Raw genomic sequence first — 105,291 nt, 5'->3', positions numbered from 1 at the left:
ACCCTGTGGGAGAGTAGGACGCCGCCGAACAAATTTTGAATAAGAGAGCTGTGGGCTCTGGAGGGTTATTCCTCCGGGGCCCACAGCTCTTTTTTACGTTCCGGGGTCGGGAAAACAGGGGCAACCGGCTCGCAGACCGATGTCCGGAGTGCCGTACACCCCTCCGTACGGAAGGTTCTCCGCTTGACGGTAAGGTCAGGTCGTATCGTTGGCTCGTTCCCACAGGAGGCCCCCGGGTGGAGGTCCAGGAGACGCGTGTCCAGACGGACCGGGTCCTCACCATCCCCAACATCCTCAGCATGGCACGTCTCTTGGGCGTGCCCCTCTTCCTGTGGTTGATCCTCCGTCCCGAGTTCGGGGGCCCCAAGAGCGACGGGTGGGCCCTGCTCGTCCTGGCGCTCAGCGGTGTCAGCGACTATCTGGACGGAATGCTCGCGCGTCGCTGGAACCAGGTGAGCAGCCTCGGCCGGCTGCTCGACCCCGCGGCCGACCGGCTCTACATCCTGTCGACCCTGGTCGGCCTCACCTGGCGGGAGATCCTCCCCGTCTGGCTCACCGCCGTACTACTTGCGCGTGAACTCGTGTTGCTGGTGATGGTCGGGATCCTCAGACGGCACGGATATCCGCCGCCGCAAGTGAACTTCCTCGGCAAGGCCGCCACCTTCAACCTGATGTACGCCTTCCCGTTGTTGCTGCTCAGCGACGGAAGCGGATGGATCGCGTCACTCGCTGCTATTTTCGGATGGGCGTTCGCCGGATGGGGTACAACCCTGTACTGGTGGGCAGGAGTCTTGTACATGGTGCAGGTTCGCCGCTTGGTGCGGGCGGACGCCATGGCCGGCTGAGCCCCGCCGATGGTGCCTGGGTGCTCGCCTGATGGCCCGTAGCGGATCCGTGCGGGACAATTGAGGGCGCAGTCGGCTAGACCGTCGTCTCTCAAGGAGGACGCTTCCGACATGAAGGCCGTCGTGATGGCCGGTGGTGAAGGCACACGCCTTCGCCCCATGACCTCAAGCATGCCCAAGCCGCTCCTGCCCGTGGCCAACCGGCCCATCATGGAGCACGTGCTGCGGCTGCTGAAGAGGCATGGGCTCACCGAGACAGTCGTAACCGTCCAGTTCCTGGCCTCCCTCGTCAAGAACTACTTCGGTGATGGTGAAGAACTCGGCATGGAGTTGTCCTATGCCAACGAGGAGAAGCCACTCGGAACCGCGGGCAGCGTGAAGAACGCGGAAGAGGCGCTCAAGGACGACGCGTTCGTGGTCATTTCCGGTGATGCCCTCACCGATTTCGACCTCACTGAGTTGATTTCCTTCCACAAGGAGAAGGGAGCCCTCGTCACGGTGTGTCTGACGCGGGTACCGAACCCTCTGGAGTTCGGCATCACCATCGTCGACGAAGAGGGCAGGGTCGAGCGCTTCCTGGAAAAGCCCACTTGGGGCCAGGTCTTCTCCGACACCGTCAACACCGGTATCTACGTGATGGAACCCGAGGTCTTCGACTACGTCCAGGCCGACGTGTCCGTCGACTGGTCCGGTGACGTCTTCCCCCAGCTGATGAAGGACGGCAAGCCCATCTACGGCTACATCGCCGAGGGCTACTGGGAGGACGTCGGCACACACGAGAGCTATGTGAAGGCCCAGGCGGACGTCCTGGAGGGCAAGGTCGACGTCGACCTCGACGGATTCGAGATCTCGCCCGGGGTGTGGGTGGCCGAGGGAGCCGAAGTGCACCCCGACGCGGTGCTGCGGGGACCCCTGTACATCGGGGACTACGCCAAGGTCGAAGCCAACGCCGAGATCCGCGAGCACACGGTGGTCGGCTCGAACGTCGTCGTCAAGAGCGGTGCCTTCCTCCACAAGGCGGTCCTCCACGACAACGTCTACATCGGGGAGCACAGCAATCTCCGGGGCTGTGTCATCGGGAAGAACACCGACATCATGCGGGCCGCCCGCATCGAGGACGGTGCGGTCATCGGCGACGAGTGTCTCGTCGGTGAGGAATCGATCGTCCAAGGCAATGTGCGGGTCTATCCCTTCAAGACGATCGAGGCGGGCGCCTTCGTCAACACCTCGGTCATCTGGGAGTCCCGCGGTCAGGCCCACCTCTTCGGTGCGCGGGGTGTTAGCGGCATCCTGAACGTCGAGATCACCCCGGAGCTGGCCGTGAGGCTGGCCGGCGCCTATGCGACGACCCTGAAGAAGGGAGCGACGGTCACCACCGCCCGCGACCACTCCAGGGGCGCCCGGGCCCTGAAGCGCGCGGTGATCTCCGCCCTCCAGGCCAGTGCGATCGACGTGCGGGACCTGGAGAACGTGCCCTTGCCCGTGGCGCGGCAGCAGACGGCACGGGGCAGCGCCGGCGGCATCATGATCCGCACGTCGCCCGGGGTGCCCGACTCGGTCGACATCATGTTCTTCGACGGGCGCGGCGCCGACCTCTCACAGGCGAGTCAACGCAAGCTCGACCGGGTGTACGCGCGCCAGGAGTACCGTCGGGCGTTCCCCGGCGAGATCGGCGACCTGCACTTCCCGGCGAGCGTCTTCGACTCGTACACGGGTTCCCTGTTGCGGAACGTCGACACGACGGGCATCGCGGACTCCGGGCTCAAGGTGGTGGTCGACGCGTCGAACGGCAGCGCCGGCCTGGTCCTGCCGAGCCTGCTGGGCAAACTCGGTGTCGACTCGCTGACGGTCAATCCGGGTCTGGACGAGGCGCGGCCCACCGAGACGGCGGACGCCCGGCGGGCCGGCCTGGTGCGGCTCGGGGAGATCGTGGCTTCGGCCCGGGCGGCGTTCGGCGTGCGGTTCGACCCGGTCGGCGAGCGGTTGTCGCTGGTGGACGAGAAGGGGCGGATCGTCGAGGACGACCGTGCGCTGTTGGTCATGCTGGACCTGGTCGCCGCCGAGCGCCGGAGCGGGCGGGTGGCCCTGCCGGTGACGACGACCCGGATCGCCGAACAGGTCGCGGCCTACCACGGCACCCAGGTCGACTGGACGACGACGTCCCCCGACGACCTGACGAGGGTGGGCCGTGAGGAGTCCACGATCTTCGGCGGCGACGGGCGCGGCGGCTTCATCGTCCCGGAGTTCAGCAGCGTCTTCGACGGCACGGCCGCCTTCGTCCGCCTGATCGGCCTGGTGGCCCGCACCCAGCTGACGTTGAGCCAGATCGACGCACGGATTCCACGGGCCCATGTGCTCAAGCGCGATGTGGCGACCCCGTGGGCCGTGAAGGGCCTGGTCATGCGCAGGGTGGTGGAGGAAGCGGGGGACCGATCCGTGGACACCACCGACGGCGTGCGCGTGGTCGAGGCGGACGGCCGTTGGGTGCTCGTCCTCCCCGACCGCGCCGAAGCGGTCACCCATCTATGGGCGGAGGGCCCCGACGACGCCTCGGCGCAGGCCCTGCTGGACGAGTGGTCGGGGGTCGTCGAGAGCGCGGGCAACTGACCCGTCGATCACCCGCGCGGGCCGTCATCGCAGGGTGACGGGTACGTCTTTCGAGTGTCGGACGGCGCCCCTGTCGGGCGCCGTCCGGCGGTCCGTCAGGGCCATTCGGAGGAATGGACGCCGACGTGCGACGATGTGCGGCATGCCGCAGCCGCCCCCTGTTCGGAGTACGACTTCGCGTCCCCGGCGCCCGGACGCGTCCATGTCCCTGTTGACGAACGTCATGGACCACAGCCTCGACGACGGCTATGCGGAGGCCGCGGCGCGCAAGCGGGCCCAGGGGGAGAGCGGCGGGCTGCCGAAGACCTTGCGCGCGCGGCTCGGCCTGGCGGTCGGGCTGGTCCTGGCGGGACTGGTCGTCACGGTGGGCGCGGCGCAGGCGCGGGTGACGGCTCCCGTGATCGCCAAGGAACGCGAGGAGCTGATCGACCGGGTCGAGGCCGAGACGGCGGCGGCCGACGAGTTGGAGAAGAGCGTCGACACCCTCCGGGACGACGTGCACGACCGCAGGCGCGAGGCGCTGAAGCACGAGGAGGGCTCCGACGACCTCGTCGGTGTCCTCGCGGGTTCCTCAGCGGTGCACGGCCCCGGGGTCAAATTGACGGTGGACGACGCGAAGGAGGCCGACGCGGACGGTGACGGTCCGCGCGGTACCTCCGGCTTCTCCGACACGGGCCGCGTCAAGGACCGTGATCTCCAGCGGGTCGTCAACGGGCTCTGGCACTCCGGGGCCGAAGCCGTGTCGATCAACGGACAGCGGCTCACCGCCCTGTCCGCGATCCGTGCGGCGGGAGACGCCGTCCTGGTGGACAACCGCCCCCTGGTACCGCCCTACACCGTGCTCGCGGTCGGTGACCGTCAGCGGTTGAGCACCCGGTTCCAGAACAGCCCCGACGGCCTGTACCTGAACGCTCTCCAGGAGAACTTCGGGATCAGGACGGGGATTTCCGCGCACGAAGACCTGCGGTTGCCCGCGGCTCCGAGCGTGATCGTCCGCACCGCACAGCCGAGAACAGAGAAGGGCACATCGTGATCGCCGTACTGGGCCTCGTCCTGGGAGTCGTGGCCGGACTGCTGGTCCGGCCCGAAGTCCCCGCGGTGGTCGAACCGTATCTCCCGATCGCCGTGGTCGCGGCGCTGGACGCCGTCTTCGGAGGGCTGCGGGCCATGCTCGACGGCATCTTCGACGACAAGGTGTTCGTGGTGTCGTTCCTGTCGAACGTCGTCGTCGCGGCCCTGATCGTCTTCCTGGGTGACGAGTTGGGCGTCGGTGCGCAGTTGTCGACCGGTGTGGTGGTCGTGCTCGGCATCCGCATCTTCTCCAACGCCGCCGCGATCCGCCGTCACGTGTTCCGGGCGTGAGGCCGATGAACTCCGAGGGGCCGATGAACTCCGAGGGACGGGGCGCGCCCGGCCGTGACGGCGAGGCCGTGAGCGACGTCGGGGGACGGCAGCAGGACGCCTCCGCCCACCAACTGCGCAGGGAACTGCCCGCCGAGGTGCCCGTGGGGCCCGCCGCGGGCGGTCAGGGAGACCCCGACGCGCAGGGGCCGCACGGCCAGCGGGTCACGCAACCGGGTCTGACGGGGAGACAGCGCCTCGTGAAGGGGCTGTGGCCGCCGCGCCTCAGCCGGGCGCAGCTGATCGTCGCGCTGTTGCTCGCGGGGCTCGGTTTCGGCCTCGCCGTCCAGGTCGCGGCCACCAGTGACAGTAGTGTGCTGCGTGGGGCCCGACAGGAGGATCTGGTACGGATCCTCGATGAACTGGATGACCGCACGGAACGTCTAGACGATGAGAAGCGGCGTCTCGAAGGCCAGCGCACCGAACTGGAGAACAGTTCGGACCAGGCCGAAGCGGCGCGCAAGCAGACCGTCGAGAGGGAGAAGCAACTGGGCGTGCTGGCCGGCACCGTGGGCGCCGAGGGACCCGGGATCACCATGGTGGTCACCGACGAGCACGCGGCGGTGGAGTCGCGCATGCTGCTGGACGCCGTCCAGGAGTTGCGCGCGGCGGGCGCCGAGGCGATCCAGCTCAACGGCGTGCGGATCGTGGCCGGTACGTACCTGACGGGCGGCGAAGGAGAAGGGGTGAGCGTGGACGGGAAGGCGATCAGTCCGCCGTACCGGTTCAAGGTGATCGGCAGGCCGCAGGACCTGGAACCGGCGCTCCACATCCCCGGCGGCGTGGTGCAGACTCTGGAGAAGGAGCAGGCCAGCGTGACGGTGACGCGTGCCGAGGAGATCGTCGTGGACGCCTTGCGGCCGGCTAAGCAGCCTGACTACGCTCGGTCGTCCTCCCGGTGATCCGGGGAACGAGGGGGTCACTCGGCGGGTGCAGGTGGTTGCGGGGGGTCGGCGCACCGGAAGAGCGGTGCGTGGTGGAAACTGTCCGGTGGGTACGGACGTTGTGAAGGTGTCCGGGTCGGCAGGTGTGTGTAGTCAGGGTTCGTCCTGCCCCACGGGCGGGTCTGTTTCGGTCAAGGGGAATCGCCCGTGAAGTTGTTTGCGAAGTTGTTCGGCAAGAGTGCACGCGAGGACCGTGGCAACGCCACGGCACGACACCGTGCCCCCCGTCACGGGGGAGCCGAGGAGCAGTCCGGCGAACGCCCGCTGTTCCGTGATCAGGTTGGTGCTTCAGGCGGTGACATTCCGGGCGGACAGGGCGCGTCCCCTGTTGACCCTGTCGCGCCCGGCCGCATAGGTTTCGGGGAACCGCAAGGGGGTCCGTCCATGACCTTGGTGTGTACGAGGTGTGGTCACCGCAACGCGGAGGCGAGCCGTTTCTGCTCCAACTGCGGAGCGCCCCTGCGCGGTGGCGCCGAGCGGCCGTCGGAGACGACCTCGACGATCTCGATCTCCGGACTCGAGGCGTACGACGCGGAGGTGACCGGGCAGACCCAGTCGCCCTCCCTGTCGCCCGAGGCGCAGGCCGCGGTGGACGCGCTGCCCTTCGGTTCGGCCCTCCTGGTGGTCCGTCGCGGTCCCAACTCCGGCAGTCGTTTCCTGCTGGACGGTGATCTGACGACCGCGGGGCGTCATCCGCAGAGCGACATCTTCCTGGACGACGTCACGGTGTCGCGCCGGCACGTCGAGTTCCGCCGCGGTCCGGACGGTGCGTTCACCGCTGCGGACGTCGGCAGTCTCAACGGCACGTACGTCAACCGCGAGCCGGTCGACAACGTCCGGCTCGCCAACGGCGACGAGGTCCAGATCGGCAAGTACCGGCTGGTCTTCTACGCGAGCCAGCGGGGCGTCTGACCCGGGGAAGGCCCCATGCTGCACAAACCGAGCGGCGGTGCCGGCAACGGCACCGCCGCGGCGGCCAGCCGCCTCATGAGCATCGGCACCGTGTTGAACGCGCTTCGGGAGGAGTTTCCCGAGGTCACCATCTCCAAGATCCGTTTTCTGGAGTCCGAGGGGCTGATCGAGCCCCAGCGCACGCCGTCCGGCTACCGCAAGTTCAGCCCGCAGGACGTGGAGCGACTCGCCCAGGTGCTGCGGTTGCAGCGGGACCACTACCTTCCCCTCCGAGTGATCCGTGAGTACCTGGACGCCCTGGAACGGGGGGAGGCCGTACAGCTGCCCTCCCTGGGTCGCCCCGGGGAGCCCCAGGGCGACCCCCTGACGGGCCGGGCGGGCTCCGTGGGCGCATCCGGGCGCACGGCGGCCCGGGTGGGCCGTGAGGAGCTGATGGCGGCCGTGGAGGTCGGTGAGGACGCACTGGCGGAGTGGGAGTCCTACGGGCTGCTCGCTCCGTTGCCCGACGGCGGGTACGACGCCTCGGCCGTCACCGTGGCCGGCCTCGTCGTCGAACTGGGCCGGCACGGCATCGAGCCGCGTCACCTGCGGGCCATGAAGGCGTCCGCGGAACGCGAGGCCGGGCTCGTCGACCAGGTCGTGGCCCCCTTGCGGCTGCACCGCAATCCGCAGACCCGGGCGCACGCCGAGGCACGGACGCGGGAGCTGGCGGAGCTGACCGTGGGGCTGCATTCGGCCTTGGTTCAGGCGGCCCTAGGGGTGCGACTGCCCTGACGGGGCCCGGTGCGGGCCGCGCAAGGGCGCCCCGCTGGCCAGCCGGCCGGAGTGCCCGACTACCCAAAGGTGCCGGGCACGGCCTAGGGTTGCTGTGTGAACGAGCTCGACGTCGTAGGTGTCCGGGTCGAAATGCCCTCCAACCAACCGATCGTGCTTCTGCGTGAAGTGGGAGGCGACCGTTACCTCCCCATCTGGATCGGCCCCGGGGAGGCGACGGCGATCGCCTTCGCCCAGCAGGGCATGGCGCCCGCACGGCCGCTGACCCACGACCTGTTCAAGGACGTGCTGGAGGCCGTGGGTCAGGAGCTGAGCGAGGTGCGCATCACGGACCTCCGCGAGGGCGTCTTCTACGCGGAGCTGGTCTTCGCGAGCGGTGTCGAGGTCAGCGCCCGTCCCTCCGACGCCATAGCGTTGGCGCTGCGCACGGGAACGCCGATCTACGGCAGTGACGGCGTCCTCGACGACGCGGGGATCGCCATCCCCGACGAGCAGGAGGACGAGGTGGAGAAGTTCCGTGAGTTCCTGGACCAGATCTCGCCCGAGGACTTCGGCACCAACAGCCAGTGACCGGGCCGCGTGCGTCGCCCGCCGGCGGCGGTCGGCCGGATCCGGGGGGTCGTTCCGGTACCCGGGGCGGCCCTCTCAGCACATTCGGCTAGCCTTTCCCGCAATCAGACACGGGAAACCACTCGTAGGGTGATTATCACTCGGCGTGGCGAGTGTGGCGATCGTTGACGCACCCCGAGTGACTGCCTACCGTCGGGAAGGCAGGTCAAGGACGGAGGTCGGCGTGAGAAGCAGCGGCGACGGTACGGCTGGGGGTGCCCCCGGACGGATTCCGGGGGAAGGCGGCCCGTACGCGCTCCACAGCGGTCGGACCGGCCAGGTGCCGGGGCGTCCGCTTCCGGCCGTCGAGGACGACGACCGGCAACCCCATCAGGTCGGCTACCGCGGACCGACGGCGTGTGCCGCCGCGGGCATCACCTATCGGCAGCTCGACTACTGGGCCCGGACGGGGCTCGTGGAACCCAGTGTCCGACCCGCCTACGGTTCGGGCACTCAGCGGCTGTACAGCTTCCGGGACGTGGTCGTCCTCAAGATCGTGAAGCGGTTCCTCGACACCGGTGTCTCGCTCCAGAACATCCGGGCCGCCGTCCAGCACCTACGGGAGCGCGGATTCCGTGACCTGGAGCGCATGACGTTGATGAGCGACGGCGCGACCGTCTACGAGTGCGGCTCGCCCGACGAGGTCCACAAACTCCTCCAAGGCGGTCAGGGCATCTTCGGGATCGCCGTCGGAGTGGTCTGGCAGGACGTCGAGAGCGCCCTGTCCCAGCTGCACGGCGAACGCGTGGACACGGGGGAGACCCTGGTCGGGAACCACCCCGCGGACGAGCTGGCCCGGCGCCGCAACCGGGCCGTCTGACGCGCCGGCGCCCCCGCCCACCAGGGCGTTGTCAGAGCCGTAGGGCAGCATCGGGGGTGTGAGGAACCAGCCCACCATCCTGCACCTGGACATGGACGCCTTCTACGCCTCGGCGGAGCAGGCCGCCAAGCCCAGCCTCCGGGGCAAGGCGGTGGTGGTGGGCGGCATCGGCCCGCGCGGGGTGGTCGCCACCGCGTCCTACGAGGCGCGCCGCTTCGGGGTGCGCTCCGCGATGCCCACGGCACAGGCCAGGAGGCTCGCGCCGAACGCCGCGTACCTGGTGCCCCGCTTCGCCTTCTACCGGGAGATCAGCGACCACGTCATGGGCCTGCTGCGGGAGCTGTCACCGCTGGTGGAGCCGCTCAGTCTGGACGAGGCGTTCGTCGATCTGGAAGCGGTCGGGGCGGCCCGGGACGAGGCGTCGGCACGCACGGTCGGGATGCGGCTGCGCGCCGACATCGAGGCCACCACGGGGCTGACCGGATCGGTGGGTCTGGCCGCTTCCAAGATGCTGGCCAAGGTCGCCTCGGAGGAGGCGAAGCCCGACGGCCTGCTGCTGATACCGGTCGGCACCGAGCGGGCGCTGCTCGCCCCGATGCCCGTCCGGGTGCTGCCGGGGGTCGGGCCCGCCACCGGGGACCAGCTGCGGCGCGCGGGGATCACCACGGTCGGCGAACTGGCCGAGGCCGGGGCCGACGAACTGGTGCGGCTGCTGGGCAAGGCGCACGGGGCGGCGCTGTACGCGATGGCCCTCGCGCACGACGAGCGGCCGGTCGTCGCCGAACGGGAGACGAAGTCGGTGTCCGTGGAGGACACGTACGACGTGGACATCCACGACCGCACGCGGGTGCGGTGGGAGGTCCAGCGACTGGCCGATCGCTGCGTGCGGCGGCTGCGGGACTCGGGACACTCCGGGCGGACCGTGGTCCTCAAGGTGCGCAGGTACGACTTCTCGACGTTGACCCGTTCCGAGACGCTGCGCGGACCCACCGACGATCCCGCGGTGGTGCGGGAGGCTGCCGCGCGCCTGTTGGAGTCCGTGGACACCACCGGGGGCGTGCGCCTCCTGGGGGTGGGCGTGAGCGGGCTCGCCGACTACACCCAGGAGGACCTGTTCGCGCAGGCGGCAGGCGCGCGGACCGAGGCCGAAGGAGCCGCTGCCGAGGAACCCGCGGCCCAACCCGAGGGGGCGGACGCGACGTCCTCCCGTCCGCCCGCCCCGTGGGCCGCCGGCCATGACGTGCACCATGCCGAGTACGGGCGGGGCTGGGTGCAGGGGAGCGGCGTGGGGCGGGTGACGGTGCGCTTCGAGACCCCCTACTCCGGGCCGGGCCGGGTGCGGACCTTCGCCGTGGACGACCCCGCCCTCGCACCCTCCGCCCCGGTGTCCCTGGTGCACCGCCCCGCTCCCGACACCCCGGCCGCGCCGGACGGCGGTGCGGGCCCGTCGGGGCCCACCGGTGGCTAGCGGTCGTCCGGGGGCTTCGGGTCGTCGCCCGCTCCGGCCAGCTCACCGAAGTCCCGTACCGCCGGTGGCGCCGGGCCCGGAGACGCCAGGTTCAGCCCGTAGTGGTGGTAGAGGCGCAGCTCCTGCTGGGGCGAGAGGTGGCGGCCGACGCCGAAGTCCGGGGCGTCCTTGATCAGGGCCCGCTCGAAGGGCACCCGCAACGTGCCCTCCACCAGCTCGCTGGGCTCCAGCGGGACGAACGCGTCACGGCTGAAGAGCCCCGTCCTTATCGCCGCCCACTCCGGCACCCCCGTGGCGTCGTCGAGGTAGACCTCGTCCACCGTGCCGATCCTCGTGCCGTGGAGGTCGAACGCCTTGCGGCCGATCAGGTTGCGCGGATCGATGTCGGTCTGCACGTGCCCTCCAGTGGTCGCAACTCATCCGTAAGCACTACGAAAGTCCACATTCCGACGGGCGGCCACTCGAAGCCCCGTACGAGGGCCCGCTGGTAGGGTGGAAACGGCTGTTGACCCTGTGCGGGAGAGCTCCCCGGCTGACGACCGGGGGCGCCGAAGGAGCAAATCCTCCCCGGAATCTCTCAGGCCCCCAGTACCGCACGGGTGAGGTCACTCTGGAAAGCAGGGCGGAAGGCCGATGGCCTCCGCCCTCACCGACGGTGAAAGTCGGGCTCAGGCCCGGTGAAGCTCTCAGGTTGAGATGACAGAGGGGGAGGGCCGTCCGGGCACCCGCAATGCGGTGCCCCTCGCAGGTCGTACCGACCAGGAGGCCCCCGCATGACAGTCAAGCGTTCCCCCCTCGCCCACCTCGAACAGGGCATCCCGTTCGAGCGGCGCCACGTCGGACCCGACGTGGAAGCCCGCGCCAAGATGCTCGCGCAGGTCGGGTACGGCTCGCTGGACGAGCTGACGGCGACCGCGGTGCCCGAGGTCATCAAGAACGCCCAGGCCCTGGACCTGCCCGCGGCGCGCACCGAGGCCGAGGTCCTCGCCGAGCTGCGCTCCCTCGCGGACCGCAACGAGGTGCTCGGCTCGATGATCGGCCTCGGCTACTACGGCACCTTCACGCCGCCGGTGATCCTCCGCAACGTCATGGAGAACCCGGCCTGGTACACCGCCTACACCCCGTACCAGCCGGAGATCTCCCAGGGCCGGTTGGAGGCGCTGCTCAACTTCCAGACCGTGGTCGCGGAGCTGACCGGACTGCCCACCTCCGGGGCCTCCCTCCTCGACGAGGGCACGGCCGCGGCCGAGGCCATGGCACTGTCGCGCCGGGTCGGCAAGGTCAAGAACGGCGTCTTCCTGGTCGACGCGGACACCCTGCCGCAGACCGTGGCCGTCATCCGGACCCGCGCCGAGCCCACCGGGGTCGAGGTCCTCGTCGCCGATCTGTCCTCCGGCATCCCGTCCGAGATCGCGGAGCGGGGGGTCACCGGCGTCCTGCTCCAGTACCCGGGTGCCTCCGGGGCGGTCCGCGAGCTGCGGCCCCTCATCGTGCAGGCCCACGCACTGGGCGCCGTCGTCACCGTCGCCGCCGACCTGCTCGCCCTCACGCTCCTCACCCCGCCCGGTGAGCTCGGCGCGGACATCGCGGTCGGCACCACCCAGCGCTTCGGCGTGCCGATGGGCTTCGGCGGACCGCACGCCGGGTACATGGCCGTCCACGAGAAGTTCGCCCGCAGCCTCCCGGGCCGTCTCGTCGGCGTCTCCGTGGACGGCGACGGGGACCGTGCCTACCGGCTGGCGCTCCAGACCCGTGAACAGCACATCCGGCGGGAGAAGGCGACCAGCAACATCTGTACCGCTCAGGTGCTGCTCGCGGTCATGGCGGGGATGTACGCCGTCTACCACGGTCCGGAAGGGCTGCGGACGATCGCCCGCCGCACCCACCGCTACGCGACGATCCTCGCCGAGGGGCTGCGGGCGGCGGGCACGGAGATCGTGCACGGCGCGTTCTTCGACACGGTCACCGCGCGGGTGCCCGGCCGGGCCGCCGCGATCGTCGCCGCGGCCCGGGAGGGCGGCGTCAACCTGCGCCTGGTGGACGCCGACCACGTGGGCATCGCCTGTGACGAGACCACCACCCGGGCCCAGCTCGGCATCGTCTGGACCGCCTTCGACGCCGACGCCGACGTCGAGGCCCTGGACGCGTCCGTCGTGGACGCCCTGCCGGGGGCGCTGCTGCGCACCGACGACTACCTGGCGCACCCCGTCTTCCGGCAGTACCGCTCGGAGACGGCGATGCTGCGCTACCTGCGCCGGCTCTCGGACCGGGACTACGCCCTTGACCGGGGCATGATCCCGCTCGGCTCCTGCACGATGAAGCTCAACGCCACCACCGAGATGGAGCCGGTCACCTGGCCCGAGTTCGGCCAACTGCACCCCTTCGCACCGGCGGAGCAGGCGCAGGGGTACCTCACGCTGATCCACGAGTTGGAGGAGCGGCTCGCCGAGGTCACCGGCTACGACCGGGTGTCCCTCCAGCCGAACGCCGGTTCCCAGGGCGAGTTGGCCGGACTGCTCGCGGTGCGCGGCTACCACCGGGCCAACGGTGACGAGCAGCGCACGGTCTGTCTGATCCCGTCGTCGGCGCACGGGACGAACGCGGCGAGCGCGGTCATGGCCGGGATGAAGGTCGTCGTCGTGTCGACCGCGGACGACGGCGAGGTCGACGTCGACGACCTCCGGGCCAAGATCGAGCAGCACCGCGAGCAACTCGCCGTCCTCATGATCACTTACCCGTCCACGCACGGCGTGTTCGAGGAGCACGTCGCGGACATCTGCGCGCAGGTGCACGACGCGGGCGGCCAGGTCTACGTGGACGGCGCCAACCTCAACGCCCTCGTCGGGCTCGCCAAGCCCGGCCGCTTCGGCGGTGACGTCTCGCACCTCAACCTGCACAAGACGTTCTGCATCCCGCACGGCGGCGGCGGTCCGGGTGTCGGACCGGTGGCCGTGCGCGCCCATCTCGCGCCGTACCTGCCGAACCATCCGCTCCAGCCGGCGGCCGGGCCCGAGACCGGCGTCGGGCCGATCTCGGCGGCGCCGTGGGGCTCCGCCGGCATCCTGCCGATCTCCTGGGCGTACGTACGGCTCATGGGCGGTGAGGGGCTCAAGCGGGCCACCCAGGTCGCGGTGCTGTCCGCGAACTACGTCGCCAAGCGCCTCGAACCGCACTTCCCGGTGCTCTACACCGGTCCGGGCGGTCTCGTCGCGCACGAGTGCATCATCGATCTGCGCCCCCTCACCAAGGCCACCGGCGTCACCGTCGACGACGTGGCCAAGCGGCTCATCGACTACGGCTTCCACGCGCCGACGATGTCGTTCCCGGTGGCGGGCACCTTGATGATCGAGCCGACCGAGAGCGAGGACCTGATCGAACTGGACCGGTTCTGCGAGGCGATGATCGCCATTCGCGCGGAGATCGAGAAGGTCGGTTCGGGGCAGTGGCCCGCCGAGGACAACCCGCTGCGCAACGCCCCGCACACCGCGCGCGCCCTGTCCGGTGCGTGGGAGCACGCGTACAGCCGTGACGAGGCCGTCTTCCCGGCCGGGGTGTCGGCCGCGGACAAGTACTGGCCGCCGGTCCGCCGGATCGACCAGGCGTACGGTGACCGGAACCTCGTCTGCTCCTGCCCGCCCCTGGACGCGTACCAGGACTGATGCCGTCGCGGGCCCACGGCCCGTGCCGCAGACAGGGAAGCGGGGCCGGTCCGGAGGTGTCCGGGCCGGCCCCACCGGTGAGACTGCCGGTCCGGTGGGGGGCCTACGCCGCCGTCATCACGCCGTCCGCCCCGAGCGGGCGGTGCGGTGCGATGATCTCGCCGTTGGGCAGCAGCTCACCGGTGTCCTCGAACAGCAGGACGCCGTTGCAGAGCAGGCTCCACCCCTGCTCGGGGTGGTGGGCCACGGCGAGCGCGGCCTCGCGGTCGGCGGACTCCGCCGTCGGGCACGGTGACTGGTGCTGGCACATGGTGGATGCGTTCTTTCGCTGCGGTGTGAAGGCTGTCCTGCGGCTGGACTCGGTGCTCATGGCCGCCCCCCGTATCGTCGGTCTGATCCCCAGTGTTGCCCCACGGGCGTGATTCCGCAGGGATTTCGCGGCAGCAGGTTCTTACTCGTTAGAGACGTATCACCCGCACGGATGGTTCAGCCCAAATGGGTTGCCCGAATGGGGGGTTACGAATGGTCGAAAAGGGCTAGTCCTTTCGGGCTGTTAGCACAAACGGACGGTCCCGGTGCTCTGTGTGAGCACCGGGACCGTCCGTCTGTCGTTCGGTAGTTCTGCCGTTCAGTCGTTCGGTCGGCTGAGGGGGTGGTCGGCGGGTGGGGCCGGGAGGCCGCTGCGCCGACGGCCGTCGGCTCAGGCCGGCGCCGTGAGCGGAGGTGCCGGTGTGAGGCGGTTCCCCAGGGCGGGCAGCAGTTCGGCCGCGCGGTGCGTGCGGTGCGCCGTGACGCCGGGGGGTGCCGGTGCCAGGGGGATCAGCAGGTCGGTCGGCGCGAGGGTGCCGTCGGCGGCGTCGGCCGTGGGGTCGCCGTGCAGCCACAGCGTGAGCATGTACAGCCCGGGAACGGACAGCAGCCGCGCCTGGTACGGGACGGGGAGCGACTCCGCTTGCCGGACGGCCCGTTGGGTGGACGCGATGTACGGACCTTCGAAGAAGTGCGAGAAGGCCCAGCCGTCCGGGGTGAGGACGGTGTCCGCCGCCGCCACCGACTGGTCGCCGCAGCGGATCACGTAACGCCAGCCCGCGAGGGTGGTCGACGATGCGGGTACGAGTGGGTCCAGCACGTGGACGGGCAGCGGTAGTTCCGCTGTGACGGAGCCCTGAGCGGCACGCAGGGCAGGGGTTTTGGCCTCACGGACGGCCGTGGGGGAACCTAGTGCCGCGACGACGCTGCGCAGGGCAGGCGCGGGAGCAGGGGGAAAGACCAGCGGCATGGTGGGTCGCCTCTCATTCACCGGCAGGCGGAACCAGGAAGGGCGCGGACGGCGCTGTCAGCGCGTGGGGTCAGAGGGGGCGAGGCGGCCGGGGGGACAGGGCCGCGAGCGCCAACTCTCTGCCTCTGTAGCGGAGTTTATACGACAGGCGCTCGTTTGATGATTCGCCTAGCTGATCGAATTACGGTGAGCAAGGGGCGTTTCGGTCGGCGTACGGTGGATTTTTCTCCCCATTCGCCATGATTTCAACTTCGTGACCTCGTGATATTTTCCGAGATTGGACGGCCGATTTTCTCCACCGTTTTACGCCACAATTCGGTAACGTCTCCGCGTCCCCGGGGGCGGCTTCCGTGCCGTGTCGGACAGTGATTCCCGCATGTATCGTTCATTGCCCCCTGAAACTGCCCCTTGGGCGACCATGTTCACGGTAGCCGCCCGGGCGCGGGTCATGGGGCGTTATCGATCGTGCTGTCTGGGCATCATCCCCCAGGACAGAGCGGCCGGACGGTGGGCTGCCCACTTCGAGGAGGGACGCTGCGATGGGGGAGAAGGTCGTGGCGGGCGTTGTCGACCTGTCCGATCGGCAGCGGTACCGCGAGAAGCTCCGCCAGTGCTTGGCGGGGCTCGGACGCCTGTTGGTGGAGGAACGGTTCGACCGGCCCAAGAACCTCATGGGCCTGGAGATCGAACTCAACCTGGCCGGCCCGGACGGGCTACCGCGCATGCTGAATGCGGAAGTCCTCGAACGAATCGCCAGCCAGGATTTCCAGACCGAACTGGCCATGTTCAATCTGGAAGTGAATATCGCGCCCCACCGGCTCGGCGGGCGCGTACTGGACCAGCTCGCGGAGGAAGTGCGCACGGGGCTCGCCTATGCGCACCGGAAAGCGAACGAAGTCGATGCCGGAATTGTGATGATCGGCATTCTGCCTACCCTGGCCCAGGACGATCTGGTGCCGGCGAACCTCTCCGCGGCCGATCGTTACACGCTGCTCAACGAGCAGATCGTCGCGGCGCGGGGCGAGAGTTTCCAACTCGACATCGAAGGGGTCGAACGACTCACCTGCACATCGGAGTCCATTGCCCCGGAAGCCGCCTGCACCTCGGTGCAACTGCACCTCCAGGTGACGCCCGCCCGGTTCGCCGGGGTGTGGAACGCTGCACAGGCCGTCGCCGGGGTGCAGATCGCCCTCGGCGCCAACTCGCCGTTCCTGTTCGGTCGGGAGCTGTGGCGGGAGTCGCGCCCCCCGCTGTTCCAACAGTCCACCGACACCCGTCCGCCCGAGGTCGCCGCCCAGGGGGTGCGTCCACGCACCTGGTTCGGCGAACGGTGGATCGACTCCGCGTACGACCTCTTCGAGGAGAACCTGCGGTTCTTCCCCCCGCTGCTGCCGATCTGCGACGAGGAGGACCCCCTCAAGGTCCTCGACGACGGCGGGGTGCCCTCGCTCGCCGAACTCGTCCTGCACAACGGTACGGTGTACCGCTGGAACCGCCCCGTGTACGACACCGTCGACGGCGTGCCGCACCTGCGGGTGGAGAATCGCGTCCTGCCCGCCGGGCCGACCGTCATCGACGTCATGGCGAACACCGCCTTCTACTACGGAATCGTCCGCGCCCTAGCGGAGGACCCGGTTCCGGTGTGGAGCAGGCTGCCCTTCGAAGCCGCGGCGAGGAACTTCGACGACGCGTGCCGCCACGGGATCGACGCCGAGCTCCAGTGGCCCCGACCGGGGCGCCACGGCACCGTACGGCGCATCCCGGCCGTCACCCTCGTCCTGGAGGAACTGTTGCCCCTGGCCGCGGGCGGACTGGACGCCTGGGGGGTGGAGCCCGCCGACCGCGACCGCTACCTCGGGGTGATCGAGGAGCGCTGTCGCAAGCGGGTCAACGGGGCCTCTTGGCAGACGGCGACCTTCCACCGGGCGCGGGAGAGCGGACTGGACCGCCATGCGGCCTTGGCGGCGACGACCCGCCGTTACTGCGAGTTGATGCACGCCGGGCAGCCCGTCCACACCTGGCCGGTCGGCCTGCCGCGGCCCGCCCTGCCACCGGGATGAACCCGCCGGCCGTGGTGGGACGCCCCGGGCGACGCGCCCCCTGATCCGCCCGCGGAGGTCCTCGGGAGAGGATGGGTCCCGCGGCGGGCCGGGGAGCCCGCGCCCGGCAGCGATTCGACTGGAGGCAAGGGTGCAGACGGTAACGGGGTCGGCGGCCGGACCCGGCCCGGCCCGGCCACTGGAGCGGCTCTCACGCCGGACGCTGCGGGACGAGACCCTGCTCGTCCTCGCCCTCTCGCTGGGCGCCAGCGGGGTGTCCGCGCTCATCAGCTTCCTCGGGTCGGTCACCGAGCCGGGCGGGCTCAAGGACCAGGCCGCCACCATGAACGCCTCGGCGGCCCCCGGGCGGCCCTGGTTGGACCTGGCGTGGCAGCTCTTCGGCATCACCACCGCCCTGGTGCCCGTGGCCCTCGTCGCCCATCTGCTGATCCGGGAGGGCACCGGCCTACGGGCCCTCGGATTCGACCGGACCCGGCCGTGGTTCGACCTCGGGCGCGGGGCGGCCGTCGCCGCGGTCATCGGCAGTACGGGCATCGCGTTCTACCTGCTGGCGCGCGGTCTGGGGTTCAACCTGACCGTGGTGCCCGAGGGGTTGCCCGAGGTCTGGTGGAAGTACCCGGTCCTCATCCTGTCGGCGGCACAGAACTCCGTCGTGGAGGAAGTCATCGTCCTCGCCTATCTGCTGCGCCGGTTGGACCAGCTGGGCTTCTCGCCCTGGGCGTCGATGACCGTCAGTTCCGTGCTCCGGGGTTCCTACCACCTGTACCAGGGCATCGGCGGTTTCATCGGCAACATGGTGATGGGGGTGGTGTTCGTCTACCTCTACCGGCGGTGGGGGCGGGTCGGCCCCCTCGTGGTGGCCCACACCCTGCTCGACATCGGGGCCTTCGTCGGATACGCCCTGCTCGCCGGGAAGGTCGACTGGCTGCCGACGCCCTAGCCAACCGGGGGCGCGGCGAGCAACTCGCCGTCGATGACGGTCACCGCCGTGCCGGTGAGGAGCGTGCGCGGGCCCCGTAGCTCGGCCCGCACCAGGCCGGAGCGGGGTGACGCCTGGAGCCCGGTCAGGGTGGTGCGGCCGAGGCGCGGTGCCCAGAACGGGGCGAGCGCGGTGTGGGCGCTCCCGGTCACCGGGTCCTCGTCGATGCCGACCCGCGGGAAGAAGCAGCGCGACACGAAGTCATGGCCCTGGCCGGGGTCGTCCGCCCGGGCGGTGGCGATGACGCCCCGGTCCGAGAACGCGGCGAGCGCCCGGTGGTCGGGCGTGAGCGCACGGACGGTCCGTTCGTCCGTCAACTCGACCACCAGGTCACCGACCTGCGGTCCCGTGTCGTACACCGTCAGCGGCTCGGCGCCCAGCGCGCGTGCGAGTCCGTCCGGGGCGGTCACCGGGACCAGCGGGGCGGTCGGGAAGTCCAGGGTGATCGTGCCGTCCGCGTGCGGCTCGGCGGTGAGGATCCCGCAGCGGGCCCGGAACCGCACCGGCCCGTCGACGAGCCCGGAGGCGGCGAGCACGTGCGCGGTGGCGAGCGTGGCGTGACCGCACATGTTGACCTCGGTGGTCGGCGTGAACCAGCGCAACGCCCAGTCGGCGTCGCCGCCCTGCGGCAGTGGGTGCGCGAATGCCGTCTCGGCGTGGTTCACCTCCCGGGCGACCAGCTGTAGCCAGCTGTCGTCGGGGAAGGCGGCGGGGGAGCCGACGGGGCCGCCGGGCTCCTCGGGCACGCCGAAGAGGAGGACTCCGGCGGGGTTCCCCGAGAAGGGGCGGTCGGTGAAGGCATCGACGATTCGCAGGCGCATGACGGGGACTCTAGGCGCCGGGCCGCCGCACCGGCCAAGGCCACCGGAGGACCACTGGACTGATTCGTGGGACCGGTCCGCGCGCTGGTCGTCAGTGCCGCGCCCGGGCGTTGAGGCGGGCGGCCCGGCGTGTCAAGTGGTCGCGCTCGGCGAGGTCGGACGCCTTGCGGGCCGCCTCGACGTACAGCCGTGCCGCCGTCACCGGGTCGCCGTCGCACTCGTGGAGGTAGGCCGCCACCGCCCAGTAGCGGGGCAGCGACTCGTCCAGCGGCGCGAGCGCTGCCAGACCGGCGCGCGGCCCTTCGGCCTCGCCGACGGCCACCGCGCGGTTGAGCCGGACGACCGGGCTGTCGGTCAGGCGTGCCAACTCGTCGTACCACTCGACGATCTGCACCCAGTCGGTCTCCTCGGTGCTGGGCGCGTCGGCGTGGAGCGCCGCGATGGCGGCCTGGGCCTGGAACTCGCCCGGCCGGTCGCGGGCGAGCGCGGCCGTAAGGATCTCGATGCCCTCGGCGATCGCCCCGGTGTCCCACCGGCCGCGGTCCTGCTCGGCGAGCGGTACCAGACTCCCGTCGGGAGCGGTCCGGGCGGCCCGCCGGGCGTGGTGGAGCAGCATCAGGGCGAGCAGTCCCGCCACCTCGGGGTGGTCGATCCGGGCCGCGAGTTGCCGGGTGAGCCGGATCGCCTCGGCGGAGAGGTCGACATCGCCCGAGTAGCCCTCGTTGAAGACCAGGTAGAGGACGCGCAGCACGGTGGCGACGTCGCCGGGCCGGTCGAACCGCACCCCGGAGACGGTGCGCTTGGCGCGGCTGATCCGCTGCGCCATGGTCGCCTCGGGGACCAGGTGGGCCCGGGCGATCTGGCGGGTGGTCAGCCCGCCGACGGCACGGAGCGTGAGGGCGACGGCGGACGACGGCGTCAGCGACGGGTGGGCGCACAGGAAGTAGAGCTGGAGCGTGTCGTCCACCGAGGGCGCGGGCCCGGGCGCCGGCTGCTCACTGACGAGGTCCTCGCGGCGGCGGCGGGCGGTGTCCGCGCGGGTCGCGTCGAGGAACCGGCGCCAGGCCACGGTGATCAGCCAGCCCTTCGGGTCCCGCACGGGGGAGTCCTCGGGCGAGGGGCCGGGGGAACCGTCGGCGGGCCAGGCCCGGACCGCCTCGGCCAGGGCGTCCTGCACGGCGTCCTCGGCCGCCGCGAAGTCGGCTCCGCGGCGGACCAGGATGCCGAGCACGTCCGGGGCGAGGCTCCGGAGCAGGGTCTCGTCCACGTCAGCGACCGCTCAGGTGATCGGAGGGCAGTGCGGGGCCAGGAACGGGCGCACCTCCAGCCACTCGTGGATCGGTCGCCCGCCCGCGCCCGGGGCGGCCGACAGGTCCCCGGCCAACTCGACGGCGCGCTCGTAGCTGTCGACGTCGATCACCATCCAGCCGGCGATGAGGTCCTTGGTCTCGGCGAACGGGCCGTCGGTGACCGGTGGGCGCCCCTCGCCGTCGTACCGGACGAAGGTTCCCTCGGGGGCGAGTGCCTGACTGTCGACGAACTCGCCGGTGCCTTCGAGTCGGGTCGCGAAGTCGCGCATGTACTGCACATGGGCCGAGATCTCCTGGGGGGTCCACCGGTCCATGGGCACGTCGTTGACCGGAGCCGGGGCACCTCGGTAGTGCTTGAGCAGCAGGTACTTGGCCATGGTGTGCCTCCTGAGTGCTGGTGCGACCCATGGTGGTCGCGTTCACTTCGGGGACGGAGCCAGCCACGGTTTCTCGACATCGCCGTCCGCGTTCCTTGACTCCGGTGGCCGAGTCCGGGTGCGCCGTCCAGCAGGGTCCGGGGCCGGGGGAGCCGGGGTCAGCCCTCGTGCGCCCGCTCGGGAGGCGCTTCGGCCCGTGCGACGGCCGCGTCTAGCAGGGGCCAGCCGTCGACCTCCACCGCCGGCTGCTGCCCCGGCTGCCACCCGCGGGCCGAGGCCGCGTCGAGCAGGGCCCGGACGGCGCCCGGTTCGTGCAGGTTCAGGGAGCCGCCCCGGGTGTGCCCCACGTCGCCGGAGCCCAGGGGGAACCCGCCCGGGACGTACCGGCCGGGGCCCTCGGCGAAGACGATGCGCAGCGGGCCCCCGGTGCCGGCCGGCTGCGGGTACAGCGTGAGGGTCTGGCGGCAGTCCGTGGACCGGCCGTCGTCCGCCACGCGGTGACCGTGGCGGATCGTCCAGAGGAACGTGCGCCCGTCGACCACCAGACGGCGGGGCTTCTTCGGGTGGCGGGGCACGGAGCCGAGCGTACGCGGCCCGGTCCGCGGGGGCGGCACCCCGGGCGGCGAAACCCGGTGGCCGTCCGGGGCGGGCCGTGAAACGTTCGGCCGCATGACTGACGACTGCTTCGCGCATCCACGGCTCGCCGCGATCTACGATCCGCTGCACGCCGATCGCAGCGATCTGGATGCCTACCTGCACCTCGTGGAGGAGTTCGAGGTGCGTCGGGTGCTGGACATCGGCTGCGGCACGGGGGTGTTCGCGCTGCTGCTGGCCGACCGCGGCATCGAGGTCGTCGGCGTCGATCCCGCACGGGCGTCCATCGAGGTCGCCCGGGCCAAACCGGGCAGTGGGCGGGTTCGCTGGATCTGCGGCGACGCGACGGACCTGCCCGCGCTGCGGGTCGACCTCGTGACGATGACGGGGAACGTCGCCCAGGCCGTCGCCGACCCGGACGCGTGGCAGCAGACGCTACGGGGAGCCCACCAGGCACTGCGACCCGGTGGGCGCCTGGTCTTCGAGACTCGGGACCCGTCCCGGCGTGCCTGGGAGGGGTGGACGCGTGAGCAGACCCACGAAGTGACGGAGGTCCCGGGCCTCGGCGCGGTCGAGACCTGGGGTCGGGTGGTCGACGTGAGCCTGCCCCTGGTGACCTTCCGTTGGACCTACGGGTTCGCAGTGGACGGACAGGTGTTGTCCTCGGATTCCACACTGCGCTTCCGGGAGCGGGCGGAGGTCGAGCGGGACCTGCTCGCACACGGCTTCGTGGTGGACGAGGTGCGCGACGCACCCGACCGTCCGGGGAAGGAGTTCGTCTTCCTGGCGCGTCGTCCGTGATCCCCGGAGGAGGTGGGCGCGCCGCCCCCGGCTGCCGGCCGTGACGTCCTGGTGCCCAGGGAAGGCGGCGAACTCCGGTTCGTCGTCAGGCGTTCCGGTCGGCTTCCCGAGCCGCGCGCTCCAGCCGGCTCCGATGGTTCTCCCACCACCCCGCGTCGCCCGGCGGCATGCTGGCGTTGTCCTCGTTCATCCCGACGGCGCCGTCCAGGTGTTCCCGGAGGATGTCGGCGTGCCCGGCGTGCCGGTGCGTATCGGCGATCACGCGCACCACGGCGTGGTGCAGCGTCACCTCGTCCTTGCCCTCGGGCCACCACGGCACCCTGCCGGTCGTGTCCAGCGTCAGCGCGTCGATCGTCGCGTCCGCGTGTGTCCACGCCCGGCGGTACAGCTCCACGACGTACGTGCGTGACTCGTCCGCGGTGGCCCACATGTCCGCGTTGGGCTCCGCACCCTCGTCCAGCCAGGGCAGCGGCTCCCCGGACGGTCGTCCGAAGGTGTCGCCGAGGTAGCCCAGTTCCACGCTGGCCGCGTGTTTCACCAGGCCCAGGAGGTTCGTGCCGGTCGGCGTCAGCGGGCGGCGGGCGTCGTACTCCGAGAGCCCTTCCAGCTTCCACAACAGGGCGTCACGGGCGGACTGCAAGTAGAAGTGGAGGTCGTTCTTGGCATCCGGTGTGGTCATCGGGCCAGTCTGTCGCGCCCGTGATCTTCGGTCACGGTCTTTTCCCGTCGACCGCGGTGGACCGGGCAGCAGGGACGGGTCGCGGGACGCGGACTGACCTGCGCCAGTGATGGCTGGGGGCCAGCTGGGACACGCCGTTCGAGGCGACCCAACATGCCTGCAGAGCCGTGGGCTGGGAGTTCGAGTGGGTCGGGCGGCCCGAGCCGGTGTTCACGGCGAACATCCGCTGGCTGTCCCGATACCGGCGGGCCCGCTGCGGCCGACCGGTGGCGGTGGCGGATCGGCTCCGGGAGGCCTTCCGCGAACCGATGGGGCTATAGGAGGGCGCTGGGCTGGTCGGAGACCGGTTGCAGGTTCTGCCGGTGCTGTTCCATCTGTTGTGGTCCGGCGCTCTGCTGACCGATCTGGCGGGAGGACTTGTGGAGACCGACAGTCTCGTCTGGACGGAGGGAATCCGATGGGCGGCTTGAAGCGGCCGCCAGCCTTGGTGGTCGGCCAGAGGGTCCGGTTCGAGGGCCAAGTGAGGGGGGCTCAAGGTCACCGCACGGGCCGTGGTGCTGGAGGACGCCGAGGCACCGCACCGCGTTGTCGCTCTGATCGACCTATTCGAGACCGCGGACTTCGAGATCCTGTTCCAGCCCGAACGCGTGCCTCTGAATGGCGGGAACCTGGCCGAGCTGCCCTCGCGACGGACTCTCTACCGACTGGTGGCGAAGCTGACGGCAGGCACGCATGCGACTGGGTCGGCTGTCACACGCAGGTCGAAGGCCCATGGGGCTGCTGCCCCGTTCGAAGTCCGTCGACGCCAGCGTGCTGCTGGCCCGCACGGTCACCCCGGAGCTGATGAGACCGGGCTGGGTCGACGCGCTGAAGATGTCCCGCTCGGTGCTGCCGCATGCCCGGATGCTGACCCTCGATGAGCGTCTGGAGCATGCGGCAGCCAAGCCGGTGATCGTCCCGGAGATGAGGGGCCGTCCAACTTGGGCACGGATTGCCGCCGTCACCGGCCGTGACCCCGAACAGCTACGGAAGACGCTCGACACCGTCAAGTGCAAGAGATGCGGCTCCGACTTTGCGGTCACCCGCACGTTCGGCGTCATGCCCGTTTACTGCTCGACTCGATGCCGCATCCCCCAGAAGCATCCAGTCATGGAACCCTGCCGAATCTGCCGGCAGCCGATGAAGATCCAGTTCGGTCAACGTCACCGGCTCTGACCCATTGACCGCCGCAAGGACGGCCGGACTCGGCGATGGTGCTCGCGTAAGTGCTATCGGTTGTCCCGTGGCTGGCCTGAGCAGCCGCGACGGAGTGAGGCCGTGCTTTGAACGTGGCTAGGTGTACTGACCGGGCACGTTGATTGAGAACAGGGGACCTGATCGGCAATCACGATGCGGGGGTTGAGTGACTGTCAGCCAGGTCCCTGGCGAGCTGACTGATGCGTGCGCGGGCCGTCTCAGGGGCGAGCACCTCGATGTGGTCGCCGAACTGGAGAAGCTGACGCACCGACTCGATGTCGGGGTAGCGCACGACGACGACGCACGAGCCTTTTTCCGCGTCGGAGACATGGTGGATCCGGGTGCCGAGGATGCGCCGCGCCAGGTCGAGACCCTTTTCCGGCAGGCGGATGGTCACGCTCACGCGATCTTGCTCCTCAGTGCGTTTCTTCAACACGGCCCATCTGGTGCGGAGGGTTTCGCCTGGTTGGAGCACGGCTGGTGCGTCTAGCTGTTCGAAGGCCGACAGTCGTTCCAGAGCGAGCAGCCGGCTGTCGCCCTGGTCATCGGCGACGAGATACCAGCGACCTGATTTCGCCACGATCCCGTACGGGTCGACCACCCGTGTCGAGGCCTGGCTCTCGGCGCTGCGCCGGTACAGGATTCGAAGGCGTCGCCGGTGTCGCAGGGTCGAGGCCAGATCCGATACTTCGACCGCTGCCTCGGGGGCAGCAAACCACGCGGTGCTGTCGACAAGCACAAGGTCGGCCAGCCGCAGCGGGCTCGGCGACTCAGGTGCTGCAGCCTGGCGGGCGGCGATCTTGCGCTCGGCCGACTCCCACACCGCAGTTAGGCCCATTCGCTCACGTAGCGCGCTGTCCAAGCCGGCTACGGATAGGGCCTCCAGTTCCGGTGGTTCCAGATGGGATGCGCTGAGCCGTGCACTGGAGAGCAGGACGATCCCGCCGTTCCGCCCACGTTCGGCATAGACGGGCACGCCCGCTGTCGATAGCGCCTCGACGTCCCGCAGCACAGTCCGCCGGGACACCTCAAGACGCGCGGCGAGCTCCGTGGTAGTGAGCCGCTGACGGGTCTGCAAGAGCAGCAGGAGATGCAGGAGTCTTGAAGCCTTCATGCTTACCCATGTTCTCAGAAAAGGTGACAGGTTCCGTCGCGATTGGTTGATCCACTGGGTGCTGGACCGAGAAATCAACGAGTTGAGGAGCACTCCATGCCCGCACCGAACCTGTTCCTGATCGGCGTCCGCGACGCCGAGGCCGCCGCCGCCTTCTACAGCGACCTGTTCGAGATCGAACCGACCTTCACCAGTCCCCACTACGTAGCCTTCGAAGCTGCCCCCGGTGTCCTGTTCGCCCTGTGGACGGGCTACAGCGAGCACGCGGTCCCGAGCCTCCCTCGTACGACAGAGATCGGACTCATGGTGCCGAGGCCATCGCAGGCGATTGACGAGATCTTCACGAGGTGGGCCTCGAAGGGGGTCCACGTTGTGCAGGAGCCGCATGATGCTGTCTTCGGCCGCACGTTCGTGATCACGGACCCTGACGGCAACCTCATCCGAGTCTCCCCGGTCGACTGACCTGCACCATCCCTCCCCGCATATCTCCAAGCTGAAGGGCCGGCCACACACCATGGCCGGCCCTTCAGCCTGTCTAGGAGCTCAGAAATGTCGCATGCGAACGCGGCCCTCACCCCGCGCCACCGGCTGAAAGCCGCTCGACTCGTCGCTGACGACGGCTGGCCAATCAGCGAAGTCGCGGCCCGCTTCCAGGTGTCCTGGCCGACCGTGAAGCGCTGGCGACTCCGTGGACGGACCAGGGCGTGTTGTCCAGCCGCACCGTGCTGTCGCCGAGGTCTACGGCCCAAAGGCTCTCGACACTTGCCGGCGGCCGGCCGTCCTCGTCCATGTCCATGCGGAAGTGGACCTTCACATGGTCGTCACCGAACCATCATCCACTTCGCATCCACCAGGCCGGACGGCGGAGTGCGGAAGGCGGGCGCCTCCGGATCCGGCTGGCAGCCCGCCACGCTCGCCGACAGGCAGCCTCCAGGTGATCGGCTTCTAAAGAACGACCTGGCAGGCGATCAACGATCGCTGGCACAGGTCAGCGGACATCACTGCGGCGGGTCTTGTTCGATACAAGTTATCGATATATCGTTGAGGTATCGCGATCGATCAACGATGGATGGAGTGAGCGAGATGCGTACTCATGGGCATGAACACGGACACGGTCCGTGCGGCCCCGGCCATCAGGGCCGGGACGGCTTCGACGGGCGCCGGGCCGCCTTCGGGCCCTTCGGGCCGGGCTTCGGACCCGGTGGTGGGCACTGGGGCGGACGGGGTCGGGGCGGGGCGCCGGGACGGGCGCGGCGCGGCGATGTGCGCGCGTCGATCCTGGCCCTGCTGAAGGACCGCCCGATGCACGGCTACGAGATGATCCAGGAGATCGCCGAGCGCAGCGGCGGGGCGTGGAAGCCCAGTCCGGGTTCGGTGTACCCGACCTTGCAGCTGCTGGAGGACGAGGGGCTGATCAGCAGTGCCACCGAGGGCGGGAAGAAGCTGTTCTCCCTCACCGAGTCCGGTCGTCAGGCGGCCGAAGAGGGGCCCGACGCTCCCTGGGACGCGGCCGGGCGCGGGGTCGACTGGGAGGCGCTGAACGAGGTCCGGCAGGCCGGGTTCGGGCTGCTGGACGCGTTCGGTCAGGTCTGGAAGTCCGGTAGCAAGGAGCAGCAGGAGAAGGCGCTTGCCGTGATCGGTGACGCCCGCAAGAAGCTGTACCTGATCCTCGCCGACGGGGACTGAGCAGCGGCCGGGCCCCCTCGCCGCGCGGTGCGGGAGGTGCCGGGTGCGCGGCGGGGTCGGCCCGGCCGGCGGTTTCAGCGGGGGCGCTGGATCTCCGCCGCGTCGAACACGTCGAACGCCCGGGGGTGCGGCCCCTCGTCGTGGCAGTGCCAGGCGTCCCAGAACAGGTCCGCGGGCAGGGCGTCATCGGGCGCGTAGACCCGGTACACGTAGCGACGGCCGTCGATCGACGGCAGGGTCACGAGCCAGTACGCGAACTCCATGCTCCTGAAGGACGCCCCCGCGGCGGTGCCGGTTGCCGATCGGAAGGGCATGTTCCGCTCGGGGGCGGCTGGGGGCGGCTGGGGGCGGCGGCCCGGGGCGCGCTCCGCAAGGGGACGCGCCCCGGAAGGGGAGGATCACACGATCTCATCCGTAAGGAGGAGAACCGGAACATCCATACCCAACCAGTGTCGGACCCGTAAATGCTCCCTCTTGGTGATGCGCTTTCCCCGCCCGGTTGATGGGGTGGGGGATGTGCACCTCCCCCTTCCGCAGCAGCCCGCCCCCGGCGGTGCCACGCCCCTTCCCGCCGACGACCTGCTCAGCGTCGAGATGATCGCCGTGGTGGCGGGTGCGAGACGGCGGGCCGTGCGTGACGGCGACCGCCAGGTCGACACCGCCCACCTGCTGCACTCGCTGCTGGAGACTGATCCCCTGGTCCGGGCGCTGTTCGGAGACGGTCCGCAGGCCGCCCGGCTCCTCGGGTACCTGGTGCAGCGCAGCATCGGCTACGGACTCCAGTGGCAGTCCTCGGTCGAGGACTCGGGCGCGCTTCCCGTCGCGCGGGGCGCGGTGGGTGTCGCGCGCTGGTCACCGGCGGCTGCCGCCGCGATGGACCGGGCCGTGCTGCGCGCTCGGGCCCGCGGCGACGAGCGGGCCGGCGGGCTGGACCTGTTCGTCGCGCTGGCCACCGACCGGGAGTGTCGTGCGGTGGAAGTGCTGCTGCACGCCGGGGTGGAGCCCGCCCGGGTCGTGGCGCGGGTCGAGGCCGGGCCGGCCGACGCGGGGTGCGAGGAGCGGGGTGGCGGCGGGGGGCGCCTGTCGTCCTGAGCCTGGGCCGGACCCGGATGTGAGACGGATGACAGGGCCGTGGGGGCTGACGCTCCTGACGGTGTTTGACATCATGTGCCGGTGCACACGACTGGGGTGAATGACGGTGGCCGGCGCCGCGGCGTCGGCCTGGGGATCGCGCTCCTGTCAGCCGTCGCCTTCGGCGGTTCCGGCGTCGCGGCGAAACCACTGATCGAAGCGGGCCTGCACCCCCTGCACGTGGTGTGGTTGCGGGTCGCGGGCGCCGCTCTCGTCATGCTGCCCCTGGCATGGCGTCACCGGGACCTGCTGGTGCGGCGCCCCGCGCTGCTCGCCGGGTTCGGCCTGCTCGCCGTGGCGGGCGTCCAGGCCCTCTACTTCGCGTCGATCTCCCGCATCCCCGTCGGCGTCGCCCTGCTCGTCGAGTACCTGGGTCCGGCCCTGCTCCTGGGCTACATCCGCTTCGTGCAACGGCGGCCGGTCACCCGTGCCGCCGCGGTCGGCGTGGTGCTGGCCGTCGGCGGCCTCGCCTGCGTGGTGGAGGTGTGGTCGGGGCTCGGCTTTGACGCGCTCGGGCTGCTGCTCGCCTTCGGCGCCGCCTGCTGCCAGGCGTGCTACTTCGTCCTCTCCGACCAGGGCAGCGACGCCGGCGACGAGGCCCCCGATCCGCTGGGCGTCATCGCGTACGGGCTGCTGATCGGGGCGCTCGCCCTGACGGTGATCTCGCGGCCCTGGACCATGGACTGGTCACTGCTCGCGGGGACCGCGGACATGGACGGGCGTCCGGTGGCCGCGTACCTGCTGCTCGGCTGGGTGGTGCTGATCGCCACCGTCCTCGCTTACATGACCGGGGTGCTCTCGGTGCGGCGACTGTCACCGCAGGTCGCCGGGGTCGTGGCGTGTCTGGAGGCGGTTGTCGCGACGGTGCTGGCCTGGGTGCTGCTCGGGGAACAGCTGTCCGCGCCGCAGATCGTCGGCGGGTGCCTGGTCGTGGTCGGTGCGTTCATCGCCCAGTCCGCGGCGCCGGTCAAGGGCTCGTCCGAACCGGTGGCCGGGGGCGGTCCGGTGCCCGCCGGACCGGCCGCCGCCCCGGTGGTCGGGACGGCCGACCGGGAACCCACGGGTTAGAGCACGGCGAGGTACGGGGGCACGGCCGTTCCCGGTGCGAGGTCGTCGGCCGGGACGAGGGACCCGTAGGTCTGCCGGACCGGAACGACCCCCGCCCAGTGGGGGAGCGGCAGGTCCTCGGGGTCGTCGTTGGGGCCGCCCGTGCGGATCTTCGCCGAGACCTCGTCCAGGTCGAGCCTCAGGACGGCCGTCGCCGCCAGTTCCCTGGCGTTCGCCGGACGGGAGTCCCGGGAGCGCTCCGGGACCACGTGGTCGACCAGGGCGTCGAGGGCCGTGCGCTTCTCGTCGGGGTCGGTGACCGTCCGGGCGGTGCCCTGGACCACCACCGAGCGGTAGTTGATCGAGTGGTGGAAGGCCGAGCGGGCGAGCACCAGCCCGTCCACGTGGGTCACCGTCAGGCACACCGCCAGCCCCGGATCCGCGTCCCCGGCGAGCCGGAGCGGCCGGGAGCCAGTCGAGCCGTGCACGTAGAGGCGTTCGCCCACCCGTCCGTACAGCGTGGGCAGGACGACCGGGGTGCCGTCGCGGACGAACCCGAGGTGGCACACGTAGGCGGCGTCGAGTATCGCGTGAACGGTCGCGCGGTCGTAGGCGGCCCGCTCCCGGGAACGGGTGGGGACGGTCCGCTCCGTCGGTGCGTAGGCGCTCTGGTCCGGCATCTCCGGCTCCCTCGTGGTCATCGGCCCTCGGCCCGGGGGCTCCGCACGGAACTCCGGATGGAATCCCGGACGGAACTCCGTGCAGAACGATTGCACTAGTGCATAATGTTGTTTGTGCTAGGAGAATATCCCATCCAGGGTCGAAGGGCATCGGAGATCGCCCGCAGCGTCGAACAGGCCGTCGCGTCGGGCGCGTGGGAGCCGGGGTCCGCGCTGCCCCCCCAACGCGCCCTGGCGGAACGCCTCGGGGTGAACCCCAACACCGTCGCCGCCGCCTACCGGACGCTCCGCGAACGCGGGGTCATCGAGACCGACGGCCGCCGCGGCAGTCGGGTGCGCGCCAAACCCGCGGTCACCACCCGCGCGGCGATCCGGGTGGACGTGCCCCCGGGCGTCCGGAACCTGTCGGACGGCAACCCCGACATCGCCCTGCTGCCCCCGCTCACCGCCGCGTTCACGGCCGCCGCCGTACGCGCCGACCGCGATCCGGTGCTGTACGGGGCCGAGCCCGTCGACCCGGACCTCGCCCGGTACGCGCGGCGCGCGTTCGACCGGGACGGCGTGCCCGACGGACCGACGGCCGTCACCTCGGGTTCGCTGGACGCCCTGGAACGGGTGCTCACCGCCCATCTGCGGGTCGGCGACACCGTCGGCGTGGAGGACCCCGGCTGGGGCAGCCTCCTCGACCTCGTCCCCGCGTTGGGGCTGCGCGTCGCCCCCGTGGCGGTCGACGACGACGGTCCGCTGCCCGACGAGGTGGCGCGGGTGCTGGCCGCTGGTGCGCGCGCCCTGATCGTCACCGACCGGGCGCAGAACCCCACCGGGGCGGTGATCGGGGCGGACCGCGCACGGTCCCTGCGCGCCGTACTCGGGCGCCACCCCGACACGCTCCTGATCGAGGACGACCACGGCCACGGGGTCGTCGACCAACCGCTCCACCCGCTGGCCGGCGGCACCGCCCACTGGGCCCTGGTGCGGTCCGCGGCCAAGGCGTACGGCCCCGACCTGCGGGTCGCGGTACTCACCGGCGACCAGATCACCCTGGACCGGGTGCGGGGTCGCCAGAGCCTGGGGCCCGGCTGGGTCAGCCTGCTCCAACAGCGGGCGGTGGCCCACCTGTGGAGCTCCGGGGCGGTGGACCCCCACGAGGTGGCCGCCTCCTACGGGGCGCGCCGCGACGCCCTGATCGCTGCACTCGCCGCACGGGGCGTCGAAGCCCGGGGACGGAGCGGCATGAACGTCTGGGTCCCGGTGCCCGACGAAACGGGAGCGGTCGCGCGATTGCTGCACGCGGGGTGGGCGGTGGCCCCCGGAGCGCGGTTCCGCACCCGGACGCCCCAGGGGGTGCGGATCACCGTGTCCACGCTGTCCTGCACCGGGACCGGGACGGACGTCGAGGAACTGGCCGAAGCGGTCGCCCGGGCGGTGGCCTCCGCCCCGGCCCGGCGCTCCACCTAGGGTCCGCGGCCCCGGACCGCCGGGCGGACCCGTTCGCACCGGCGTGCACGGCGCACCAGTACGCCCCGGCCGTACTCGATCGGACTCCGCGCGCCCTACCGACGGCCGGGGACCGCAGTGATGATGAGCGGACCGCACGTGATCCAGACGACTCCGCGCGCCCGGCCCCGGCCGGGGGCGCGCGGTGGAAGGGGTCCAGATTGTTGCTGCTCATATCCCCCGACGGTGTCGAGGAAGCCCTCGACTGCGCGAAGGCCGCGGACCACCTCGACATCGTCGACGTCAAGAACCCCGACGAGGGCTCGCTCGGCGCGAACTTCCCCTGGGTCATCAGGGAGATCCGCGACGTGGTCCCGGCGGACAAACCGGTCTCCGCCACCGTGGGAGACGTCCCGTACAAGCCCGGCACGGTGGCCCAGGCGGCGCTCGGCGCGGTCGTCTCCGGGGCGACCTACATCAAGGTCGGCCTCTACGGATGCACGACCCCCGAACAGGCCGTCGACGTCATGCGCGGGGTCGTCCGGGCGGTGAAGGACCACCGACCGGACGCGTTCGTCGTCGCCTCGGGCTACGCCGACGCCCACCGCATCGGTTGCGTCAACCCGCTGGCCCTGCCCGACATCGCCCGCCGCTCCGGCTCCGACGCGGCCATGCTCGACACCGCCGTCAAGGACGGGACCCGACTGTTCGACCACGTTCCGCCGGAGGTCTGCGCCGCGTTCGTCCGACAGGCCCACGACGCCGGTCTGCTCGCCGCCCTCGCGGGCAGCCTGAAGACGGGGGACCTCGGCGAACTGACCCGCATCGGCACCGACATCGTGGGGGTGCGCGGAGCGGTCTGCGAGGGCGGCGACCGCACCACCGGCAGGATCCAACCGTCGTTGGTGGCCGCCTTCCGGGCGGAGATGGACCGGCACGCCCGGGAACACGCGGCTGCCGCCCCCACCGCGAGCTGACCGCGGCCATGGCGACCCGACGGCCCCGTCGCGCGCCCCGAACGCCCGGCGAGCACTTCGCCGTCCTCGACCCGGCCACCGGCGAGGACTTCGCGCAGGCCCCTGACCAGCAGCCCGAAGAGTTGGACGCCGTCGTCGCCCGGGCCCGGGAAGCGTGGCGCAGCTGGCGCGCCGACCCCGTCGCACGCACCACCGCGCTGCTCGCCGCAGCCGACGCGGTGACGGCGGCCGGGGCGGACCTCGCTCCCCTCCTCACCCGTGAACAGGGCAAACCCCTGGCCGAGGCGGAGGCGGAGATCGCCCGTACGGCGGCCCGCCTGCGGTACTTCGCCGCGCTCGCGCCCGAACCCCAACCCCAACCCCTCGACGACGGCCGGCCGGTGCGCAGCGAGGTCCGCTGGCGCTCCCTCGGGCCCGTCGCCGCGATCGTTCCCTGGAACTTCCCCCTCCAGCTCGCCTCGGCGAAGTTCGCGCCGGCGCTCGCCGCGGGCAACACGATGGTGCTGAAGCCCTCCCCCCACACGCCCCTCGCCACCCGACTGCTGGGGTCCGTCGTCGCCACCGCCCTGCCCGAGAACGTGCTGACGGTCGTCACCGGTCAGGAACCCCTCGGCGCCCGGCTGGCCTCCCACCCGGGCATCCGCCAGGTGACCTTCACCGGTTCGGTGCCCACCGGGCGGGCCGTCGCGGTGGGCGCCGCCGCCTCGCTCACCCGGGCCACCCTGGAGCTCGGTGGCAACGACGCCGCCGTCCTGCTGGAGGACGTGGACGTGGAGCGGATCGCGGACCGGCTGTTCTGGGCGGCGTTCCGCAACTGCGGGCAGGTCTGCATGGCGGTCAAGCGCGTCTACGTACCGGCCCGGCTGCACTGCGACGTGGTCGAGGCCCTGGCCGAGCGCGCGAAGGCCGTCGTCGTCGGAGCCGGCCTCGACCCGGGCACCCAACTGGGCCCGGTCAACAACGCCCCCCAGCTGGCCCGGGTCGAGCACTACACGGCCCGGGCCCTGGCGGACGGCGCCCGCGCCGCGGCCGGGGGCCACCGACTGGACCGACCCGGCTACTTCCACGCCCCGACGATCCTCACCGACGTCCCGCCCGACAGCCCGGTGGTGACGCAGGAGCAGTTCGGCCCCGTGCTGCCGGTGCTGCCGTACGGGAACCTCGACGAAGCCGTGGCGGCGGCCAACGACACCGGCTTCGGGCTGGGCGGCTCGGTCTGGGGCACCGACCTCGACCTGGCCGGGGCCGTGGCCGAGCGACTGGAGTGCGGGACGGCGTGGATCAACCACCACGCCGAACTGTCCCTCGCCCAGCCCTTCGCGGGCACCAAGGACAGCGGTGTCGGCGTCGCCGGCGGGCCGTGGGGGCTCTACGGCAACCTCAGACCGTTCGTCGTGCACCGCCCGGAGGGGCCATGACGAGGAGGTTCGAGGCGGCGGTGCTGCGCTCGCCCGAGGGCCGGTTCGCCGTCGAGGAGGTGATCCTCAACGCGGGCCCGTCCGCGGGAGAGGTCCTGGTCGAGATCGCCGGCTGCGGGATGTGCCGGACCGACCTCGCGGTCCGGCGCGCGCCGGGCGGCTCGCCGCTGCCCGCGGTGCTCGGCCACGAGGGGGCCGGGGTCGTGGTGGAAACGTCCGGTCCGCTCACCGGTCTGAGCGAGGGCGACCACGTCGTCCTGAGCTTCGACTCCTGCGGCCACTGCCGGAACTGCCTGTGCGGGGCCCCCGCCCACTGCGACTCCTTCGCCTCGCTCAACCTCTTCAAGGGGCGCGAGGAGCACGCCGCGCGGTTCACCGACGCGGCCGGGCGCCCACTGGCGCCCCGGTGGTTCGGCCAGTCCTCGTTCGCCGCGTACGCGGTGGTCCCGGCCCGCAACGCCGTACGGGTCGACCCCTCGCTGCCCGTCGAACTGCTCGGGCCGCTCGGCTGCGGTTTCCTCACCGGCGCCGGAGCGGTCCTCCACTCCTTCGCGATCGGCCCCGGCGACACCTTCGCGGTCTTCGGAGCGGGCGCGGTGGGCCTGGCCGCGGTGATGGCCGCCGCCGCCTCCGGGGCGGTGACCGTGGCCGTCGACCGACACCCCGGGCGGCTGGCCCTCGCCGAGCGGTTCGGTGCGACCCCGCTGCACGCCTCCTCGGCCGACCTGCCCGGCCGCATCCGACGACTGACCGACGGCGGTGCACAGTTCGCGCTCGACACCACGGCCTGTGCACCGCTGATCAACGATGCCCTACGGGCGCTGCGGCCGACCGGTCACCTCGGTCTGGTGGCGCGGCTCCACACCCCGCTACCGCTCGCACCCGGGACGCTGGACCGGGGCCGGCACCTGTCCCACATCTGCGAGGGCGACGCGGTGCCGGGGCTGCTGATCCCGCGGCTGATCGGGCTGTGGCGGGCCGGGCGGTTCCCCTTCGACGAGCTGATCCGTAGGTATCCGCTCACCGACATCAACGAGGCCGAACGTGACTGCGCGGCGGGCCGGGTGGTCAAACCCGTCCTGCTGCCGCGCGCTCGTGGAGGAACGGGACGCCCGTAGCCAGGGCGTCGCGGGGCACCGGATGATCCCGCGCGGGCTTCCCGCTGTTCACGGTCTCGACTCACCCCAGGGAGGACACATGGTCGGAACGGCACCTCGGAACACCGGTGTGGAGGGCGTGGAAGGGGGCGTGGGTCTGACCGCGCTGATGGTCGCGGCGGCCCGGGCGATCGAGACCTACCGCCACGACGCCCTGGCCCGGGACGTCTACGCGGAGCACTTCGTGCGCGCCGCACCGGCGTCCGCCGGCTGGCCGGTGCGCGGGCAACAGGTTCCGGACGGGGACGCCAACCCGCTGTGGGGGCGGTTCGCACGGTACTTCGGTCTGCGGACGAGGGTCCTCGACGACTTCCTCCTGCGCTCGGTGCACCACACGGGCGCCCGTCAAGTGGTGCTGCTCGGAGCGGGGTTGGACGCGCGGGCGTTCCGGCTCGACTGGCCGCCCGGCTGCGTGCTCTTCGAGGTCGACCGGGAAGGCGTGCTGGCGTTCAAGCACGAGGTGCTCGACGGGCTGCCGGCCGTTCCGAAGGCGGCGCGGGTACCCATACCGACCGATCTGCGCGCCGACTGGGTCGGAGCGCTGTCCGACGCCGGTTTCGACCCGGCCGCACCGAGCGTCTGGCTGGCCGAGGGGCTGCTGTTCTACCTGCCCGCCGCCACCGAGACGTACCTCATCGACACGGTGCACCGGTTGAGCACCCCGGGCAGCGCCCTGGCGTTCGAGGTCAAACTCGACGAGGACCTGCTGGAGTACCGCAACAGTCCGCTCTACACCTCGACCACCGACCAGATCGGCATCGACCTGCTCGACCTGTTCGACCGGGCGCCGCGGCCCGACTCCGTCGGCCGGCTGACGGGCAGGGGCTGGAACACCTCGGTCCACACCCCCTTCGACTTCACCCGCCGGCACGGACGCGGCCCGCTACCGGAGCCGAACGACGCGTTGGCGGGCAACCGGTGGGTGTTCGCGAACAAGCCCCCGAGGTGACGCCGTCACCGGGCGCCCAGGCTGCCGCTCCGCCTGCCGCACCGGTCCGTGACGGTGCGCCGGTCACACCCGCTCCACCAGCATCGCGACGCCCTGGCCGACTCCCACGCAGAGCGTGGCCAGGCCCAGCCGGGCGTCCTCGCGTTCCAGCCGGCAGAGGAGGGTGAGCAGGATACGGGCGCCGGAGGAGCCGAGGGGGTGTCCGAGGGCGATCGCGCCGCCGTCGGCGTTGACCCTCTCCTCGTCCAGCCCCAGTCGACGGATGACGGCCAACGCCTGTGCGGCGAAAGCCTCGTTCAGTTCCACGGCGTCCAGGTCGCCCGCCACCCGGCCCGCGCGGGCGAGGGCCTGCTCGGTGGCGGGCACCGGACCGAGGCCCATCAACTGGGGGCGCACGCCGGCGGAGGCCGAGGTGACGATCCGGGCCCGGGGAACGAGTCCGTACCGGCGTACGGCGTCACCGCTCGCGACGACCAGGGCCGAGGCGCCGTCGGAGAGGGGCGAGGCGGAGCCGGCGGTGACGATCCCGTCCTCCCGGAAGACCGTCCGCAGGCTGCCCAGCTTCTCCAGGGTCGTGCCCGGACGGGGGCCCTCGTCGCGGGTCACCTCGCCGTCCGGACCCGACACCGGCACCAGCTCGCGGTCGAAGTGCCCGGCCTCCTGGGCGGCGACGGCCCGCTGGTGGCTGCGGAGCGCGAAGGCGTCGGACTCGGCCCGGGTGATGCCGTCGAGCGCGGCGACCTCCTCGGCGGTCTCGCCCATCGACAGGGTGATCCGCACGTCCTCCGGTCCGGCGTCCGCGGGCGCCGCGCGGTCGGCCGTGGTGAAGCGCGGGTTGGTGAACCGCCAGCCCAGGGTGGTGTCGTGGACTTCCCCCGGTGCGGCCCACGGAGTGCCCGGCTTGGCCATCACCCAGGGGGCGCGGGTCATCGACTCCACTCCGCCGGCCACCACCACATGGGCCTCCCCGGAGCGGATCGCCTGGGCGGCCGAGACGACCGCGGTGAGGCCCGATGCGCAGAGCCGGTTGACGGTGTACCCGGGCACGGTGTGCGGGAGTCCGGCGAGCAGCACCGCCATCCGGGCCACGTCGCGGTTGTCCTCGCCGGCCTGGTTGGCGGCCCCGAGGACCACCTCGTCCACGGCCCCGCCCGGAACGCCGGCGCGTCGGACGGCCTCGCCGACCACCAGGGCCGCCAGGTCGTCGGGGCGCACCCGGGCCAGTGCGCCGCCGTAGCGGCCCTGAGGGGTGCGGGCGCCGTCGATCAGGAAGACCTCGTCGGGCATGGGTGGACTCCTCAAGGGGCACGGGCCGTCGCGGGCGGGGGACGGTGCAGTGACCGAAGGGCGGTGCGGCGGAGGGCACCCCGGCCGCACCGCACGCTAACCGAATGTTCGGTCGGCGACAAGGAGGCGGGGTGACAAGGCCGCGGGGTGACAAGGCGACGGGCCCAAGTCGAGGTTCCTGTCCTACAGCGTCTGCGGTGCGTCGTGCAGCATCCATCAGGGTTCGAAGCCCGCCTGGCGTGACAAGGTGATCGGCGCGATGGACGCCTGGGACGCCGATCTGCTCATGCTCCAGGAGATGTGCCACGGCCAGTGGACGTTCCTGCGGGACGCCCCGGAGAACCGGTCCTCCGGCGGCCCCGCGTACGACTCGGTCTGGGGTGCGGCGCTGGGCTCGACGTCCGGGTGTGCGAAGTGGGGTTCGGGCACCCGGTACGGGCTGGCAGTCTTCGCCAAGGGCGGCCAGGGCACGGGCCGGACCCCGTCAGCGTTCCCAGGCGCGCACGTCCCGCCCCGTCACGCGGGCCCTGGCGCACAGCAGGATGCGTTGTCCGCCCGCCGACGGATGGTCGAGCAGGGTGACGGTCCGGCTGCCGTTGTTGATCGTGGCTATCCCGTGAACTGGGCCCGGGTGGGGGCGGGGACGGGGAGCGGGTGGGCACTCCGGCTGCGCAGGCCGTCGAAGGTCATGGACAGGTAGCGCCGCCAGAGGTCGGGGGCGTCCGTGCCGATGCTGAGCACCGCTTGTGAGGCGGCACTGAGCAGGAGCACGACGTCCAGGCCCGTGACGTCGTCGCGGATCGTGCCGGCCCGCTGCGCCTGGGTGACGAGGGTTTCGGCCACGTCCGCGAGGCGTTCGCGCGAGGCCCGGACGGCCGACTCGCTGCGGGAGAGTGCGGCGGCTGCCTGACAGAAGGAGCGGTCGCGGGCCTGGATCTCGGTGCCGATGCTCATGAACTCGAACAGTGCGGCGGTCGGGTCCGCGGACTCGGTGAGCCGGAGCCCGGCTGCGACCAGTTCCTCCAGGCGGTCGCTGAAGACCTCGGCGAGCAGTTGTTCCTTGGTGTCGAAGTGCCGGAAGACCGTCCCCTTGCCGATTCCCGCCCGGGTGGCGATGCGGGTGATCGACGCCTCCATGCCGTTCTCGGCGAACTCCGCCGCGGCGGCGTCCATCAGCAGGCGGCGGTTGCGCACGGCGTCAGCTCTCATCATGGTCCCCACTCTACCTAATCGGACCATGCGGTCATGTTGTGCTACGGTTCAAACATGACCACACGGTCCGGTTAGTGGAATCCGGTGCGTACGGAAACACCCGGGCGACCCGCGTCCTGCACGGTCGACGTGCCGGACGCGGGGGAGCCCGGTGGGTCCGCGGCCCCCGAACCGGCCGCACGGCACACGACGGCCCCAGCGCCGAGTGCCGCAGGTCCCGGCGTCGCCCCGGACGGGGCAGGCGCCCGATCAGACTCCCCGCCCCGCCGGCGTCACGGCGGGGCCCGCCACGAGCGGGGGCACCCGACCCGGGGAGCGGCAACACGCAGTGAGAGAGGAAACACCCATGGACGTCCGCGGTTACGAGACCGGCCCGATCAAGGCGGAAGCGGCCTTCACCTCCGACTTCCCCCTGGACGACCGCTACTCCACCCAGGACCTCGTCGACATGCTGGAGCGCGAGCGCCCCCACATGGACATCCGCCCGGGCATGCGCCACAAGTACACCCCGCTGCGCTTCGACCCGGCCACCGGCGTCAAGTACATCGGCGGGCGCTACCTCTTCGACACCTGGGAGAACGTCCTCGACTACGACCACTTCACCAACGAGGAGCTCTTCCCGGAGCCCGGGGTGAAGTTCTGGTCGCGCTTTCCCGGCGTGGACAAGCACTACTGGAAGGTCACCGGCGCGCACGACTTCAAGCCGATGGCCACCGCCCACCACATCAACCGGTTCGAGCGCTACTCCTACACGGACGAGAACGTCGAGCAGCTGCTGGCGGAGGTCTGGCCGGCCCTCCGTGACGAGGCCGAGAAGCAGGGCCTGTCCAGCGTCTGGCTGATGTTCCAGCCGGAGGAGAAGCAGATCGGCATCCTCACCGTCGCCGAGAAGGCCGGTGACGCCGATCAGTTGGTCGCCGTCTCCGAGGGGCTGGCGTACCTGGAGCGCCTGGACGCCTTCGGCCGCTTCCTGCCCGCACAGCTCGGCACCGAGCAGCTGATGGACCGGACCAGCCTGATCATCTCGTCCTGGCTGCCGGAATCCCGGGCGCTGGGCGGGGCGCACTCGTCCTTCGACGTGTCCCCGCCGCACCCGACGCCGCAGATCTGACCCGGTCACCGGCAGGAACGGGCACCCGGCCGGAACCCTCCCGCGGTTCCGGCCGGGTGGCCCCTCCGCCCGTCGCCAGCTCCTCGGCTCCCCGGCCGGGCTGCCCCGGACCCCACCACCCCCGCGCGGGGACCGACCCGGCCCGCGCCCACCACGAGGGAATCGTCATGACCCGCTACTCCGACACACCGCTGTCCGTCCTCGACCTCTCCCCGATCCGCAAGGGTCGGCCCGCCGCCGAGGCCTTGGAGAACACCGTCGCGTTGGCCCGCGCCGCCGAGGCGTACGGATACCGACGCTTCTGGATCTCCGAGCACCACAACACCGCGGCGATGGCTAGCTCCGCGACCTCGATCATCATCGGCCGGGTCGCCGCGGCCACCGACCGGATCAGGGTCGGCTCGGGCGGCGTCATGCTCCCCAACCACGCCCCGTACGTGGTCGCCGAACAGTTCGGCACCCTCGCCACCTACCACCCGGGCCGCATCGACCTCGGCCTCGGTCGGGCCCCCGGAACCGACCCCTGGACCACTCGCGCACTGCGGCGCGAGCACCCGAGCGGCGCGGACTTCCCCGAGCAGATGGCCGAACTCCGCGGATACCTCGCTCCCGCCGGCCCGGAGCGCAAGGTCCGCGCGATCCCCGGCGAGGGCGTCGAACTGCCCGTCTACGTCCTGGGTTCCAGTTCCTTCGGCGCGGCCCTCGCCGCCCGGGAGGGCCTGCCCTTCGTCTTCGCCTCCCACTTCGCACCCGACCAACTGGGCACCGCACTGGACCTCTACCGCACCTCCTTCCGCCCCTCCGCGGCCCTGGCACGGCCGTACGCCGTCGTCGCGGCCAACGCGGTCGTCGCCGACACCGACGACGAAGCCGTACGGATCTTCAGCACGATGCAGCAGAAGTTCCTCACCCACTTCCGGGGCGGCATGGAGTTCCTCCCGCCGGTCGACGACATCGACGCCGTCTGGGCCCCGCAGGAGGCGCGGATGGTGAACGCCATGCTGGCGGAGTCCTTCGTCGGCGCGCCGGACACCGTCCGCCGCGGGCTGGAGGACCTCGTCGACCGCACGGACGCCGACGAACTGATGGTCGTCGGCGAGGCCTGGGACTTCGACGCCCGGCTGCGCTCGTACGAACTGCTCGCCGATACCTGGAAGTCCTGACCGCCCCGCACCCCACGAAAGGACCCGTCGTGCACGCGCCCACCGCCCTCTTCGAGCCCTTCCGCCTCGGTGACCTCATGCTGCCCAACCGCATGGTCATGGCGCCGATGAGCCGTGCCCGCGCGGCCGTCGACGGCACTCCCGGCCCGCTGATGGCGCACTACTACGTGCAGCGCGCATCGGCGGGGCTGATCGTGGCCGAGGGCACCCATCCGCTCGCCGTCGGGGCCATCGGTCCCGACGCGCCGGGCTTGTTCACCGATGCGCACCAGGACGGTTGGGCGCGGCTCGCGGACGGGGTGCACGCGGCGGGCGGACGCCTCTTCGTCCAGCTCATGCACGCGGGCCGGCTGGCCCACCCGGACTTCCTGCCCGAGGGGGCCCGTCCGGTCGCCCCCTCGGCAGTTGCCGCCCGGGCCCTCGTCCACACTTCCGGCGGCCGGGTGCCGGCCGTGCTCCCGACCGCCCTCACCGCCTCCGGGATCGAGGAGCTGATCGACGGCTTCGGCCGCTCCGCGGGCCGGGCGGTCGCCGCCGGGCTCGACGGGGTGGAGGTCCACGCCGCCAACGGCTATCTGCTCCACCAGTTCCTCGCCGAGAACGCCAACCTCCGCACGGACCGCTGGGGCGGGGACACCGAGGGGCGCATCCGTCTCACCGTCGCGGTCACCGAGGCGGTCGCCGAGGCCATCGGCCCGCACCGGGTCGGAGTGCGCATCTCCCCGTCCCACCCGTTCGGCGATCTGACGGAAGCCGACCCGTACACCACCTACACGTCCCTCGTCCGCGCTCTCGCCCCGCTGGGGCTCGCGTACCTCCACCACGGCGAGACGGGCACGGAACTGGACCGCGCGGTACGGGAACGGTGGCCCACCGCGCTGATGGTCACCCCGCTCCCGGCCGACCGCGGCAAGCCGGAGGCCGCTGCCCACTCCCTCGCCCACGGCGCGGACCTCGTCTCCTTCGGCCGGGACTTCCTCGCCAACCCCGACCTGGTCGCCCGCTGCCGCATCGGCGCACCCCTCAACGCAGTGCGCCCCGCGGGCTTCTACGGCGGGGGAGCCCACGGGTACACCGACTACCCCACCCTCCCCGGCCCGTGAATCGGTTCGACTGCCCTGCGGGGCCCTGGCACAGTGACGCACCATGACGGACTTCGAGCCGGTGACGGACGCCGACGTGCGGCTGATGCAGGGCCTGGCGCAACGCGTCACCGCCGTTCGCCGAGACCTGGTGAACGGCGATGCGACCTTCGGCGAGCTGGCCTGGAACTGGGGCAAGGGGCAGGCCGCCCACGGCGAGGGTTGGCGCCGCCGACTGTGGTTCTCCAGCGGTGACCTGGTGGCGTGGGGCTGGGCCTTCCTGCCGCATCGCGTACGGCAGGGCGACGGTTCGGTGAAGGAGGTCACGGGTGCCTATCTGGCGTACCAGGTGCATCCCGACCACCCCGGGCTGGTGGACGAGGTGATCGACGGGTACGAGGGCGTGGCCGGGAACGTCGAGCGCACGGTGGTGCCGAGCGCCGCCGACGGGTACGCCCTGGAGCGGTGGGCGGCGCACGGCTACGCGACCGACCCGGCCTCGCTCGGCGACACCGGTTCCTGGACCCGGCTCAACGAGCGGGACCTCACCGAGCTGGAACGGCCCCTCCTGCCGGCCGGGTTCCGGTTCCGCACCGCCGACGAGGCCGGGCCCGAGGCCGCCGTCCGGGCCCATCGGGACGCCTGGGCCCGCTCGACGTACACGGCCGAGGACTACGAGGGCGTTCGACGGACGGCGGGGTACCGCGGCGACCTGCACGTCCTGGTGCAGGCGCCGGACGGCACGTTGGCCTCCTCGACGATCATGTGGCTCGACGAGGCCAACCGGACCGCCCAGTTCGAGCCGGTGGGGACGCATCCCGACTACCGACGGCTGGGGCTGGGCAGGGCGATGCTGCTGCACGGGATGCGGCTGGCGCGCGCGGCCGGGGCCGCCCGGATGACCGTCGTGTGCCTGGGGGCGCCGGGGCACCCCCAGGCACAGGGGCTGTACCACGGCGTCGGGTTCCGGGAACTCTCCCGGGACGCGCCGCTCATCAAGACCTGAAGGCCCGAACGGCCGGCACCGCCGTCGCTGGGTCAGCTGCAGGTGAGGTAGTCGTAGGAGGCGGCCCTCATGACCCCGTTGCGGTCGGGGAAGAGGTAGTGGCCGGACCCGGTACGGACCATGGGGAAGCTGTTGGTGCTGTCCCCCTGGTAGCGCAGCTGGACGATCGCGCCGTTCGTGTTGTAGTCGCCGCTCACGTAGGTGATCCCGTAGTCCCGGAACGCGCCCGCCCCGGCCTTGTTGAAGGTGTCCTTGCCGACCGCTCCGTCCGCCGACAGCCACATGAGCTGTTGGAACTGCTTCGTGGCGTTGGCCGTCTTCTGGCCGAAGATCCCGTCCACCTCCCTGAGCTCCAGCAGCCCGTGGAGGTGCAGGATGCGCTGCCACAGGCAGGTGGCGTTGGAACGGGCGTGGCCGGCGTAGGGGTTGACCGACAGGATGCCCTCGTCGCTCCAGTCGTCACGGTAGTGGCCACCACCGTTGATGAAGGGCAGACCGGTGTAGGTGCCGCCGGTCGCCGCCGAGGCGGGGGTGGCGCTCATGCCGATCACCGCCGCCGTCAGCGCCGCGATGGCGGATGCGGCGGTCCTGAGCCGGGTGCTGGAGAAGTTCATGGGTTCCCTTGCTTCGCTCGGTCTCGGCCCTGCCTCGAACGGACGGGGCTCTCGCGGGTGACCCCCTCGGCGCGGCGCACGTCTGGCGACGGGCCGACGGGGTCACCCGACGCGATGTCAATCTACGAAGCCGCCGCGGCGCGCATACAACTCGGAAGGCGCGGGCCAACAAGCGCCGGTAACGCTTTCCCGGGGGGAAGCACCGGGCCCGGCTCGGGTGTTGGAGGGGCCGCCGTTCAGGCCAGTTCGTTCTCCCAGTTCCTGACGTAGGTACCGGGCGTCTGGCCGAAGTACCGGCGGAACGCGAGGATGTAGCCGTTGGTGCTGAACCCCACCCACGCCGCGACCGCGGACACCATGTGCCCCTGTTCCAGGAGCGTCAGGGAGTGGTTGAGGCGTAGCCGGGTCCGCCACTCCGACAGGGGAAGGCCGGTCTCGGCCCGGAACGCACGGCGCAGGCTGGTCGAGTTCGTGTAGGCCGCCTGGGCCCATTCGGTGGCGGTCCTGGCGTCACTCGGTCTCCTGGCCAGTTCTTGTGCCACGTAGGTCGTGGCCAGCCCGGTGGGCTGGGGCAGCGGCAGACGGTTGGCGCGGCAGGCGGTCAGTGCGGAGAACACGTCGGGGTTGTCCGGTCCGGTGCTGCTGCGCATGCGGGCGAGCAGCAGATGGCGCTGGTCGTTCGTCGTGTTCAGGGTGGTGACCCGCCGGAAGGGGAGCCGGAAGGAGGAGGCGTAGAAGACCTCCACCGCGATGACGGAGTCGGTGCCGAAGCGCGCACTGTGCGGCACGCCGGCGGGTATCCAAAGGGCCACCGACCGCGACAGCCCGTGTTCCTCGCCCACCGCGTTGACGGCGATCTCCCCGCTCGAAACCCACAGGAACTGGTGATAGGCGTGGACGTGCAGGGGGTGCCCCGTCGGGGTGATGAACTCGTCGTCCGGGTGGATGGCGGGCGACGGGGGTCCCGGCGGAGGTCCGTCCTCCGGGTGTGTGTCGTCCAACGAGTCCCCCAACTTCCGTAAGGTCGAACAGCAACGGCCGAATTGTAGGCTCGGCCGATCGGCCCCCGTCCGGCCGGGACCGGGCCCCGGAACTCCCCGGTTCTCCCCAGGGCTGACGGGGGCGGGACCCGCCCGGCGGCGAGGTGCGAACCGGTCTGCGGATTCGCAGGGAGCCGTGCCGTATAGCCTGGGGAAATGCTGACAGAAGTCACGGCGACCCGCTACATCACGCCCCTGCGGGAAGGCGGCTCGCTCCCGGGACTCGTCGAGGCCGACGATCTCGGTACGTACGCGATGAAGTTCACCGGTGCCGGGCAGGGGCGCAAGACCCTCGTCGCCGAGGTGCTGTGCGGGCTGTTGGCACAGCGGCTCGGGCTGCGGGTCCCCGAACTCGTCGTGCTCGCCCTGGACCCGGTGCTCGGCCTCGGCGAACCCGACCCCGAGGTGCAGGGCCTCCTGAAGGCCAGCGGCGGACCCAACCTCGGCACGGCGTACCTGTCGGGAGCCCTCGGGTTCGACGCCCTGGCCTACACGGTCGACGCCGGGGAGGCCGGACGGATCGTGTGGTTCGACGCGCTCGTGAACAACGTCGACCGGTCCTGGCGCAACCCCAATCTGCTCGTCTGGCACGGCGACCTGTGGCTCATCGACCACGGCGCCAGCATGATCTGGCACCACAACTGGCCGACCGTCAGCGCGTCGACGGCCCGGCCCTACGACGCGACGGACCACGCCCTCGCCCCCTTCGCCCCCGATGTGGACTCCGCCGCGGCCCAGTTGGCCCCGCTGGTCACCGCGGAGCTGCTGCACGAGGTGGCCGCCGGCGTCCCGGACGCCTGGCTGGTCGGCGAGGAGGGATTCGACGGCCCCGACGCCGTGCGGGACGCGTATGTGGCCGCGCTGCTGTCCCGTGCGCCGGACGTCCACCGGCGCATCACCCTCGGTCCGCCCGACCCGCGTCTGGCCGGACGTCCGGCGGGTTGGTCGGCGGCCACGTCCGGGGCGACCGCCTCCGAGGGGGTCGGCCGATGAGCGGGCGGGACGTCTTCGAGTACGCCCTGCTGCGGGTGGTGCCCCGGGTGGAACGCGGGGAACTGATCAATGCGGGCGTCGTCGTGTACTGCCGCGCCCGGTCCTTCGTGGCCGCCCGTACGGAGGTGGACGAGGCGCGCCTCCTGGCCCTGGACCCGGCGGTCGACCTGGCCGGAGTGCGGGCCGCGTTGCGGGCCGTGGAGCAGGTGTGCGCGGGCGGCGAGGCGGCGGGTCAGGCCGCCCGCGACGACGCGGGGCGCCGGTTCCGCTGGCTGGTCGCACCGAGGTCCACCGTGGTGCAACCGGGCCCCGTGCACACCGGGCTGACGGCCGATCCGCGGGCCGAGTTGGAGCGGCTGGTGAAGACGCTGGTGCGCTGACGTCCCGGTCTGTCGGGGGAGCGCCCGGTCCGTCGGGGGCCGGGCCGGGCGGTGTCGCGCCCGATGCCGTTGACACCGGGTGCCGGGGCTTCTAGCGTCACGTCCGCCGACAGTACTGAGCGGTAGCTCACCCCTTCCGGGGTGGCGCCCGGTCGCCCGGGCCGGCTGTGGCGACCCCCTGCACGGCGCACGGCGAGGCCGTCCCGAGGACGAGGAGTGTGCATGTCCACCACTGAACAGCGCGTGGCCGTGGTGACCGGCGCGGCGCGGGGCATCGGCGCCGCGACGGCCGTACGGCTGGCCGCCGAGGGCAGGGCCGTCGCCGTGCTGGACCTCGACGAGGCGGGGTGCGCGGACACCGTCGCGCAGATCGTCGCCGCGGGCGGCCGGGCGGTCGCCGTGGGCTGTGACGTCACGGACGAGGCGCAGGTCGGGGCCGCCGTGGAGCGCGTCGCCGGGGAGCTGGGCGCGCCGACCGTCCTGGTGAACAACGCGGGCGTCCTACGGGACAACCTGCTCTTCAAGATGAGCGCGTCCGACTGGGACACCGTCCTGGGCGTGCACCTGCGCGGGGCGTTCCTGATGACCAAGGCGTGTCAGAAGCACATGGTGGACGCCGGGTTCGGCCGGATCGTCAACCTGTCCTCGTCGTCCGCGCTCGGCAATCGGGGGCAGGCCAACTACGCCGCCGCCAAGGCCGGCCTCCAGGGCTTCACCAAGACCCTCGCCATCGAACTGGGCAGGTTCGGCGTCACCGCCAACGCCGTCGCCCCCGGATTCGTCGTCACCGACATGACCAGGGCCACCGCCGAGCGCGTCGGGATGGGCTTCGAGGACTTCCAGGCCGCCGCCGCGACCCAGATCCCCGTGCAACGGGTGGGGCGTCCCGAGGACATCGCCCATGCGATCGCCTTCTTCACCGGCGAAGCGGCCGGGTTCGTCTCCGGCCAGGTCCTGTACGTGGCCGGAGGTCCCCTCGGCTGACCCGACCGCCGCGCTCCGGCGTGCCCCGGCGTGCGCCGGCCGGGGGGGGCGACCGCGGACGGGGCCCTGCCCGCGGTCCGTGCCGGGCCGTGTGCGGGAGCCCGGTCCACGCGGTGCGTCGACGCCCGTTCCCGCGTGATCGCATCGGTATCGGCAGCCCTGTGCAGAGACGGTTCTTCAGTGTAGACGCTGCGATATGGTCGGCCGGCCCCCCTGATTCAGCCGATCGAGGAGCGTGCGCGTGTTCGTCCGGTTCCGGTGTGTGCGGCACGTGGCGGCCGCGGTGTCGATGTGCGTGGTCGCCGGGTGCGGGTTCGTTTCGGAGAGTGCCTCGGGCGCCGATCAGGAGATCGCCGTGGGGACCACCAGCGCTCCCAGCACCCTGGACCCGGCAGCGTCCTGGGACGGTTCCTGGGAGCTGTTCCGCAACGTCTACCAGACCCTCCTCAGCTATCCGGCGGGCGCCTCCGAGCCCGAACCCGACGCGGCCCGCTGCGCGTTCACGGACGAGTCGATGCGCAGCTACTCCTGCACCCTCAAGGAGGGGCTCCGCTTCTCCGACGGCGACTCCCTCGACGCCCATGCGGTCAAGCACAGCATCGACCGCATCGTGCGGATCAACGTCCCCGGCGGCCCCAAGGGGCTGCTGGGCAGCCTGGACCGGGTGGAGACGCGGGGCGAGCGGACCGTGGTCTTCCACCTCAGCCAGCCCGATGCGACGTTCCCGCTCGTCCTCGCGACCCCCGCCATGTCGATCGTCGACCCGCGCGAGTACCCGGCCGACGCGCTCCGCACGGAGCAGGAGGTCACCGGTTCGGGCCCCTACGCCCTCGCCGCGTACGAGGAGGGACGACGGGCCCGGTTGGTCAGGAACGGGCACTACCGGGGTTCTGCGCAGCGCAAGAACGACGAGGTGACCATCCGGTACTTCCAGGACTCCGCCTCCATGGTGCAGGCGTTGCACGACAAGGAGATCGACGTCACCTACCGGGGCCTGGCAGCCGAGGACGTCATCGCGCTCCAGAGCAACGACCCCGACGACGGCGTGCAACTCGTCGAGGGGGCCGGCACCGAGATCAGCTACCTCGTCTTCAACCCCGAGGACCGGTGGGCCCGCAAGACCGCCGTCCGTCGGGCCGTGGCCCAGATCATCGACCGTAGTGCCCTCGCGCACAAGGTCTACAAGGACACCGTCGATCCGCTCTACTCCATGATCCCCAGCGGGCTGCCCGGCCACACCACCGGGTACTTCGACGACTTCGGCGACCCCGACCCGGACCGGGCCGCCGACCTCCTCGCCGATGCGGGCATCGTCGAACCGGTGCCGCTCGACCTGTGGTTCACCACCGACCGGTACGGTTCGATGACCGAGCCCGCCTTCCGGGAGATCGAGAGCCAGTTGGAGGAGTCCGGGCTGTTCGAGGTCACTCTGAAGAGCCGTGCCTGGAAGACCTACGAGGCCGGGTACCGCAGGGGCGAGTACCCCGTCTTCGGCCGGGGCTGGTTCCCGGACTTCCCGGACCCCGAGAACTTCATCGCGCCCTTCGTCGGCGAACGCAACGCGCTCGGCACCCCGTACCCGGTGCCGGAGATCACCTCCGTGCTGCTGCCGCGGTCCCGGCGCGAGGCGGACCGCTCCGCCGTGGCCGCCGACTTCGAGCGGGCGCAGCAGATCCTCGTGGACGACGCCCGGCTGCTGCCGCTGTGGCAGGGTCGGCAGTACGTCGCGGCGAGCGAGGAGATCTCCGGGAGCGAGCGTTCCCTCGATCCGTCCACGGTCATGCTGCTGTGGGAGCTGCATCGAAAAACCAGCTGGTAGTACCGGGAACGGCGCGCGTTGTCAGTGGACGCCGGTAGGTTCTCGGTTGTGGGGGCGGCCGTGGCGAACGGTCGCCGAATGACCGTATTCCGGAGGATGTTCACGTGACCGACACCGCTCTGCTGCCCGAATCCTGGCGCGGCGTCCTCGGTGAGGAACTGGGGAAGCCGTACTTCAAGGAGCTCACCGAGTTCGTGGAGGGGGAGCGGGAGAACGGCCCCGTCTACCCGCCGCGCGACGAGGTCTTCGCGGCACTGGAGGCCACCCCGTACGACCAGGTGAAGGTCTTGATCCTGGGCCAGGACCCCTACCACGGCGAGGGCCAGGGGCACGGCCTGTGCTTCTCCGTGCGGCCGGGTGTGAAGACCCCGCCGTCGCTGCGGAACATCTACAAGGAGATGAACGCGGAGCTGGGGCACCCCGTCCCGGACAACGGCTATCTGATGCCCTGGGCCCGCCAAGGAGTGCTCCTCCTGAACGCGGTGCTGACGGTCCGGGCCGGCGAGGCCAACTCCCACAAGGGCAAGGGCTGGGAGCGGTTCACCGACGCGGTCATCCATGCGGTCGCCGACCGGCCGGACCCGGCTGTGTTCGTCCTGTGGGGGAACTACGCCCAGAAGAAGTTGCCCCTGATCGACCAGGAGCGGCACGTGGTGGTCAAGGGCGCCCACCCGTCCCCGCTGTCCGCGAAGAAGTTCTTCGGGTCGCAGCCCTTCACCCAGATCGACGAGGCCGTGGCCCAGCAGGGTCACGCCCCGATCGACTGGCGGATTCCCGACCTGGGCTGACGCCGTGTCCCGGGGTGCGGCTCCCCTTCCTCGGGGGGCCGCACCCCGGCACGTCCCACGGGCACCGGCCCGCTCGGCGTACGCACCTGTGGACCAGCGGTGCGTACGCCACCCGCGCCTGCCCCGCACCGGTGACCGCGGCGGGTTAGCGTCGACCGGCGGGTCACCGGTGCACCGGCGCCCGATCGATGGCGGCGACCCGGTGGACGGCGGAGGCAAGGGTGACGGAACCGCAGGAAAGGTCAGCGCGGGACGAGGTCACGATGACCCGCATCGGGCAGGCCGTCATGCTGCACCACGGAGGTGACCGCGAGGAGGCCCGTGACCGGTTCCTCGTGCTGTGGGCGGAGATCGTCGAGAACGGGAACCCGCTGCACCGCTGCACCCTCGCCCACTACCTGGCGGACACCCAGGACGACCCGGAGGCCGAACTCGCCTGGGACCTGCGGGCCCTGTCCGCCGCCGAGGAACTCGCCGACGGTCGGGTGCCGCCCCACGCCCTGGCGCCGGCCGCCCGCGCCTTCTACCCGACGCTGCACCTGAACCTCGCGGCCGACTACGCGCGACTCGGTCGCCGGGAGGCCGCCCGCAGCCATCTGAGGCTGTCGAGCGGAGCCCTGGACGCGCTCGACCGGGATGCGCACGGCGAGGCGGTCCGGTCGGCCATCGTCCGGCTGGGACGCCAGCTGGACGGGGACCCGCCCACGGACCCCGGGCCGATCCGACGTGCGCCGTAGCGCACGGACCTAGCGCGCCGTCATGCCCGCCAGGAGCTCCCTGCACCCGGCCCGCAGCTCCTCCAACGACACGGACCGGGAGCGCGCCGAGCCGGCCACGTAGGAGAACATCATGCCCTCGGCCCAGGCGATCAGCGCCAGCGCGTGCCGGGCGGGGTCGGGCGAGCCGAGCTCGCTGACCAGGGCCAGCAGGGGTTCCCGGAACTGCCGCCCGGTGTCGTCGAAGAGCTGCCGCAGCGCCGGGCGCCGGGTGGCCTCCAGGGCCAGTTCGTAGCGGCACACCAGTAGGTCCCGGTGGTGCGTCAGATAGCGGTGCAGCGCCTGGGCCATGCCCTCGGCGACCGCCTCGACGCCACCTGCGGGGTCCGCCAGCTCCCGCACCCTCAGGACCCGGGCCTCACGTTCCGCGAGCCGGTGGTTCGCGACCTCCAACAGCGCCTGTCGGGTGCGTGCGTGGTTGGAGGTCGAACCCTGGGGGAGCCCGGCCGCTGCGTCCACCGCCCGGTGGGTCAGCCCGCGCATCCCGCGTTCGGTCAGCAGGGCGAGCGCGGTGTCGGCGATGAGCGCGGCGCGCTCCGAGCCGGACGGTGCCCCGGACGGGCGAGCGGGCCGGGGGTCGGGCGAGGCGTGGGGTGCGGGCACGGTCCCAACCTACCCCTTTCACTACAGCTGTAGTACGTTCGAGGAGTCAGCACTACACCTGTAGTAGACGGAGGGGTCGTGTCACAGCAGCACGCAGTCGTCCTCGGGGGCGGAATCGGTGGCCTCACCACTGCCGTGGCCCTGCACCGGCGCGCTTGGCACGTCACCGTGCTGGAACGCGCGCCCTCGATCGACCCCGTCGGCGCGGGCATCGCCCTGGCCCCCAACGGACAACGGGCACTGGACGTCATCGGCCTCGGCGACGAGATCCGGGCACTCGCCGCCTGGCAGGGTTCGGGCGGGCTCCGCACGCCCCGGGGACGCTGGCTGACCCGGCTGGACGCCGAGGCCGTGACCGAACGTTTCGGCGGGCCCCTGGTACTGCTGCACCGCGCCGACCTGATCGCCCGCCTCGCCGCCGCGCTGCCGCCGGACCGGCTGCGCACCGACTCGCCCGCCGAACTCGTGGCACCCGGGGTGCCCGGCGCCGCACGAGCCGTGGTGCGCACACCGGACGGAGACCTCCACGCCGACCTGGTCGTCGCCGCCGACGGCATCCGCTCCGCCACCCGGCGGGTGCTCTTCCCCGAGCACCCGGGCCCCCGCTACTCCGGGTTCACCACCTGGCGGTTCGTCGCCCCCGACCCCGGCCGGCCCTTCGCACCCCACGAGACGTGGGGGCGCGGCTCCCTGTGGGGGGCGCACCCGCTGGCCGACGGCCGGGTCTACGCGTACGCCGCCGCCCTCGCCCCCGCCGGCACGACCGCCCCCGACGAACACGCCGAACTGCGGCGACGGTTCGCCGACTGGCACGACCCCGTACCCGCCCTGCTCGGGGCGGCGGCCCGGCTACCGGTCCTGCGTCACGACGTCCACCACATGACGAACCCGCTGCCCGCCCTCCACCGCGGCCGGGTTGTCCTCGTCGGTGACGCGGCCCATGCGATGGCCCCGATGCTCGCCCAGGGAGGCAACCAGGCCATCGAGGACGGCATCGTCCTGGCCCACCACGCGGACCCGACGGCCGACCTGCGATCCGCACTCGCCGCGTACACCGCCGACCGACTCCCGAGGACCGACGCGATCGTCCGCAAGGCGGCGGGTGTCGCCCGGATCGTCGCCCTCAGCAGCCGACCCGCCGTGGCGCTGCGCACCGCAGCGCTGGCCCTGACCTCGCAGTTGATGCCCGACGCGATGCTGCGGGGGTTCACCCGGATCGCCGACTGGAACCCGCCCGGTGACCCGTATGCTTCCGAGCGTCCCACCCGCACCACTTAGCAGGAGACACGTGTGAAGGTCGGTTGCATCGGACTCGGTGACATCGCGCAGAAGGCGTACCTGCCGGTACTCACCACCCAGCCGGACGTGGAACTGCACCTCCAGACCCGCACCGCGGCGACCCTGGAGCGGATCGGCGCGACGTACCACCTGTCCGAGGACCGCCGGCACGAGGGCCTGGACGAACTGCTCGCCCAGGGGATCGACGCCGCCTTCGTGCACGCGCCCACCGTCACCCACCCCGAGATCGTGACCCGGCTGATCGAAGCCGGCGTGCCGACCTACGTCGACAAGCCGCTCGCCTACGACTACGCCACCTGCGAGCGGATGGTGCGGTTGGCCGAGGAGCGCGGGGTGAGCCTCACCGTCGGCTTCAACCGCCGTCACGCGCCGGGGTACGCCCAGTGTCTGGAGCACCCGCGCGAGCTCATCATCATGCAGAAGAACCGCGTCGGACTGCCGGAGGACCCGCGCTCCTTCGTCTTCGACGACTTCGTGCACGTGATCGACACGCTCCGCTTCCTGGCGCCGGGAGCCGTCGACCACTTCGCCGTGCGGGCCAAGACCGAGGACGGGCTGCTGCACCACGTCGTGCTCCAACTCGCGGGCGACGGCTTCACCGCCCTCGGGGTGATGAACCGGCTCAGCGGCTCCGTCGAGGAGGTCCTGGAGGTCGCGGGACAGGACAGCAAACGGCAGGTCGTCAACCTCGCGGAGGTCATCGACCACAAGGGTCAGCCCAGCGTCCGGCGGCGGGGCGACTGGGTGCCGGTGGCCCGTCAGCGCGGCATCGAACAGGTCGTCCTGGCCTTCCTCGACGACGTGCGGGCGGGCCGTACGGTCAGCGCCCGGGACGCGCTGGCGACCCATGAACTGTGCGAGCGCGTGGTCCGGGCGATCCAGGAGCAGACCGCCGCCTGACGACCCCGCGCACCCCCTCGACCGCCCCGTACCCCACCAGCACGAGCAGGGCCGCGCGCACCGGCCAGTCCCCGAACCGCACGTACGGGGTGACCCCGGTCGCGAGCGGCACCTCGTACACCTGGGCCGCGACCCGCTCGGTGCCGAGCCGGGGGCCGACGCGCTCCCCTCGGGGTCCGTACACCGCGGACACCCCGGTGAGCGTCGCGTGGACCACGGGCCGGCCGGTCTCCGCCGCGCGCAGCGCCGCCAGCGAGGCGTGCTGCGACGGTGCCCAACTCCCCTGGAAGGTCGACGTCGCCGACTGGGCGACCAACACGGCGGCACCGTCCTCGGCGAGTCGGCGGCTCATGTCCGGGAACGCCGACTCGAAGCAGACCAACGGCCCCACCCGCAGGGCGCCGACGTCCATCACCACCTGCCGTTCGCCGCGCCGACGGTCCTCGCCCGCGGCCTTGCCCACCGAGGTTGCCCAGCCCAGCACGGACCGCGCGGGAACGTACTCGCCGAACGGGACCAGCCGCATCTTGTCGTAGCGGTCGCCCGTGGGCCCCTCGGGCCCGATCAGCACGGAACTCTTGTAGATGCCCGGCGCGGCGGCCGGGTCCGAGCTGCGCGCGTCCACGTTGACGAGGACGTCGGCGCCCACCTCCCGCGCGAGTGCGGCGATCCGGTCGGCCAGATCGGGGCGGGCGGCGAGGTCGTGACCCACGCTGCTCTCGCCCCACACGACCAGGTCGAGCCGCTGTCCGACGAGCGAGCGGGTGAGCCGCTCCTCCCGGGCGAAGCGGGCGCCCGCCCCGTCGACCACCCCGGGCTGGACCACCGCGACCCGGGCGCTGCCGTCCGGCTGCGGCCGGGGTGCCCAGGCCCAGGCGCCGGCCCCCGCGACGACGGTGACGGTCAGTCCCGCCACCGCCGGGACCCGTGCGGTGGGCACCGCCACCAGCAGCACCAGGGCCGTGTTCACCGCGACGACCAGCAGGCTGACCAACCACACCCCGCCCAGCGAGGCGAGCCGCAGCGCGGGCGTCACCTGCCACTGACTGGCCCCCAACAGCCCCCAGGGGCCGCCGAGGCCCTGCCAGGACCGCACGACCTCGACCGCCAACCAGCCCGACGGCAGGACGAGCAGGGCGGTGACCGCCCGACCCGGCCCGGGGCGTCCGCCCAGCAACCGCCTGACCAGCCAGCCCCAGGGTGCCCACAGCGCTCCGAGGAGGGCGGCGATCACCAAGGTGAACACGTGCAGGCTCGGCAGTAGCCAGTGGTGCACCGCCAGCATGAATCCGAGCCCCCCGAACCAGCCGTCCAGAGCGGCGCGGCGGCCGGTGGGAGCACTCCGGGCCAGCAGCATCCACGGCACGAGCGCCAGGTGGGCGAGCCACCACAGGGAAGGAGCGGGGAAGGCCAGTGCGGGCAGGGCGCCCGCGAGGGCGGCGAGGGCGGACCGGCGCCACGGCCCGGCGAGGGCGGCGTGCCCACGGCCCGGGGCCCCGAGCCCGCTTCCCCGGGCGAAGAGCGACGTCATGGAGCCCTCCTTGACCCTCCTGAGGTCCGCGCCGACACCACCAGCATGGGGCACGGCCCCGTGGGGCGCGCGGGTCCCGGAGCGAGTGGGGGAAGCACGGCGACGGGGGCGGCCCGGGGCCGGCCGACCCCGGGCGTCAGGGGGCGCCGCCGGGCACCCCGTCCGCCCGGTTGTGCCGCCACAGCTCCTCGACGACGACCTCGCCCAGCCGCCAGCCGTCGACCGTCCGTACCAGGGCGAAGGCGTGGCGACCCCCGCACTCGACCTCCGGCGCGAGGCCCCTTCCCGCCGGTGCCGCGCAGAGCACGGTCCGGTAATCCGCCCGCATCCGCGCGGCCTCGCGCTCGTCGTTCTCCGGGTCGACGAAGCGCAGCTGCCGGTTGACGACGAGGTGCTGCCGCAGCGGGTACGCGGCCAGCGTCCCCGCCAGCCAGGCGGTGACCTGGTGCGCGTCGCCCGTGATCCCGCCGGCCGAGCGGTGGTCGGCCCGCCCGTCGGGGACGAAGAGCCGGCGGAACGCGTCCCAATCGCCTTCGTCGAGGGCGCGGGCGTATTCGGTGACGAGGTCGTCGATGGCGAGACGGTCCATCACGGTCGCGAGGTCCACGCGCTGGGTCATTGGATCAGTGTTGGCCAACCGCGCCCGCACGCCAAGGGGTTGCGCACCGTGGAGGCCGAGCAGTGCGATCTGCTGGCCGGAAGGCGTTGGTACGGTCGCACGATGAACAGGGACGCCGCACCTCGGAACGACACGCAAGCCCCCGCACCCCCCGGCCCGGTGGATGCCGAGGACGTGACGACCGCCGTACGACTGTCGGTGGACGCACTGGCGACGGCCGGCGACCGGGACTGGTCGGCCCGGGCCGCCTCCCTCGACTGGGACTGTTGGGAGACCACCGAGCACCTCGCCGACGACCTGTTCGCGTACGCCGTGCAACTCGGCCCCCGCACACCGCCCTTGGACACCGAAGTGCCCTTCTCCTTCACACCGAGCCGACCCGGCGGCCCGGCGCTCGCGGTGCGCGCCGACCGGGCGGCGGGCCCGGCCGGGTTGCTCCAGGTGCTGGAAGCGAGCGGTGCCTTGCTCGCCGCGGTGGTGCACACCAGTGCGCCGGGGACGCGCGCGCACCACGTGTTCGGGGTGTCGGACCCGGAGGGCTTCGCCGCGATGGGGGTCGTGGAGACCCTGGTCCACACGCGGGACGTCGCCGAGGGGCTCGGCGGTGTCGACTGGAAGCCGCCCGCTGACCTGTGCCTGAGGGTGCTCGCCCGGCTGTTCCCGGACGTCACGGTCGGTGCGGATCCCTGGCGGACCCTGTTGTGGGCGACGGGACGGGCAAAACTCCCGGACCGTGCACGGCGTACGGCGTGGCGGTGGTACGCGGAACCGGGGACCGGCGTGGTCACCAGGCCCTGACGTCACTCCTGACGGCAGCGGCCCATTCGGTCACCAACGCCTCGTAGGTGCGGCGCTCCTCCGCTGACAGGCGACCGCCGGTCCGGAGCCACAGGTCACGGATCTCCTCGTTGAGCGAGTCGGCGGAACGCACGCAACCGGAGTGCTCTTGGATGCGGGACATGCCACGAAGCTTAGGCGGTCGTTCTGACCATCCGCTACGCCTTGCCGTTAGTTCATTACTGTACGCAAGGTGCTGCGGAGCGCTTTGCGGAGAGAACGTGCAGGTCACGTGTGGTTTCCGGGCGCCGGGTGAGTCATGGGGACAGGGTTCGGCTGTGAGGCAACTCTCTCCTTCTCGGCCGATTTACCAGTCCCTGGCGGGTTTTGAACGTCCCGCGGCGAGGTACTGCGGCCTTCGGCTCCGGGTCGTCGCTGTCAGTGTCAGTGGGGCCGCTTACGCTGCGAGCAACATCAGCGCATGCTGGCTGCGTGAGCTGAGGCCCCGCCCGGTTGGACAGCGCCTTCCGGGCGGGGCCGCTCGTGCGCCCGCGGGGCGGGGCCGCGTCGCCTCAGTGCCCGAACTCGCCGGCGTGCGGGCTCAACACCCCGGCGCCGACCAGGACGAACAGCAGGATCCCCAGGGCGATCCGGTAGTAGACGAACGGCATGAAGCTCTTGGTGGTGATGAAGCGCATGAACCAGGCGATGACGGCGTACCCCACCCCGAAGGCGATGAGGGTCGCGAAGAGGAGCGGCCCCCACGACACATGGCCCGACCCCGCGTCCTTCAACTCGTACGCGCCGGAGGCGAGGACCGCGGGAATCGCCAGGAGGAACGAGTAACGGGCCGCCGCCTCACGGGTGTACCCCATCAGCAGGCCGCCGCTGATCGTCGCACCGGACCGGGACACCCCGGGGATCAGCGCCAGCGCCTGGCAACAGCCGTAGACGAGGCCGTCCCGGACGCCCAGGTCCTTCAGTGTCTTGCGGGGGCGCACCGCCCGGTGCTTGCCGCCCGCCTCGTCCCGGGCAGCCAGTCGGTCCGCGACGCCGAGGACGACACCCATGACGATGAGCGTCGTCGCGATGAGCCGCAGGTCCCGGAAGGGGCCCTCGATCTGGTCCTTGAGGGTCACGCCGAGCACGCCGATCGGCAGCGACCCGAGGATCACCAGCCAACCCAACTGCGCATCGTGGTCACTGCGCAGGGACCGGTCGGTCAGGGACCGGAACCAGGCGGAGACGATCCGGGCGATGTCCTTGCGGAAGTAGATCAGCACGGCGGTCTCGGTGCCGATCTGGGTGATCGCGGTGAACGCGGCCCCCGGGTCCTGCCAGCCCGCGAACGCCGCGGTCAGCCGCAGGTGGGCGCTGGAGGAGATGGGGAGGAACTCGGTCAGCCCCTGGACGAGTCCGAGGACGAAGGCTTCGAACCAAGACATGGAGTAACGGGATCCAGTGCTGATCGGGGCTCCGGCCACGGGAACGCGGGCCGGATGCGGACGAGGGCGCACCCGTACGGACGCGCACCTGGGGGAGCGGAGGCGGACGGGGACACGGAGTACGGCTGCGGACGGGACGGTGCCGGGCGTCCGGTGCGGGTGGGGCCCCGGGCGCCCGGTCGGCGTGACCACCGCGACCTGGTGCGCAGCGTAGGAGCCGTGGGTGAACCGGGGCTTACCGCGCGGCGACTGGTGGACGTCGGGCGGGCGCCGCACACCCGCCCGACGTCGGGGACGGGGGCCGGTTCAACGGGTGCGTGAGCGCGCGTGCAGCGTGCGGGCCACCCGGGGCCCGGCCCACCGCTTGAACCGTCGTACCGCTTCCAGCCGGCCGGCGGCCCGGTCCAGCCGGTAGTACAGCCGGGGCGGAAGGTGCGGCAGGAGCGGGGAGTGTCGCTGCCCGAGCAGGGCGAACATCTGGGCGGGCGGCAGCGCCATGTACCGCGGCAGGTCCTCGTACCACCGGGCGCTGTAGCGCGCTGCGCTCTGCACGGGGACCAGCGCCGCCCGGCGCTCCCGCTCGTACCGGGCCAGCGCGGAAGGGGCGTCGGGCGCGTCGCGCAGCGCCCCGGCCAGTGAGATCGCGTCCTCCAGGGCGAGCGTCGTACCCGCGCCGATGGAGTAGTGGGTGGTGTGCGCCGCATCGCCGAGGAGGACCAGGTCGCCCCGGTGCCAGGCGCGGTTGGTGACGGTCCGGAACGTCAGCCACTGGGCCGGGCCGTCCGACTGCTCGCGACCGATCAGCGGGTGCCCGTCCAGCGGGGCGGCGAAGAGCTTCTCCAGGAGGTTCAGCCCTTCGGCCTCGTCGGCGCGGTCGAGGCCGAGTCCGCGCCAGGTCGCGGGCGAGCACTCGATGACACAGGTGCTGCGGGTGGCGCTGAAGGGGTAGCCGTAGCACCAGATCCAGCCGTGGTCGGTCGCCACGAACGCGAACGTGAACGAGGTGAAGACCCGGGTGGTGCCGAGCCATGCGTACACATTGCGGCCGGAGGCGATCTCGGTGCCGAAGTGGCCGGCGTGCTGCTCCCGCAGGGCGCTGTGCACGCCGTCTGCGGCGACCACCAGATCGGCCTCCGGGGGGTCGGTGACCTCCTGCTCGAACGCCAACGTGACGCCCAGGGACGCGGCGCGCTCCGACAGCAGGGCGAGCATCGTGCGCCGTCCGATGCCGAAGCCCTGGTCACCGGGTTGCACGGTGGTGAAGTCGCCCACGTGGGCCACGCCCTGGTGCCAACTCACCGAGTGTTCGCGGATGGCCCGCGCCGACTCGGGGTCGCCCGCTCGCAGTCGGTCGAGGAGCGCGCTCCAGTACGTGACGCCCCAGCCGTACGTCGATCCGGCGGGGTTGCGTTCGTAGACGGTGATGTCGTGGGACGGGTCCTGGCGCTTCATCAGGATCGAGAAGTACAGACCGGCGGGCCCGCCGCCGACGCAGGCGACCTTCACACACGCTCCCCAGGATGACGCAAAGTGCATGACGAGTAACGCAGGGTAGCAGGGTGTGGGTGTGGGGTCGCCCGTCCCGCGCGGGTCGGCCGCGGCGGACCCGCGCGGTGCGGGGATCCGAGGAGCGGTCAGCGGGTCCGCAGACGGTGGCGCTTGCGCCAGGCGACCACCGTGCCGAAGAGCGCGGTGACCACGATGAAGCCCGTCGCGATCAGGAAGCCGGGGGAGGTCGGGCTCTCGGCGCGGGCGCCCGCGATCACATAGGCGGCCGTGTTGGGGACGCATCCCAGGGCGGTGGCGAGGACGAACGGGAACCACCCCATCCGGGACACCGCCGCACAGTAGTTCGCCGCTATGAAGGGCACGCCGGGGAAGAGACGTATCACCAGCATCGAGCGGAAGCCGTGTTCGCTCAGTTGCCCGTCGGCGGCCCGGAGCCAGCGCCCCCGCAGCAGCGGGCGCAGCGCGTCCTGCCCCAGCAACCGCCCGAGTCCGAAGGAGAGGGCCGCACCGAGCACGGTGCCCGCGACCGCCGCGCCCAGACCGAACCGCGCGCCGAGCAGTGCGCCCGCCGCGAGGTTGAGCAGGGGTCGGGGCACGAACAGCACCGTGCACAGCCCGTAGGCCGCGGCGAACACCACGGCCGCGGTGGCGCCCCGGAGCTGGGACGGCCAGCCGTCGGCGAGGAACCGCTGCGGCTCGAACACCAGCATCCCGAGGGCCGCGCCCGCCAGCAGGACCACCAGCAGGGAGAGCCGGGACCAGGGCGACAGTAGGACCCCGACGCCCCGCGCGGCGACGCTCGTCGAGGTCGCCGCGGGGATCGGCGCGGGTCGGGTGAGGGTGGTGTCCAGCATGCGGGGAGAGTAACCGAACCGTACATATGATCGCCGTCGGGTCCGTGGGCGCCGCGCTCCGCAACCGGCGCCGGGACCGGGGTGTGTTCGGTACCCGGACCGGAATTAATCGGTCGACGGCGCCGCCCCCGGTCCGCGATGATCTCCCCATGTTCCGGCACACCTTCCCCCTCGCAGCATCCGCAGCAGCGGATGCTCGGAAGGCCGCCGTCATCTGCTCGCTCGCGACCGTCGACGGCGCGCGACGCTGACCCTCCCCGGATCGACCGGCGGACCCCGCAGGGGGAGGGTCGGTAGGTCCTAGGGGTCCCCGGCACCGGAGCCGTGCTCCGTGCCCTTCACCCACCTCCGCGATGCGAGGAACCCCCATGTCCAAGACGGCCTACGTGCGCACCAAGCCGCACCTCAACATCGGCACCATGGGTCACGTCGACCACGGCAAGACCACCCTGACCGCCGCGATCACCAAGGTGCTCGCCGAGCGCGGCACCGGCACCTTCGTGCCCTTCGACCGGATCGACCGGGCCCCGGAGGAGGCCGCCCGCGGCATCACCATCAACATCGCGCACGTCGAGTACGAGACCGACACCCGCCACTACGCCCACGTCGACATGCCCGGCCATGCCGACTACGTCAAGAACATGGTCACCGGGGCCGCGCAGCTCGACGGGGCGATCCTCGTCGTCTCCGCGCTCGACGGGATCATGCCGCAGACCGCCGAGCACGTCCTGCTGGCCCGTCAGGTCGGTGTCGACCACATCGTCGTGGCGATCAACAAGGCGGACGCGGGGGACGAGGAGCTGACCGACCTGGTGGAGCTGGAGGTCCGCGAGCTGCTCTCCGCGCACGGCTACGGCGGGGACACCGTGCCCGTGGTGCGGGTCTCGGGGCTGCGGGCGCTGGAGGGCGACCCCCAGTGGACCGAGTCCGTCGTGGCGCTGCTGGACGCGGTGGACACGTTCGTGCCGATGCCCGAGCGGTACGTCGACGCGCCGTTCCTGCTGTCGATCGAGAACGTCCTCACCATCACCGGCCGCGGCACCGTCGTGACCGGTGCGGTGGAGCGCGGCACCGTACGCGTGGGGGACCGGGTCGAGGTGCTCGGCGCCGGTGTCGAGACCGTCGTCACCGGTGTGGAGACCTTCGGCAAGCCGATGGACGAGGCGCAGGCGGGCGACAACGTGGCCCTGTTGCTGCGCGGGGTGGCACGGGACACCGTGCGACGCGGCCAGGTGGTCGCGGCGCCCGGCAGCGTGGAGCCCCGACGCCGGTTCACCGCGCAGGTGTACGTCCTCTCCTCGGCGGAGGGCGGCCGGAGCACCCCGATCACCACCGGGTACCGCCCGCAGTTCTACATCCGCACCGCGGACGTCGTCGGGGACATCGACCTCGGCGAGCGGGCCGTGGCGCGGCCCGGCGACACCGTCTCCGTGACGGTCGAGCTGGGCCGGGACGTCCCGCTGGAGCCGGGCCTCGGCTTCGCGATCCGTGAGGGCGGCCGGACCGTCGGCGCGGGGACGGTGTCCCGGGTCGACTGACGTACGACGACGTGGGGCCTCGTGGTGCGGCCGTCACCCTCCCGTGACGGCCGTACCACGGGGGACGGCACAATGGTCGGATGGAGGAGCCCGTACCCGTGGTCCGCGCAGTGGAGCACGGCATCGCCCGACTGCTGCCCGACATCGACCGGCCGCGGGCCTGGCTGCTCACCGTCGACGAGTCCCCGCAGTCGTACGTCGACCTCGACGACCCCGAACACCTGGAGTTCGAGTACGCCCGCCGGCTCGGACACGTCATCGACACCGCCGCGCCGGCGGGCCGTCCGCTGGACGTGGTGCACCTGGGCGGCGGGGCGCTCACCCTGCCCCGCTACACCGCGGCCACCCGGCCCGGTTCCCGACAGCAGGTGGTGGAGGCGGACGGCGCCCTCAGCGCGCTCGTCGCCGCACACCTGCCGCTTCCCCCCGGGGCGGCGGTGGAGATGCGCCGGGCAGACGCCCTGGGATGGCTCACCCGGGCACCCGCCCGTTCGGCCGACGTGCTGATCGCCGACGTGTTCGGCGGCTCGCGGGTGCCCGCCCACCTCACCACCCTCGGCTACGCGCGCGCGGCGGAGCGGGTGCTGCGTGCGGACGGGGTGTACGCGGCGAACCTCGCGGACGGGGCGCCCTTCGCCTTCCTCCGGTCCCAACTGGCGACCTTCGCCGCCGTCTTCCCCGAGCTGGCGCTGATCGCCGAGCCCTCCGTGCTCCGGGGCCGCCGGTTCGGCAACCTGGTCCTGGTCGCCTCGCACGCCCCCCTCGCGGTCGCCGAGCTGGCGCGCCGGGTGGCCGCCGACGCGTTCGCCGCGCGGGTGGAACACGGGGCCGCGCTGCGCCGCCGCACCGGGGACGCGAGGCCGGTGCGGGACGCGGACGCCGTGGCCTCCCCGGAGCCGCCGGGCGGTGCCTTCCGGGTCGGCTGACCGCGCGGTGGCCGTCAGCCCCGGCCGTCGCCGACCGGTTCCCCGCCGGGGGCCGCGGGGACGGCCTCCATGTGCGGGGCGCCGGGCGAAACCACCGCACCCGGTTCCGGCGCAGTCGTCGGGTCCCGTCGGGCCAGCTGGCGCACCTCCGGTACGAACAGCACCGCGGCGGTCACCACGACCACCAGCACCGCGCACCCCCACAGCGCGGTGGAGCGGCCGATGGTGTTCTCCGCCGGTCCGGCCAGCGCGGTGAAGACCGGGACCAGTCCCAGCGAGCCGAGCCAGTCGTACGCGGAGACCCGGGAGAACTTCTCCTCCGGGATCTCCTGGTGCAGTGCGGTGATCCAGGAGACGCCGAACACCTCGATGGCGATGCCGCTCACGAACATCACCGCCACCAGGACCACCAGCGGCGTCGGCACGGCGAGCGCGGCCGCGGGAAGGGCCTGCGGGAAGATGCACAGCGTGCCCACGAACAGCAGTCTGCGGGGCTTCCAACGGACCATCAGCAGCGCCCCGGCGACCGTGCCGACCCCGAAGGCGCCCAGCGCCAGTCCCCAGGGCGCCGCGCCGCCCAGTTCGTCCCGGGCGACCATCGGTCCGTACACGGCTTCGGAGACGCCGATCACCGCGACCACGATGGAGAACTGGGCCACGATCGACCAGAGCCAGGGACGGCTGATCACCTCGTGCCACCCGTCCCGCAGATCGGCGAGCAGCCCCTCGCCGGGTTTCCGGGCCGGGATGTGCCGGACGTCGAGGAAGGCGCGCAGCGCCCCGGCCAGGGCGAAGGCGGCGGCGTCGATCGCGAGCACCCAGCCGGGGCCCATCGCAGCGACCATGGCGCCGCCCAGCGCGGCGCCGCCGATGCCCGCACCGTGCATGGCCATCCGGTACAGCGCGAAGGCGCGGCTCGCCTGTTCACCGGTCACCGACGACATCAGCATGCCCTCGGAGGCCGGGCTGAAGAAGGCCTGCCCGGCGCCGCCGAGGGCGGACAGCAGCATCATCTGCCAGAGGGTGGCCTCGCCGGTGAGGACGAGCACCGCGAACACCGCCTGGGACACGCAGTTCAGGGTGTTCGCGGCCACCATGACCCGGTGGCGCGGCAGTCGGTCGGCGACCGCTCCGCCGATCAGCAGGAAGACCACCAGCGGGACGGCGCGCGCCGCTGCCACCAGGCCCACGTCACCGCTGTCCCCGCCCAACTCCATGACGGCGAAGGCCGAGGCGATCAGTGCGCCGTGACTGCCCAGGTTGGTGATCACCGTGGCGGCGGTCAGGAGCACGTAGTTGCGGCCCGCCCAGGACGGTAGTCGTGAGCGTCGCGGGGAGGCGGAGGAGGTGTTCACCCATGGACTATCGCCGGGGAAGCGCCGGGAACCCAATCGGTTTTCCCGGCAGGCTCCGCGCAGGGCCCCCGTCCCCCTGCGTGGCCGTGCGGTGGGCCGCCCGATCGGGGCCCGCCGCGGTGCGTGATCAGTCCGTGGGCTCGCCGTGCAGCCGGACCGTCTTGAGGATCTGGGTGATCAGCGAGTCCGGCACCTCCTCCTTCACGCCCTTGGCGCCGTACAGGTTCCAGGCCACGTAGTCGCCCTTGGAGTTCTTGAAGCCGAAGGCGATGGACTTGCCGTCGGTCACGCACTTGCCCTTCTTGGGCGTGTTCGTGGAGTGGGCGCGCGCGATGCTGCCCTCGATGCCCGACGTGGTGGTGAAGGGCGTGCCCTTCTCGTCGAAGGTCATGCTCTTGCGGTCGGGCTGGGTGTAGCCGCCGTAGACCCACCAGGGGGCCTGCCGGATGGCCGCGTCCTCGGCGCTGGTGGCCCCGTTCGCCCCCTTGGTGCCGACGGTGGCGAGCGCGGTGCTGTCCGGGTTGCCGTCCTTCTCGTCGTCGGACTGGCACCACTTGGACTTGTAGTAGGCGGGTGCCGACATGACGATCAGCGGCTTGAGCTTCTTGGACTTGGTGTCCTCGAAGCCGATGGACATGCCGGGCTGGTCGACCTCCCAGTTGGCCGGCACGTCGAAGGCGACCCCGCGCTTGGGGTTGTAGACGACCTTCCACCCCGCGATGGTCGGCTTGATGTCCTCGCCGTCGCGGGGGTTCTCGGTGGCGGACGGCTCCGCAGCGGAGGCCGGGGCGGAGGCGGGGGCGCTCGTGTCACCGCCCTTGGCGGCCGGTTCCTTCTCGTCCTCGCCGCCGAGCACGAGGAAGCCGGTGACCCCCGCGGCCACGACCACGGCGAGCGCCGCCGCGATCGCGACGACCTTGGTCCGGCTCCCGCCACCGCCGCCCGGCGCACCGGGAACGGCCGGGCCCGCCGGGACGGTGGGCGCCCCCCAGGGCGGTTGCTGACCCGGCTGCTGCGCGTACGGGTTGGGCTGCTGGTACCCGGGCTGCTGGTACGGGTTGGGCTGCTGATAACCCGGCTGCTGGTACGGGTTGGGGTTCTGCGCTTGCGGGTTCTGCTCGCCCCCGGGCTGCTGCTGTCCTGGCCACATGGGCAGTAACCATAGTGGCGCCGGGCAACGGGTGAGTCACAGGTCCTCGACGGGTCCGTGGCCGTCCCGGATCACGTAGGCCCTGGCCAACACTTCTACCCATGGGTAACATCCGGGCATGAGCGCAGACCGCACGTCCGTGGGCGAGATGCTCGCCGCCACCGTCCCCATGGCCCGCACCCTGAACCTGGAGTTCCAGGAGGTCGGTTCAGAGCGCGCGGTGGTGCTCCTGCCCGACCAGGGCGACTACCACAACCACGTGGGCGGACCGCACGCCGGAGCCATGTTCACCCTCGGGGAATCGGCCAGCGGTGCCGTCGTGCTCGCGGCGTTCGGCGAACAGCTCTCCCGTGCCGTGCCGCTCGCCGTGCGCGCCGAGATCGCCTACAAGAAGTTGGCCATCGGCCCCGTCACCGCCACCGCCACCCTGGGGCGGCCGGCCGCCGACGTCATCGCCGAACTCGACGCGGGCGGCCGTCCCGAGTTCCCCGTCGACATCGCCATCCGACGTGCGGACGGTGCGGTCACCGGGGAGATGACGGTGGTCTGGACGCTGCGACCGCACGGCTGAGAGTGGTGGGCGGGCCCGGAGACCCGGGCCCGCCGCACCCCCGTTCACCTACCGGCCGGGTCGTCCCCGTCCCCGCCCCTGCCCGCGGTCCGCTCCGCGTGGGCGTCGCGGTGCGCCCCGGCGAGTTCCCCGTAGAGGGCGCCGTTGCGCGTGATGCCGGCCCGCTCCTCCTCGGTCAGCGGCCGGCGCACCTTGGCCGGCACGCCCGCCACCAGGGAACCGGCCGGCACCTCCATGCCCTGCGGGACGAGGGACCCGGCCGCCACCAGTGAACCGGCGCCGATCACCGCGCCGTTGAGCACGGTCGCCCCCATGCCGATCAGGGCGTCGTCGCCGACCGTGCACCCGTGCACCACCGCGTTGTGGCCGATGGTGACGCGCTCGCCGACGGTGACCGGGAAGCCGGGGTCGACGTGCACCGTGCAGTTGTCCTGGACGTTGCTGTCCGCACCGATCACGATCGGACCGCAGTCGCCGCGCAGGACGGCGCCGTACCAGACGCTCGCCCCGGTGCGTACGGTCACGTCGCCGATCACGACGGCAGTGGGTGCGACGAACGCGCCCGGGTCCACCTCGGGGTCCTTGCCGCCGACCCCCGCGATCAGTGCCCGCTCGGCCATGACTGGTCTCCTTGTCGTCGGTGCGGTCGCCGCCGCCGTGGCAGGCGCGTGTCCACGGCACGGTAGGCGACGCCGCGCGCGGACGGTCCAGCGGATGGGGTGAAGATCACACGGGTGCCCGCGACGCCCTGTCGTACCCGTGAGTAGGGTGGCCGGGTGCCGAAGAGGTGGAACGTGCTCTCCGTCCTGGCCCGGGGCCCGGGGCGTTGGTCGCGGCGCGCGGCCCAGCAGGTCGTCCACGCGGGCTGGGCCTGGGCCCGACGCGCGGGAGCGGTCACCGCGGAACACCCCGGACGTCTGGACTTCGGGTCCATCGGCACCGGCACCCGGTTGGCGTTCCCGCAGGGCACCGTCTTCGGGGAGCCCTGGATCCATCTCGGCGCCCACTGCATCATCGGCGAACAAGTCACCCTGACCGCCGGCCTGCTACCCGGTCTCGACCTCGGCCCCGACCCGATCCTGTGCATCGGCGACGGCGTCGTCCTCGGGCGGGGCAGCCACGTCGTCGCCGACACCACGGTCACCATCGGCGCGGACAGCTACTTCGGCCCGTACGTCTACGTGACCTCGACCAATCACTCGTACGACGACCCCGACCAGCCCATCGGCAAGCAGTGGCCGCGGATGGAGCCCGTCGAGATCGGGTCGGGCTGCTGGATCGGTACCGGGGCCGTGATCCTGCCCGGCGCCCGGATCGGGCGGAACGTGGTCGTCGCGGCCGGCGCGGTGGTGCGCGGCAGCGTGCCCGACCACGCGGTGGTGGCGGGCGCGCCCGCGAAGGTGGTCCGGCGGTGGACCGCGCAGGAGGGCTGGCAGCCGCCGTTGCGGACCCCCGCACCCGTACCCGTGCCGGCGGGCGTGACGCCGGAGCAGCTGCTCGTGTTCGCGCGGGAGAACCCTGAGGACCCTGAGGGCGCTGAGAACCCTGAGGACGCCGAGGGCGAACGGCCCGCTTGACGGCCGCCGATGCGACCGGTCGGGTCCGGGGCCCGGGCGCACAGGTCCGCGCGGGGGGCGGCGCAGCGCACCGGTGGAGTGCTGTCGGTGCGGTCCGGGGCCCTCGAAGTACAGTGCGGTCAGCCGTGGGGCCCTCGCCCGGAAACACACCGTGGCGCACCGTACCGGCGGTCCGCCCGGCCAACACCATGGACGGAACGTGTCGGACCTCGATCAGCTCACCCAGTCCCTCGCCCGCAACCTCAAGCGGTGGCGCGGCGAGCGTGGATTCACCCTGGACGCCCTCGCGGCCCGCTCGGGCGTCAGCCGGGGGATGATCATCCAGATCGAGCAGGCCAGGACCAACCCGAGCGTCGGCACCACGGTGAAGCTGGCGGACGCCCTCGGCATCAGCATCGCCACCCTGCTCGACCACGAACCGGGGCCGCAGGTCCGGCTCGTCCCGCCCGAGCGGGCGGTGCGCATGTGGTCGACGGAGGCCGGGAGCCACACCCTGCTCCTGGTCGGCACCGAGCGCCGCGGCCCCCTGGAACTGTGGGCGTGGCGTCTGATGCCGGGCGAGGGCAGCACCTCCGACCCGCACCCCGGCGGGACCGTGGAACTGCTGCACGTGACCGCCGGCCGACTGACGCTCGTCGTGGACGGCACCCCGCACGCGATGCCCGCCGGCACCTCGGCGACCTTCGAGGCGAACGTGCCCCACACCTACCGCAACGACGGCTCCGAAGTGGTCGAGATGACCATGGCGGTCGCCGTTCCACCGGCGCGTTGACCCGTTCGCCGGACTGTTAGCGTGCCCGTATGCGCGCACCCATCGGCACCTTCGACAACGCCGTCCCCGCTGCGGACCACCTGGACGAACTCGTCGCCCCGATCGCCGACGCGGTCCGCCACTGGCACGGCACCGTCCCGGTGGAGCAGTTCCTCTACGTCGACACGGAACCGCAGTGGGCGGACACCGCGGCCTTCGTCGAGCACTACGGGCCCGACCTGCTCTCCGCCTCCGCCAACTGCGTGGTCGTCGCGGCCAAGCGCGGCGGCGAGACCACCCTGGCCGCCTGCGTCGTCCCGTCCGCCGCCCGCGCCGACGTCAACGGCGTCGTACGCCGTCAGTTGGGCGCGCGCAAGGCGTCCTTCGCCGCGATGGACACCGCGACCGGGCTCACGGGCATGGAGTACGGGGGCATCACCCCCATCGGGTTGCCCGCCGACTGGCCGCTGCTGGTGGACGCCGCCGTGGTCGACCTCCCGCACGTGCTGCTCGGCAGCGGCCGTCGCCGGGGGAAGCTGATCGTGCCCGGCAAGGCCCTCGCCGAACTGCCGGGGGCGACCGTCATCGAAGGGCTCGGCCGCGCCTGAACGGCCGCGGCGGGCTCAGCCCAGCTGCGGTATCTCGATCGCGGGGCACCGGTCCATCACCATGGCGAGCCCGGCCGCCCGGGTGCGTGCGTACGCCGCCTCGTCCACCACGCCGAGTTGGAACCACACGGCCCGCGCGCCCTTGGCCACCGCCTCGTCGGCCACCCGGCCGGCCAGCTCCGCGTTCACGAACACGTCCACCACGTCCACGTCGAACGGGATGTCGGCGAGCGAGGCGTACCCCTGCTCGCCGTGGACCGTCTCGGCCTTGGGGTGGACCGGCACGACCCGCTTGCCGAAGCGTTGCAGGACCCGCGCCACCCCGTACGCGGCCCGCGACTCGTTGTTGGACAGGCCGACGACGGCCCAGGTGTCACCGGACTCGGTGAGGATCTTCTCGACCGTCGCCTGGTCGCCGTACATGGGTGCCTCCGAGCGTAGGCGGGCGGCCCGCTGCCGTCCCACTCCCGAGAACGAAGCGGGCCGTCCGGAGATTCCCCCGCCGCGTACCCTGCGGCGCGCAGCGCCTACGCTGGGACGATGCAGGACGAGTACCGCACGGTCGCCCGACAGGGTGTGCACGAGATCGAGATCAACCGCTCGCGCTTCCTGTGCGCGCTCGCACCCGCCGCCACCGAGCGGGAGGCCCAGGACTTCATCGCCCGCGTCCGACGGGAGCACGCCGACGCCACCCACAACTGCTCCGCGTACGTCATCGGGGCCGACGCCTCGGTGCAGCGGGCCTCGGACGACGGCGAACCCGGTGGCACCGCGGGCGTGCCCATGCTCCAGATGCTGCTGCGCCGTGACGTCCGGTACGTCGTCGCCGTCGTCACCCGTTACTACGGCGGGGTCAAACTGGGCGCCGGAGGACTGATCCGGGCCTACGGGGGAGCCGTCGGCGAAGCACTGGACGTCCTCGGCACGGTGACCCGCAGACGCTTCCGACTGGCCACCGTCACCGTCGACCACCAGCGGGCCGGCAAGGTGCAGAACGACCTGCGCGCCACCGGCCGCGAGGTGCGCGGGGTGCGGTACGCGGAGGTGGTCACCATCGAGATCGGGTTGCCCGACGCGGAGGTCGAGGCGTTCCGCGCCTGGCTCGCCGACGCGACCGCCGGGACGGCCGTCCTCGAACTCGGCGGCGAAGCGTACGGCACCGTCTGAGCCCGCCCGCCGGAAGAGGACGGGTCGTCAGCCGACCACTCACAGGGACAGTCTCACTGCCCCCACGGCCCTGTTCAGCGACGTAGGCTCGCTCTATGAACCCAAGCGAACTGGGTGATTTCCTCCTTTCTCGACGTGCCGGGACGATTCCCGAACGGGTGGGGATCACCGTGCGCAGCAGCCGGCGCGTCCCCGGTCTACGACGCGAGGAGGTGGCGCGCCTCGCCGGAGTGAGCGTCGCGTACTACACCCGCCTCGAACAAGGACACAGCCGCAACGCCTCGGACTCCGTCCTCGACGGCCTCGCCCGGGCGCTGCGCCTGGACGACACCGAGCGCGCCCATCTGTACGACCTCGCCCGCGCCCCCGGTCGCACGGCCCCCGGCCCGCCACCCCCGGAGGCCCCGCACCCGAGGACGCTCGCCCTCCTCGACTCCCTCCCCGAACTGCCCGCCGTCCTCCTGGGGCGCCGCAACGACGTACTGGCCTGGAACCGGCTCGGGCACGCACTGCTCGCCGGGCACCTGGACCACGACGCTCCGCAGGACCCCGCGCGGCGGCCCTCCCTGTCGCGGATGCTCTTCCTCGACCCCCACGTCCGGGAACAGGAAGCGGACTGGGAGGCCCACGCCCAGACCCACGTCGGCTATCTGCGCCTGGTCGCCGGACGCCACCCGGACGACCCGGCGCTCACCGCCCTCATCGGTGAACTCGTCATGAAGAGCCCCGAGTTCACCGCCCTGTGGTCGGCGGGCCACGTACGGGACTGCACCTTCGGCAGCCGCCGTCTGCGGCACCCCGTGGTGGGGGAGCTGGAGCTGACCTACCAGGTGTGGCTCCAGCCGGACAGCCCCGACCACCGGCTGGAGATCCTCACGGCCGAGCCCGGCAGCGCATCGGCCGACGCCCTCGCCCTGCTCGCCACCCTCAGCCCGCCCGCGGCCCACCGGGCGCACTGAGCACACCCCCGCCCGCGCGGCGGACCGTCACCGCACACCCACACCTCCGGGCCCGGACCGCCGCTCGGCGTGCCGTCGTGCCCGCGAACAGGAGCCACCATGAACACCACGGACCCGCAGGACGCCCGGCTCGCCCTCGTCGTGGGCGGCACCGGCATAGCGGGCCGCGCCCTGTGCCGGGAACTCGCCGCACAGGGCTGGCGGGTCGTCAGCCTCTCCCGGAGCGTCCCGCCCGCCCGGGACGGCGTGCACACCGTCACCGCCGACCTGACCGACCCGGAGTCCGTACGGGCGGCCCTTGCCGGACTGGCACCCACGCACGTGTTCTTCACCGCCTGGAGCAGGCGGGCGACCGAAGCCGAGAACATCACCGTCAACGCCGCCATGGTGCGTGACGTCCTGGAGGAGACGAGCCGGTCCGGACGACTGCGTCACGTGGCCCTGGTCACCGGGATGAAGCACTACGTGGGTCCCTTCGGCGCGTACGCCGTCGGAGAGATCAGGGACACGCCCTTCCGGGAGGACGAGCCGCGGCTCTCCGTCCCGAACTTCTACTACGCGCAGGAGGACGAACTCTGGAAGGCCGCCGCGGACCACGGTTTCGCCTGGAGCGTCCACCGGTCCCACACGATCATCGGCCATGCGCTGGGCAACGCCATGAACATGGGGATGACCCTGGCCGCGCAGGCGGCCCTGTCCCGGGCGGCGGGCCGGCCCTTCGTCTTCCCCGGCAACGAGGTGCAGTGGAACGGCGTCACCGACATGACCGACGTCGGCCTGCTCGCCCGACAGATGGTCTGGGCCGCGACCACGCAGGGGCTGCCGAGCCAGGCGTACAACACCGCCAACGGTGACACCTTCCGCTGGCGGTGGATGTGGCCCCGCATCGCGGAACTCCTGGACGTCGAACCGGAGGGTTACGCGGACCGGCCGCGTCCGCTGGAAGAGCAGATGGCGGGAGCGGTGGAGCCCTGGCGGGCGTTGGCCGTGCGGGAGCGCCTCGTCGAACCCGAGCTGGCTCGGGTCGCCTCCTGGTGGCATACGGACGCCGACCTCAACCGGCCGGTCGAGTGCTTCAGCGATCTGACCCGTAGCCGTACCGCGGGCTTCGCCGACTACGTCGACACCCTCGCGTCCTTCACCGCCCTCTTCGAGACCTTGCGCCGGGAGCGGGTCATTCCCGGTTGACGGGTCGGGTGCGTCCTGCTGGGCGTGCGTGGCTCCGCTTCGGTGCGCTGAGGATTCGCGCAGTTCCCCGCGCCCCTTTCGGGGCTGTTCCGGCGGGGGTGCGATGTCCCCTGCGGGTGCGTCGTGGTTGCCCGCGCCGTTCCCCGCGCCCCTATCGGGGCTGCCTGGCAGGCGTGCGCTCGTCCCCTGCGGGTGCGCGGTGGTCGTTCGCGCAGTTCCCCGCGCCCCTTTCGGGGCCCGGCCTGGGGACGGCGGCTGGAGGGCCCCGATAGGGGCGCGGGGAACTGCGCGACAGTGGGACGCAGCCCACAGGGCAGCGCACCCCGCGCACAGCGCACCGGAAGGGGCGCGGGGAACGGCGCGAACGACCACCACGCACCCGCAGGGGACATCGCACGCCCACCGGGCCGTACCCTGGCCGGATGGCGAGACGCATGGATGGGCAGATGGACGTCGTGACCGGGCTCGTGCGGTCCTCGTACCTGGTCAACGCCGTCTACGCCCAGTCCGCACGCGCGCTCGGCCTGCCCCCGCAACAGGGCCAGTTGCTGTGCGTGCTGATGCCGCAGCCCTACCCCATGAGCGAGCTGGGCGCGATCCTCGGGCTGGCGAAGTCGAGCCTGACCGGCCTGGTCGACCGGACCGCCCGGCGCGGCCTGGTGCGGCGCGAAACCTGCCAGCACGACGCGCGGGCCGTCATGGTCGCCCTCACCGAGGAGGGCGCCGCACTCGCCGAGGAGTTCTACCAGGGCACCCGCCGACGCATCGACGCGCTCCTGGACGACCTCTCCGGGGCCGAACGCACCGCCCTCGCGGAACTGCTCGGCAGGGTGGTCGAGACCAACCGGGTCCCGGTGGTCTTCCTGGAGCCGGACGGGGAGCCGGCGCCGGCGGGGGACCGTCACCGCGTGCCGAACAGCTCCGCGTAACGGTCCGTGCCCAGGTCCGCCCCCTTGTACTGCGTGACCGTCTCCGCGAACAGCACGGACGGGCCGTCGGGGGTGGCCATCTGCCCGACCCCGGCCCGGGGCCCGAGCGGGAGGAGGATCGAAGCGGGGGACGTCCGGTAGACGGCCGACGGCTGCTCGCCCCGCACCTGGGCGAGGACGTTGTGGGCCACCACCTCCGCGTGTCGCACCGCGTGCGCGGCCATCTTCGCTTCGTCGAGGTCGGTGAGGTCGCCGACCGCGTAGACGCGTTCGTGCCCGTCGACCTGGAGGGTCCCGGTCACGCGGACCGGCCCCCGCGCCGTGCGGGCCGCCGCCAGGTCGGCGCCGAGGTAACCGCTGTCGACGTGCACCCCGTGGCAGCGGAACCAGATGTCGGCCCGGACCTCGCCGTCGGTGGTGGCGACGGTGAAGCCCGCCCGCCGGCCCGGCTCGGTCGGTGGCTGCGCGGTGAGCCGGGTGCCCAGCCGCAGTTCCACCCCCAGCCCGTCGAGCTGACGCCGTAGCTCCTCGCGCATCTCCGGTGCGAACGCGGGGACGAGCTGTTCCGTCGGATCGACGACGGTCACGTGCTTGTCCGGCCAGACCGCCTTGACCTCCCCGGACAGTTCGAGGCCGACGGGACCGGCGCCGAGGATCAGCACCCGCTCGGCGGCCGAGAGTTCCGCGTGCACGGTGCGGAGCCTTGCCAGCGCCTCGCTGGCGGAATCGATCTCCCACTTCGCGGGGAACGGATAGCCGGAACCGGAGGCGAGCACCAGGTAGTCGGCGTCGATCCGCTCGCCGGACGCCAGGGTGACGCCGCCGGGGTCCACCGAGGCGGCCCGCGCACGGACGAACCGGCCGCGCTTCAGCAGCGTGTCGTACGGGAAGAAGATGTTCTCCGCCCAGTCCGGGCGGACCAGCGCGCGCAGCGCCCCGGCGGCGTGGACGAAGGCGTCCTTCGGGTCGATCAGCACGACGTCGGCCTCTTCGTCCAGCGCCTTGGCGACCGCCGAGCCCGCGTAGCCCCCGCCGATGACTGCGACGACACGTCCCATGTCTCCCACTCCCCTAGATAGTTCGTATCACGAACTGTATTGGTTCGTGATGCGAACTAGCAAGTGTCGTCCGAGGGCGCAGGCCCGTGCCGGCCCGGGCGCGCGCAGGCGCTAGCGTGGTCGACGTGAACAGTGGGGACCGACGTGATCCGGTCCTCGGCCCAGGGGACGAGCAGGGGGAAACATGCAGGTCGGAGCGGTATCTTGAGGATTCTGCACACCTCTGACTGGCATTTGGGTCGGACGTTCCACCGGGTGGACCTGCTGGAGGCCCAAGCCGCGTTCATCGCCCACCTGGTCGACACGGTCCGCGAGCACGGGGTGGAAGCCGTCGTGGTCTCCGGCGACGTGTACGACCGGGCCGTGCCCCCGCTGGCCGCCGTGGAGCTCTACGACGAGGCCCTGCACCGGCTCGCCGAACAGGGCGTACCCACGGTGATGATCTCCGGCAACCACGACTCCGCCCGTCGGCTCGGCGTCGGCGCAGGGCTCCTCAGCCGGGCGGGCGTCCACCTGCGGACCGATCCCGCCGCGGTGGGAACCCCGGTGCTGCTGCCCGACACCCACGGCGACGTCGCCTTCTACGGGCTGCCCTACCTGGAGCCCGGCCTCGTACGGGACGAGTTCGGCGTCGAGCGGGCCCGCCACGACCACGTGCTCGGCGCCGCGATGGACCGGGTGCGCGCCGACCTCGCGCAGCGCCCCGCCGGCACCCGCTCGGTGGTCCTCGCCCATGCCTTCGTCACCGGCGGGCACGTCAGCGACAGCGAACGCGACATCACCGTGGGCGGGGTGGCCTCCGTCCCCCGGGAGGTCTTCGACGGGGTCGACTACGTGGCCCTCGGCCACCTCCACGGCTGCCAGACCCTCAGCGAACGGGTGCGGTACTCCGGCTCCCCCCTCGCCTACTCCTTCTCCGAGGTCGACCACCGCAAGACCCTGTGGCTCGTCGACCTCGACGCGGCCGGCGCGGTGCGCGCCGAACGCATCGACTGCCCGGTACCGCGCCCCCTCGCCCGGCTCCGCGGGTCCCTGGCCGACCTCCTGGAGGACCCCCGGTTCGCCCCCCACGAGAACGCCTGGGTCGAAGCCACCCTCACCGACGCGGTCCGTCCCGACGACCCCATGGCCCGCCTGCTCACCCGCTTCCCGCACACCCTGAGCCTGGTCTTCGCTCCGGACCGCGCGGACGAGGACGGGGGGACCTCCTACGGGCAACGCCTGTCGGGGCGCACCGACCAGGAGATCGCCGAGGACTTCGTCGCCCACGTCCGCGGCGCCGGCCCCGACGCACCCGAGCGGGCCGTGCTGCGGGACGCCTTCGACGCCGTCCGGACCGCCGACACCGTGCGCGAGGTCGCCCGATGAGACTCCACCACCTGCGCATCCAGGCGTTCGGACCCTTCGGCGCCGCCCACCGGGTCGACTTCGACGACCTCGCACGCGCCGGACTGTTCCTGCTCCACGGCCCCACGGGCGCGGGCAAGACCTCCGTCCTCGACGCGGTCTGCTACGCGCTGTACGGATCGGTTCCCGGGGCCCGGCAGCAGGGCCAGGGCACGCACCTGCGCAGCGACCACGCCGACCCGACCACGGTCACCGAGGTGAGCCTGGACCTCACGGTCGCCGGACGCCGCATCGAAGTGACCCGCAGGCCCCCCTGGTCCCGCCCCAAGAAGCGCGGCCGGGGCACCACCACCGAGAAGGCGTACAGCGCCCTGCGCGAGTACCGCTCGGGTGCCTGGAAGGACCTCAGCCGCTCCCACCAGGAGATCGGCGAGGAGGTCGGTCAACTCCTCGGCATGACCAAGGAACAGTTCTGCCAGGTGGTGCTGTTGCCCCAGGGCGACTTCGCCCGCTTCCTGCGCGCCGACGCCGAGGCCCGGGGCAAGCTGCTCGGCCGGCTCTTCGACACCGGCCGTTTCGCCGGCGTGGAACAGCGACTGGCCGAGCACCGCCGGGCGGGGGAGACCGCGGTACGCGAAGCGGACACCGCACTCCTCGCCCTGGCCAACCAGATGGTCCCCGCGGCGGGTGCCCTGCGCGAGGGGGCGACGGACCTCCCGCTGCCCGACACCACGCCCGGCGAGCCCGGCCTCAGCACGGACGTCCTCGGCTGGGCCGCCGTGGCCCGGACCGCGGCCCGCGAACGCCTCGCCCATGCCGAGATCGCCCTCGCCGCCGCCGAGTCCGACGCCGCAACCGCTCGGCGGACCCTGGCCCGGGCGGCCGAACGCCACCGACTCCAAACCCGGTTCGCCCAGGCCCGACAGCGGGCGGCGGCACTGGCCGAACGGGCCGCGGAGCACCGCACGGACCTGCTGCGCCGGGAACGGGCCGGCAAGGCCGAGACGGTGGCCCCCGCGCGGGAACTGCGGACCGCCGTCGAGGCCCGCCACCGCTCGGCCACCCGTACCGAAGCCGAGGCGCGCGCGGCGCTCGACGCGCTGCCCCCCGACGCGGAACCCGTAGCGGAAGCAGGCGCGGACCTCGACGCGGAATCCGGCGGGGACGAGCCGCTTCGCCACGCCCTCTCCGACCTCGACGTCAGCGGGCTGCGCTCGGCCGCCCGTCGGGCCACCGAAGAACTGGGCGGCCTGGAATCCGCGCGCCGCTCCGAGCACCGCCTCACCGAGCTCACCGCCGAACTCACCGCGTCCCGCGGCGAGGAGCGCGTCGACCGCGAGATCGTCCTGGAGGCCACGGGCTGGCTCGACGACTGGGACGCCACCCGTGCGGCACTGCGGCGGGACATCGACACCGCCCGGGAAGCGGTGGCCAGGGCGGAGGCCCTGGCGGGACAGCGGGAACCCGCGCGCCTGCGCCTGGAAACCGCCCGGCTGCGCGACCGGCTCGCCGACCGGGCCGTCGAGGCCGAACAGCGCCGCCGCGAGGCCCACGACCGTGCGGGCGAGGCCCGCCAACAGTGGCTGGACCTGAAGGAACAGCGGCTGAACGGCATCGCCGCCGAGCTCGCCGCGACGCTCCTCGACGGGCAGCCCTGCGGTGTGTGCGGCGCCACCGAGCACCCCCACCCGGCCCGCAGGACGCCCGGCCACGTCGACCGCGCTGCCGAGGACGCCGCCCACGACGCCTACCAGCGGGCCGAAGCGGACCGTACCGCCGCCGTCGAGCAGAGCGCCCGGGTCCGTGAGGAACTCGCCGGCGCGACGGCCGGCGCCGGGGACGAACCCGTCGAACGGCTCGCCGCCGCCGTCACGGCGCTCAGCCAGGAGCACGCCGCCGCCCACCGGGTCGCCGCCGGGCTGCACGCCGCGCAAGAAGCCCTGGACCGGGCCGAGGGCGAGCACGCCCGCAGGCTCGCCGCCCAGCAGCAGGCCGCCCGGCGCACCGCCTCCCGCGCCTCCCGACGGGAGGCACTGGAGCGCGAAGCGGCCACCCTGGCACAGGAGTTGGACCGGTCCCGCGGCAGCGCCGTCAGCGTGGCCGCCCGCGCCGCCGACCTCGAACGCCGCGTGGAGTCGCTGCACACCGCCGTCGATGCCGTGCGCGCGGGGGCCGAGGCCGCCGGGCAACTCAAGGAGGCCGATGCGCGGGTGGCCGACGCCGTCTTCCGCGCCGGCTTCGCCACCGACGAGGAGGCCGACCGCGCCCGGCTCGACCCCGCGGCGCACCGGGAACTCCAGCAGCGGATCGACACCTGGCAGCGGGCGGACGCCGAGGTCCGCGCCGCCCTCACCGAAGCGGACACGGTCGCGGCGGGAGCCTCGCCCCCCGTGGACCTGCCGGGCGCCGAGCGGACCGCGCACCGTGCCGAACAGCGGCTCCGGGACGCCATGACCGCGGTCGCCGCCGCCGGCCGCGACCGCGACCAGTTGGACCGGCTCTCCGCACGGGCCACGGCCGCCGCCCGTGCCCTGGCCCCGCTGCGCGAGGAGCACGAGCGGGTCGCCCGGCTCGCCGGTCTCACGGCCGGTACCTCCGCGGCGAACGAACGCCGGATGCGTTTGGAGTCCTACGTACTGGCGGCCCGACTGGAACAGGTGGCTGCCGCGGCGACGGCCCGACTGGCCCGGATGTCACAGGGCCGCTACACCCTCGTGCACTCCGACGACCGTTCGGGGCGGGGGCGTTCGGGCCTCGGTCTCCATGTGGTGGACGCCTGGACGGGCCGGGAACGGGACACCGCGACCCTCTCCGGAGGAGAGACGTTCTTCGCCTCGCTGGCCCTCGCGCTGGGCCTCGCCGACGTGGTCTCCGACGAGGCCGGGGGCGTACGGCTCGACACCCTCTTCATCGACGAGGGGTTCGGCAGCCTGGACGACCAGACCCTGGACGAGGTCCTGGACGTGCTCGACTCGCTGCGCGAACGGGACCGGTCGGTGGGGATCGTGAGCCATGTGCCCGATCTGCGTCGCCGGGTGCACGCCCAACTGGAGGTCGTGAAGGGGCGCGGGGGGTCCTCGGTGCGCCAGCGGAACGGGGGCCGCTGAGTCGGGCGGCCTCCTCGGTCAGCGGGCGAGCGCCCGCCGTGCCAGGGGCGACGAGTACACCACGCTCGTCGTCACGGAACCCAGTGTGCCGATCCGGCCCGACACCTGCTCCAGGTGGCTCATGGACCGCGCGGCGACCTTGATCATGAAGCAGTCGTCGCCCGTGATGTGGTGCGCCTCCAGGATCTCGGGCGTCGCGGCGACCAGGTCGTGGAACGGCTTGTAGTTGCCGGTCGGGTAGCGCAGCCGGACGAACGCGAGGATCGGCAGGCCCAGCCGCTGCGGATCGAGCACCGCCGCGTAGCCCTGGATGACGCCCGCCTCCTCCAGCCGCCGCACGCGCTCCGTCACCGCGCTCGGTGACATCGACACGGCACGGGCGAGGTCCGCGTAGCTGGCCCGGCCCTCGCGCTGGAGGACATCGAGGATGCGCCAGTCGGTGGCATCGGGGAAATGGTCGGTCATCACCGAGGAATACCAGGGGAAACCACGGCGGGACAAGCCCGGTCCCGTGGATCGGCCGTTCTCCCGCGGCCGGGGGATCCGTAGATTTTTCGGTGCCGGCAGACCACCGACCCGCCTTCCGGGGACGGAGCCGGGAGCACCGACCCACGGAGGAACCCACGATGACCACCAGCACCCCCCGCACCCGCACCGCACCGCACCCCGTGCTGCGGGTTCCACCGGCGTCCCCCGAGCGGGCCGCCGCCCACTTCGCGGCGAGCCTCGCCTTCCACACGGACGCCTCGGACGTGGCCGCCGCGCTCGCCGACGACGGGGACCCCGGGTTCGTCGTCGTGGACTGCCGCTCCACCGAGTCCTGGGACCAGGGGCACCTGCCCTCGGCCGTGCACCTGCCCACCGCGTTGATCCCCGAACAGGCCGACCGGCTCCTCGACCGGTCCGTGCCGGTCGTCACCTACTGCTGGGGGCCGGGCTGCAACGGCGCCGCGCGGGCCGCCCTCGCCCTCGCCGAACGGGGCTACCGGGTCAAGGAGATGCTCGGCGGGTTCGAGTACTGGGCACGGGAGGGCTTCCCCTACGAGACCTTCGAGGGTCCGGCACGCCGGGAGCCCGACCCGCTGACCGTGCCGCTCGCCGCGCAGCACTGCGGCTGCTGAGCAGGTGGGCACCGGGGGACGGCCCACGACCGGGCGCGGCCCTGCCGAGGCCCTGGATTGGGCGGGGTGACCGAGCACTCCTTCCTCGCCGCGGTCCGGGAGTCCTACGACACCGTCGCCGCCGACTACGCGCAGCACGTCTGCTGCGCCTGCTCCTACTGAGGGCGCAGGAACGGTTCATCCGCCGCAGGGACGTTCCCCCGGGGCCGGGCGGCACGCAACAGCACCTCCAAGGCGGCGTCCGGATCGGCCGCGTAGTGGCCGCTGGCCCAGGCCGCGTTGGCCTCGATCACCGCCCAGCCGCCGTCCACCAGCGGCCCCACGTCCACCACGATCGCCGACGGCAGCCGGGGCCCGGCCGCCACCACCCGGGCGGCGAACTCCCGCACCTGAGCACCGCAGGGGTCCGCATCGAGCGGGAGGAGGTCCCGACCGCCCCGCACCCCGTAGCGACTGCCGGTGTGCACCTCGCCGTCCAACAGGAACAGGCGGTACTCGGCGGTGAACGCCACGACATCGCTGACCAGCACCGGGGTGGTGTCGTCCAGGGCGTCGGGACCCGGCAGTCGACTGCCGTCCGGGTAGATCCTGGCCGGGAAGCCCTTGTCGTTGGGGGGCTTCACGAACGCGGGCCGCCGCAACGCCCGCGCCGCGGCGAGCGGAACGCACTCGACGTTCCGGCCCGTCAGCTCCCGGGGAAGCCCCGCCAGCCAGTCCACCGGGGCCTCCAACAGGCCGAGCCCCAACTCCACCGCCACCGCATCGGCGAACCCCGGACCCGCGAACAGCGCGGGCCCGGGCGCACCGCGCACCGCGTCCGGCACCCACCGCCCCGGCAGCACCTCGCAGCCGAGCCCGCGCCGAGCGGCGGCAGCCGCCAGGGCGCGGCCGGCCGCCGTCGGTCGGGGCGGCAGGAACAGGGTGCGCGGTGGGGACGTCGTCGAGGTCACGAGGGGCAGGGTCCCGTACCCCGACTCCCCGGGGACAGCGGATTTCCCCGCACCCCTCGTGACGGGCGGTCGCGGAATCCGGTGGTGCGAGGCGACCACGGCGTCGAGAATCGGCGGATGCGCGAAGTGGAGCTGTCCGACGGGATCGTCACCCTGACGCCGCTGCGAGCGGCCGACGCGCAGGCGCACCTCGCGGGCGAGGACGAGTTGCTGGTTCGTTGGCTCAACGGAGGTCCGGGCACGCGCGAGGGCGTCGAAGCGTACGTCCGGCACTGTCGGGAAGAGTGGAACACGGCCGGTCCGCTCCGCGCTTTCGGCATCCGGACGGGCGCCGACGAGGCGCTCGCCGGGACGATCGACCTGCGGTTCGCGGGAGAGGACCTGGCGCCCGGTCAGGTGAACGTCGCCTACGGTCTCCATCCCTCGTGGCGGGGGCGCGGCCTGGCCACCCGCGCGGTCCGCCTGGCGTCCCGATACGCAGCCACCGAGGGCGGGCAGGAAGCGGTGATCCAGGTCGATCCGGCGAACCCCGCATCCGCGGCGGTCGCGCGGCGGGCGGGGTTCACCCCCGGCACACGGCCGCACGGCGACGACGCCACCCGGTTCGACCGGTACGTCCGGGACCTGCGCGACCCACCCCCGTGAGGACCGGCAGTCACCGGACGACCCCGTCGACCGGGGCCCGGCACAGCGCAGCGACCAGCGTCTCGACGGCCCCGCCGGCGGCCCCGTCCCGGGGCAACCCGCTGACCTGCCCGTCCCCGACCTCCACCACCCGCCACTCCCCGTCCGTCCGCAGTGCCAGGTCCGTCGTCACGAACCGGCAGTCCAACGCGGCGACGGCCGCCCGGACCCCCGCCAGCTCCGGAGCCGGGCACCCGCCCGGGGTGTCGGGGTGCGCGGTCACCAGCACCGGCTCACCGTCCACCCACCACACCCGGGCCTCGCCGCCCGCGACGAACGGTTCGAACTCCCGGAGCACCAGCCCGCCGGCCAGCGACTCGTCCTGGAGGGCGAAGAAACGGTGCACCACTGCGGTCAGCCGCTCCGCGTCCCCGAGGTCGGGCACGTAACACGCCTCGTCCCACTCGTGCTTGCGGGACTTCACGTAGTCCTTCACCACCGCCGCGCCCGGTCGCAGCGACGCCGCCAGTTCGCCGAGCACTGCCCGGTCGGGCGGGGCGGACGGCACGGCGGCCCGCCAGGCGCTGCGCGGGGTCAACTCGGTGAACGTGGCGTACCATCCGGGCAGTTCATGCGCCCGGGCGTACCGCTCCGGCCCGGTCAGCAGTACGCACCCCCGCTCCTGCGCGGCCCGTGCCAACTGCCCGTAGCGCCCGACGGGCACCATCCACCCCCGGTACCAGTAGGCGCCCGACCCGGTGGGGACGGCGGCCACCGCCTCGTGGGCCGCGCCGGCGGTGAGTGCGTCGTGGTCGATCAACGCCAGCGGCGCGCCGGCCGCGCGCACGGCCGCCGCCTGCGGCCGGAACTCCGGATCGACGCGGGTCGGGCGCAGCGGGTCGCACGGGAACAGGAATCCGGGACGCACGGGCGTTCCTCCGAAGCGGGGGCGGACGAGCGGGGGCGGACGGCGGGCGTCGGCGGGCGCCCGTACCCGGGCACGCGGTCTCCCCGGGGAACGCCGCACGCCCGGGTACGGGGCACCCGCCCGCCCCGCTACAGCCGGGACAACTCGTCCACCAGGTCGTCCAGACCCAGGGAACCCTGGGAGAGGGCCGCCATGTGCCACGCCTTGGCGTCGAACGCGTCCCCGTGGCGCTCCTTGGCGCGCTCCCGACCGAGCAACCACGCGCGCTCGCCGAGCTTGTAGCCGATGGCCTGACCGGGGATCGACAGGTACCGGGTCAGCTCGCTGGCCACGTAGTCGGCCGGGCGGCTGCTGTGCGCACCGGTGAACTCCTCGGCCAGTGCCGTGGTCCACCGCTCGCCCGGGTGGAAGGGAGAATCGGCCGGGATCTCCAGCTCCAGGTGCATGCCGATGTCCACGATGACCCGCACCGCCCGCATCATCTGGGCGTCCAGGTAACCGAGTCGGGTCTCTGCGTCGGTGAAGAAGCCCAACTCGTCCATCAGCCGCTCCGCGTACAGGGCCCAGCCCTCGCAGTTGGCGCTCACCCCGCCGACGCCCGCCTGGTAGCGCGACAGGTCGTCCTGGACGTGGGCCCACTGCGCGAGCTGGAGGTGATGGCCAGGCACGCCCTCGTGGTACCAGGTGGACACCAGGTCGTAGACCGGGAAGCGGTCGAGTCCCATGGTCGGCAGCCAGGTGCGGCCCGGGCGCGAGAAGTCCTCGGAGGGCGCCGTGTAGTACGGCGCGGCGGCCCCTCCGGGCGGCGCGATCCTGGACTCCACGACCCGTACGCGGTCCGCGAGTTCGAAGTGCGTGCCGTCCAAAGCGTCGATCGCCCGGTCCATCAGGTCCTGGAGCCACAGCCGGACCTCCTCGACGCCCTCGATGTGCCGTCCGTGCTCGTCGAGGTGGGCCAGCGCGACCCACGGGGTGGCGGCGCCCGGCAGCACCTTCTCGGCCTCCGCCCGCATCTCCGCCAGCAGCCGGTGGTACTCGGACCAGCCGTACGCGTACGCCTCGCCCAGATCGAGGTCCGTACCGTTGAAGTAGCGGGACCACCGCGCGTACCGTTCGCGGCCCACCGGGTCCGGTGCTCCCTCGATCGCCGGGGCGTACTCGGCGGCCATCCAGTCGCGCAGCTGGGCGAACGCCGTCCGGGCGATCCGGGCGGCCTCGGTCAGCTCCGTGCGCAACGACTGCGGGCCGGGGGCCACGAACTGCTCGAACCAGGAGTCGCCCGCGGCATCGGGCTCGGTCCACTCTGTGAGCTGGCCGATGAAGGTGGCGGTGGGCCGCGGGCCGGCGAACAGCTTGCGCTCCAGGCCCAGGGCCAGCGACTCGCGGTACCCGGCCAGCGAGGCCGGCACCGCACGCAGCCGGGCGGCGAGCACGGCCCAGTCCTCGTCCGTGTCGGTCGGGGTGAGGGAGAACGCCTCGCGCACGTCGTGCGGGGGCGAGAACATGTTGCCGACCGCCCTCAGGTGCTCGTCCGCGTCGTGGACGGCCAGTTCCGCGGTGAGCCGTTCGCGCAGCAGCCGGCCACAGCGGCGTTCCCGGTCGGCGCCGGCGCCCGGTAGCGCCTCGGCCGCGTCCAGCCGGGTCAGTGTCCGGCGCGCCAGGTCCGCCCGGGCGGCCTGGCCGGCGGGGGAGTAGTCGGGAAGGGCACGGTGGCTCGCCCGCACCCCCAGGTAGGTGCCGGTCACCGGATCGAGGGCGACGAGGTCGTCGACATAGGCGTCGGCGACCTCGCGGGGAAGCGGGCTCTTCGTCTCTGACATGCGAACATCCTCGTACGTGGACCCGTACGTCGTCACGGGGGCCTCGGTGTGCGTGGCGGAGGCGACCGGGTGGTCGATCGGTCGGAACCGTCGCCCGCGATGCCCCGTGATCGGATCTCCGTTCGATTCCTCCGCAGGCTCGCCGCGCCGACCGGAGTGGCCCGGAATGCACCCAGTGCCACCGGAGCGCCCGTCAGACGTGTAACTTCGGCCCCGGGCGCAGCGATCCGGAACCGTACGGGCGCCCGGGGACGTACCTGGGGGCGGGACGGTGTCGACGAAACCGACCGGACTCACCTTGTGGCAGCTCGTCGTCGTGACCGTTCTGGGCGCCCTGCTGGTGGGACTGACACTGCTGTTCGGACTCAATCGGCTGATGGGGGGACTGCTGCTGGACGAGGACGACTGCCTCGGGACCAAGGCCAGGGCGGACGAGATCTCCTCGGTGTCCCTCCTCGGGTCGCCGCCCGAGGGAGCGCGGATCGCGACGGGCTGGCAGACCCTGGAGGTGGGCTGCATGGACGGCCGCGACGACGAACTGCTGTCGGCCACCCGCAGCTACGAGTTCGACGGCGACCACGAGGTGGTTCGGGACCACTACCGTGCGTTGGCGGAGGGCGACGGCTGGACCAGGGTGACCACCGCACGGGCAGTGGGCGACCCCCAGGTGCGGCGCACCGACGTCTGCTTCGAGAAGGAGTTGGCCGGCGGCCGGGTACTGCTGCGGGTCTCCTTCGATCCCGGAGTGTTCTGGGTGGGCACCGAGACCGCGCTCGACGACGACGAGCACGTCCACTGCTGAGCGCCCCCGGCCCGCCGGGCGGTGGCAGCGGCCGTCACGGGGCGGGCGTCGCGGTACCGCGGTCGGTGACGCCGGCCGCCGACGGCGAACGGCTGCCGGCCGCGGCCCCGTCCAGCCGGGCCGTGATGACCAGCACCCCTTCGTCGAGCTGGTAGTCGAGCGGCAGCCCCAGCCCGCGCATCACCGCCACCATCGCGGTGTTGGACGCCTGTGTCACCGCGTAGACGCTCGCGCAGCCCGCCTCCTCGGCCGTGGTCACCAGGCGCCCCAGGAGCTCGCTGCCGATGCCCCGTCGCTGCCACGCGTCCTCGACCAGGAGGGCCACCTCCGTCTCGTCGCCGTCCCACAACAGGTGTCCGAGCGCCACGATCCGGCCGGATGCGGTCCGCGCGGCCAGGGTGCGGCCGAAGCCCGGGGCCAGCAGCCGGCGCAGGTACGGGTCCGCGTCCTTGACGGAGCCGTGGTACCGCATCCGCAGGGTGTGGGACGAACACCGCTCGTGCAGGGCCTTCGCCGCCGTGAGGTCCGCCGGCGAGGCCCGCCGCACGGTCACCTCCCCACCGCGCGCCAGGGCCACCCGGTCCTGCTGCCGCGGCACCCGGGGGCCCAGCCGGGTGTCCAACTCCACCAGCGCCCGGGCGCGGGCGAACTCCGTCGGGGTGAAGGGGAGGTGGGGTCGTTCCACGGTGAGGTGGCCGCCGTCCGGGGCCCGCAGCCGCATCACCGTGTCCCCCGGCAGGACGCCCTCCGCCGACGCGTCGGTGTGGTGGGCTCCGGCAGGGTCCGCCGCCGGGTCGGTGGTGCGGGGAGCAGGGTGGGAACGGACCGTGCAGCGGCCCAGGAGCTGGCGGAGCGCCAACGGGAGTTCCGCCGGGTCCAGCGCGGTGCGGGTGGCGAGGCCCAGTGCCCGGGTCGACGCGTCGACCAGGTCGTGCGGGTCGGCCCGTTCGATCCGGGTGCCGGTGCCCCCGGCCCGGGCGGCGGCCCGCATGACCTCGCCCGCGGGGAGCCCCGCCGGCGCCCGCACCAGGAGTTCGTCCACCGTGCCCTCGGCCAGTGGGTGGGTCTGGAGGCTGAGGATGTCCACCTCGTTTTCGGCCAGGGCCGCGCACAGCGCCGCGAGCGAGCCCGGGGTGTCGCGGACCGTCGTGCGCAGCCGCCACAGCTCCGCCGCTCCCGCCGCCCCCGGCCCTCCCGGAGAAGGGACCGTGGACGGGACCCGGTCCGCAAGGGCGTGTGGCGCCGTCCGGCCGGGCCCCGCCGGGTGGTCGTGGCGGCGCGAGCGGTGGGCCCACCAGGTGTGGAACCCCGCCGTGGCCAGGAGCACCACCGCCGAGACCAGCAGCAGCGCGGGTCCGCTCGGCCCGTGGCCGATCAGATTGGCCACGGCGTCCGCCACGGCGACCGCCGTGAACAGGGCGGCCAGCTCCACCACGTCCCGGCGCCAGTGGTGGGCGCGCCGTTCGCGGTCGGCGGGGCGGGGGACGGGGAGGTCTCGGCTCATGCCGTCACTGTGGCGGGACCGTGTTGCGTGATCACGAACCGTTTGTGACCGATGGGTAAAACACCCCGCGCGCCGGGCCGCCCCGTGCCCGGGTCACCCGGTGGACTCCTCCCCGAGCGCCGCGTGCAGTCGTCGGGCCTGGGTGAGCAGCCGGGCGCTGCCGCTGCGGGCCGCCAGCTCCGCTAGGTGCGCCACCGTTCCCCGTTCCCCGGTGCGCTCCGCGCACTCCGCGGCCACGGCCAACAGGTCCGCCACTCCGCGCAGGGCCTTGCCGTCGTGCGCGGGGCCCGCCAGCAGCGCGGGCAGCGCCTTCCGCAGTACCGCCCCCACCGTGCGGTACGCGCCCGTCGCCGCTGCCGTGCGCACGCTGTCCACGGCACGCGACGGCTTGACCGTGCCGCGGAGCATCAGGGTGCTCAGCAGGCCCCCCAGCAGCGGGACGTCGAGCTGCCCCCGCGCGGCCAGCACCAGCAGCGCGTCCACCGCCGCGACCCGCTCCTCGCTGTTGCGCGCACCGATGCCGTACGCCACGGACAGGTGGACCGCGGGCCCGGCCGGACCGGGCGCCTCGGCGAGGCTCGGCAGATAGGCCACGTCGCCGCTGGCGTTGTACCGGGCGGTCTGCGACAGCAGGCCGACCAGCCGGGCCGCCACCAACTCCCGCCGGCCCGGCACGGTCAGCAGCTCGTGGCCCTCGTGTTCGACGGTCCAGTGGTAGCAGGACCGGCTCGCGTGGGTGTCCGCCTGCAACGGGACGCCCATGGCGTGGAAGACGGCCGGAAGCTCCTCGAAGAGGGTGTGCACCTGGCCCACCTCGACCAACAGGGCTTGGCTCTCCTGGTCCGTCACGACCTGGATCGACGGCGCCGGGGGCTCGCCGTCGGTCAGCCAGCGGGCGAGACGGTCGCCCTCCGGCGTTCCGAGCCCGGTAGCGGCGGTCACGGCGGCGGCGACCTCCGGGGAGAGGCCCGTGGTCGTCCCCATGTCCGCCCGCTCGTCCCGGCGCACCCGCAGCAGCGCCTGTGCGAAGTCCACCTCGCCGGGGCTCACCCCCAGCCGCCGGTACGCGTCCAGCCGGGCCACGAGTTCCGCCGGATCCACCTGCCCCGAGGTCCAGGTCGGGGTGGCCAGGAGGAACGGCGGCCGGTCGGCGCTCACCCGGTACGCCGCCTCCCATAGACGGGCCTGACGGGGTTGTTCCAGCACCGCGTGCACGCAGCTGTCCAGGCCCTGCGCGCTTCTGCGCGCCGCCGTGTGCAACGTAGAGGTCCGCACGACCTCGAACAGGCTCGCGAGGACCACCTCGATCCCGTACGTGTCCACGCCGAAGTTGATGTTGGGCCGCCCGTGCTCGGAGGCCCCGGGGTACCACCAGCGCCGTACGACGACCGGGCGCACCGCCTCGACCAGGGCCTCCCGGTCCGTGTGCGCGTACCGCACCAGAGCGTCGAGGACGCGTTCGAAGCTCACCGCGTCGCTGCGGCCACTGCTCGTCAGTAGGGCGCCCACCTCCTCCGCCAGCTCCGCCACCGACCCGATCGGCGGGACCGGCCGGGCGGGCTCGGGCACCGGCGGCAGGAACTCCTCGTACGGTTCCGTGTCCGTGGCCTCCAGGGCCCGGGGCGCGCCGCCCAGGGCGCGGGCGGCGCGCGGGCGCAGCGGAGCGCTCAGCTGCTCGGCCGCCGCCAGGACCTCCTCCCGGACGGGGTCGGGCACCTTGGCGGCGTACTTCTCCACCAGCTTGAGGGCGCGTTCCTGGAGGTCGGTGTCCTGGTGCCCGAAGGCGTCGGCGACCGCGGGCAGCAGCTCCGGCAGCAGCTCCGGCGAGGCGTTGAACACCTTCTGGAGCAGGATGAGCTGGGACCGTACGAGCTTCTTCTCCGGACGGAACAGGGCGCCCCGCGACACCTCCGCCAGCTGTCGGGCCGTCAACTCCCCGTCCAGCGCCATCGAGCCGAGGACCGCCTGCGCGTGTGCGGCCACCGTGGGCCCGGCGTCCGCCACCAGCGCCGTCCAGTCCGCGGTGCGCTGCCGCTCCTCGTCCCGCGTGGGCGCCAACTTCCCCAACAGGGTGAGGAAGGCCCGCTGGTCGGCGGTCCTGCCGCCGCGCAGCAGCCGGGCCACACAGGCGTCCAGCATCGCCGTGCGCTCCAGGGCGCCTTCGGCCGTCAGCCGGGTCAGCGTCGGTATCCAGCCCTCGGTGCCGTCCCTGCCGTAGCTCCACTCCAACTGCGTGCCGATGTCGTCCAGCTCGAACAGGGCGGTGACCATGGTCACCAGATGCGGATCGGACCGCAGGCGGTCCAGCAGACGGGGACCGGCGGCCAACCAATGCCGTCTGACGTCGTCCATCCACCCGCGCACATAGCTCTCGGTCGTGGGCACCGCACAGTCGGCGAGCCGGACCAGCCCGGACATCAACTCGTACGCCACCCCCGCGGACGGCGGGCGCTCCGCGAGCCGCCGGGCCACTTCGCCCTGCCACTCGGGACCGCGGTCGGCGAACACCTCCAGCAGCAGCTTGGGCGGGGCCGGTGACCAACGCATGTCCGCGCCGGTCAGCCAGGTCGCCGTGGCCACCGCGCCGGTGTGGCAGGCGGCGCCCGCCGCATGCAGGGCCGGGTAGGTCCGCCGGGACCGGCGGGACCACGAGTCCGTCCGCAGTTCCTTGCGCAGCGCCTTCAACCCGGACAGCGCCGCACGGCGCTCGCCCGTCGTCATCGCCCGGGCCAGCGTGACCACCGCGGACACGTTTCCGTCCCGCACGGCCGCCAGCACTTCGTCCGTGGCCTGCTGAGGCGTCCGGGCCGCCGGGTCGTGGGATGTCGTCGTCCGCGCCGTCTGCGTGGTCATCGCGTCTGCTGCCTTCGTCGTGTGGTGTCGGGGGTTCGCCGGGTCGGTCGCCGCTGCCTGGCCGGTCGTCATCGGATGCTCGTGTCCGTCTCCACGGCGGGTGCCGGGGCCGTCCGCCCGGCGCCGACGGGGGTCGTGACCTCCCGGCGGGCCATCCGTACCGCCAGGGCGTGCTTGCACGGGCCCCGCCCGCCCCGGTACGCGGCCCACCACTGGCAGGTGCAGCTCAGCCGGCCGCCGTCCGCACGCACCCGGTGCACATGGCCGTCCTCGGCGGTGACCGTGCCCAGGGCGCCCTCCAGCGTCACGGCCCCGGCCTGCACCAGGGCGTGCGCGGACCGCAGCCGCGGGTTGTGCCGCTCGGCGCGGGCCGCGTCGTAGGGCAGCTCGCGGTGGAAGTAGGCGGCCTCCGCGGTGTCGTACCCCACCCGGCCCGAGGTGCCGAGCCGCACCAGGGCCGCCCGCACCCGCTCCGGGGTGAGCCCGGAGGACGCCGCGAGATCGGCGATCTCGATCCGGGGCTCCCAGGCCAGCAGCACCCCGATCAGCTCCGCGTCCTCACCGGCCTCGTCCGTCGCCAGCGCCTCCAACACCCCGCCCTCGCCGGAGAACCCGCGCGAGGCCTCGGGCGACAGGGTGAGCGTCAGCCGCATGCCGGGCAGGACGACCTCCCAGGCGGCCGAGACAGCCGCCTCCCCGACCGCCGCCGGGCCGTAGATCCGCAGGGCCGTGGCGTGCCGCAGCACCCGCTGGAGGGCGGCCAGCCGATCGGGACCCGGCAGGCACACCGCGCCCGGCACCGGCCGGGTGGTCTGTCGCAGGCTCCGTCCGGCGGGCACCACCCACAGCGCCGGACGCGACCGCCCACTGCCCTTCGGCAGCGACCGGAGGAAGCGCACGGCCTCGCCGGCGGGCAGTTCGGCCCGCAGTTCGAAACCGGCCGCTATCACCTGTGCCTCGGCGAACCCCCGCAGCCAGCGGTCCGGCAGCGGCACCTTCTTCTCCACGACGGGCCCGTCCAGGGTGGTGACCGCCATGTCGTCCGGGCCGACCCGCAGGTGCAGGGGATCGTCCGAGCCGATCCGGGACAGCGCCTCGCGCAGGGGGTTGTTCACGTCCACGTTCGTCGTGCCGTGCCCGATCTCGCCGCCGTCCAGCCCCGGCGCCAGGACGTCGAGGCGCGCGTACACCCCGCCGCACCCCGAGAACGACTCGAACCGGATGCGGTCGCCGTTGCCCGTGACCACCGGGTCGAGCGAGGACCGCAACTGCGGCTGGTAGTACCGGGCCGCCGCCACGTCGGCCACCGCGAGCAGGGCGGCCGAAGCGATCTGGGGCGAGGTGAGGAAGCCGGTGAAGAACCGGGGGTGGGCCTCCCGGCCGGTCGGCGTCGCACCCTGGGAGGTCTCCAGGCCGAGGCGCCGACCACCGGGCACCGACTCCAGCGAGGAAGGGCGTGCGTAGGCCAGGGCGTGCAGTGAACGGGTCATGGGGAAAACGGTAGATGTCCCCACTGACAATCGGCCTGACCTGCACGGACGTTGGACTCCGAGCCGATTGCGGACGCACTCGACGCACCCCCCGCAATCCGGCCACCCCGGCGGGGGCACCCTCCCCGTCAACCCACCCCAGGTGCGCTCACGCCCCGTCAGCCGCCCCCACCGCTGCGGCAAGTCGTCGCACCCCCTCGACGATCCGCGCCGGGGGCAGGTGCGCATAGCCGAACACCAGTCGCACCGCGCCGTCACCGGGAACCGAGGACGCGTGCTCCGCGTACGACGACAGCGGCCGGACGGCCACGGCGGCGGCCTCCGCCCGGTCCAGGAACCGCGCCTCGGGTCCGAACCGCCCGGGGAGCGCGGCGATCACGTGCAGCCCCGCGGAGATCCCCGTCACCCGAGCGCCGGGGAAGCCCTCCCGCACCGCCCCGACCAGGGCGTCCCGTCGTTCCCGGTAGGCCCGCCCGCACCGCCGCAACTGACGGTCGTACGCCCCGCTCTCCACGAACCGCGCCAACACCTCCTGGTCGACGGCCGGATTGCCCAGGTCCATGGTCCGCTTGCGCTCCACCAGCGCATCGACCAGCCGCTCCGGTGCCAACAGCCACCCCAGCCGCAGCCCGGGGGCGAGCGACTTGCTCACCGAGCCCGCGTAGAGCACGTGTTCCGGGTCGAGGCCCTGGAGGGCGCCCACGGGGGAGCGGTCGTACCGGAAGTCGCCGTCGTAGTCGTCCTCCACGACGAGTCCGTCCACCGCACGCGCCCACTCCAGCAGATCGGCCCGCCGCCGCGCCGAGTACGCGATCCCCAGCGGGAACTGGTGCGCGGGCGTGGTCACCACACAGCGCACCCCCGACGCCGCGAGGGGACCGAGCGCCACCCCCTCCCCGTCCACGGGCAGGGGCACGGCACGCACCCCCGTCGCGGCGAACAGCGCGCCGTGCGGCGGGCTGCCCGGATCCTCGACCCCCACGGCACGCTCCCCGCGCGCGTGCAGGACGAGTCCCACCAGGGTCAGGGCCTGGGCGACGCCCGAGCAGACCACCAGGCGCTGCGGATCCGCCACCACCCCGCGCCTGCGGGCCAACAACCCGGCGAGGGCCGTACGCAACCGGGGCGACCCCCCGGGATCGGGATAGCCGAGTGCCCCGTGCGGCACCTCGGCCAGGACCGCACGGTAGGTGGCCGCCCAGCCCGTGCGCGGGAACAGCGACAGGTCCGGTGTGCCTGGCTGGAAGTCGACGCCCGGTCCGGGCCTGCGCGGGGCACGGTCCCGGGCCGTCGGGCGGGCCGCCCGCGCCGCGCCGCCCACCCAGGTGCCGGACCCGCGGTCGCTGCGCAGATAACCCTCCGCGGTCAACTGCTCGTACGCCTCCGTCACCAGCCCGCGCGACACCCCCAGGTCACCGGCGAGGTCGCGGGAGGAGGGGAGCCGGGTCCCCGGTGCCAGCCGGCCGCTGCGGACCGCCTCGCGCAGCGCCGACCGCAGGGCCCGCCCCCGCGACCGGGCCGGCGCCGCCACCGCGGGCCGCAGCAGTTCCCACGCGGCGCTGCCGGGCCCGCCGCCCCGGCCCGGCACACCGTCACCGGAAGTGGTCCCCGATACGCTCATGGAAGTGGACCTTAATCCGGTCCACCCACCTCCCTAACGTCGGTCCCATGAACGCGAACTCCGTGCGCGGAGCCCTGTCCGCCGCCCTCGCCTGCATCCTGGTCGGCGGCTCCTTCACTGCCAACAGCCTCCTCGGGGACTACCCCTACGCGGGCGGCCTGTTCCTCCGCTACGGGCTCGCCTTCCTGCTGCTGCTCCCGCTGGTGGGACCGGGCGCCACGACCGCGGTCCGCGGCCTGGCGGCCCGCCAGTGGCTGTTGCTGCTCCTGCTCGCCGCCGTCGGCATGGTCGGGTTCAACTTCGCCGTGCTCGCGGCCGAGCGCACCGCCGAACCCGCGGTGCCCGGGGTGCTCGTCGGCTGCGCGCCGATCGTCGTCGCCGTCCTGGTGCCGGCGCTCGCCGGGCGCCGACCGGGCCGGGCGACGCTGTACGGCGCCCTCCTGGTCGCGGTGGGCGCCTTCACGGTCCAGGGGTGGGGACGCACCGACGCGGCCGGGCTGGCGTTCTCCGTCTGCGCGCTGCTCGGCGAGGTGGGGTTCGCGGTGCTCGCCGTGCCCGTGCTGCGCCCCCTGGGACCCAAGCTGTTGTCGGCGGTGGTGTGCGCGCTCGCCACCGTCGAGTCCGCGTTCCTCGGGGTGCTGGTGGACGGCGGCGCCTGGCTGCGGATGCCCGACCGCACGGAGGCGCTCGCCCTGGGGTGGGTCGCCGCGGTCGTCACGGTGATCGGCTTCGTCTGCTGGTACGCCGGTGTGCAGCGCATCGGGGCGGAGCGGGCCACGCTGTTCTCCGGGCTGATCCCGGTCGCTGCCGCCGCCACCGCACCTCTGGTCGGAGCCGGGGCCTACGGCACCGCCCAGGCGGTCGGCAGCGGCTTGGTGGCGGTGGGGGTGGCCGTCGGGGCGGGCCTCCTCGGCGGGCGGCCGGGCGGGGCGGCGGCCGGGCCGCCCGACCCGACGGGTGCAGGCGGAGCCCGGTCCACCGGTGAGGTCCCTGCGGGGCCGCGACGGTCCGTGGACCCCGCCGGTGTCGACGGCCCCTGAGCAGGGCACTTGAGCCGACCGGTACCGGCTGGACAGCGGGCCGGACCGCACGGTGGGATGGGGGCGTGGCTGCCGACACCGTGACCGAAGTCTTCGAGGAGCACCGTTCCGTCCTGATGGGCGTGGCGTACCGCATGCTCGGCCGGGTGGTCGACGCCGAGGACGTCGTCCAGGACGCCTGGCTGCGCTGGTCGGGCGCGGACCGCAGCGAGGTGCGCGACCCGCGGGGCTACTTGGTCCGGGTCACCACCCGGCTCGCCATCGACCGGCTCCGCCAGGTGCAGACACGGCGCGAGTCCTACGTCGGCCCGTGGCTGCCCGAGCCGCTGGTGACCGACTTCGGGTCCGTCGCCCAGGACGGCGCCCAACGCGCCGTCCTCGCCGATTCGGTGTCGCTGGCCGTCCTGGTGGTGCTGGAGTCCTTGTCGCCCCTGGAACGCGCGGTGTTCGTCCTCCGGGAGGCGTTCGGCTATCCGTACGGGGAGATCGCCGTCACCCTCGACCGCACCGAGGCCGCCGTCCGGCAGCTCGCCAACCGCGCCCGCAAGCACGTCGAGGAGCGGCGGCCCCGTTACGACGTCGATCCGGACGAGCGCCGAGACCTCACCGAGCGCTTCCTCGCCGCCGCCGCCGAGGGCGATCTGGAGCGGCTGCTGTCCATGTTGGCGCCGGACGCGCGTCTGGTCGGCGACAGCGGGGGCAAGAGCAGGGCTCCGCTGCGCGTCATCGAGAGCGCCGACAAGGTGGCCCGCTTCCTCTGCGGTGTCGCCCACAAGGGCACCGGCGGGGTCACCACTTTCGAATTCCTCGAAGTCAACGGGGGCGTCGCGGTCCTCGCCCGCGACGACGGCGCACCCGATGCGGTGTTCCAACTGGACGTGGCGGACGGTCGCGTTCAGCGCGTCTACCTCATTCGAAATCCGGACAAACTCATCTCTCTCAGGTGAAGTCGCTCTTGGGTGCCCCCGCGTGAGTTTGTGCGCGGGGGCGCTCGGCTGTGCGCCCACTCCCTGCTGGCGCGCCGGAAAGTAAAGGTTTCGTCATGTGACGATCCCTGTACGCGATGTGACAAGTGCCTTGCGGGCGTGTGAGCATCGCTAACGCCTCATGAATGTTGTCTTGACTGGAGCGGGATCGACCCCGTGTCGATTCAGAATTGGTCTTGACCAAGGGGTGGCTCGGCTCTATCGTCGCAGACATAGTGCAGGAACCTTTAATAAACAAGGGCGCTAAAAACGCTTCTGGGACACGGCGATTGCGGAGGACAGGGTGGGGACCACGCAACTGGAGACGGTGCCGGAGCCCAAGTACTGGCACCTGAAGACCGTGCTCACCGAGGCACTCGACTCGGAGTTCGCGGTGGGCGAGATCCTGCCCAACGAACGTGAGCTGGCCGCCCGCTTCGGGGTGGCCCGCGCGACGCTCCGGCAGGCACTGGAGCAACTCGAACTCGAAGGGCGCCTCCATCGTCGACGCGGAGTCGGCACCACGGTCGCCCCGCCGCGCGTCGGGGTCGCCGTCGGGTCCGACGAACAGGACTGGCCCGGCGCGCTCGGAGAAGCATGGCAGACCGCGGGCAGCGAGTCGGACGTGCCCCCGGCCGCGGTCGCACGGATGCTGGAGACCCTCGACGGCGAAGCGGTGCACATCGTGCGGCGCACCCGGGTGTCGAACGGCCTGCCCGTCGCCGCGGAACTGCTCTACGTCCCCGGTTCGTCCGTGCCGGACGTCTCCGGGATCGACAACCCTTCGGGCACGGCCCGTGGACGCGCCGTGCTGCGGGAACTCCAGCGGCTCGGACTGGAAGGGCAGGACCGGTCCGTCGAGCTGGGCTCCGCCCGCGCCGACGACGCCCGGGAACTCGACCGGCTGCCCGGGGCACCGGTCCTCGTCGTCACCACCCGGTTCTTCGCCGCCGGACGCACCGCCGCGGTGTCGGTCGCCACGTACCGGGCCGACACCTGCCGGTTGACCTTCGGCGACTCCGGTGGCGTCGAGATACACCACGGGCCCGAACGCCGGGCCTCCTGAACCACCGACCGCCGCAGCGGGCCCGGCGAGAACGGGGCCGCCGCGGCGGTTTCGTACGCGCCCGACAGTTGCGGCGGGTCCCGCCGCGTTCCGGGCCCGGGCCTGTGGGTCCGGGCCGGTCAGTCGACGACGGGACTGCGATGTTCGATCAGCACCACATCGCGCCAGACCCCGCGGTGGCGGGCCACCCGCTCGCGGACGCCGATCACCCGGAAACCGGCCCGTGCGTGCAGGGCGAGGCTCGCGGTGTTCTCCGGGAACACCCCGGACTGCACGGTCCAGATCCCGGCCGCCTCGGTGGAGGCGATCAGCGCCCGTAGCAGGGCGCCGGCGACACCCCGGCCCCGCGCGTCGGGGCGGACGTACACCGAATGCTCGACCACACCCGCGTACGCCGGCCGGGCGGACACCGCACTGACGGCGGCCCACCCCACTACCGAACCGCGCGGGTCGAGGGCGACGCCACGGTGGTCCGGGAGCCGAGCGGCGTCGAAGGCGCCCCAGTCCGGGGCGGCCGTCTCGAAGGTGGCGTTGCCCTCCTCGATGCCCGCCCGGTAGATCGCGAGGACCTGTCCGGCGTGCTCGGGCCCCATCGGGGCGAGCCTGACGACGGCGTTCGACACCACAAGCTCCTCCGCTCTGGCCAACGGGACGGGCCGCAGTGCGTGACCGTGCGACCGCCGCCGTCCCGCGGTGCCCGCCGTCGGGGACGGTACCAAGCCGCGCAGCCGTCCGGGGTCGCCTGTACGGGGGAGGCCGGCACCCGGTTGGCGGCCCGTCCCCGCCCGGAGCCGACCGCAGGCACCCACCGGTGGTTCAGTGGGGACGGCCGCTCGCCTGGAACGGCCGTGGACGTCCGACCCACGCCGGCGGAGGTACGGATGGAACCCCTGATCGCCCTCCTGGTCGGCTTCGTCGGCGCTCGACTGGCCGGGTTCGCGGGCGTGGACGTCCTCGACGCCTGGCTGCCCGCGCTACGCGTCGGCCTGGCGGTGATGTTCGTGTTCACCGGCCTCGCGCACTTCCACCCCAGGCTCCGGGCGGAGATCGTCGACATGGTGCCGCCGGGCTTGCCGCGGCCCGAACTGCTGGTGACGCTCACCGGCGTCCTCGAACTGGCCGGCGCGGTCGGCCTGCTGATCCCGGCCACGGCGCCGTGGGCGGCGATCTGTCTGATGCTGCTGCTGATCGTGATGTTCCCGGCCAACCTTTCTGCCGCGCGCCGCAAGACGACCCTCGGCGACCCCATCGGCCGGCGCACGCTCTACCAGATCGTCTACGTCGGGGCCCTGACCCTCACCCTGGCATGAGAGCCGGAGCTGGAACCGGAACCGGAATCTGAACCGGACCGGGCAGATCGGGCAGATCGGGGAAGGCCGGGTGAGTCACGACGGCCCCCATGACGTGGCGATCGTGGGCTCCGGGGCGGCCGGGCTGTGCGCGGCGCTGGCCGCCGCCGTCCGGGGCGCGAGCGTGCTGGTCCTGGAGGGCAGCGACCGGTGCGCGGCTGTTGGACGGACCCTACGCCCATCCGGTGACGCCCCCGGTGGGCCGCGGTGACGCACTGCGGCTGGCCGCCGGGGCGGGCGCGGCGCTCGCCCACACGGGGGAGTGCTGGTCCTGGCCCGACGGCACCCCAAGGCCCGAGCTGACGCTCGCGGAGCGCATGCTCCCGCACGTCATCTGGGTCAACTCCGCGGGCCGGCGCTTCGTCAACGAGTGCAGTCACAACAACGTCGCCCTCGCCTTCGCCGAACTCGACCCCGCCACCGGGCACCCGCGCAACACCCCGGCCTGGGCCGTCGCCGACGCCCGCCCCGGACAACCGCTGCCGCCGCACGCCGTGGAAGCGGCGACCCCGGCCGAACTCGCCGCCCGCACCGGCATCGAACCCGAGGCACTCACCGAGGCGCTCCGGCGCTTCAACGAGTTCGCCGCCCGGGGCCTCGACCCCGACCACGGCCGGGAAACGACGCACTACGACCGTGCCGACGGGGACCCCACGGCACCCCACCCGAACCTCGGCACCGTCGCCGAACCCCCCCTGCCCGGCTCCGCCGGCACCAAGGGCGGCCCGCGGCGCCGGAGGCTAGTGAGACGGCCCCGGCACCGGCACTCAGCGCCGGGCGGTCACCGTGCCCTGCACCGCGAACAGTTGCTCCTCGACGTGGTCCAGGGCCAGCCGCAGCGCACCGGTCGCGACCGCCGCCTCGCCCAGCATCGACAGGGCCACCTTGGGCGCGCGCAGACAGTACCGCTCCAGCTCCCGCCGCAACGGCTCCAGTACGCCTTCCAGCCCGGTCGCCCAACCGCCCACCACGACCAGCTCCGGATCGAGGGCCAGCACCAGCGCGGCGACGTTGTGGACCAGCCGCCGCATGAACCGGTCCACGGCGGCCCGGGCGTTCTCGTCGCCCTCCTGGGCCAGGGCGAAGACCTGCGCCACGGCCTGCTCGTTCAGCGGCTCCAACGGCTTGCCCGTGGTCGACAGCAGCGTCTCGGGCGTCACCTCCCGGCCCAGCAGGTGCAGGGCCCCGATCTCGCCCGCCGCACCACCGAAGCCCCGGTGCAGCCGCCCGCCGATCAGTGATCCGGCGCCCGGACTGAGGCCCGCGAGGACGAAGACCATGTCGTCGGACTCCTTCGCGGCCCCCTTCCAGTGCTCCGCGACCGCCGCCGTGTTCGCGTCGTTCTCGACCAGGACCGGGCACTTGAAGGAACGCCGCAGCCGCTCGCCCAACTGGAGGCCCGTCCAGCCGGGCAGCGCCGCCCCCAGCTTGATCACGCCGTCCGCCTCGATGATCCCCGGAGTGCCCACGCCGACCGCCCACAGCGAACTGCGGGCCACTCCGGTGCGCCGCAGGGTGTCCGCGACGGTGGTCCGCAGCCGCTCCAGCCGCTCGTCCGCCGGGGCCTCGATGGTGACCTCCTTGGTCCCCGTGCCCAGGACCCGGCCGTCCAGGTCGGCGAGGATCACGGCGACCCGGTGCGGGCCGAGCTCCAGCCCCAACAGATGGCCCGCCTCGGAGCGGAAGCGGAACCTGCGGGCCGGTCGCCCCTGCCTCCGTGCCGTGCCTTCCTCGGCGGCCGTCTCGACCGCCAGGCCCGCCTCGATGAGACCCTCGACCACGCCCTCGACCGTCGGCCGTGACAGGCCCGTCACCCGGGTCACTTCGGTGAGCGTCGCGGAGCCCGCTGCACGCAAAGCGTGCAGAACCACCGCGGAGTTGATACGCCGCAGCAGAGAGGGGTCCCCGCCGGTCAGCTGCCCCAACGTGTGTCCTCTCAGCTGGTGCTCGTATGGCCCGGATCGTACTTGTTACCGTGCGACCACGGCGAGCTTCGATGCAGTCCCGCAACCTCCCGGTAGGAAATCCGTTCTCCGCTCGGGTTTCCGTACCGGAGCGTCCGCGGTCCGTTCACCGCCCGGTACCCGGGTGCGCGCCCGTCCCTCATCCCGGCGACACGAACCCGGACTCGTAGGCCGCGATCACCGCCTGGGTGCGGTCCCGCGCCCCCAGTTTCGTCAGCACCGCGCTCACATGGGACTTCACCGTCTCGTTGCCGACGACCAGCCGGGCGGCGATCTCCGCGTTCGACAGCCCTTGCGCCATCAGCCGCAGCACCTCGGCCTCCCGATCGGTGAGCGCCGCCGAGCCCAACGCCTGCGGCCCCGCTTCCGCGCCGGGTCCGTACTCCGCCGCCAACCGCCGCACGGCCGCCGGGAACAACAACGAATCGCCCTCGGCGACCAGCCGCACGGCGTGCACGACCTCTTCCGGCCGGGCCCGCTTCAGCAGAAACCCGTCCGCGCCCGCGCGCAGCGCCCCGTACACGTACTCGTCGTTCTCGAAGGTCGTGACCATGATGATCTTCGGCGGCTCCGGGATCGTCCGCAGCACCGCCCGGGTGGCCGCGATGCCGTCCAGGAGCGGCATCCGCACGTCCATCGCGACGACGTCCGGCCGCAGGGAACGGATCAACGGGATCACCGCCGCTCCGTCGGCCGCCTCCCCCACCACCGTGATGTCGGGCTGTGCTTCGAGCACCGCGCGCAGACCGGCGCGCACCAGGGGCTCGTCATCGACGAGGAGGACCGTCAGGGGCATCCCCTCAGCCTAAGGCCCCGCACTGACACCCCGACCCTCACCCCGGGGGAGCGACCTTCACCCCAGGGGGAGTCGGGCCCGCACCCGCCAGTCGGCCCCCACCGGCCCGGTGTCCGCCCTGCCGCCCAACAGGGCCGCCCGTTCCCGGATGCCCCGCAGCCCGCTGCCGCCCCGGTCCCCGGAGACCCCCACCGGCGCCGGGCCGTCGACGTCCACGGGCAGCGGATTGCGCACGTCGAGGTCGACGTGTCCGTCGAGCACCTGCACCCTGACCCGCACCGGAACCGGCCCGGCGTGCCGCAACACGTTCGTCAGGGACTCCTGGAGCATGCGGTAGCACTCGCGCGAGACGGGCCCGGGCAACCGGTCCACCGGGCCGGTCACCTGCGCGTCCACGCTCGCCCCGGACGCCCGCGCGGACTCCAGCAGGCGTTCCGCCTCGGCCAGGGTGGGCCGGTTGCTCGCAGCCCGCCCCGGCTCCCGCAGGATCGCCAGCACCCGTTCCAGATCCTCCATCGCGGCCCGCCCGGTCTCCTCGATGGCGCCCAGCGCCCGCTCCGTGAACTCCGGGTTCCCCGCGGCGCGCGCCGCCCCCGCCTGCACCACCGCGACGGACAGCGCATGGCCGATGGAGTCGTGCAGTTCGTGGGCGATCCGGCTGCGCTCCAACAGCCGCTCGGTACGCTCCTCCAACTGCGCGAGCCGCTGGGCGGGCGAGGGGCCGAGCAGCCTGCCGGCCGCCGCCGCCACTGCGGCCCCGGCCAGGACGACGAACCCGAGCAACAGCGCCACCGACACCGGAACGAGCAGCGCCGCCGTCCACCACGGCAGCGGCTGCCCCCACAGCGCGTCGATGTCGTCCGCGGGCGCCCCGACCGCCATCGCCACGAACGCCAGGACCTGGGCCGTCGCGAACCCGGACACCAGCATCGTCAGACAGCCCGCTTCGAGTCGCAGCACCATCCACATCGAGGTCCGCAGCCGGTCCCGCCAGTTCGCCGAGGGCGCCGCGCTGATGTCCGGCGCCCGGTCCGACCGCCGCCCCCGCGCGTGCGGCCCCGGGAACAACATGTGCTGCGCCTGGAGACCCTCCGCGCGGCGCACCACCGGTACCCACCCGATGAGGGCCGCCGGCACCGAAGGCACCAGCGCCACCAGCAGCCACTTGACGGGGGTCATCCCGGTCAACCCCGGGTACACCATCGCCGACACGAGGGCGCCGAATCCCCCCAGCAGCAGATGCAGCCAGCGCGTGTACACGACGGCGCGCAGCACGGGACGCCCGAGCGCCCGGACGCCCGACCTGAAACCTCGGGAGGGCCCGGGTGGACCGGGTGGAGAGGACATGCCCGTCATCGTGCCAGGCGTACCCGCCGGGCGGCTCCCCCGCACGGGGGAGCCGCTCTCCCCGCGCGGGGGAGGCGCAGGCGCCCTCCCGACGGCCAGGCTGGACGGCATGAACGCCATCGACGTACACGACCTCACCAAGGTCTACGGGAAGAAGCGGGCCGTCGACGGGCTGACGTTCTCCGTCGCCCCCGGCAAGGTCACCGGCTTCCTCGGCCCCAACGGCTCCGGCAAGTCGACGACCCTGCGGTTGGTCCTGGGCCTGGACCGGCCCACCCGGGGCAGCGCCACCATCGCCGGGAAGCGGTACGCCGGCCTGGGCGAGCCGCTGCGCCACGTCGGTGCCCATCTCGACCCCGGCGGTGCACACGGCTCCCGCACCGCCCATCACCACCTGCGGGCGCTGGCGGTCGCCAACCGGTTGCCGGCCCGGCGGGTGGCCGAGGTACTGGAGGAGACCGGTCTCGCCCCCGTCGCCCGACGTCGGGTGAAGACCTTCTCGCTGGGGATGCGCCAACGCCTCGGCATCGCCGCCGCCCTGCTCGGGGACCCGGCCGTGCTCATCCTGGACGAGCCGGCCAACGGCCTCGACCCGGAGGGCATCATCTGGATCCGCGGCGCCCTGCGCCGCCTCGCCGAGGAGGGGCGCACCGTCCTCGTCTCCAGCCATCTGATGGCCGAGACGGCCGCGTTCGCCGACCATCTCGTCGTCCTCGGCGGCGGCCGGCTCCTCGCCGACCTGCCGATCGGTGAGTTCCTCGCCGAACGCGGCACCACCCGCACCCGGGTGCGCACCCCCGACGCCGCCCGGCTGGAAGCCGTGCTCTCGGCGGCCGGCCACCGCCTCGTCCCCGCGGACGAGGAGTCCTGGACCGCCGAGGGCGTCACGGCCGCCGAAGTGGGCGCGCTGGCCGCCCGCGAAGGCGTGACCCTGCTCGCACTCGCCGACGAGGGGGCCACCTTGGAGGAGGCGTACCTCGCCCTCACCACGGCCAGTGCCGAGTTCACCGCCCTGCCCACCCCCGCCCAGGAGGTCTGACCGTGTCGCCCACCGCCGTTCTGCACGCGGAGTGGATCAAGATCCGCTCGGTCCGCGCCAGCCTCGGATCGCTCATCGCCCTGTTCGCCGTGTCCCTCACCCTCACCGGACTCGTCTACGCATCGATCCCCTCGGACAGCGGCGAACTCGGTGACGACCGGCTCCTCGCGGCCTTCTACGCCCTGAACTTCGCCCAGGTCGCGGCCATCGCCTTCGGCACCACGGCGATGTCTTCGGAGTACGTCCACCACGGGCTGCGCGTCTCCCTCGCCGCCGTACCGAACCGCGACCTCTTCTACGCGGCCAAGGTCGCCGTGATCGGCGCCGCCGCGCTCGTCGTCGGTCTGGTGACCTCGTTCGCCAGCTTCGCCCTCGGCCAGGGCCTGCTCGGGGACGACGGCATCGGCCTCGGCCATCCGGGAGCGGTCCGCGCCTGTGTGGGGGGCGGCGTCGGGCTCGCCCTGACGGCCCTGCTGGCGACCGGGCTGGCGGCCCTGCTGCGCAGCGGGGTCGCCACGCTCAGCATCCTCGTCCCGTTCACCCTGATCGTCTCGTTCGTGGTCGGCGACGTCGCCGGGGGAGCCGCCCAGTACCTCCCCGACCGCGCCGCGCGGCAGGCCCTCCTCGCGGACCCCGAAGGCGCGCTCGGTCCGTGGTCCGGCCTCGCCGTGGCCGCTCTGTGGTCCCTCGCCGCGCTGCTCGTCGGCTGGTGGGCGGTGCGTCGCCGCGACGCGTGAGGACGGGAGGGGCCGGGAGCTGACCGACCGCCAAGTGTCAGTGGGGCGCGCTTTACTGGAGCCCATGACCACCGCACAGCGCCTCGCCGCGATCGACCGGCTGTGCTCCCGGGAACCCGCCGCGGGGCACCCCGGTGCGGTGTCCGACGGCCCGGCCCACCCCCTCATCGACCTCACGCCCCCGGTCGCGCAGGGAGCGGCGGGCCCCGGGGATGCGGAGGAGCAGCTGTACGCCGAGCGCGACGCGTTGGCCCGGTCGCTGACCGCACGCCACGGCGAGCCGGACTTCATCGGCCTCCAGGGCCTCTTCCTCCGCAGCACCGACCCCGGCGAGGCGGTGCCCGAGCCCTGGCGCTCGCTCAGCTCCCGTGCGGGCGACGCCCTGGTCTGGCGGATGTCCGCGCGCTGGCTGGTCCTCGCGATCACCCGGGAGGGCCCCGAGATCCCGCCCCGGCTCCTGGCGGCGGTCACGGCGGTGGACCCGCCGTAGTCCGCTACGGGCCCTGCGGGCCGTCGTCCAGCGCCGCGGTACGCAACCGTCCGAACTCCTCGGCCATCGTGGCGGCCGTCCAGTGCGCGTTCAGGCCACTGGGATTGGGCAGCACCCACACCCGACTGCCCCCGATCACCGTCTCCTGCGGCCCGATCACGGCCCGCCGGTCACCGAAGGCCGCACGGTAGGCGGTGACCCCGACCACGGCCAGCCAGCCGGGCCGCAGCCGGGCCACCTTCGCGGCCAGCAGCCGACCGCCCTCGCGGTACTCCGCGGGGCTCAGCTCGTCGGCCCGCGCGGTCGCCCGCGCCACCACGTTGGTGATGCCGAGGCCGTGGGCGAGGAGTTCGTCCTGCTCCGCGGGGCGCAGTTGCCGGGGCGTGAAACCGGAGAGGTGCAGCACCGGCCAGAACCGGTTGCCGGGGCGGGCGAAGTGGTGACCCGTCGCCGCCGTCATCAATCCGGGATTGATACCGCAGAAGAGCACCCGCAGGCCGTCCGCGGTCACGTCGGGGACGAGACGGTCGCGGGCGGCCTCCAGTTCGGCGGGGGTGAATCGGGTCAGAGGATCGCTCCGGGGGCGTACCCGGCGGACTCGGGGAAGCGCTTGGTGAGCTCCTCCACCCGGGCGACCACGGCCGCGACCTGCTGGCCCGCCGCGCCCGTGAAGGACAGCTTGTCGGCCATCAACGCGTCGAGAGCGGCCCGGTCCAGGGGGATGCGGTCGTCGGCGGCGAGCTTGTCGAGCAGCTCGTTGCGCTCGGCGCCGCCCTCGCGCATCGCCAGCGCGGACGCGACCGCGTTCTCCTTGATCGCCTCGTGCGCCAGTTCCCGGCCCACACCGGCCCGCACCGCGCCCATCAGGACCTTGGTGGTGGCGAGGAACGGCAGGTACCGGTCCAGCTCGCGCGCCACCACGGCGGGGAAGGCACCGAACTCGTCCAGGACCGTCAGGAACGTCTCCAGCAGCCCGTCCAGCGCGAAGAACGCGTCCGGCAGCGCGACCCGGCGCACCACCGAGCAGGACACGTCACCCTCGTTCCACTGGTCGCCCGCCAGCTCGCCCGTCATGGACGCGTAGCCCCGCAGGATCACCATCAGGCCGTTGACGCGCTCGCAGGAGCGGGTGTTCATCTTGTGCGGCATCGCCGACGAGCCGACCTGACCCGGCTTGAAGCCCTCGGTCACCAGCTCGTGCCCGGCCATCAACCGGATCGTCTTCGCCAACGACGAGGGAGCCGCCGCGAGCTGCACCAACGCGGTGACGACCTCGTAGTCCAGCGACCGCGGATAGACCTGGCCGACCGAGGTGAACGCCCGCGAGAAGCCCAGGTGGCCGGCGACCCGCTGTTCCAGCTCGGCCAGCTTGGCGGTGTCCCCGCCCAGCAGGTCCAGCATGTCCTGCGCGGTGCCGACCGGTCCCTTCACCCCGCGCAGCGGATAACGCGCCAGCAACTCCTCGACCCGGCCGAACGCGACGAGCTGCTCGTCGGCGGCGGTCGCGAAACGCTTGCCGAGGGTCGTCGCCTGGGCGGCCACGTTGTGCGAGCGGCCCGCCATCACCAGCTCCGCGTACTCGCCGGCGAGCTTGCCCAGCCGTGCCAGGACCGCCACCGAACGGTCGCGGACCAGCTCCAGGGAGAGCCGGATCTGCAACTGCTCGACGTTCTCCGTGAGGTCCCGGGACGTCATGCCCTTGTGCACGTGCTCGTGCCCGGCGAGCGCGTTGAACTCCTCGATCCGGGCCTTCACGTCATGGCGGGTGACCCGCTCGCGCTCCGCGATGGACGCCAGGTCCACCTGGTCGAGGACCCGCTCGTAGTCGGCGATCGCCTCGTCCGGGACCTCGATCCCGAGGTCCTTCTGGGCCCGCAGCACGGCCAGCCAGAGCTGACGTTCCAGCCGCACCTTCCGCTCGGGGGACCAGAGGTCGGCCAGCTCGGCGGAGGCGTAGCGGCCGGCGAGGACATTGGGGATACGGGGCTTCGAAGGCGCAGCAGTCACGTGGAGGGAGTCTACTGGGCGGAACCTCTTGGTCAGCGCCCCGGTCCCCCTCGGAGGAAGCTACGAACCCGGGCGCGGTGCGGTGGTGGATGCGTCGTAGGGCAGCAGCTCGGGGCGCTTCGGGGCGCGCCCGTCACCGGTGGAGCGGCCCGTGAGCCGTCGGCCGATCCAGGGCGCCAGGTGCCGCCCGGCGAAACGGACGTCCGCCACCCGGCGCGCGGCCCAGGGCGCCGGCGCCGCGGGAGGCAGGGGCGTGCGCCAGTCCCAGGTGGCCGGTAGGCCCAGCGCCTGCCCGACCGCCTCCGCCACCCGACGGTGACCCTCGACGGAGAGGTGGAGCCGGTCCGCGTCCCACAGCCGGGGGTCGCCGAGTACCGGAGCTCCGTACAGGTCGACCACGGTGGCGCCGTGCCGGGCCCCGAGGTCGTCGATCAGGGCGAACAGCTCCTCCATCCGGGGCCGGAACCGTTGCAGGACCGGTCCCCGGCGCCCCGGGCTGCGCATCAGCACCAGCCGCCCGCACGAGGGCGCGAGCCGGGCCACGGCCTCCTCCAGGTGGGCCCGGACCCGTCCCATGTCGCACGAGGGGCGCAGGGTGTCGTTGAGGCCGCCGACGAGCGTCACCACATCGGCCCGCATCCGGGCCGCCGGCTCCACCTGTTCCGCGACGATCTGGCCGATCAGTTTGCCCCGCACCGCGAGGTTCGCGTACCGGAAGCCCGGGTTCGCACGGGCCAGTCGCGCGGCCAGGAGGTCGGCCCACCCCCGGTAGGAACCGTCGGGCAGCCGGTCGGACATGCCTTCGGTGAAGCTGTCCCCGACGGCGACGAAACTGGTGTAGGCGGCGGTGGTCTCCATAGCGGTGCGATGGTAACGCCGTGGGGGGGGGGGGGGGGGGGGGGGGGGCCGGCGCCCCCGGGGGGCGGGGGGGGGGGCAGCGGGGGGGCGGTCAACGACCCCACGCACGCGCGCAGGGGGGCCCAG

The 105,291-nt window shown here is 72.7% G+C and carries 101 protein-coding genes, 4 pseudogenes and 1 riboswitch; of the genes and pseudogenes, 62 read left to right on the top strand and 43 right to left on the bottom strand.

The window, feature by feature from the left end:
- Positions 1-236: 236 nt before the first annotated feature.
- The 10 genes and pseudogenes from ACFV88_RS28380 to ACFV88_RS28335 all read left to right on the top strand — a co-directional run bounded on the left by ACFV88_RS28380 (position 237) and on the right by ACFV88_RS28335 (position 10,482).
- Positions 237-845, top strand: a complete 609-nt coding sequence (locus ACFV88_RS28380; RefSeq protein ID WP_385494776.1) for a CDP-alcohol phosphatidyltransferase family protein — start codon at positions 237-239, stop codon at positions 843-845.
- 111 nt (positions 846-956) lie between these two features.
- Positions 957-3,452: a sugar phosphate nucleotidyltransferase gene (locus ACFV88_RS28375; RefSeq protein ID WP_385494775.1), complete on the top strand. Its 2,496-nt coding sequence runs from the start codon at positions 957-959 to the stop codon at positions 3,450-3,452.
- A 202-nt stretch (positions 3,453-3,654) separates the two neighbouring features.
- Positions 3,655-4,485: a DUF881 domain-containing protein gene (locus tag ACFV88_RS28370; RefSeq protein ID WP_385494774.1), complete on the top strand. Its 831-nt coding sequence runs from the start codon at positions 3,655-3,657 to the stop codon at positions 4,483-4,485.
- Positions 4,482-4,814, top strand: coding sequence for a small basic family protein (locus ACFV88_RS28365; RefSeq protein ID WP_073795017.1), 333 nt, complete (start codon positions 4,482-4,484; stop codon positions 4,812-4,814). Before ACFV88_RS28370 ends, ACFV88_RS28365 begins: the two co-directional genes overlap by 4 nt.
- A 23-nt stretch (positions 4,815-4,837) precedes the next feature.
- On the top strand, positions 4,838-5,755 hold the full coding sequence (locus tag ACFV88_RS28360; protein WP_385494773.1) for a DUF881 domain-containing protein: 918 nt from the start codon (positions 4,838-4,840) through the stop codon (positions 5,753-5,755).
- A gap of 147 nt (positions 5,756-5,902) precedes the next feature.
- Positions 5,903-6,709, top strand: coding sequence for an FHA domain-containing protein (locus ACFV88_RS28355; protein WP_385494784.1), 807 nt, complete (start codon positions 5,903-5,905; stop codon positions 6,707-6,709).
- Positions 6,710-6,724: 15 nt separating this feature from the next.
- Positions 6,725-7,483, top strand: coding sequence for a MerR family transcriptional regulator (locus tag ACFV88_RS28350; protein WP_385494772.1), 759 nt, complete (start codon positions 6,725-6,727; stop codon positions 7,481-7,483).
- Positions 7,484-7,579: 96 nt separating this feature from the next.
- Positions 7,580-8,053 (top strand): bifunctional nuclease family protein, encoded by a 474-nt coding sequence (locus ACFV88_RS28345; protein ID WP_030794342.1) that lies wholly within the window; start codon positions 7,580-7,582, stop codon positions 8,051-8,053.
- A 223-nt stretch (positions 8,054-8,276) separates the two neighbouring features.
- Entirely contained in the window at positions 8,277-8,912 is a 636-nt protein-coding gene (locus ACFV88_RS28340) for a MerR family transcriptional regulator (RefSeq protein WP_385494770.1), read from the top strand.
- A 58-nt stretch (positions 8,913-8,970) separates the two neighbouring features.
- A pseudogene (locus ACFV88_RS28335) lies at positions 8,971-10,482 on the top strand (DNA polymerase IV).
- Here the strand turns inward: ACFV88_RS28335 and ACFV88_RS28330 are convergent.
- Positions 10,401-10,775, bottom strand: a pseudogene (locus ACFV88_RS28330) (PRC-barrel domain-containing protein); the annotation flags it as partial. The pseudogenes ACFV88_RS28335 and ACFV88_RS28330 sit on opposite strands and share 82 nt — an antisense overlap.
- A gap of 111 nt (positions 10,776-10,886) precedes the next feature.
- A riboswitch (glycine riboswitch) is annotated at positions 10,887-10,984 on the top strand.
- 169 nt (positions 10,985-11,153) lie between these two features.
- On the opposite strand from ACFV88_RS28330, the gene gcvP reads away from it, so the two are divergent.
- Positions 11,154-14,039, top strand: coding sequence for an aminomethyl-transferring glycine dehydrogenase (gene gcvP, locus ACFV88_RS28325; RefSeq protein WP_385494769.1), 2,886 nt, complete (start codon positions 11,154-11,156; stop codon positions 14,037-14,039).
- Between the two features lie 103 nt (positions 14,040-14,142).
- On the opposite strand, the gene ACFV88_RS28320 is transcribed toward gcvP, so the two are convergent.
- Positions 14,143-14,349, bottom strand: a complete 207-nt coding sequence (locus ACFV88_RS28320; protein ID WP_385494783.1) for a DUF5999 family protein — start codon at positions 14,347-14,349, stop codon at positions 14,143-14,145.
- A gap of 390 nt (positions 14,350-14,739) precedes the next feature.
- Positions 14,740-15,318: a hypothetical protein gene (locus ACFV88_RS28315; protein WP_385494768.1), complete on the bottom strand. Its 579-nt coding sequence runs from the start codon at positions 15,316-15,318 to the stop codon at positions 14,740-14,742.
- 539 nt (positions 15,319-15,857) lie between these two features.
- Between ACFV88_RS28315 and ACFV88_RS28310 the strand changes: the two genes are divergently transcribed.
- Both ACFV88_RS28310 and ACFV88_RS28305 read left to right on the top strand, forming a co-directional pair.
- Positions 15,858-17,378 carry a glutamate-cysteine ligase family protein gene (locus tag ACFV88_RS28310; protein WP_385494767.1) on the top strand — a complete coding sequence of 507 codons (1,521 nt, stop codon included), beginning with the start codon at positions 15,858-15,860 and terminating at the stop codon, positions 17,376-17,378.
- Between the two features lie 130 nt (positions 17,379-17,508).
- Positions 17,509-18,318 (top strand): CPBP family intramembrane glutamic endopeptidase, encoded by an 810-nt coding sequence (locus tag ACFV88_RS28305; RefSeq protein WP_385494766.1) that lies wholly within the window; start codon positions 17,509-17,511, stop codon positions 18,316-18,318.
- On the opposite strand, the gene ACFV88_RS28300 is transcribed toward ACFV88_RS28305, so the two are convergent.
- From ACFV88_RS28300 to ACFV88_RS28285, 4 genes are all read right to left on the bottom strand, one after another.
- A complete protein-coding gene (locus ACFV88_RS28300; protein ID WP_385494765.1) occupies positions 18,315-19,178 on the bottom strand; it encodes a PhzF family phenazine biosynthesis protein in 864 nt (287 codons plus the stop codon). The two genes, ACFV88_RS28305 and ACFV88_RS28300, sit on opposite strands and share 4 nt — an antisense overlap.
- A gap of 91 nt (positions 19,179-19,269) precedes the next feature.
- Positions 19,270-20,445: an RNA polymerase sigma factor gene (locus ACFV88_RS28295; protein WP_385494764.1), complete on the bottom strand. Its 1,176-nt coding sequence runs from the start codon at positions 20,443-20,445 to the stop codon at positions 19,270-19,272.
- A gap of 12 nt (positions 20,446-20,457) precedes the next feature.
- Complete coding sequence (locus tag ACFV88_RS28290; RefSeq protein WP_385494763.1) at positions 20,458-20,865, bottom strand: YciI family protein; 408 nt, start codon at positions 20,863-20,865, stop codon at positions 20,458-20,460.
- Positions 20,866-21,023: 158 nt separating this feature from the next.
- Positions 21,024-21,440 (bottom strand): hypothetical protein, encoded by a 417-nt coding sequence (locus ACFV88_RS28285; protein ID WP_385494762.1) that lies wholly within the window; start codon positions 21,438-21,440, stop codon positions 21,024-21,026.
- Between the two features lie 94 nt (positions 21,441-21,534).
- On the opposite strand from ACFV88_RS28285, the gene ACFV88_RS28280 reads away from it, so the two are divergent.
- Positions 21,535-22,260: a class I SAM-dependent methyltransferase gene (locus ACFV88_RS28280; RefSeq protein ID WP_385494760.1), complete on the top strand. Its 726-nt coding sequence runs from the start codon at positions 21,535-21,537 to the stop codon at positions 22,258-22,260.
- Positions 22,261-22,345: 85 nt separating this feature from the next.
- On the opposite strand, the gene ACFV88_RS28275 is transcribed toward ACFV88_RS28280, so the two are convergent.
- Positions 22,346-22,939, bottom strand: a complete 594-nt coding sequence (locus ACFV88_RS28275; RefSeq protein ID WP_385494759.1) for a DinB family protein — start codon at positions 22,937-22,939, stop codon at positions 22,346-22,348.
- A gap of 771 nt (positions 22,940-23,710) precedes the next feature.
- Between ACFV88_RS28275 and ACFV88_RS28270 the strand changes: the two genes are divergently transcribed.
- Positions 23,711-24,154 (top strand): hypothetical protein, encoded by a 444-nt coding sequence (locus ACFV88_RS28270; RefSeq protein WP_385494758.1) that lies wholly within the window; start codon positions 23,711-23,713, stop codon positions 24,152-24,154.
- 169 nt (positions 24,155-24,323) lie between these two features.
- On the opposite strand, the gene ACFV88_RS28265 is transcribed toward ACFV88_RS28270, so the two are convergent.
- The gene (locus ACFV88_RS28265) at positions 24,324-25,289 is read right to left on the bottom strand and encodes a YafY family protein (protein WP_052856606.1); all 966 of its coding nucleotides are present in this window, start codon (positions 25,287-25,289) and stop codon (positions 24,324-24,326) included.
- A gap of 96 nt (positions 25,290-25,385) precedes the next feature.
- Between ACFV88_RS28265 and ACFV88_RS28260 the strand changes: the two genes are divergently transcribed.
- The 3 genes and pseudogenes from ACFV88_RS28260 to ACFV88_RS28250 all read left to right on the top strand — a co-directional run bounded on the left by ACFV88_RS28260 (position 25,386) and on the right by ACFV88_RS28250 (position 26,975).
- Positions 25,386-25,751, top strand: a complete 366-nt coding sequence (locus tag ACFV88_RS28260) for a VOC family protein (protein WP_385494757.1) — start codon at positions 25,386-25,388, stop codon at positions 25,749-25,751.
- Between the two features lie 87 nt (positions 25,752-25,838).
- Positions 25,839-25,970: pseudogene (locus tag ACFV88_RS28255) on the top strand (helix-turn-helix domain-containing protein); the annotation flags it as partial.
- Between the two features lie 402 nt (positions 25,971-26,372).
- The gene (locus ACFV88_RS28250; RefSeq protein ID WP_385494782.1) at positions 26,373-26,975 is read left to right on the top strand and encodes a PadR family transcriptional regulator; all 603 of its coding nucleotides are present in this window, start codon (positions 26,373-26,375) and stop codon (positions 26,973-26,975) included.
- Between the two features lie 74 nt (positions 26,976-27,049).
- On the opposite strand, the gene ACFV88_RS28245 is transcribed toward ACFV88_RS28250, so the two are convergent.
- Positions 27,050-27,238 (bottom strand): hypothetical protein, encoded by a 189-nt coding sequence (locus ACFV88_RS28245; protein ID WP_385494780.1) that lies wholly within the window; start codon positions 27,236-27,238, stop codon positions 27,050-27,052.
- Between the two features lie 217 nt (positions 27,239-27,455).
- Here ACFV88_RS28245 and ACFV88_RS28240 point away from each other — a divergent pair, with 217 nt between their 5' ends.
- Both ACFV88_RS28240 and ACFV88_RS28235 read left to right on the top strand, forming a co-directional pair.
- Complete coding sequence (locus ACFV88_RS28240; protein ID WP_385494756.1) at positions 27,456-28,067, top strand: Clp protease N-terminal domain-containing protein; 612 nt, start codon at positions 27,456-27,458, stop codon at positions 28,065-28,067.
- Positions 28,068-28,142: 75 nt separating this feature from the next.
- Positions 28,143-29,174, top strand: a complete 1,032-nt coding sequence (locus ACFV88_RS28235; RefSeq protein ID WP_385494755.1) for a DMT family transporter — start codon at positions 28,143-28,145, stop codon at positions 29,172-29,174.
- On the opposite strand, the gene ACFV88_RS28230 is transcribed toward ACFV88_RS28235, so the two are convergent.
- Positions 29,171-29,833 carry a pyridoxamine 5'-phosphate oxidase family protein gene (locus ACFV88_RS28230; RefSeq protein WP_385494754.1) on the bottom strand — a complete coding sequence of 221 codons (663 nt, stop codon included), beginning with the start codon at positions 29,831-29,833 and terminating at the stop codon, positions 29,171-29,173. The genes ACFV88_RS28235 and ACFV88_RS28230 overlap by 4 nt on opposite strands.
- 114 nt (positions 29,834-29,947) lie before the next feature.
- Here ACFV88_RS28230 and ACFV88_RS28225 point away from each other — a divergent pair, with 114 nt between their 5' ends.
- From ACFV88_RS28225 to ACFV88_RS28205, 5 genes are all read left to right on the top strand, one after another.
- A complete protein-coding gene (locus tag ACFV88_RS28225) occupies positions 29,948-31,291 on the top strand; it encodes an aminotransferase class I/II-fold pyridoxal phosphate-dependent enzyme (protein WP_385494752.1) in 1,344 nt (447 codons plus the stop codon).
- A 200-nt stretch (positions 31,292-31,491) separates the two neighbouring features.
- Positions 31,492-32,247, top strand: coding sequence for a (5-formylfuran-3-yl)methyl phosphate synthase (locus tag ACFV88_RS28220; RefSeq protein WP_385494751.1), 756 nt, complete (start codon positions 31,492-31,494; stop codon positions 32,245-32,247).
- Between the two features lie 8 nt (positions 32,248-32,255).
- The gene (locus ACFV88_RS28215) at positions 32,256-33,665 is read left to right on the top strand and encodes an aldehyde dehydrogenase family protein (protein WP_385494750.1); all 1,410 of its coding nucleotides are present in this window, start codon (positions 32,256-32,258) and stop codon (positions 33,663-33,665) included.
- Positions 33,662-34,783 (top strand): NAD(P)-dependent alcohol dehydrogenase, encoded by a 1,122-nt coding sequence (locus ACFV88_RS28210; RefSeq protein ID WP_385494749.1) that lies wholly within the window; start codon positions 33,662-33,664, stop codon positions 34,781-34,783. Before ACFV88_RS28215 ends, ACFV88_RS28210 begins: the two co-directional genes overlap by 4 nt.
- Positions 34,784-34,862: 79 nt before the next feature.
- Positions 34,863-35,771 carry a class I SAM-dependent methyltransferase gene (locus ACFV88_RS28205; RefSeq protein ID WP_385494748.1) on the top strand — a complete coding sequence of 303 codons (909 nt, stop codon included), beginning with the start codon at positions 34,863-34,865 and terminating at the stop codon, positions 35,769-35,771.
- Positions 35,772-35,834: 63 nt separating this feature from the next.
- Here the strand turns inward: ACFV88_RS28205 and ACFV88_RS28200 are convergent, their stop codons facing one another.
- The 3 genes from ACFV88_RS28200 to ACFV88_RS28190 all read right to left on the bottom strand — a co-directional run bounded on the left by ACFV88_RS28200 (position 35,835) and on the right by ACFV88_RS28190 (position 38,270).
- On the bottom strand, positions 35,835-37,058 hold the full coding sequence (locus ACFV88_RS28200) for a thiolase family protein (protein WP_385494747.1): 1,224 nt from the start codon (positions 37,056-37,058) through the stop codon (positions 35,835-35,837).
- 216 nt (positions 37,059-37,274) lie between these two features.
- A complete protein-coding gene (locus ACFV88_RS28195) occupies positions 37,275-37,514 on the bottom strand; it encodes a hypothetical protein (RefSeq protein ID WP_385494745.1) in 240 nt (79 codons plus the stop codon).
- Positions 37,515-37,667: 153 nt separating this feature from the next.
- Entirely contained in the window at positions 37,668-38,270 is a 603-nt protein-coding gene (locus ACFV88_RS28190; RefSeq protein ID WP_385494744.1) for a TetR/AcrR family transcriptional regulator, read from the bottom strand.
- A 346-nt stretch (positions 38,271-38,616) separates the two neighbouring features.
- Between ACFV88_RS28190 and ACFV88_RS28185 the strand changes: the two genes are divergently transcribed.
- From ACFV88_RS28185 to ACFV88_RS28170, 4 genes are all read left to right on the top strand, one after another.
- The gene (locus ACFV88_RS28185; protein ID WP_385494743.1) at positions 38,617-39,381 is read left to right on the top strand and encodes a hypothetical protein; all 765 of its coding nucleotides are present in this window, start codon (positions 38,617-38,619) and stop codon (positions 39,379-39,381) included.
- Positions 39,382-39,548: 167 nt separating this feature from the next.
- Positions 39,549-40,544 carry an LLM class flavin-dependent oxidoreductase gene (locus ACFV88_RS28180; protein ID WP_385494742.1) on the top strand — a complete coding sequence of 332 codons (996 nt, stop codon included), beginning with the start codon at positions 39,549-39,551 and terminating at the stop codon, positions 40,542-40,544.
- A 29-nt stretch (positions 40,545-40,573) separates the two neighbouring features.
- Positions 40,574-41,647 (top strand): alkene reductase, encoded by a 1,074-nt coding sequence (locus tag ACFV88_RS28175; protein ID WP_385494741.1) that lies wholly within the window; start codon positions 40,574-40,576, stop codon positions 41,645-41,647.
- 43 nt (positions 41,648-41,690) lie between these two features.
- A complete protein-coding gene (locus tag ACFV88_RS28170) occupies positions 41,691-42,632 on the top strand; it encodes a GNAT family N-acetyltransferase (protein ID WP_385494740.1) in 942 nt (313 codons plus the stop codon).
- A 32-nt stretch (positions 42,633-42,664) separates the two neighbouring features.
- Here the strand turns inward: ACFV88_RS28170 and ACFV88_RS28165 are convergent, their stop codons facing one another.
- Positions 42,665-43,246: a peptidoglycan-binding protein gene (locus ACFV88_RS28165; RefSeq protein ID WP_385494738.1), complete on the bottom strand. Its 582-nt coding sequence runs from the start codon at positions 43,244-43,246 to the stop codon at positions 42,665-42,667.
- Between the two features lie 236 nt (positions 43,247-43,482).
- A complete protein-coding gene (locus ACFV88_RS28160; RefSeq protein ID WP_385494737.1) occupies positions 43,483-44,247 on the bottom strand; it encodes a helix-turn-helix domain-containing protein in 765 nt (254 codons plus the stop codon).
- Between the two features lie 195 nt (positions 44,248-44,442).
- Here ACFV88_RS28160 and ACFV88_RS28155 point away from each other — a divergent pair, with 195 nt between their 5' ends.
- The 6 genes from ACFV88_RS28155 to ACFV88_RS28130 all read left to right on the top strand — a co-directional run bounded on the left by ACFV88_RS28155 (position 44,443) and on the right by ACFV88_RS28130 (position 49,987).
- Positions 44,443-45,279 carry a HipA family kinase gene (locus ACFV88_RS28155; RefSeq protein ID WP_385494736.1) on the top strand — a complete coding sequence of 279 codons (837 nt, stop codon included), beginning with the start codon at positions 44,443-44,445 and terminating at the stop codon, positions 45,277-45,279.
- On the top strand, positions 45,276-45,659 hold the full coding sequence (locus ACFV88_RS28150; protein WP_385494735.1) for a DUF3037 domain-containing protein: 384 nt from the start codon (positions 45,276-45,278) through the stop codon (positions 45,657-45,659). The genes ACFV88_RS28155 and ACFV88_RS28150 overlap by 4 nt, the downstream gene beginning before the upstream one ends.
- Positions 45,660-45,881: 222 nt before the next feature.
- Positions 45,882-46,643 carry a 3-oxoacyl-ACP reductase FabG gene (gene fabG / locus ACFV88_RS28145; RefSeq protein WP_385494734.1) on the top strand — a complete coding sequence of 254 codons (762 nt, stop codon included), beginning with the start codon at positions 45,882-45,884 and terminating at the stop codon, positions 46,641-46,643.
- Between the two features lie 241 nt (positions 46,644-46,884).
- Positions 46,885-48,462 carry an ABC transporter substrate-binding protein gene (locus ACFV88_RS28140; protein ID WP_385494733.1) on the top strand — a complete coding sequence of 526 codons (1,578 nt, stop codon included), beginning with the start codon at positions 46,885-46,887 and terminating at the stop codon, positions 48,460-48,462.
- Between the two features lie 104 nt (positions 48,463-48,566).
- A complete protein-coding gene (ung, locus tag ACFV88_RS28135; RefSeq protein ID WP_385494732.1) occupies positions 48,567-49,250 on the top strand; it encodes a uracil-DNA glycosylase in 684 nt (227 codons plus the stop codon).
- 221 nt (positions 49,251-49,471) lie between these two features.
- On the top strand, positions 49,472-49,987 hold the full coding sequence (locus tag ACFV88_RS28130; RefSeq protein WP_385494731.1) for a hypothetical protein: 516 nt from the start codon (positions 49,472-49,474) through the stop codon (positions 49,985-49,987).
- A 9-nt stretch (positions 49,988-49,996) separates the two neighbouring features.
- Here ACFV88_RS28130 and ACFV88_RS28125 read toward each other — a convergent pair whose 3' ends face one another.
- The gene (locus tag ACFV88_RS28125) at positions 49,997-50,629 is read right to left on the bottom strand and encodes a TetR/AcrR family transcriptional regulator (RefSeq protein ID WP_385494730.1); all 633 of its coding nucleotides are present in this window, start codon (positions 50,627-50,629) and stop codon (positions 49,997-49,999) included.
- A gap of 78 nt (positions 50,630-50,707) precedes the next feature.
- Here ACFV88_RS28125 and ACFV88_RS28120 point away from each other — a divergent pair, with 78 nt between their 5' ends.
- Both ACFV88_RS28120 and ACFV88_RS28115 read left to right on the top strand, forming a co-directional pair.
- Positions 50,708-51,907, top strand: a complete 1,200-nt coding sequence (locus ACFV88_RS28120) for an FAD-dependent monooxygenase (protein WP_385494729.1) — start codon at positions 50,708-50,710, stop codon at positions 51,905-51,907.
- Positions 51,908-51,919: 12 nt separating this feature from the next.
- Positions 51,920-52,828, top strand: a complete 909-nt coding sequence (locus ACFV88_RS28115) for a Gfo/Idh/MocA family protein (protein WP_385494728.1) — start codon at positions 51,920-51,922, stop codon at positions 52,826-52,828.
- Here ACFV88_RS28115 and lnt read toward each other — a convergent pair.
- Positions 52,749-54,359, bottom strand: coding sequence for an apolipoprotein N-acyltransferase (lnt, locus tag ACFV88_RS28110; RefSeq protein ID WP_385494727.1), 1,611 nt, complete (start codon positions 54,357-54,359; stop codon positions 52,749-52,751). The two genes, ACFV88_RS28115 and lnt, sit on opposite strands and share 80 nt — an antisense overlap.
- A 136-nt stretch (positions 54,360-54,495) precedes the next feature.
- On the bottom strand, positions 54,496-54,978 hold the full coding sequence (locus tag ACFV88_RS28105; RefSeq protein ID WP_385494726.1) for a nuclear transport factor 2 family protein: 483 nt from the start codon (positions 54,976-54,978) through the stop codon (positions 54,496-54,498).
- A 102-nt stretch (positions 54,979-55,080) separates the two neighbouring features.
- Between ACFV88_RS28105 and ACFV88_RS28100 the strand changes: the two genes are divergently transcribed.
- The gene (locus ACFV88_RS28100; protein WP_385494724.1) at positions 55,081-55,776 is read left to right on the top strand and encodes a hypothetical protein; all 696 of its coding nucleotides are present in this window, start codon (positions 55,081-55,083) and stop codon (positions 55,774-55,776) included.
- On the opposite strand, the gene ACFV88_RS28095 is transcribed toward ACFV88_RS28100, so the two are convergent.
- The 4 genes from ACFV88_RS28095 to ACFV88_RS28080 form a co-directional block, all read right to left on the bottom strand.
- Positions 55,763-55,939, bottom strand: a complete 177-nt coding sequence (locus ACFV88_RS28095) for a hypothetical protein (RefSeq protein ID WP_385494723.1) — start codon at positions 55,937-55,939, stop codon at positions 55,763-55,765. The genes ACFV88_RS28100 and ACFV88_RS28095 overlap by 14 nt on opposite strands.
- Before the next feature lie 388 nt (positions 55,940-56,327).
- Positions 56,328-57,200, bottom strand: a complete 873-nt coding sequence (locus ACFV88_RS28090; protein WP_385494722.1) for an undecaprenyl-diphosphate phosphatase — start codon at positions 57,198-57,200, stop codon at positions 56,328-56,330.
- 306 nt (positions 57,201-57,506) lie between these two features.
- Positions 57,507-58,706: an FAD-dependent monooxygenase gene (locus tag ACFV88_RS28085; RefSeq protein WP_385494721.1), complete on the bottom strand. Its 1,200-nt coding sequence runs from the start codon at positions 58,704-58,706 to the stop codon at positions 57,507-57,509.
- 128 nt (positions 58,707-58,834) lie between these two features.
- Entirely contained in the window at positions 58,835-59,563 is a 729-nt protein-coding gene (locus ACFV88_RS28080; RefSeq protein ID WP_385494720.1) for a TVP38/TMEM64 family protein, read from the bottom strand.
- Positions 59,564-59,931: 368 nt separating this feature from the next.
- Here ACFV88_RS28080 and tuf point away from each other — a divergent pair, with 368 nt between their 5' ends.
- Together tuf and ACFV88_RS28070 are read left to right on the top strand one after the other, a co-directional pair.
- Positions 59,932-61,101, top strand: a complete 1,170-nt coding sequence (gene tuf, locus ACFV88_RS28075; protein WP_385494719.1) for an elongation factor Tu — start codon at positions 59,932-59,934, stop codon at positions 61,099-61,101.
- An 80-nt stretch (positions 61,102-61,181) separates the two neighbouring features.
- Positions 61,182-62,027, top strand: a complete 846-nt coding sequence (locus tag ACFV88_RS28070; protein ID WP_385494718.1) for a spermidine synthase — start codon at positions 61,182-61,184, stop codon at positions 62,025-62,027.
- Between the two features lie 14 nt (positions 62,028-62,041).
- On the opposite strand, the gene ACFV88_RS28065 is transcribed toward ACFV88_RS28070, so the two are convergent.
- Together ACFV88_RS28065 and ACFV88_RS28060 are read right to left on the bottom strand one after the other, a co-directional pair.
- Positions 62,042-63,382, bottom strand: coding sequence for an MFS transporter (locus ACFV88_RS28065; protein ID WP_385494717.1), 1,341 nt, complete (start codon positions 63,380-63,382; stop codon positions 62,042-62,044).
- Between the two features lie 127 nt (positions 63,383-63,509).
- Positions 63,510-64,532 (bottom strand): hypothetical protein, encoded by a 1,023-nt coding sequence (locus tag ACFV88_RS28060; protein ID WP_385494716.1) that lies wholly within the window; start codon positions 64,530-64,532, stop codon positions 63,510-63,512.
- A 118-nt stretch (positions 64,533-64,650) separates the two neighbouring features.
- Between ACFV88_RS28060 and ACFV88_RS28055 the strand changes: the two genes are divergently transcribed.
- Entirely contained in the window at positions 64,651-65,103 is a 453-nt protein-coding gene (locus tag ACFV88_RS28055; protein ID WP_385494715.1) for a DUF4442 domain-containing protein, read from the top strand.
- A gap of 44 nt (positions 65,104-65,147) precedes the next feature.
- Here ACFV88_RS28055 and ACFV88_RS28050 read toward each other — a convergent pair whose 3' ends face one another.
- Positions 65,148-65,723 carry a gamma carbonic anhydrase family protein gene (locus ACFV88_RS28050; protein ID WP_385494714.1) on the bottom strand — a complete coding sequence of 192 codons (576 nt, stop codon included), beginning with the start codon at positions 65,721-65,723 and terminating at the stop codon, positions 65,148-65,150.
- Positions 65,724-65,879: 156 nt separating this feature from the next.
- Between ACFV88_RS28050 and ACFV88_RS28045 the strand changes: the two genes are divergently transcribed.
- From ACFV88_RS28045 to ACFV88_RS28035, 3 genes are all read left to right on the top strand, one after another.
- Positions 65,880-66,680 (top strand): acyltransferase, encoded by an 801-nt coding sequence (locus ACFV88_RS28045; RefSeq protein ID WP_385494713.1) that lies wholly within the window; start codon positions 65,880-65,882, stop codon positions 66,678-66,680.
- Positions 66,681-66,879: 199 nt separating this feature from the next.
- Positions 66,880-67,452, top strand: coding sequence for a helix-turn-helix domain-containing protein (locus ACFV88_RS28040; RefSeq protein WP_385494712.1), 573 nt, complete (start codon positions 66,880-66,882; stop codon positions 67,450-67,452).
- A 29-nt stretch (positions 67,453-67,481) separates the two neighbouring features.
- On the top strand, positions 67,482-68,039 hold the full coding sequence (locus tag ACFV88_RS28035) for a YbaK/EbsC family protein (protein ID WP_385494711.1): 558 nt from the start codon (positions 67,482-67,484) through the stop codon (positions 68,037-68,039).
- 15 nt (positions 68,040-68,054) lie between these two features.
- Here the strand turns inward: ACFV88_RS28035 and ACFV88_RS28030 are convergent, their stop codons facing one another.
- On the bottom strand, positions 68,055-68,462 hold the full coding sequence (locus tag ACFV88_RS28030) for a CoA-binding protein (RefSeq protein ID WP_385494710.1): 408 nt from the start codon (positions 68,460-68,462) through the stop codon (positions 68,055-68,057).
- A gap of 117 nt (positions 68,463-68,579) precedes the next feature.
- On the opposite strand from ACFV88_RS28030, the gene ACFV88_RS28025 reads away from it, so the two are divergent.
- The 4 genes from ACFV88_RS28025 to ACFV88_RS28010 all read left to right on the top strand — a co-directional run bounded on the left by ACFV88_RS28025 (position 68,580) and on the right by ACFV88_RS28010 (position 72,282).
- Positions 68,580-69,206 (top strand): YigZ family protein, encoded by a 627-nt coding sequence (locus tag ACFV88_RS28025; RefSeq protein WP_385494709.1) that lies wholly within the window; start codon positions 68,580-68,582, stop codon positions 69,204-69,206.
- A 95-nt stretch (positions 69,207-69,301) separates the two neighbouring features.
- Positions 69,302-70,165 carry a helix-turn-helix domain-containing protein gene (locus ACFV88_RS28020; RefSeq protein WP_385494708.1) on the top strand — a complete coding sequence of 288 codons (864 nt, stop codon included), beginning with the start codon at positions 69,302-69,304 and terminating at the stop codon, positions 70,163-70,165.
- A 99-nt stretch (positions 70,166-70,264) separates the two neighbouring features.
- Positions 70,265-71,353: an SDR family oxidoreductase gene (locus tag ACFV88_RS28015; RefSeq protein WP_385494707.1), complete on the top strand. Its 1,089-nt coding sequence runs from the start codon at positions 70,265-70,267 to the stop codon at positions 71,351-71,353.
- Between the two features lie 422 nt (positions 71,354-71,775).
- The gene (locus ACFV88_RS28010; RefSeq protein WP_385494706.1) at positions 71,776-72,282 is read left to right on the top strand and encodes a MarR family winged helix-turn-helix transcriptional regulator; all 507 of its coding nucleotides are present in this window, start codon (positions 71,776-71,778) and stop codon (positions 72,280-72,282) included.
- On the opposite strand, the gene ACFV88_RS28005 is transcribed toward ACFV88_RS28010, so the two are convergent.
- Entirely contained in the window at positions 72,255-73,340 is a 1,086-nt protein-coding gene (locus ACFV88_RS28005) for an NAD(P)/FAD-dependent oxidoreductase (RefSeq protein ID WP_385494705.1), read from the bottom strand. The genes ACFV88_RS28010 and ACFV88_RS28005 overlap by 28 nt on opposite strands.
- Positions 73,341-73,544: 204 nt before the next feature.
- On the opposite strand from ACFV88_RS28005, the gene ACFV88_RS28000 reads away from it, so the two are divergent.
- Together ACFV88_RS28000 and ACFV88_RS27995 are read left to right on the top strand one after the other, a co-directional pair.
- Positions 73,545-74,708 carry an exonuclease SbcCD subunit D gene (locus tag ACFV88_RS28000; RefSeq protein WP_385494704.1) on the top strand — a complete coding sequence of 388 codons (1,164 nt, stop codon included), beginning with the start codon at positions 73,545-73,547 and terminating at the stop codon, positions 74,706-74,708.
- Positions 74,705-77,794: an AAA family ATPase gene (locus ACFV88_RS27995; RefSeq protein WP_385494703.1), complete on the top strand. Its 3,090-nt coding sequence runs from the start codon at positions 74,705-74,707 to the stop codon at positions 77,792-77,794. The genes ACFV88_RS28000 and ACFV88_RS27995 overlap by 4 nt, the downstream gene beginning before the upstream one ends.
- Positions 77,795-77,812: 18 nt before the next feature.
- On the opposite strand, the gene ACFV88_RS27990 is transcribed toward ACFV88_RS27995, so the two are convergent.
- A complete protein-coding gene (locus ACFV88_RS27990) occupies positions 77,813-78,259 on the bottom strand; it encodes an Lrp/AsnC family transcriptional regulator (RefSeq protein ID WP_385494702.1) in 447 nt (148 codons plus the stop codon).
- A 161-nt stretch (positions 78,260-78,420) separates the two neighbouring features.
- On the opposite strand from ACFV88_RS27990, the gene ACFV88_RS27985 reads away from it, so the two are divergent.
- Positions 78,421-78,915 carry a rhodanese-like domain-containing protein gene (locus ACFV88_RS27985; protein WP_385494701.1) on the top strand — a complete coding sequence of 165 codons (495 nt, stop codon included), beginning with the start codon at positions 78,421-78,423 and terminating at the stop codon, positions 78,913-78,915.
- Positions 78,916-79,070: 155 nt separating this feature from the next.
- Here the strand turns inward: ACFV88_RS27985 and ACFV88_RS27980 are convergent, their stop codons facing one another.
- Positions 79,071-79,865, bottom strand: a complete 795-nt coding sequence (locus ACFV88_RS27980) for an ATP-grasp domain-containing protein (RefSeq protein WP_385494700.1) — start codon at positions 79,863-79,865, stop codon at positions 79,071-79,073.
- A gap of 117 nt (positions 79,866-79,982) precedes the next feature.
- Here ACFV88_RS27980 and ACFV88_RS27975 point away from each other — a divergent pair, with 117 nt between their 5' ends.
- On the top strand, positions 79,983-80,510 hold the full coding sequence (locus ACFV88_RS27975) for a GNAT family N-acetyltransferase (protein WP_385494699.1): 528 nt from the start codon (positions 79,983-79,985) through the stop codon (positions 80,508-80,510).
- A gap of 10 nt (positions 80,511-80,520) precedes the next feature.
- Here ACFV88_RS27975 and ACFV88_RS27970 read toward each other — a convergent pair whose 3' ends face one another.
- Both ACFV88_RS27970 and ACFV88_RS27965 read right to left on the bottom strand, forming a co-directional pair.
- Positions 80,521-81,417, bottom strand: a complete 897-nt coding sequence (locus ACFV88_RS27970; RefSeq protein ID WP_385494698.1) for an ATP-grasp domain-containing protein — start codon at positions 81,415-81,417, stop codon at positions 80,521-80,523.
- A gap of 128 nt (positions 81,418-81,545) precedes the next feature.
- Positions 81,546-83,237, bottom strand: a complete 1,692-nt coding sequence (locus ACFV88_RS27965) for a DUF885 domain-containing protein (protein WP_385494697.1) — start codon at positions 83,235-83,237, stop codon at positions 81,546-81,548.
- 271 nt (positions 83,238-83,508) lie between these two features.
- Here ACFV88_RS27965 and ACFV88_RS27960 point away from each other — a divergent pair, with 271 nt between their 5' ends.
- A complete protein-coding gene (locus ACFV88_RS27960) occupies positions 83,509-84,039 on the top strand; it encodes a hypothetical protein (protein ID WP_385494696.1) in 531 nt (176 codons plus the stop codon).
- 34 nt (positions 84,040-84,073) lie between these two features.
- Here the strand turns inward: ACFV88_RS27960 and ACFV88_RS27955 are convergent, their stop codons facing one another.
- From ACFV88_RS27955 to ACFV88_RS27940, 4 genes are all read right to left on the bottom strand, one after another.
- Positions 84,074-85,543, bottom strand: coding sequence for a GNAT family N-acetyltransferase (locus ACFV88_RS27955; RefSeq protein ID WP_385494695.1), 1,470 nt, complete (start codon positions 85,541-85,543; stop codon positions 84,074-84,076).
- Between the two features lie 93 nt (positions 85,544-85,636).
- Complete coding sequence (locus tag ACFV88_RS27950; protein WP_385494694.1) at positions 85,637-88,396, bottom strand: DUF6493 family protein; 2,760 nt, start codon at positions 88,394-88,396, stop codon at positions 85,637-85,639.
- Between the two features lie 68 nt (positions 88,397-88,464).
- Positions 88,465-89,886, bottom strand: a complete 1,422-nt coding sequence (locus ACFV88_RS27945; RefSeq protein WP_385494693.1) for an SWIM zinc finger family protein — start codon at positions 89,884-89,886, stop codon at positions 88,465-88,467.
- A 148-nt stretch (positions 89,887-90,034) separates the two neighbouring features.
- A complete protein-coding gene (locus ACFV88_RS27940) occupies positions 90,035-91,507 on the bottom strand; it encodes a PLP-dependent aminotransferase family protein (RefSeq protein WP_385494692.1) in 1,473 nt (490 codons plus the stop codon).
- 47 nt (positions 91,508-91,554) lie between these two features.
- Between ACFV88_RS27940 and ACFV88_RS27935 the strand changes: the two genes are divergently transcribed.
- The 3 genes from ACFV88_RS27935 (at position 91,555) to ACFV88_RS27925 (ending at position 94,578) form a co-directional block, all read left to right on the top strand.
- Positions 91,555-92,547, top strand: a complete 993-nt coding sequence (locus ACFV88_RS27935) for a DMT family transporter (RefSeq protein WP_385494691.1) — start codon at positions 91,555-91,557, stop codon at positions 92,545-92,547.
- Between the two features lie 65 nt (positions 92,548-92,612).
- Entirely contained in the window at positions 92,613-93,494 is an 882-nt protein-coding gene (sigJ, locus tag ACFV88_RS27930; protein ID WP_385494690.1) for an RNA polymerase sigma factor SigJ, read from the top strand.
- Positions 93,495-93,816: 322 nt separating this feature from the next.
- A complete protein-coding gene (locus tag ACFV88_RS27925) occupies positions 93,817-94,578 on the top strand; it encodes a GntR family transcriptional regulator (RefSeq protein ID WP_385494689.1) in 762 nt (253 codons plus the stop codon).
- Between the two features lie 119 nt (positions 94,579-94,697).
- Here the strand turns inward: ACFV88_RS27925 and ACFV88_RS27920 are convergent, their stop codons facing one another.
- The gene (locus ACFV88_RS27920; RefSeq protein WP_385494779.1) at positions 94,698-95,171 is read right to left on the bottom strand and encodes a GNAT family N-acetyltransferase; all 474 of its coding nucleotides are present in this window, start codon (positions 95,169-95,171) and stop codon (positions 94,698-94,700) included.
- Positions 95,172-95,459: 288 nt separating this feature from the next.
- On the opposite strand from ACFV88_RS27920, the gene ACFV88_RS27915 reads away from it, so the two are divergent.
- The 3 genes and pseudogenes from ACFV88_RS27915 to ACFV88_RS27905 form a co-directional block, all read left to right on the top strand.
- A complete protein-coding gene (locus ACFV88_RS27915; RefSeq protein WP_385494688.1) occupies positions 95,460-95,888 on the top strand; it encodes a DoxX family protein in 429 nt (142 codons plus the stop codon).
- A 70-nt stretch (positions 95,889-95,958) separates the two neighbouring features.
- Positions 95,959-96,138, top strand: a complete 180-nt coding sequence (locus ACFV88_RS27910) for an FAD-dependent oxidoreductase (protein ID WP_385494687.1) — start codon at positions 95,959-95,961, stop codon at positions 96,136-96,138.
- Positions 96,113-96,529, top strand: a pseudogene (locus tag ACFV88_RS27905) (FAD-binding protein); the annotation flags it as partial. The gene ACFV88_RS27910 and the pseudogene ACFV88_RS27905, both read left to right, overlap by 26 nt.
- A 165-nt stretch (positions 96,530-96,694) precedes the next feature.
- On the opposite strand, the gene ACFV88_RS27900 reads toward ACFV88_RS27905, so the two are convergent.
- The 3 genes from ACFV88_RS27900 to ACFV88_RS27890 form a co-directional block, all read right to left on the bottom strand.
- Positions 96,695-97,852: an ROK family protein gene (locus ACFV88_RS27900; RefSeq protein WP_385494685.1), complete on the bottom strand. Its 1,158-nt coding sequence runs from the start codon at positions 97,850-97,852 to the stop codon at positions 96,695-96,697.
- Between the two features lie 178 nt (positions 97,853-98,030).
- Entirely contained in the window at positions 98,031-98,687 is a 657-nt protein-coding gene (locus tag ACFV88_RS27895; protein WP_385494683.1) for a response regulator, read from the bottom strand.
- 57 nt (positions 98,688-98,744) lie between these two features.
- The gene (locus tag ACFV88_RS27890) at positions 98,745-100,034 is read right to left on the bottom strand and encodes a sensor histidine kinase (RefSeq protein ID WP_385494682.1); all 1,290 of its coding nucleotides are present in this window, start codon (positions 100,032-100,034) and stop codon (positions 98,745-98,747) included.
- A 109-nt stretch (positions 100,035-100,143) separates the two neighbouring features.
- Here ACFV88_RS27890 and ACFV88_RS27885 point away from each other — a divergent pair, with 109 nt between their 5' ends.
- The 3 genes from ACFV88_RS27885 (at position 100,144) to ACFV88_RS27875 (ending at position 102,300) form a co-directional block, all read left to right on the top strand.
- Positions 100,144-101,073 (top strand): ATP-binding cassette domain-containing protein, encoded by a 930-nt coding sequence (locus ACFV88_RS27885; protein ID WP_385494681.1) that lies wholly within the window; start codon positions 100,144-100,146, stop codon positions 101,071-101,073.
- Entirely contained in the window at positions 101,070-101,810 is a 741-nt protein-coding gene (locus ACFV88_RS27880; protein WP_385494778.1) for an ABC transporter permease, read from the top strand. The genes ACFV88_RS27885 and ACFV88_RS27880 overlap by 4 nt, the downstream gene beginning before the upstream one ends.
- Positions 101,811-101,874: 64 nt before the next feature.
- Positions 101,875-102,300 (top strand): hypothetical protein, encoded by a 426-nt coding sequence (locus ACFV88_RS27875; RefSeq protein ID WP_385494680.1) that lies wholly within the window; start codon positions 101,875-101,877, stop codon positions 102,298-102,300.
- A gap of 4 nt (positions 102,301-102,304) precedes the next feature.
- Here the strand turns inward: ACFV88_RS27875 and mug are convergent, their stop codons facing one another.
- The 3 genes from mug to ACFV88_RS27860 are packed head-to-tail and all read right to left on the bottom strand — an operon-like array spanning position 102,305 to position 105,165.
- Positions 102,305-102,868: a G/U mismatch-specific DNA glycosylase gene (mug, locus tag ACFV88_RS27870; protein WP_385494777.1), complete on the bottom strand. Its 564-nt coding sequence runs from the start codon at positions 102,866-102,868 to the stop codon at positions 102,305-102,307.
- Positions 102,865-104,307 (bottom strand): adenylosuccinate lyase, encoded by a 1,443-nt coding sequence (gene purB / locus ACFV88_RS27865; protein ID WP_385494678.1) that lies wholly within the window; start codon positions 104,305-104,307, stop codon positions 102,865-102,867. The genes mug and purB overlap by 4 nt, the downstream gene beginning before the upstream one ends.
- A 60-nt stretch (positions 104,308-104,367) precedes the next feature.
- A complete protein-coding gene (locus tag ACFV88_RS27860) occupies positions 104,368-105,165 on the bottom strand; it encodes an SGNH/GDSL hydrolase family protein (RefSeq protein ID WP_385494677.1) in 798 nt (265 codons plus the stop codon).
- Positions 105,166-105,291: the final 126 nt, after the last annotated feature.

The sequence above is a fragment of the Streptomyces sp. NPDC059816 genome, assembly GCF_042732055.1.
GTDB lineage: Bacteria > Actinomycetota > Actinomycetes > Streptomycetales > Streptomycetaceae > Streptomyces.
Note: the sequence above shows the minus strand (reverse complement) of the source record. Positions and strands in the feature narration are given on the sequence as shown.

Coding starts and splice junctions, on each gene's coding strand:
- ACFV88_RS28375 (WP_385494775.1), top strand. CDS start 957: ATGAAGGCCGTCGTGATGGCCGGTGGTGAAGGCACACGCCTTCGCCCC.
- ACFV88_RS28370 (WP_385494774.1), top strand. CDS start 3,655: ATGTCCCTGTTGACGAACGTCATGGACCACAGCCTCGACGACGGCTAT.
- ACFV88_RS28360 (WP_385494773.1), top strand. CDS start 4,838: ATGAACTCCGAGGGACGGGGCGCGCCCGGCCGTGACGGCGAGGCCGTG.
- ACFV88_RS28350 (WP_385494772.1), top strand. CDS start 6,725: ATGCTGCACAAACCGAGCGGCGGTGCCGGCAACGGCACCGCCGCGGCG.
- gcvP (WP_385494769.1), top strand. CDS start 11,154: ATGACAGTCAAGCGTTCCCCCCTCGCCCACCTCGAACAGGGCATCCCG.
- ACFV88_RS28320 (WP_385494783.1), bottom strand. CDS start 14,349: ATGTGCCAGCACCAGTCACCGTGCCCGACGGCGGAGTCCGCCGACCGC.
- ACFV88_RS28315 (WP_385494768.1), bottom strand. CDS start 15,318: ATGCCGCTGGTCTTTCCCCCTGCTCCCGCGCCTGCCCTGCGCAGCGTC.
- ACFV88_RS28310 (WP_385494767.1), top strand. CDS start 15,858: ATGGGGGAGAAGGTCGTGGCGGGCGTTGTCGACCTGTCCGATCGGCAG.
- ACFV88_RS28300 (WP_385494765.1), bottom strand. CDS start 19,178: ATGCGCCTGCGAATCGTCGATGCCTTCACCGACCGCCCCTTCTCGGGG.
- ACFV88_RS28290 (WP_385494763.1), bottom strand. CDS start 20,865: ATGGCCAAGTACCTGCTGCTCAAGCACTACCGAGGTGCCCCGGCTCCG.
- ACFV88_RS28280 (WP_385494760.1), top strand. CDS start 21,535: ATGACTGACGACTGCTTCGCGCATCCACGGCTCGCCGCGATCTACGAT.
- ACFV88_RS28275 (WP_385494759.1), bottom strand. CDS start 22,939: ATGACCACACCGGATGCCAAGAACGACCTCCACTTCTACTTGCAGTCC.
- ACFV88_RS28270 (WP_385494758.1), top strand. CDS start 23,711: ATGGGGCTGCTGCCCCGTTCGAAGTCCGTCGACGCCAGCGTGCTGCTG.
- ACFV88_RS28265 (WP_052856606.1), bottom strand. CDS start 25,289: ATGAAGGCTTCAAGACTCCTGCATCTCCTGCTGCTCTTGCAGACCCGT.
- ACFV88_RS28260 (WP_385494757.1), top strand. CDS start 25,386: ATGCCCGCACCGAACCTGTTCCTGATCGGCGTCCGCGACGCCGAGGCC.
- ACFV88_RS28250 (WP_385494782.1), top strand. CDS start 26,373: ATGCGTACTCATGGGCATGAACACGGACACGGTCCGTGCGGCCCCGGC.
- ACFV88_RS28245 (WP_385494780.1), bottom strand. CDS start 27,238: ATGGAGTTCGCGTACTGGCTCGTGACCCTGCCGTCGATCGACGGCCGT.
- ACFV88_RS28240 (WP_385494756.1), top strand. CDS start 27,456: ATGCGCTTTCCCCGCCCGGTTGATGGGGTGGGGGATGTGCACCTCCCC.
- ACFV88_RS28230 (WP_385494754.1), bottom strand. CDS start 29,833: ATGCCGGACCAGAGCGCCTACGCACCGACGGAGCGGACCGTCCCCACC.
- ACFV88_RS28215 (WP_385494750.1), top strand. CDS start 32,256: ATGGCGACCCGACGGCCCCGTCGCGCGCCCCGAACGCCCGGCGAGCAC.
- ACFV88_RS28210 (WP_385494749.1), top strand. CDS start 33,662: ATGACGAGGAGGTTCGAGGCGGCGGTGCTGCGCTCGCCCGAGGGCCGG.
- ACFV88_RS28205 (WP_385494748.1), top strand. CDS start 34,863: ATGGTCGGAACGGCACCTCGGAACACCGGTGTGGAGGGCGTGGAAGGG.
- ACFV88_RS28200 (WP_385494747.1), bottom strand. CDS start 37,058: ATGCCCGACGAGGTCTTCCTGATCGACGGCGCCCGCACCCCTCAGGGC.
- ACFV88_RS28190 (WP_385494744.1), bottom strand. CDS start 38,270: ATGATGAGAGCTGACGCCGTGCGCAACCGCCGCCTGCTGATGGACGCC.
- ACFV88_RS28185 (WP_385494743.1), top strand. CDS start 38,617: ATGGACGTCCGCGGTTACGAGACCGGCCCGATCAAGGCGGAAGCGGCC.
- ACFV88_RS28180 (WP_385494742.1), top strand. CDS start 39,549: ATGACCCGCTACTCCGACACACCGCTGTCCGTCCTCGACCTCTCCCCG.
- ACFV88_RS28170 (WP_385494740.1), top strand. CDS start 41,691: ATGACGGACTTCGAGCCGGTGACGGACGCCGACGTGCGGCTGATGCAG.
- ACFV88_RS28165 (WP_385494738.1), bottom strand. CDS start 43,246: ATGAACTTCTCCAGCACCCGGCTCAGGACCGCCGCATCCGCCATCGCG.
- ACFV88_RS28155 (WP_385494736.1), top strand. CDS start 44,443: ATGCTGACAGAAGTCACGGCGACCCGCTACATCACGCCCCTGCGGGAA.
- ACFV88_RS28150 (WP_385494735.1), top strand. CDS start 45,276: ATGAGCGGGCGGGACGTCTTCGAGTACGCCCTGCTGCGGGTGGTGCCC.
- fabG (WP_385494734.1), top strand. CDS start 45,882: ATGTCCACCACTGAACAGCGCGTGGCCGTGGTGACCGGCGCGGCGCGG.
- lnt (WP_385494727.1), bottom strand. CDS start 54,359: ATGACGTCGCTCTTCGCCCGGGGAAGCGGGCTCGGGGCCCCGGGCCGT.
- ACFV88_RS28105 (WP_385494726.1), bottom strand. CDS start 54,978: ATGACCCAGCGCGTGGACCTCGCGACCGTGATGGACCGTCTCGCCATC.
- ACFV88_RS28100 (WP_385494724.1), top strand. CDS start 55,081: ATGAACAGGGACGCCGCACCTCGGAACGACACGCAAGCCCCCGCACCC.
- ACFV88_RS28095 (WP_385494723.1), bottom strand. CDS start 55,939: ATGTCCCGCATCCAAGAGCACTCCGGTTGCGTGCGTTCCGCCGACTCG.
- ACFV88_RS28090 (WP_385494722.1), bottom strand. CDS start 57,200: ATGTCTTGGTTCGAAGCCTTCGTCCTCGGACTCGTCCAGGGGCTGACC.
- ACFV88_RS28080 (WP_385494720.1), bottom strand. CDS start 59,563: ATGCTGGACACCACCCTCACCCGACCCGCGCCGATCCCCGCGGCGACC.
- tuf (WP_385494719.1), top strand. CDS start 59,932: ATGTCCAAGACGGCCTACGTGCGCACCAAGCCGCACCTCAACATCGGC.
- ACFV88_RS28070 (WP_385494718.1), top strand. CDS start 61,182: ATGGAGGAGCCCGTACCCGTGGTCCGCGCAGTGGAGCACGGCATCGCC.
- ACFV88_RS28060 (WP_385494716.1), bottom strand. CDS start 64,532: ATGTGGCCAGGACAGCAGCAGCCCGGGGGCGAGCAGAACCCGCAAGCG.
- ACFV88_RS28055 (WP_385494715.1), top strand. CDS start 64,651: ATGAGCGCAGACCGCACGTCCGTGGGCGAGATGCTCGCCGCCACCGTC.
- ACFV88_RS28050 (WP_385494714.1), bottom strand. CDS start 65,723: ATGGCCGAGCGGGCACTGATCGCGGGGGTCGGCGGCAAGGACCCCGAG.
- ACFV88_RS28035 (WP_385494711.1), top strand. CDS start 67,482: ATGCGCGCACCCATCGGCACCTTCGACAACGCCGTCCCCGCTGCGGAC.
- ACFV88_RS28030 (WP_385494710.1), bottom strand. CDS start 68,462: ATGTACGGCGACCAGGCGACGGTCGAGAAGATCCTCACCGAGTCCGGT.
- ACFV88_RS28025 (WP_385494709.1), top strand. CDS start 68,580: ATGCAGGACGAGTACCGCACGGTCGCCCGACAGGGTGTGCACGAGATC.
- ACFV88_RS28020 (WP_385494708.1), top strand. CDS start 69,302: ATGAACCCAAGCGAACTGGGTGATTTCCTCCTTTCTCGACGTGCCGGG.
- ACFV88_RS28015 (WP_385494707.1), top strand. CDS start 70,265: ATGAACACCACGGACCCGCAGGACGCCCGGCTCGCCCTCGTCGTGGGC.
- ACFV88_RS28010 (WP_385494706.1), top strand. CDS start 71,776: ATGGCGAGACGCATGGATGGGCAGATGGACGTCGTGACCGGGCTCGTG.
- ACFV88_RS28005 (WP_385494705.1), bottom strand. CDS start 73,340: ATGGGACGTGTCGTCGCAGTCATCGGCGGGGGCTACGCGGGCTCGGCG.
- ACFV88_RS27995 (WP_385494703.1), top strand. CDS start 74,705: ATGAGACTCCACCACCTGCGCATCCAGGCGTTCGGACCCTTCGGCGCC.
- ACFV88_RS27990 (WP_385494702.1), bottom strand. CDS start 78,259: ATGACCGACCATTTCCCCGATGCCACCGACTGGCGCATCCTCGATGTC.
- ACFV88_RS27985 (WP_385494701.1), top strand. CDS start 78,421: ATGACCACCAGCACCCCCCGCACCCGCACCGCACCGCACCCCGTGCTG.
- ACFV88_RS27975 (WP_385494699.1), top strand. CDS start 79,983: ATGCGCGAAGTGGAGCTGTCCGACGGGATCGTCACCCTGACGCCGCTG.
- ACFV88_RS27965 (WP_385494697.1), bottom strand. CDS start 83,237: ATGTCAGAGACGAAGAGCCCGCTTCCCCGCGAGGTCGCCGACGCCTAT.
- ACFV88_RS27955 (WP_385494695.1), bottom strand. CDS start 85,543: ATGAGCCGAGACCTCCCCGTCCCCCGCCCCGCCGACCGCGAACGGCGC.
- ACFV88_RS27950 (WP_385494694.1), bottom strand. CDS start 88,396: ATGACCACGCAGACGGCGCGGACGACGACATCCCACGACCCGGCGGCC.
- ACFV88_RS27945 (WP_385494693.1), bottom strand. CDS start 89,886: ATGACCCGTTCACTGCACGCCCTGGCCTACGCACGCCCTTCCTCGCTG.
- ACFV88_RS27940 (WP_385494692.1), bottom strand. CDS start 91,507: ATGAGCGTATCGGGGACCACTTCCGGTGACGGTGTGCCGGGCCGGGGC.
- ACFV88_RS27935 (WP_385494691.1), top strand. CDS start 91,555: ATGAACGCGAACTCCGTGCGCGGAGCCCTGTCCGCCGCCCTCGCCTGC.
- ACFV88_RS27920 (WP_385494779.1), bottom strand. CDS start 95,171: ATGGGGCCCGAGCACGCCGGACAGGTCCTCGCGATCTACCGGGCGGGC.
- ACFV88_RS27915 (WP_385494688.1), top strand. CDS start 95,460: ATGGAACCCCTGATCGCCCTCCTGGTCGGCTTCGTCGGCGCTCGACTG.
- ACFV88_RS27895 (WP_385494683.1), bottom strand. CDS start 98,687: ATGCCCCTGACGGTCCTCCTCGTCGATGACGAGCCCCTGGTGCGCGCC.
- ACFV88_RS27890 (WP_385494682.1), bottom strand. CDS start 100,034: ATGTCCTCTCCACCCGGTCCACCCGGGCCCTCCCGAGGTTTCAGGTCG.
- ACFV88_RS27885 (WP_385494681.1), top strand. CDS start 100,144: ATGAACGCCATCGACGTACACGACCTCACCAAGGTCTACGGGAAGAAG.
- ACFV88_RS27875 (WP_385494680.1), top strand. CDS start 101,875: ATGACCACCGCACAGCGCCTCGCCGCGATCGACCGGCTGTGCTCCCGG.
- ACFV88_RS27860 (WP_385494677.1), bottom strand. CDS start 105,165: ATGGAGACCACCGCCGCCTACACCAGTTTCGTCGCCGTCGGGGACAGC.